Raw genomic sequence first — 114,816 nt, forward strand, 5'->3', positions numbered from 1 at the left:
GCTGCGCGTCCCTCACAACCTGCGTGCTACGCACGCAAGTTGATGCCCCGTTCGCTGCGCTCCCGGTGCAGAGCGGGGCTGCGCCCCCGCACTAGGTCTGACCGCGCTGCGCGCGGTCAGACAACGGGCCTACGGCCCGAGCAGCAACGAACGGAGCCGGGAGCGTGGTTGATGCAGCATGTAGCTTTGGTGGAACCGACCCTCCCCCTCCCCCCAGGTTTCAAAGCGGGCGCCCCGATTAGTTCTGGAATGGCCCTGTGGCCCCGTCAGACTGCGTGCCCTCTTCTTCCTGAAAATGTTGCCCGGCCTTTAGCCGATTCACCCCGTACGCCAATCCGGGCGCGCCAGCGTCCGGGCGCGGAGGCTCCGCCGACGCGTCATCAAAGCTGTGGGCCCCGATCCCCGATGCCGTCGCGCCGCCTGTACCCGCCCCCACTCTCTTTTCTCATTTCGGGCAGGGAGAGCGGCAGCAGAGGGGATGTCAGCAGTCCGACCGGCGGGGAATGCCGGGCTGAGCTGTGGATCTCGCGAGGCGGTCCCGTTGGCGGTGCAACACCCTGACGCAACCTCATAGCGCAACACCCAAACGCAACGTCATGGAGCAACACCCAGGCGCAACACGTGCGGTCAGCAGCCTTCCATCCGACGCCTCACCCTACTATTATTAAGAGTCCTGGGGGAGGCGACCTCCAGGAACCGCAGCGTGACCAACGAAGGGGAGAAACGTGGAAATCCAGATCTCTGGTGGAATCGTGCGGCGGGTGCGCGGTGGGCAGAACGCCCCTGTCAACGGCCTTGCCATTCAGGCCCGCACGGTCGCGAACTTTCTTCCGCTGATGTGCCAGCGAGCGGGGGCGAAAATCGTGCACAACATCGACGCGAACTACACCGGAATTCGTTTCGACACCAAGGTGGGCCCGGTAGTTCTCGAAATGCCGAAGGGTGACCAGCCGTACCGGATCGTCCACGAGTTCATCGAGCCGGACGAGACCGGGCGCACCGAAGTCGAGATGCGGAGGTTTCCGCAGATCTACAAGCCGCAGGGGATCGCGCTCATGACGTCTGAGTTCCTGCGGTCGCGCGGGTTCCTGAAGTAGTGCACTCCGGGGGCGCCCCTCCGGGGCGCCCCCTTCCGTCTGGCAACGGCACGAGGGAAGGGAAGTCATGGAGGGTACGCGGATCGCGGAGCAGGTCGAGGAAGCCGGGGCCCCGCTCACGGCAGCGGAGCGGGAGCAGGCCGGTTACGCGCTGCGGGAACTGGCGAGCAGCGGCCCGGACGCGCAGCGGGTGCCGCATGAGCAACTGGAGATGGTGCGGCCGTTCTTCGAGCTGGGTTGGGCGATGGGTGTGCGCACCGGGCACACGGGCCCGGCTCTGGCCGATGTGCCGGTAGACCGGGGGACGGTCGCGCGCGCGTTCGTCCTGCTGATGGCCGAGCGGATGGCCGATCCAGTGCTTATCGCCGTGGCGCGGAGTCTGGACCCGCAGCACGTCGGGCCGGTGCTGTGGCAGAAGGTGGACTATCACGGCAATCTGACCAGTTGTCACGGCAGCTACTGGGTATGCGCCATTCACGCGCACGCCGACCCATTCAGCGAGGTACCCGAACTCCGCTACGACCTGTGCGAGATGCGCGGAGGCATCCTCGCCACGGTAGTGAAGAACGTGCGCCGGGTGAGCATCACCCCGCAACCCGAGTACCGCAGGATGGAGTAAGGCGCAGGTCAGAGGGGGATTCACACTCTCCCAAACCCTACTATTATTTTGTGCATCGGGGGGCGGTGGCCCCGCCCCCCGACCCGCAAAGACCACTGCAAAGGGGAGAGCATGACTCAGCAGTTCGCCGAGCGCGCCGTGAACGTCGCCGCCCCGACCGGGGCCCGGAACGCCGGTCTGGCCGATCTGGCCCGGATCCTGGAGGACCAGAACCGCCGCAAGCTGGACGTGATCGCTCCGGCCGCCGCGCTGCGCTTCCGTGAGGGCAACCTGCACGTGCAGGGTGTGGAGTCGCTGATCACCGAGGACGGTGTGACGGACGTGGACGGCGTCTACCGGCCCACCGCCGTCGCCGACGAGGGCATCGCCGACAAGCTCAAGATCCCGCTCGCCTACCTGCGCCGCATGCGCACCGACAACGTCCCGCTGCTGGACGAGAACGTCAACGCGTGGCTGCGCACCGCCCCCGAGCGGCGTTTCATGCTCCGTGCGTTCCGGGGTGAGCACGGCCCCGGGATGCGGCCGGCCGAGGGCGTGGCCCGTGCGCTGCTGTCCGACAGCTACAAGCTGATGGACAACCTCGACATGCTGCTGGCCGCGCTGGACGGGGTGAAGCAGTCCGGGCACCCCACCCAGGTCACCGGTTGCGACCTGACTGACCGGCGCATGTACGTGCGGGTGGAGTCCGAAGCGGTCGCCGTGCAGGCCCGTAGCCTGCTGCGCGGCTACCGTTCCCCGTTCGACGAGCGCAGCGGTGATGAGCTGCCGCTGATCTCCGCCGGGTTCGTCATCACCAACAGCGAGGTAGGCGGCGGTGCCTACACAATCACCCCGCGCGCGGTCGTCCAGGTCTGCCGCAACGGCATGACCATGACCCGGGACGTCATGCGGGCCGTCCACCTCGGCGGCAAGCAGGATGAGGGCGTGGTGTCCTGGTCCGGGCAGACCCAGCGCAAGACGCTGGAGCTGATCACGTCCAAGACCGCCGACGCTGTGCGCACGTTCCTGTCCCGGGAGTACGTCGAGGCGAAGGTGCGTGAGATGGAGGACGCGGCCGGTAAGCCGCTGGCCGACCCGACGAAGACGATCGAGCACGTCACCAAGACGCTCAGCATCGGCGCCGAGGCCAAGGAAACCATCCTGGCCCACTTCATCCGGGGCGGGCAGATCACGGCCGGGGGCGTCATGCAGGCCGTCACGTCGACCGCGCAGACCCTCACCGACGCCGATCAGGCCGCCGCCCTGGAAGCGCTCGCGCTCCCGGCCCTCACGGCCGCCGCCGCACACGGCTAACCGTCCAGCCCCCGCGCGGGCCGGGGCATCCCCCCGCCCTCCCCTCCCCGGCCCGCGCGGGCCCAGCGCGCAGCGCCCCACCCCAGCAGGGGCGCGCAGCGCGCCCGCCCCCTCCCTGCCGCACCACGCGGCTGCGCAGCAGCCCGCCCGCCGGTCCCCGGAAGCGCAGCGCAGGGGACCCCACCCCCGGCAAGCGCAGCGAGCCGCCCCCACTGCACCGGGCGCAGCCCGGGGCCACCCGCTGCGGGGGGGGGGGAGAGAGAGAGAGAACGCCTCTGCTGCGCCCCGACCCACCGTGGAGTGACACGCCATGTCTGCACGCCCGGAGCTTGTCCGTCCCGACGACGCCGCCACCGAAGCCGCCATGGACCGCACGATGACCGCCCTTGCCGCCGTGTTCGAGGCACTCGGGGACGGCACGCACACGCTCAACTTCGCGGCCGAGCGCACCGACGACGCGTTCGTCACGGGCCGCGCCGACTTCAGTCTCAACACCGACCCGGCCCGCCTGGCCGTCGTCGACGACGCCGAGTTCTACGCCCTCAGCGCGCTGCTGGTGTTCGCCCTGGAGGGCAGCACCGTTAGGCGCGCTGTGCTCATCGCTACGACGGCCGCCGAGCCGCGCCCCCGGGCGTGCGGCTGGACCGTGCGTGACGGATGGCTGCACCCCATGAACCTGGACGACGTCCGCCGCGCCGTCACCCCCTGCCCGGGCGTCAACGCCGTCCAGCGCGAGGTCTACCCGGCCCCGCCCCTGCCTCAGATCACCGACACCGACGAGGAGAGCCGCCACGGGTGAGGAGCCCACCGTCACCAGCGCACACCGAGCGAAAGGCCCTGCCGCTCATGGACACCACAGTCAGCGATGAAATGCACCTGCGGCTCATTCTGGCCGGTGAATCTTCCCTACCTGTCCAGACCGGTCTGCGATATGACACGGCCGACCCCTACGCCGTGCACGCCACCTTCCACCTCGGAGCCGAGGAAACCATCACGTGGGTATTCGCTCGCGACCTCCTCGCCGAAGGACTTCACCGCCCCACGGGCACCGGTGACGTCCGCGTCTGGCCGTCGCGCAGTCACGGTCAGGGCGTCGTGTGCATCACCCTGAGCTCGCCGGAGGGCGAGGCTCTGCTGGAGGCCCCGGCGCGGGCCCTGGAGTCCTTCCTGAAGCGCACCGACGCCGCTGTGCCGCCCGGCACGGAACACGACTACCTGTGTCTCGACGAGCAGCTCTCGCGCCTTCTGACGGAGAGCTAAGGCAAGACGGCCGCCCGTTCCGTCGCCGCAGGGTGACGGAACGGGCCGCCCAACAGCACGCCAGCGCCCCCGCCCCCTCCGCACCTGCCCCGACTCTGCTCGGGGCCGGTGCAGGAAGCCCACCCCGGAACGTATAGGAGACAGCGCCCATGACCGGTCCGAGCCTGACCGTAGAGACGCCCGCCGGCCGCGTGCACGCCACCGCCGGTCCCCTCCAGGACGACGCCATCGTGTTCGAGCTGGGTGGAGCGATGCGCGGCAGCGTGTACGTCACCGGCACCCACGACCCCCACCACTGGGACCGGTTCACCGCCGTGCGTGCGTGTCTGGGGCCGGTGAACTCCTTCCGGGACACCGCCCCCGCCGAGGACCTGCCGCGGCTTGCCCGCAGCCGCACCGGCTACCGGGGCAGCCTGACCCTCTACCGGGACGACCTCAACCACCCGCAGGTGGCGGTGTATCCGATGGAGTCCGCCGCCGGGCACGAGCCGTCACCGAAGACCGAGGCGACGCTCACCGCCGTCCTGCGCGGCTGCGCCGAGCACGTCGCCCAGCGCGAGGACCTGTTCGTGATCCTGGAGGGCGCCCGGCGCCGGGACACCCCGGCCATGCTGCGCTTCCTGACGTGGTCGGTCGCCCACCACCAGGCCGAAGCCGCCCGCCTGGAGGATCAGGCCCGGGCCGCGATGCCCGCACGGCGTGCCGCCGTGGCCGCGTGGTGGACCGCGGCACGCTGGTTCATTGCCTGCCCGCACCCGGCACTGCTGCTGGTGCTGGCCGACTACCCCGGCTCCCTGTCCCGCGCTGTCGCAGTGGAGCAGTGGCGGGGCCCGTACTGCCGCACCGCAGCCGTGCGCGAGCGCGAGTACGCCCGCCGTGCCCAGGCCGAGGCCGACTCCCTGCGCGCCGCCCAAACCCGGCCCAGCAGCCGCCGACCGGCCCCGCACGGTGCCGGGCCCGAAGGGGCGGAGCGCGCCTACTTCGTGGTCGGTCAGTGGAAGGGAGGCGGAGAAGTGGAGATCTGGCACATCGAGGAGGCCCCGGCCGACCCGGCCGCCCGGGCCGAGGCCCACGACCAGCACGCCTGCGACGCCGAAGACTCCTTCGGCAGCGTCGACGTCGTCTACGCCACCAGCCCCGAGGCCGCCGCCGAGCAGGCCCGCCGCGAGGCACGCCAGACCAGCGAACGCATCCACCGCGACCTCACCCACCCCTGACCCTCCCCGGGGGGGTGGCCCCCACCGGGCCACCCCCAGGCGCCCCCGGCACGCATCGATGAGAAAGGATCTGATCATGGGTTGGCTGATGAGTCTCGGCGAGCGTACCCGCCCCGACGTCCCCCGGTTCGCCGAGTGCCCCGCTCCCCACGAGGCCCGCGCGCTGGCCCTGGTCGACGACTTCGGCCAGCTGCTGTTCATCCTGCGCCAGTGGCGCCAGGTCTACGGCGAGGAACTGACCGCGTGGACAGCCCGGGTGGAGGCCGACGACATCAGTGCTCTTCCCGCGGAGTTGCTCGCGGTATGGGAGCACGAGGGAGACATCATCCGCCTGGACACCGAGCCCGGCGGCTACGTGCGCGTGTCCGACTACCGCGACATGCCGGCATTCCCGAGCGTCACCGCCCACACCGCCACCGGCCTTCAGGTGTGGACCACCACCCATTGAACCGAGAGGTGAAGCCGTGACCGGCCAGCCGCGCCCGTGGCGCCCCGAGGACTTCGACGACCACTGCGAAACGTGCGGCGCCGCACCGGGCGAGCTGTGCAAGCCGTGGTGCGACACCGGTTACACCGCCGACGACTACCGCCGCGACGCCCAGCGCCGCGAGAACAACGCCCCCGCCCACCGCCCCGGCACGGGGCCGACCACCCGCCCGAGGACGTAGAGGAGCCGCCGCCATGGCGCAGCAGTTGACCACGCAGAACGAGATGGACGCGTTCGCCGAACAGGTGGCGCGCGAACTGGGCACGCACTGCCGCACCCGCCCCGGCTATCCGCACAAGCTGGGACGGATCATCATCGACGACGAGAACCGGGGCCTGCGCCTCTACCAGTACGACCCCCGGCGCCCCGACCGGCTGCAGATCTACGCCGGACTGCCGGACGAGACCCAGGTTCAGGCGCCGTCGATCAAGGTAACGGCCATCAGCCCGGCCCACGTGGCCCGCGAAATCTCCCGGCGGCTGTACCCCTTGCACGCCCAGGCTCTGGAACAGGTCACCCAGCTCACGGCCCGTCAGCAGGCCGAGGAACGCGCCCGCCGCACCGTCGCGGAGGCCATCGCCGCCCACCTGCCCGGCGCCCGCGTCGAGGAGCAGCACCGGCGTACCCGGATCATCTGGCAGCCCACCCCCGCGCCTACCGGACAACACGCCCCCGCCCAGGTCGACAGTCTCTCCGTCACGGTCGGTGCTTCTGGGGAACGGGTCCACGTCGAGGCCGGCGGCCCTCCCCACGCGGTACTCCCCATGATCACCGCCCTCATCCGGGCACCCCAGGAGTAAAAGAGCAGTTCAGGGGCGGGTTCACACCAACCATTAACACACTATTATTAGCAATGCGAGAGGGGGTAGCCCTCCCCCGCCCGACCCCCTCTCGCACTTTCATGACGGCGGCAACCGCCCTCCCCTTTCGCGGATTCAGCCCTCCCTGCTTAGGAGTTGCCATGCTGCGATCGCTGCGCCGGGCCCTGCGACCGACCCGCTTGCGCATCCCCACCCGCCGCTTCGACGCCGGAATCGCCGCCCTGCCGCCCACCGCCCGCGAAGCGTTCGGCACCACCGCGAGCGCCGCAGAGGCCGTCGCCTACAACCGCAGCCGGGTCGCCAGCGCCACCGCCGTCGCCCTCTACCGCAGCGGCTACCGGCTGCCGATCCCCGACGACCACCTGAACGACGCTGTGCGCGCCCTGGAGTTCCAGTACTCCGCGCCCAGCCCGGAGACCCGCGCCGCCATCCGCGCCGCGCTCGCCGTCCTCGACACCGACTACACCGTCACCGTCACCCACTGACAGGCCATAGCCATAGGGCCGCCCCACGCGGGCGGCCCGCAGTTCCCGAAGGAGACCCGTGTTCCTGGTCGTACTGGATCCCGCTCACGGGCTTGTCGCCGCCCCCCAGTCCTCCTGTGACCTCACACCTGCCACCACGCAGTACCTCACGTGCCAGGGGTTCGCCTGGAACGACGACATCGAGGCGTATACCCGTCGGACCGACCAGACCCCCGCAGCCGCAGACCGCATCGCGGGCGTGCTGCGCGACCTCGGTCACTACGTCTTCTGCGCCCACCGGCCGCCGCCCACCCGCTGAGCACGGCGCCCGCCCCAGCCAGGCAACTACCCCTACTTCGACTGCACCGACGGAGGTCCGCCATGTCCCGGCACCACCGCCCCAAGCCGCCCGTCCGGTACGCCACCGCCGAGCGCGCGGGAGCGCACCAGGTCGTGGACCAGCTCCACGGGTACGCGCTCAGCAGCCACACCACCCCCGAGGCCGCCGAGGCCGCGGCGCGCGAGCTGGCCGCCGACCCTGCCGCCGCCATCGCCGCCGTGGAGGCACTCGACGCCGCCCAGAGCGGCCCCGCGGCCGCCGAGCGGCGCATCCTGCGCCGGTACGGCTACGCCTGGAGCCTGCGCCAGGACGAGATGCTGGATCTGATGCCGGAGTTCGACTACCACCGCCTGGAAGCCCTGGTCTCCGCCGGCCACCTGGCTCTGGTGTTCAGCCGGGCCGGGCAGCCGTACTACACCACGCCCGAGCGCTACAAGCAGTTGTCGCCGCGCTGGATCCGCGACGGGCAGGAGTCCTTCCCGACCGCCGAGCTGGACCGCCTGGAACGCCCCCGCCCCGCACGGGAGGCCCTGCCCCGGCGCGAGCGCTACACGCCGTGCGAGCTGCACGGAATCACGTTATGGCGCTGCATGCTGTGCGCGCCGCGCGAGCGCTTCGAGTGCAAGTGGGGCGCCTGCACCGCCAACCGCATCACCGTCTACTGCGAGCAGTGCGCACGAACGGCCCCCTGGCGTACCTTCCCGCTACCGCCGCGCCACGACCACGACTAGCGGCAAAACCGCAGGTCAGATGGGGGTTCACACCTACCACATCCATACTATTATTGACATTGTTGAGAACGCGGAGCCCCGACGACGGGCACCGCCCCACCTCACGCGAGGAGGACACCACCCGTGAAGCCGATGGAACTGGCCGGACTGCTGGCCGCGCCGACCGAGCAGCCGATGCGGGACGCCCTGCGTCGCATGCCACCCAGGAGCCTGGACGCGCTGATCATCGAAGCACTCGCGGCCACCGAAGAGGCCTGGCGGCAGGTCGTGGTGGACCGGGTCGCCGCGTTCGCGGCCGGACAGGAGGGGGCCCGCCCGGCGGTGGCCGCGTACTTCGCTCCAATCGAGCGGACGACGGAGGGTTTGGGAGTCGGCTGGAGCCCGTTCATCGCAGCACTCACCAGCAGCGAGGACATCCCCGACCTGCGGCACGCCACCACCACGGTCACCCGCGTACCGGTAGGCGAAGCGGCGATGACCGAGGAGATGTTCGCCGACCCGGAACTGGCCGCCGCACTCAACCGGCTCGCGGCGCTGGACCCGCCGGGCCACGAGGACGTCCTGCGCGTTCACCTGCCCACCCGTCAGGTCACCCGCCTGACCCTCTGACCTTCAGCCAGCGTTTCCGCAGCTCAAGAGGCATCTAGACCCCAACGCAAATCAAACCATTATTAGCAGTACGGCAAGGGTGCGCACCCCCGCAGCCGCCCTGTTCCGCCGACGAGGCAAGGAGAAGGAGAGCCCCATGGCTACCGCCGTCTCGACCCCGACCGAATCGCCCGCTCCTCCCGAGGAGAACACCACGCAGGTGGTGTGGCTGGACGCCGCGCTGCTGGTGCGTGACGAGTGCAACGCCCGTGAGCACGACACCGAGCCGGACGAGAAGCTGATCGCTTCCGTAAAGGAGATCGGCGTCGAGGAGCCCATCAGCGTCCGGCCCAAGCCCGACGGCACCTTCGGGGTGTTCAAGGGCTGGCGGCGCGCGCAGGCCCAGCAGGTCGCCAACGCCACCGCCGAGGCGGAGGGCCGCCCGGTGCGAGCCGTGAAGGCGTATGTGCGTGAGGACCTGGTGGGCCGCGACGGCTGGACGCGGTTCCTGTCCCTGGTGGAGAACGACCACCGCGAGGGCATGAGCGAGCGCGACACCCTCAAGGCGCAAGAACTGGCGCTGATCGGCATGGACGAGGTCGACCGCCGCAGGGCCGCCAAGGCGCTGGGGGTCGGCAAGAACGCGGCCAAGCAGGCGAAGGCGGCGCAGAAGCTGGACGACGCGGCGCTGCGCCGGGCGGCGGCCGGTGGGATGGATCTGGAGCAGACCGCCCAGCTGGCCGAGGTCCAGGACGTGCCGAACGCCGAGCGGCGGCTGCTGCGGGCGCTGGAGCGCGACCAGGCGGAGGGCAGTGGCGGGCGCGGTCACTGGGACCAGGAAATGGCGCTGCTGAAAGCCGAGCAGGCCGACGCCGCGAAGCGGGCCAAGGTGATGGCGGAGCTGGAGGAGGCGGGTATCCCGCTGCTGACGCGGCCGTTCTACGGTCAGAAGGACCCCTCCCATCCGCTGTCCGAACTCACCACCGGTCTGGGCAACCCGCTCACCGAGGACAAACACAAGGGCTGCCCCGGCCACAGTGCCCGGCTGGATGACGAGCACCGGCCCGTGTGGCACTGCGCCGACCCGGCCCAGTACGGCCACAAGGTCCGCCCCAAGCCGAAGAAGCCGCGCAGCGAGCAGGACGAGAAGGCGGCCGAGGAGCGCCGGAAGGTCATCGCCTGCAACCGGGCGTGGAAGGCCGCTGTCGGGCCGCGCCAGGACTTCGTCACCCGGCTGGTGCGCATGAAGACCCTGCCGGACGCCGCGCGCGTCTTCGCGCAGGAAGTGCTGCTCACGCTGCCCTACTACTACAGCTCCTGGACCGACAAGCAGGAGTCGCAGACCCTCGCGCGGTTCCTGGGCATCAAGGAGCCAGAGAAGGCCGACCTGGCCGAGACGGCGGCGCAACTTCCCAAGGCCCGCCTTGCCAACGCCCTGTTCGCGCAGGTCGCCGCCGCCTGCGAGTACGGCATCCGCGAGCCCAAGACCTGGTCGCACCTCACCCCCTGGCAGGCCCGCTACCTGCTCCTGCTGGAGTCCCTGGGCAAGGCCGACAACGGCAGCTACCAGCTCTCCGAGGTCGAGCAACAGGCCGTGGCCAGCCACCGGCCCACCAACGACAGCAACACCGACGGCGACTCCAGCGCCGACGCCTGACGCTCCCTCACCTGTCCGAAGGCTCCGGCCGGGCACGCCCGGTGCCCGGCCGGTCCCCTTCCCCTCAGAGAGGAAGAACCACCATGTCCATCGGTATCGACGACGTGCGCACCTTCATCCGGCAGCTGCCGGATGCGGCCGCCGTCGCACAGGTACAGGAGGCCGCCGCCCGGCGGCTCGGCGAGATCGACAAGGCCGCCTACAGCGGCATCGTGGCCGGTCGCCGCGCCCGCATCAACGACTCGCTGCGCCCCGCCTTCCTGCGCCGCCTGACCAGCACCGTGCAGGAGCGCAACCGCACCGGCAGCCGGGCGGGCTTCCTGCTGGACGAGGAGTCCACCCGGCTGCTGCGCACCGACCCGCGCAACAACCGCTACCGCATCCCGGAGGGGACGACACGCTACCGGCTGCCCGGCAGCGGCATCCCGATCTCCTGCCTGGACCTGATCGAGGACTGACCGGTTCCCGCGCTCGCCGGGCAGGGCACGGCGCACGGCCCTGTCCTGCCCGGCGGCCCCAACAGCCGCCAGAGCGCGGCCGTTCCTTCCCTCAGACGTACGAGAAGCCGGAGAGCGACCATGGCCATCTCCTTGCGCACCGTTGCAGCCGCCCGGGCCTACGCCCGCGAGATGAGCGGCGCGCCCGTGCCCGAGCCGCCGAGCACCGAGGCGGACGACGGCCCGCCGAAGCCGGCACACGAAGCGGCCTACTACCTCGCAGTGGCCGAGACGTTCCGCATCCTCACCCGCCCCGGCCAGCCCGCCAGGCCGGACACCAAGCAGCTGCGTGCGGCCGTGCGAACCACCCCCGGCGTCGGCACCTGGTTCCGCCGCGGTGACGAGGCAGCCCGGCGGATCATCGCCTCCAACGACCGCATCCGCCGACTGCCCCAGGATCCCGACCAACTGTGGGCGCTGCTGGCCGACGTGCTCCAAGCCCTGGACCAGTTCGGCCAAGCCCCGCAGCTGGACGGCAGCAATCTGCGCCGCGACCACCTCCCCGGCCACCATGCAGCGATCCGCCGCACCTGTCCGATCGGCGGCTGGGGCCCGGTGCGGGTGACGTGGAATCCGGACGGCGCCCGCCGCTGGACCGACCTCCACCACGGCACCTGGCAGTGGCCCGTCCCGACAACCAACCCGGCCGCGCCAACACCGGCGACGCCCCGCCCCTGACCGCCCGCCCCGTCTGGGACAGCTCCGTGCGTCCAACCGCCCACAACTGCCCGGCACCACGGTGGTGATGCTGTCCCGCGATGCCGAGGGCAACTCCTTCTCGCCGTTCACCACCTTCGGCCACGGCCGCTACCTGCGGACCGAAACCGGCCAGAGCGGCGCCATCTACCCGCTGGCCGAGCGTCTGGAGCAGGACCAGCAGCTGCGCGAGCTGTATGCGCGCCGCATCCCCGACAGCGCCGTCCGGGCCCTGGTGCTCTACCCGCTCGGCTGACCGACCGGCAACAAGGGCGGGATGCCCACGCGGTTCGTCCCGCCCCGCCGGCCTGGTCCAGGTTCATCTCTGGCGACGAGGAAAGCGATGTGTACCGCCATGCCCAACTCAGCTCCAGCGCCTGCGGCGCGAGCGTGGACGCCGGTGCTGGTCATCAGCGACAGCCCAGACGACGACCCGCTCGGTCTGCTGCCCTGCGCGGTTCCGCTGCGAACCCTTCCCACCCCGCTGTTCAACGCCGAGGAGTACCGGCTCGCCCCGCTCGTGATCCTGGACGACCGCAACTACAACGCCTTCACGCTGCGCCACATGCCCCACCGTCCCGGCCTGATCCTCGCCCTCGCCGACCCCGGCGACGACACCGTCCACTCCAGGGCCGCGGCCATCGGCGCTGAAGCCGTCCTGCGCACCGGGCAGGGCCTGGCTTGGCTGCACCTGCGCCTGCACGAGGCAACCGGATGCCACTACGTCCGCTGGGAGGACCTCCTGACCGACCCTCCGACGCCCGGCACCTGACGCCCCGTAGCCCGTTCCTCGAACCGATAGGAGAAGACAGATGCACGCGATACCGCAGCGCTGTGCGCGCCGGCCGCTTGCGGGCGGGCTGGTCGTGCCGTGGGTGTCCCTGATCCACGGCGGGCACGCCGCCTTCGGCAGCCTGGACGCCGACCGGGCGCGCACCGCCTTCCTGCGGCACCTGTGCCAGATCTGCGGCGAGGCTCTCAACGAGCGGTGCTACCTGGTCGTCCGCCCGGCCGACGCCGCCCGAGGGCACGCCCCCGAACCGGCGCTGCACCCCGAGTGCCTGCCCTACACGGCCGCGCACTGCCCCATGCTCAACGGCACCGCCACCCACTACCGGCGCACCTCCGTCCTGGCCACCCACCCCGCCGGACGCCCCTGCACCGACCCGGCCTGCCCATGCCCGGCCCGCACCCCCGACGACGGCCACACCGCCCGCAGCGGCCGCCCCGCCGACCGCTACGAGGCATTGATGATCCACACCTCCAGCTACCGCATCGTCTTCGCGCCCGACCGGCCCGATGCGCCCATCGGCATCAGCACCGACGTGCCCGTCCTGCGCCGGCGTCTGCTGCGCACCGCCACCCTCACCCCCCACCAGCAGCACGCGATGGACCTGCTCAACACCCTGTTCAACGAGTCCTGACCGCCCCCTGCACCCATGAAAGGAGACTCCCGTGCGGATCACACCGGACGCCGCCACGCCCGAGGGCGCGGCCATCCTCGAACTGGCCGAACTCATGGACAACCTCCAACTGCGCACCGGCGAATGGCCGGGCGCGGACACCGCCGACATCCTCAGTGAGTGGTTCAGCCACTTCAACTTCGCGACCTCCAAGGATGTCGCGGTACAGGTGACCGGCCGGGCGTGGGTGCTGCACCAGTGGGACCGGCACGGCGACGACATCACGCTGTGGGCCGACCACGCCTCCGCCCTGGCCTCCCTCGCGCAGCACGTGCGCGGCTCCTGGGACAACGTCAGCGACCAGGACGGTGTCCCCTACCGCCCTCCGGCCGACGACCAGACGGCGGTGGACCTCTACTACGGCAACGATCGGCACCGCGGCAACGAGGGCTACACCCTCTACACCGACGACATCTCTCGCCACATCAGCACACCCTCCCCTCTCGACCTCACCGACCCCGAGGACTGTGCCAGGGCCAACAGCGAGGCCGTCTTCCACTCCATGGCCGGCCCCGACGACGAAGGCCTGCCGTGCCTCGAACTCGCCGGGATCCTCGTCTTCGCCTACCTCGACCCCGACATGCGCGCCGTCCGCGTCTCCGTACACCTGGACACCACCCACGAGCAGCTCCTGAGGCCCAACGGCACGATGCCGCTCCAGGTGGAAGTCGAGGACGCCACCGTCTTCAGCACCCTCGGAGCGCGGCCGATCCCGGCCCGCGTCCCTGCCTGGAAGGCCCGCCTTCGGCGGCTCGCCAACCGCACGGCCATCACGATGCAGCGCAAGGGGGGTTGACCCCACCCCGATCCACACTATTATTTAACTTAGGAGGTGTTCGCATGGCCCCGTCCGTCACCCACGTGTCCGGCACCGTGACCGGCAGCGTGGAAGTCCGCTTCACCGACTCCGGTGTCGCCGTCTGCCGCTTCCGCCTCACCCAGACCACCACCCAGTGGGACGCAGCCGCCCAGCAGTGGCGCGACGGGACTCCCATCCGCTACGTGTGCACCGCCTGGCGGGACCTGGCCCGCAACGCCACCGAGTCCCTCGTCGACGGCGTGCGCGTGCTGGTCACCGGACGCGTCACCGAGATCCGGGACAACGCCGTCTACCTGAGCGTCGACGACCTCGGCATCAGCCTGCGCCAGCGCATCGCCTACACCGAAACCAGCCTGCCCAGCCCGGCCGCCGCCGCCCCCATCTCCCCCACCACGCCGGTCGCTTCGGTCGCTGCCCCGACGGCCACGCAACCCGCCGCAACCGGTGCCCGCGGCCCGGCCGTGCACCAGGCGGGCGGTCCGCCCGCCTGGTGGGAGCAGCGGCGTTCCGCCGGATGGCACCGCACCACCGCCCGTACCCCGGCCGATGCCGTCTCCCCGAACGCCGGCCGCTGACAGCCCACTCCCTCTGCGCCGCGCCATCCGGTGCGGGACCGGTTCGCCTGCCGGGACCGCACCGCCTCTTCTCCCCCTTTCACCCGCACCACCTCGCGGGGCGCTGGTTCGCCTGCCAGCGCCCCGCAGCCTCACCCTGTCCTGCCCGGCCCTGCCGTGTTCGTCCCCGCCGGTTCACCGCCGGCGTGGCCTTCCGTCTGAGAGACCCCGTCATGCCTGCTGCCCGCACCCCGTCCGAGCGGTCCGCGCTCGCCGCGCTCGCCGCCCACTTCGCCCCCGAGGAAGTTGCCGAGGACCTCGCCGCGCACAGCGCCGCCGACGTGTGGCAGCAGCGCGTGCAAGCCGACGCCAGCGGGCGCCTGGCCCGCTACCGGCCCGAGGAAGAACTCAACAGGTCCCTGCTGTATTGCCAGTTCATCACCCGCTCCGACGAGGGCTGGCCCACCGCCCTCACCGTGCTGGGTGAACGCCAGCCGCTGGGGCTGTGGGTACTGGGCCGCGACCACCTGCCCGAGCTGACCGCCAGCACGGTGGCCGTCACCGGCAACCGCAACGCCACCGCCCACGCCCTGACCACCACCCAGGACTACGCCCGCGCCATCGCCGAAGCCGGACACACCGTCACCGCCACCCTCGCCTTCGGTGTGGACGCCGCCGCCCACCAGGCGGCCGCGCTCACCGGACGGGCAACCTTGGCCGTCCTGCCCCGCGGCCTGGACCGCGCCCACCCCCACGCCCACGCCTCCCTGATGAAACGCATCCCCACCGGCGGCGGCGCCGTGATCAGCCTCTACCCGCCCGGCACCCCCGCCAGCGGCGCCACCCACCAAGCCAGCGCCCACCTCCTGGCCACCCTGTCCAAAGCCGTGCTCCTCATCGAAGCCCTGGACCACCACCACACCCTGCGCACCGCCCAGGCCGCACTCGACCTGCGCCGCCCGCTGCTCACCACCCCGCCCGCCGAAGACGACATCCGTGCCGGCGGCACCACACGCCTGATCGCCGAACAGCGCGCGGTGCTCTGTCCGCACCCCGCCCACGCGCTCGCCCTGCTCTGACACCCCCGACCGCCTGAACCCCCAAGGGCCGAGGCCACTCCCCCCTCACCACTGCCCCCCTGCTCACAGCCCGACCGGGCAGGAAGGAACTCACCCATGTCCCAGCTCACCCCGCAGGGCGCACGCGCCCTGAACCAGAACGACAACGGCGTCATCTCCGGCCACCCCGCCACGATGGCCAAGCTGGTGGCTGACGGCATGGTCGTCCCCCACACGGGCGACAGCGGCACCCACCGGATGACCGAGCAGGGTTGGTCCGCGCTGGAGGAGTGGCGGCAGCAGCACGACCGCACGCCGGACACCCCATCCGCCGAGCCGATCCTGCCGACGCTCCCCCGGGTGCAGCACGAAGCCGTCGTGACGGCTGCCGGACGGCCCGACCAGCGCGTGCCCGGCCGCGACGACCACGACGTGTACTGGGCTGGGGAGAAGTGGTTCCGCGCACCCACGCTGCGCGCGGTCCGGGCCGCCGGGTACGCCACCACCTACGGCCGATCCATCTCGCTGCACCTCACCCCGGCCGGCCGGATGTATGCCCGCCAGCACGGCGGCATCGACGTGCAGCGGCGACGGCTCGTCATCATCGCGTGCGGGAATGAGAAGAAGCCGCACCCGGGCTTCAACGACTACGGCAACGTCAACGCCGGCTACCCCGCTGGGGAGCTGTACACCGGCCTGTACCACCGGTCGCTGCGCCTGGCGGCCGACGCCCTCACCGACCCCTCGCTGATCCGGATCATGTCCGCACTGCACGGCCTGGTGGACCTCAAGCGTCCGCTGCTGCCATACGACGTGAGGATCGGCGACAAGCGGGCCGTCACCCCAGAGCGGATCGCCGACCACGCCGCGGGACTCGGCACCCACGACGCCGACGTGATCTTCCTCGGCGGTCAGGACTACGCCGAACTGCTGCTCCCCGCCATCCCCCACCTGCACACACCCCTGTCGGGCGGCATGGGCGAGCACCGCGGCCTGTGCAAACAGGCCCGCGAAGATCCTGCGCTGCGCGAGGCGTGGTGGGCGGCGGCCGCCGAACTGCACGAGAGGCACGCCGCAAGGTGACCGCCGCCCGTCCCCGCCCGGTCATCCGCCGTGGCCCGCCGACGACCAGGTCCTCGTCATCCCCGCCCACCGCCTGCCCGAGCACACCGCGAAGGAGGGAACAACCGCCATGCCCGCCGCCCACACGCCGCCGCTGCCCGGCCTGAGCCAGGACGAGGAGGTGGACACCGTCATCAACTGGGGCCTCGGCGTAGACTCCACCGCCTACCTCGCCCGCATGCTCACCGACCCCGCCGCGCACGGCATCGACCTGGAGCGCACCGTGGTGCTGTACATGGCCACCGGCAGCGAGTGGCCCGAGACCCGGATGCTGGTCGAGGAGTTCATGCTGCCGTTGCTGCGCGAGCACGGGGTGCGCCTCGTGCAGCTGTCCCGCTCCGGGCAGCTGAAAGCGGCCGGCATCACGGTCCTGGACGACTCCCGACATCCTCAGCGGCTCTTCACCCGCGGGCCCTGGACGCTGTGGGACGAACTGGAGTCCGTCGGCACCGTCCCCCAGCAGGCCGGCACCCGCAAATGCAGCCTGCGCGCCAAGGGCGAAGTCGGTGACCGCTGGCTCATTCCGGTGATGGGCGGGCGCCCGTTCCGGCAGATCATGGGCTTCAACGCCGACGAGCCCGGGCGCTGCTTCGGTGACGCGGCCGCCTCGAAGATCCCCGGGCGCACCGGGGTCTACCCGCTCCTCGACTGGGGCTGGCACCGCTGGCAGTGCGAGGACTACCTGCTGCAGCGGTTCGGCGTGCACTGGCCGAAGTCGTACTGCACCTTCTGCTGCTTCCCCATCTCCATGGGCTCGCTGCCCGCCCACCTCGAGCGCATGCGCGCTCACCCCGACATCGCCGGTGAGGTCCTGCGCCTGGAGTACACCGCGATGAGCCTGAATCCCAACGCCAAGCTGTACGGCAAGCGCAGCCTGCTCGAACTCCTCGATGCCGACCGGCCCGAGGACCGTGCCTGCCTGGAGGCCTTCCAGCGCGAGCTCGATATGCCCTGGGCGCTGTACCACGTGCGCCGCCTGTTCCTGCTGTCCGAGACCGGCAAGCGCCGCCCCGTCATGCGCTCCACCGAACGCGTCGACCTCGGCCGCCCGCACCAGCTGGCCCAGCGGCTGATCACCGTCTCCGAGCGGCACGGCATCGACGTCGAGCACGACCCGCTCTACGAACGCGCCCGCGCCTGGCTCCGCCCCCGCCGCGAGAACTGGCCCATGGCGGAGGAACTGTTCGTCACCGCCCCCGCCCGGGTGATCGACAAGCAGGACGCCGCCTTCGAACGCGAATGGCACGCCCTGCTCTCCGGCACCGCCACCCGGCTCCCCCTCACCTGAGCTTCCCGGCCGCCCGCCCGGCCGGGCCGGCCCGACAAGGACCGCGCTGTTCTTGGCCGCGCCCCTGCCCCTCTGTCTGGAGATGACGCATGACGACCCTCCCGCGCCTTGCAGGCGCAACGACGACCACGTCCGCAACCACCGTTCAGCTCCGCCTGCGCGCATCCTGCGCGCGGCCGCAAGCAACCGCAGGGTGGAGGGAGCGGTGATGCCCGCGATTCAGCAGGAGTTGCCGTTCGACGACCTCCCGGAGGTGCCGACCTCGGCACCCTGGTGCCAGCGATGGCGTGAGCGCGCGCACTCCTGGCGGCACGTCAGCGAAGGAGGCTTCGACGCTCGCCACTACGAGGTGGAGCCAATCAGCGAGAAGGACGCCGAAGCGTTCGTCCGCACGCATCACTACTCCGCCTCCTACCCGGCAGCCGTGCGCAGGTTCGGCCTGTACGACGTCTCGGCCGGTGAGCGACGGCTGAGCGGCGTGGCGGTGTTCGGCGTACCGGTGAACCAAGCCGTGCTCACCAAGGCACTGCCGGACCTGGCCCCCGTCACGGAAGCGCTCGAATGCTCGCGGTTCGTACTCCTGGACGAGTGCCCGGGCAACTCCGAGAGCTGGTTCCTGGCCCGCTGCCACACCGAGCTGCTCGCCGCGGGTGTGCGCGGAGTGGTGTCCTTCGCCGACCCCGTCCCCCGGCGCACCGCCGCCGGCAATTTGATCATGCCGGGACATTGCGGCCGGATCTACCAGGCCACGAACGGGATCTACGCCGGCAGGGCGACCGCGCGGACCCTGAAGGTCCTGCGCGACGGCACGGTGCTCAACGACCGGGCAGCGCAGAAGGTCCGCCGCCAGGAGCAAGGTCACCAGTACGTCGAGTCCCGGCTGATCGCGTTGGGCGCTGCCGTGCCGCGGGCCGGGTGCGATCCGGCGGTGTGGCTGCGAGAGGCCCTGGAGGCGGTCGGCGCCCGTGCCGTTCGCCACCGCGGCTGTCACAGGTACGTCTTCCCGCTCGGCCGCAACCGGCGACAACGCGCCCGCATCAAGATCGGCTTCGATGCGCGACCGGCCTACCCGCGCCGTCCCGACCCCGAACCAGCCGCCCGGTGACAGCCACCCACTCCCTCCCCCGGACCTTCCCTGGAGCAGTCATGCCCGCTTTGCCCACCGTCTGCCCCTCCCCCACCCCCGACCTGGCCGCCTACGACCTGCTCGCACCGCAGCTGTCCGGCGGCAAGGACAGCAGCGTCATGCTGTGGTCCTTCATGCAGGACGCCGCGGCGGCCGGGGTCACCGACCGGGGGGTCCACACCCACCGGGCTTCCCAACTCTGCCGCGCAGCGGCCCCGCACCGCGTGGCGAACGTGTTCGTTACGATCCATGTCATGAGTGCGAGAAGAGAGCCGGTCAGCCGGCGGGAGCGTCCAGCGAAGCCCGCCCTGTCCCGGCGCTGGATCGTGGACACGGCCGTGCGGATCATGCGGACCGAAGGGCTGGAAAAGGTCACGATGCGCCGCCTGGCGCAGGAACTGGACACCGGCCCCGCCTCCCTGTACGTCTACGTCGCCAACACCGCCGAACTGCACGCGGCCGTCCTGGACGCGCTGCTGGGCGAGGTGGACCTGAGCGGCCGGGGCGCCGGTGACACCAACGGTGACTGGCGGGACCAGCTCCGTGCCGTCGTGACGTCGTACACGCTGGTGCTGTTCGAGCACCCGCAACTCGCCCGGTCCGCGCTCGTGGCCAGGCCGAGCGGTGAGAACTACCTGCGGCTGGTGGAACGAATCCTCGACCTGCTCGCGCGCAGCGGCGCCCCTCGCGCCCAGGTCGCCTGGGGGGTGGACAAGCTGCTTCAGGACGCCACGGCCACCGCCGCTGAGCATGCGACGCACGAGCACGACCCCACCTCCCAGGACGACTGGAACGCCACCGTGCACGCCCTGCACGCCGTCGACGAGGCCACGCATCCGGCGATCACCGCGCACATGCCGGACCTGATTGGCGGCACGGTCCGGGACCGGATGCGCTGGAGTTTCGACGTCCTTGTCAACGGCATTACCCAGACTCCGGTACCCGACCGGGCTGACTGAGCCCTCTGCCCGGTCCCTGGGGACGGCGCGCGCCGGACCGGAAACCCGACCGCGGCGACGTATACCCGTTGACGAATTTGTTCGTAGCGAACATGTTCGTTACGGTGGGAGCGGCTGGAGAGACCGCTGCGCCAGGACTGCACAGCAGCACGCCTCCCGGCCGTACACACGCCCCCACTTCCGCAAAGAGGTAAATGATGAGCAACACCCACCATCCCTACGCGATCATCGGTGGCGGTCTGGGCGGTCTGACCGCTGCCCGCGTCCTGCACGTCCACGGCATCGAGTCCGCGGTCTTCGACCTGGAGGCGGGGCCGGAGACCCGCACGCAGGGCGGCATGCTCGACATCCACGAGGAGAACGGGCAGAAGGCCCTGCAGGCCGCCGGCCTCCACGACGACTTCCTCAAGCTCGTCCATGAGGGCGGGCAGGCCATGCGCCTGCTGGGCCCCGACGGCACGGTGCACGTCGCCGAGGAGGACGACGGCACCGGCAACCGCCCCGAGATCGACCGCGGCGAGCTGCGCGACCTGCTGCTGAACTCCCTGCCCGACCGCACCGTCCGCTGGGGCCGCAAGGTCACCGGCGCCCGGCCCCTGGGCGACGGCCGCCACGAGGTCGCCTTCGCCGACGGCTCGGTCATCACCACCGAGGTCCTCATCGGCGCCGACGGCGCCTGGTCCCGCGTGCGGCCGCTGCTCTCCGACGCCAGGCCCGCCTACACCGGCATCTCCTTCGTCGAGACCGACCTGTACGAGGCCGACACCCGTCACCCTCGCAGCGCCGCGATCATCGGCGGCGGATTCTTCATCGCCCTGGGGAACGAGCGCGGCTTCCTCGCCCACCGGGAACCCGACGGCAGCCTTCACGTGTATTGCGCTCTGAAGACCCACGAGGGGTGGATCGACACCATCGACTTCAGTGACCATGCCACTGCCAAGGCCGCAGTCCTCGCCCATTTCGACGGCTGGGACGAAGGGCTGCGCGGTCTGGTCGCCGATGCGGAGACCATCACCCCGCGCCGCATCCACGCCCTGCCCGTCGGCCACCGCTGGGACCACGTCCCCGGCGTCACCCTGCTCGGCGACGCCGCCCACGTCATGTCCCCGTTCGCGGGCGAGGGCGCCAACCTCGCCATGTACGACGGAGCCGAACTCGCCCTCGCCCTCGCCACCCACCCAGGCGACACCGAGGCCGCCCTGACCGCCTACGAGGAAGCCCTCTTCCCCCGCAGCGAAGCCTCCGCCAACGAGTCCGCCACCAGCCTGGACACCATGTTCAGCACGGACGGCCTGGAGCGGATGGTCGAGTTCTTCACCACCACCCCGGCCGTCCAGTAGGACCACGGCGCCCACCGACGCCCGGCCAGGAAGAACCCTGCGACCTCACCGACTCTCCCCCTCCGGCGCACCGTCCAGGCCAGGCCCGGTCTCGACCTGCGCCTGCACGAGGCAGGCCAGGGCAGCCCGGTCCTCGTCCTGCACGGCGGCCCCGGCCCCGGCAGTCGCACACCCCTGGTCGGCCACCTCGCAACCCACCACCGAGTGGTAGCGCCCACTCACCCGGGCCGGGACGGCACCGCACGGCCCGACGAACTGGACAGCATCCCGACACTCGCCGCCCTCTGCCTGAACCCGCTCGCCCACCTCAGCCTGCACGACGTCACGGTGCTCGCCACGTCCTTCGGCGGCTGGGTCGCCGCGCAGACGGTCCTGGACGACCACGAAGGCCGGATCTCCCGCCTCGTCCTCATGAACGCCATCGGCCCGGTCGTGCCCGGTCAGCAGGTCACCGTGCCCACCGGGCCGCCGCCCTCAGGGCACGCCGACGGCGGCGGCTCCGCCCCCCAGGGCGGGACCGACCGCGCAGTCGATGGCCGCCCGACGGTCCTACGCGGACCGGCCATGGCCGCCGCCAACCTGCCGCCCCGCCTCTCCGCCGCCACCCTCCCGGTGCTGATGATCTGGGGCGACAACACGGTCGTCACACCCGACTTCGGCCGCGCCTACGCCGCCCCCTTCCCCCACCTGCGGTTCGAACTCGTCCCCGGCGCCGGCCACCTGCCCCTGCGCGAGGAACCCGAGACGGTCTCGCCCTCGTCGACTCCTTCCTCCCCGGGAACACCACCGCACCTCACTGCCCCCCCCGCCCTCAAGAACGCCCTCAACCGCGTCTACGCCAAGTGGAACAACACGGCCGTCGCCTTCGTCTCCTACGGTGTCAACGGCGGCGTGCACGCCGCCGAGGCACTGCGCCCCGTCGCCGGCGCGCTGCAACTCGCCGACGTCTCCGCGGCAGTCACGCTGAACCCGCGCACCGACTTCGCCGCATGCCGATCATCTCCAGCGCCTGGACACCCCTGGTGCAGAGCCTGCGCCGCGAGCTCGGCCGGCCCGTACGCACCCTCAAGGTCCTGGGCCTGAGCGCCGACGAAAGCCGCAACCGGACCCACCATCCCGCCTACCGCAACGTCTTCACCAACAGCGCCCGCATCGTCAAGGACTGGCCCACCGCCGCCGTCCTCGAATGGCACCAGGACGCCTCCCCGCCCTACCACTGGACCTACGACTCCCACCCGGGCGCGGACGACTGGCGGAAGACCAGCCGGTGTTCGTGCTCGCTGCGCGTGTTCGCCTCCAAGCGGGACCTACTGCTGGCCAACGCCCGCCGGCCCCGGCTCGCCGCACTGTATGCCGAGGTCGAATCCACCCACGGCGACAGCTTCCGCCCCGACTAGTGCATCACCGACCTGATCGAAGCCAGCCGCCAACCCCACCGCCCCCAACCCCGGCATCGTCCTGCCCGACGACGGCCCCGACATGGACCTGCTGGAGCAGCAAGTGCGCCGTGCCCTGCAGAAGCCGCCCCGCAAGGCCGTCCACCTGGCGGCCCGACACCGATCGGCATGCGATGGCTGCACCTGAACGGTGCCCTTCCCCACCGCCCTCAAGGAGAGATACTGCTCGTGATGACGACTACCACCCAGCGCCTCCTCGACCTGGCAGCAGCCGCTCGGGACAGCCATGACGCCGATCTGCTGCTGCTTCTGCGCGAGGCCAACGAGCTGTATCAGGCGGGCTTTCACGAGGTGCGGCAGAGCATCGAGGCTCGCTTCGGTGTCCTGCCCACTGCGGACCTCGTGGCCGCTGCGGCCGCGGCCGGCATGCCGGGTGATGAGTGCTCCGAGCGCAAGGAACTGCTGTTGCTGCTGACGCTGGCCGAGTGGGAACTGACGCCGGCGGCCATGGCCTACTCGCAGATCGCCGAGGACGCCGCGCGCCGCGGCGTGTGCCTGATCCCCGAGGCCTGAAAGAGACCTTCCAGAGAAGCAATCAGGGCCACGAGCTGGACCCCACCTCAGCCTCCTGCCATTATGTGGATTGCGGGCCGGGCGGGCCGGCCCGTCTTCCGACAGGACGGACGCCTTTGTCATGACCTCGGGCCGCGAGTCCCGCCTGGCCGACGCTGCCGAGATCGCGGCTGAGCAGGGCCTGTCACCCGCGCGCATCAGCATGCTCTACAACGAGCGCGCCAAAAACGGATTCCCCGAGATCGCCGACATGCGGGGCCGTGCCCGACTGTGGGACCGCGCCCAGGTGACTGAGTGGTTCGCCCGTCGCCAGGGGGCGCGGCTGCAGCAGCACAAGCCGCCGAAGCTCGACCCGGAGGAACTGCTCAATGCGGCGCAGGCCTCACGGTTCCTGGGTTACAAGAACCCCAACCAGGTCACCACGTACGTCCGCGACCACCCCGGCTACTTCCCCGAGCCGGACGTCATCGAGGAACTGGGCACCGCCGAAAGCCCCTACCGGCGGCAGCTGTGGAAAGTGCAGACCTTGCTGGACTGGATGGCCACGCGGCCCGGCCGCGGCAAGCGCGCCGGCGCCAAGCGGGCAGCGCCTGCGCTGCCGGACGTCCCCGTCGACGGCGACCCCAACGAGTTGCTGGGCGCCACCCAGGCCGCCGCTCTGCTGGGGTTCAAGAGCCTGAACTCCTTCTCCAGCAGCCTGGCCCAGGGCAACCTGCCCCTGCTGGCGACCCCCGACGCACTCACGGAGAAAGGCGGCCGCCGACGCTGGACACGCCAGCGAATCCTCGAGCAGGCCGCCCAGCGAAACATCAGGAAGTAACCCCGGCGGCGAGCTCATTTCCGCTCACCGCCCCCTATACGCGGCGTCCGGTTACGGTTGTTGGTCCCTTGCGGGCCGGGCGCCGCAACGATGGTCGGCATGACGTGGCTCGCCACCACGTCCCGCAGCAGCTGACGCTGCTGCGGACCGACCATCGCCATCTCCTCAGGGCCCCATGCCCCTCCCGTTGCATCCTGCACGGCGGTCACACGCCGCATGAGACCTGTGGTCGCCCCATAGACGCTGACCTCGGCCTGGGCCGCGGGGATGTTCTGAGTTCGTGACCGTGGTCGGGGCCTCATGGTTGGGAACTTGGTCGAGGGCAGTCGGTCTCCTTGTCCCCCACCGAGGTTGTGATGAGGATGACCATGACCATGCCTGCCCCAAGCGCTGACGTGACCAGCCCGCCCCGAAGCCGGGTTGAGCCGCTGCGTCACCAGGTTCTAGCCGCGCTCGCCCAGCACCGCATCGCCACCACCGCCCAACTGCGCCAGATGCTGCGCCCAGACGGCACACGACAACTGATCTCCCGCGCTCTGAACAAGCTGCGCGCCGACGGCCTCGTCGACCACAGGGTGCTACCGGGCTCCGACCGCTCCCGTACCCGAGCCTGGTACCTCACCCCTGATGGCGCGAGGCTGACCCGGGACCTGCCTGCTCTGCGAGGGCGGCCGCCCTATCCGATCACCTCGACGACCGCGGCTTCGCTGAAGACGGCGCACACCCTGACCGTGGTGCGTACCCATCTGGCGTTCGCGGCTGATGCCCGCCGGCTCGGGCACGAGCACGGCCCCTGGGACTGGACACCGGAGGTGTCACACGCCATCGGTGAAGGCGAGCGGGTGGTGGCCGACGCCGTCCTGTACTACACGGCCGTCGAGGGCGACCAACGGCGAAAGCTGCGCGCCTTCGTGGAGGTCGACCGCGCCACCATGAGCGGTGAACGCCTGGCAGTGAAGCTCATCGAGTACGCGCGGCTGCATCAGTACGAGGCCCAGCCGGTCGGCCGGCGTAGGTACGCCGCCGCGGAGCCCGGCTGGATGCGCTGGTACCCGGTCTTCCCTCGCCTATTGTTCGTTCTGACCGGCGCCCCGCGTACCAGGCTGGAGGGCAGGATCAGCGACCTGCAGGCGATGGCCGCCCAGCATCCCCTGGTCGCCGCCCTCGCCCGGGAGGTGCCACTCGGGGCGGCCGTGCTCGAGGACCTCGAACAGCAAGGCCCCGCCGCGGAGGTGTGGACGCCTCTGGCCGGCGGCGAACCCCGCCCCTGGACCGACCTGTGACGATCTCGCTGCGCTGGCACAGCCAGTGCGGCAGGACCACCCCGGCGCCCCGGGCAGGGCCCGGGGCGCCGAGGTGTTCGCCGCGTCAGCCGTTGGTCGCGACTGCGGGTGCTCCGGGGAAGCGGTGTCACGGCGTGGTCAGTGAGCGCAGCCGGTCGGCGATGTCGTAGACGGTCAGGCGCAGGGCGCGGATGTCGGTGATCAGGTCGCGCCACGGGCTGTAGGAGTCGTCGACGGTTTCGCCGGAGGCCCGGATGTAGGCGATGGCGACGCCGTAGGCGAAGTACTCGTTGCGTGCCGGCAGCGGCCGCAGGAGCACGATCTGCTCCAGGAGAGCGGCCGCGCGCCAGAAGGCGTCCGGCGCGCCGACCTCGATGCTCGGGGTGTTGACGCGGTGGCGGGCGACGGCGGCGACGAGGCCTGAGTAGTCGCGCACGGTGAGCTGTTTGCCGAGCAGGTCCTCCTGCCGGTTAAGGAGCCAGCGGATGTCGATGTGCAGGTCCAAGATCAGGCCGCCCGGTGTGCGCTGTCGACGCCCTCGGGCAGCCCTCCGAAGTCACGGTCGAAGGCCTCGGCGATGCCGGGCCGGGCGACCACCTCACGGAACGCCGCGGTGGCATCGGCCAGACGCAGCTGGTTCTCCTCCTGGACCGCGAGGTCCGCCAGGAGCGCCCTCACACTCGTGCCCCGGGCGGCCGCAATGTTGGCCAGCCGGTCCCTGGTCTCCGTGTCGATCTTCACCGTCGTGTCTGCCATATCCCTGAGTATGCACCCGGGACTACCTTTATGAATACCTTTCGCGGCGCGGGACGCGTGCTCATGCCGGGGGCCGTCCTTCTGGCCGGCGAATGCCCGGGGGAGTGGATTTGTGCGGCTGGATGCTCGAGATCGGAGGTCGAGAGACGATCTCAGGCGTTCCACCACTCGTCGGTGCCGCAGCCGACCTCGTAGTGCCACCAGCCTTCTTCCTGGCCTTGCTGTAGAAGGGCCTTGATCCCGACGAAATCCGCGCCGGCCGGGGCGGTGAAGGCCACCATGGGGAAGTCCTCACTGAAGACCTCGCCTGCGAGGTTGAACGCCGACAGACGCTGATACACCGCATGCGGACTGCGCCCCAGAGGGCCGGTGGGCACGGGCACCACACGGATCGTGCAGTTGCCAAAAGAACGGACCCGCCCGACAGCCCAGTGCAGCCCGTCGGAGTCGGTCCGGAACCGCACCACATCACCCTCGGCCACCCCGTCCTGTAGGAAAGGCGCGTTGTGCACACGGGCCGTGTCATCGCCGAGCCTCGTCGCCCACAGCCCCTCGGTGTCCTGCGGGAACCACCCCTCACGAGGGACGAACCGCAACCAGACCTTGATCTTCTCGACCGTGCTCTCCATGACGGCCATCATGCGCCGACCGGCAACCCCCCCCCCCACCGGGCCGGGCCCGGCCCGGTCCATCAGCCGTAGCTGTCACGCCGACGCCAGAGGACAACAGGCAAGCTCAGCCCCGTCCTGCAGCGCTCGCGCGCATCAAAACCGCGCTGCCGGCCGATGCCGAGGCGCAGGTGGTACAGCAGCCGTGGCCACCGGGGTGGCACGCCGGGACATGGGGCCGGGGGGAGGTGCAGCAGCCGTCGTCGCCGAGGCGGGCGCACCGGGGCGCGGGGCCAGGGCAGGCGCGGCAGCGCGGCCAGCCCAGGCAGGCCAGGCAGAGGTCCTCGCCGGGCGCCGTCACGGGCACCCCGCAGCCAGCGCACTCCACGAGCGCCTGCGGCAGCGGGGCGGCAAGCCTTCGTGCCATCAGTGCACAACGTACGACAGTCAGTGGCGACCCGAGTCCTCTCACTTTCACCGTGCTGGTGACCTGAGTAGACCTTCGGGCCCGGGCGCTCTCACCGTTCCAATGGGAGGGCGACCCCGCCGGTGTGCGTAGGATTCTCGGCCTCGTCGAGCATGGCTGCGGCTACGGTGGCACGGCTGACGCGAGCGGGGAAGAGACGGCTGGAGGAGTCGCGCAGGCCGATGGTGCGGCGGGTTGGGCTGAGGGGGCCGTTGGTCAGCGGGCCCGCGTGGAAGACGGTGCCGCCCGCGTCGAGGATGATGCCTTCCGCGGTGACTTTGTCGTTCAGGTCGCCGAGCAGCCTCAGCAGGGTGCGGGTGAGCGGTCCGGCCGCTTGAGCGGACGGGCCGGTGCCGTACGCGCCGAGCCAGACGACGTGCTGCGGGCGGGCGGCGGCCACGGCCTGGGCGCCGGCGGTGAGCGCGCCAGGATTGTCGCGGCCGGCGACGCCGAGGCCGGAGAGCACGGTCCCGCGTCCTTCGAGGGCGCCGGCGATCGTGTCCGGAACCAGCACGTCGGCGGCGACGCGGGTGAGGCGCGGGGAGTTGGGGACGGTGATGCGGTCCGTGTTCCGCGCGATCGCGACGACTGTGTGCCCGCGGCCCAGGGCCTGTCGGGTCAGTTCGAGTCCAGTGGCGCCGGAGGCGGCGAGAATGGTGAGTTCCATGAGGTTTCCGGTCATTTGAGCGGGCGGAGGACGTTGAGAGCGGCGGCGTGTACTCCGGGAGCAGCCGCCAGGTAGGCGTCGCTGGTGATCTGCCAGGGTTCGCCTTCGAGGTCGGTGACGGTGGCCCCGGCTTCCTGGGTGAGCAGTACCGGCGCGATGTGTGAGCGCAGGTTTTCGAACTGCCAGTGCGCGTCCATGCGGCCGGCGGCCACCTGGGAGAGCTGGTGGCCGACTGGCACGGAGGCACGGACGTACAGGGCGTGCTGCATCATCGCGGCGACGGCGGCGCCGACGCGCTCGGCGTTGGCGGCGTCACGGTTGAGTTTGGCCTGGCCGGTGCCGGTGAGCGCCAGCGCCAGGTCGGTCTTGGCCGAGGCTCGTAGGGGCACGCCGTTGAGGAACGCACCGCCGCCGGCGATCGCGGTGAACGTCTCATCGGCCGCGCCGGCGTACAGGACGGCCAGCACCGGGCGGTTGTCGCGGACGAGGCTGACGCCGATGTTCCAGTCGGACATGCCCTGCACCGCGTTCATATTGCCGCCGACGGGATCGACGACCCACCAGTCGCCGTCGGGCATCGGGCCCGAAGCGTGTTCGTCCTGCGTCCATCGCGAGCCGGGCAGCGCACCGGTCAGCGCCGGCTGGAGGATGTCGCTGACGGCCTTGTCGTTGGCGCCGAGCGCCGCGAACAGTTCCGCAGATGTCGTGGGTGTCTGCGCCGCGCGGGTGACGCGTGCCGCCGCCGTGTGGACGGCTGTCGTCGCGGTGGCCAGGAGCTGCTGGTGCTGGTGCTGCTGTGGGGTCATGGAGCAACCATCAGCTCTGCCCATAATGAAGTCCAGTGCAACTTTGTAAGGCTAGAGTTTACTGTCGTGCAACTGGATCTGAACCTGCTGACTGTGCTGGACGCCTTGCTGGAGGAGGGGAGCGTGAGCGGTGCCGCACGGCGGCTGCGGCTGTCCTCACCGGCGGTTAGCCGCAGCCTGGGCCGGCTGCGGAAGCTGACCGGCGACGACATCCTGGTGCGTACCGGCCGCACGATGACGCCGACGCCTTACGCGCTCGCCGTCCGCGAACAGGTCGGCATACTGCTGCGCCAGACCCGGGAGGTCCTCACACCGCGCCGTGACCTCGACCTGGCCGGCCTCGACCGGGTCTTCAGCTTGCAGTGTCATGACGCGCTGGCCACCGCGCTGGCGCCGCCCCTGCTGGCCGCAATGGCCGCGCAGGCACCCAGAGCGCGCCTGCGTTTCCTGGCCGAACCGGCGCTTGACACCGACGACCTGCGGCACGGCCGTGTCGACCTGGAGATCGGCGCCGCCGTACCGGCCCTGCCCGAGATCCGGCGGGAAAGCGTCGGGGCCGACCGCCTCGTTGTGGTCATGCGCCGCGAACACCCGTGCGCGCGCGGGTTGGACCTTGCCGCGTACGCCGCACAGGCGCACGTGTTGGTCTCACGCCGGGGCCGCCTTACCGACCCGGTCGACGCCGTCCTCGCAACGCACGGCCTGAGCCGCCGTGTCCTCGCCGCTGTCGCCACCTCCGCGACCGCTGCACACCTCATCGCCGGCAGTGACCTCGTCCTGACCGTGCCGCAACTGACCTGGCGCCCGCTGCTCCAGGCGTTCGCACTGGTCGCCGTCCCTCTGCCGATCCCCTCACCCCCCACGCCGATCATCTGCGGCTGGCATCAGCGCTACGACACCGACCCGGCCCACGCCTGGCTTCGCTCGCAGGTCCGCAGCGCCTTCGACACGGTCCTCACCAACCCTGCAGGGCCCAGCGCCCCGTGAGAGGCCGACGCCGTGTTCTGGCCTCGCCACGTCGTTGTGTCAGGCCATACGGGTCGGGCGGGTCAGTGTCGACTGATCCGGCACGGCTTGTCTTCCCTACCGATACGTGGACTCTGGCAGCCACACACAGGCCGCAACCGAACACCGGATCAGTACGTCCCTTACGTCTGCGGCACGAGGGAACACCCCCGCGTCGGCGGGAGGACGCGACCAGATTGACAGAGTCGACGACGCCGGTCGGAGCACCCCCGCGTCGGCGGGAGGACGCGCGTTGTGACCCAGATCCTGATGCCCTTGTCGGAGCACCCCCGCGTCGGCGGGGAGGAGCGAATCGTGGCGTGACCGGCTCGTCCAGGCCGCGGAGCACCCCCGCGTCGGCGGGGAGGACGGCCGCGCCTACTCGGTGCGCGACATCGCAGCCGGAGCACCCCCGCGTCAGCGGGGAGGACGAACGCAGCATGACCCAGACCTACACGGTGCGCGGAGCACCCCCGCGTCAGCGGGGAGGACAACGCCATCCGCAGCGCGAGGGCCTCGGCGCACGGAGCACCCCCGCGTCAGCGGGGAGGACGGCAGGGGTGGCAGCGGGCTCGACGCGCAGGTCGGAGCACCCCCGCGTCAGCGGGGAGGACGTGCGCTCGACGAGCCGCATCTGCTCCGACGCCGGAGCACCCCCGCGTCAGCGGGGAGGACCACATGCGGCCCGTCGGGCTGGTCGAGGGACGGAGCACCCCCGCGTCAGCGGGGAGGACCTGGACCAGGTCCAGCAGTCCATCGTCTCCTTCGGAGCACCCCCGCGTCAGCGGGGAGGACGCTGAACGACCACGAGACGCTCATGCCGCGGGCGGAGCACCCCCGCGTCAGCGGGGAGGACGCTGAACGACCACGAGACGCTCATGCCGCGGGCGGAGCACCCCCGCGTCAGCGGGGAGGACATCCTCCTCCACCCCGACGGCATCACCCAGCCCGGAGCACCCCCGCGTCAGCGGGGAGGACGTCTTGCCGGGCGCCAGCAGCTTTTTGATGTGCGGAGCACCCCCGCGTCAGCGGGGAGGACGTGGAGCCGCACACGTACCACGTCCGGTACACCGGAGCACCCCCGCGTCAGCGGGGAGGACAGGCGGAGGTCGTCGGCGTAGGCCTGCTTGGACGGAGCACCCCCGCGTCAGCGGGGAGGACCGCTCGGGGTCGGGCATGCGGACGACGTCGTTCGGAGCACCCCCGCGTCAGCGGGGAGGACACTTCCTGACCTGGACCCTAAGAGGGACTTTGCCTTTCTTTTTACTATCGGTGCAGCAGTCATGCGGATCAAGGTAAGGCCGTCGAAGTCGTCGGGGATCCGGCGTCGGGTTCCTGCAGTGCGGATGGCATAGCCCTGTTCCGTAGGGGCGGGGTGGACAAGGACGGCGGCACCGTTGCCTACGACTTCGGTGACGGCGCGCCAGAGTTGATCGCGGACGCGGGCTGAGACGCTGCCGATGAAGATGCCGGGTACTACTTCGCTGGTCCATCGGCTCAGGGCGCCACGCAGGTGGTCGGGGACGGCGGTGGTGGCGATGACGACCATGGAGGGCATCAGGTGTCTCCGTTGGCGTAGTTGACGCCTGCTGGGAGGATTCCGCTCTTGGGGTCCCAGAGGTGGACCATCTGGACGTCACGTCGTTCGGAGCGTTCCTCGTCGGCGTCGATGTCGGCTGTGGTCGCCTGGGGGTGGGACGAGGTCAGTAGGGCCTGGACGTCCTGGACGATACGGGGCAGGAGGCGCAGGAGTCGGAGGTCTTCGCGGAAGCGGCGGCGGGCTTGTTGTTCGGGGTTGTCGGAGTTGTGGAGGGCGAAGGCAAGGGGCAGGGTGACGTCGGCTTTGTAAAGATCGGCGACGTCGTAGACGAAGGCGTGCTGGGTGCCGGTGTGGACGTAGCCGAGGGCTGGGGAGAGGCCGAGGGCAAGCAGGGCGGCGTGGACCACGCCGTACAGGCAGGTGTTGGCGGCGGACAGGGCGAGGTTGACGGGGTCTTGGCTGTCCCATTGGTCGGGCCGGTAGTTGCGGCGGAAGCGTCCGATGCCGTGCTGTTGCGCGAGGATCTTGTAGAAGGCTTTCATGCGCTGGCCTTCCAACCCGCGGAGTTGTTCCAGGGTGACGATTGGGGCACCTCGGCGTCCTTGAAGCGCATCCGGTACATGCGGACGGCGATCTCGAGGCGCCGCGTGGGGTCAGCCCATGTTGCGACCTGTTGTTCGAGCCAGTGGGTGGTGAGGGAGTCGGGGAGAATGCCCGCGTAGGCGCGGACGCCGCCCGCTCCGACGCAGACGACGCTGGTGCCGTGGCGGGCGAGGGTGGTCAACGCTGGGGTGGTGATGGAGACGCCGGGGCCCAGGAGCAGGCAGGACAGGGCTGCGGTGGGGATGTAGACGAGGTCGGTGCGGTGCTCGTCGATCTGGATCTGCGCGCACACTCCGGTGTCGTCCTGCACCACACGGACCATGTCCAGGTACAAAAAGGACAGCGAGTCAGAGTCCTCCCCGCCGACGCGGGGGTGTGCCGTCGTCCTGCTCGTCCGTGAGCTGGAGGGCCGAGTCCTCCCCCACCACTGGGGTGCTCTGCCGACCAGCGACGCCGTCCCCTTGGCACTGCGGTCCTCCCCGCCGATGCGGGGGTGTGCCGTCGTCCACTCGTACGAGTTCGCGCCGTAGGGGTCCTCCTTACCCACGTGGGGGGATCCTCTTTCCCACGGGTCGCCCTCGGCACCGGCGGGGAGGACGGCGGACCGGCTGAGCGATCCACATGCGGGGTCCGGACATCCTTCCTTCGGCGAGAAGGACGCCGAAGCAAACGAAGTACAGGAAGTCTGCGACGCCGGAGAGAGCAAGGCCAGGGCCGTCGCGGCCAGGCGCTTACGCGTCTGGCCGCCGTCCGAGGGTGGGCTCATACGGTCGCGCGGGCAAGGCTAAGCAGTCCAGCGCCGTAAGACTTGGCCCGCCCGATGCCGACCAGCACGGCCTCGGCCAGGGCGTCGGGGTCGGTGACGGTGGCGGTGCCGTCGTAGCGCACCAGGTGGTGCCGCACGGCGGCGGCGCCGTCGCGGCTGCCGTGCACCGCAGCAACCAGGGTGGGAAGCGCTGTCGTCAGGTGCAATCCGGCCTCGTGGGCGCGGCGTGTCCACCACTGGTCGGCGTCCGGTCCGGTGAGCGCGATGCGTTTGCCACGTCGGCCCTTGTTCTCCAGTGGCAGGCGTTCGGTTTTTACCGGGTTGACGACGATGCGGTAGCGGACGGCGAGGCCCTTCTGAAGGGCGTTGAACACGGGGGTGAGGTCTTTGACGTCGGCGCGGCCGTAATCGTCGGGCAGGCGTGTCGGGTCGAGGGTGGCGGCCTGGACCAGGAGGGTGCTGAAGGTGTCGGTTACGTCGAGGCGGTACAGGAGCCCGGCCGCCTGCCGGGGACTGCCGCCCAGGCCGTCGGGGACCAGACGCATAAGGGTGCGGTGCATGTCGGTAGCGTTGCGCAGGTCGCGCTGGACGGCGCGGCTGTGGGGATTGAGGCGGATGCGGGCGAGAGCCGCGCGGGGGCTCATGCGGCGGCCTCCTTCATGGCGTAGTGGACCAGCTTCGTTGGCAAGGTGTGAGGCCGGTAGCCAGGTGCCGTGAGTAGCATTCCCTGATGCGGTGGAGCTGGCGTCAGGCGTAATTGCAGCCGTGCAGGGCGAGGCAGAGGGGAATGGCGTACGCGGTGTGCACGTCTGCTTCGCCGGCCGCCTGGCCGGTCCACCCGGACGGTGAACTCCAGAGCCTCGTGCCGGTCGAGTGCGCCTGTGTGCTGGTGGGTGATGCCCTGCGCCGCGGCAAGCGTGCCGAGTAGCGCGGAGCGTCTGGGGAGCGGGGCGGTGTCTCCGTCGGGGGTGAACGCCTTGCGTTCGCCTCGGGACTGCATCGGGCCGGCCAGCCGGAGTACGGGCCTGTTCGCGCCCGCGCTGTGGCGGAGCAGGCAGCGTCGATGGGGGTGTAGCCGGAGTCGTACGCCGCTTGGAGCGTGCTGGGGAACATCTGCACCATGCGCTGGCGCAGTCGGATGCCTTGCACATTGCCGCTCAGTTCGGCGGGTTTCGCGAGAGCAGGGCACGATGGGGTCCGGCCATGCAGTCACCGGGTGCTCCTTTCCGCCGTCGCGAAGTGGGTGTCGATGTAGCTCTGGAGCGTCTCCAGGTAGCCGGTGCCGAAGCCTTTGTAGGCGGCGTCCGGTAGGTGCACGGCACGCCGGTACAGCGGCCGAGGCCGGTACTGGCGTGCCAGTGGTGCGAATGACATGGGCTCGTCGGTGACCTCGCCGCTGTGGTGATCCCCGTCGCCCTTGTCGGGGGCGTCGGAGTTCACGGGGAGCGCACCGAGCGGTCTGTCGCCGTAGAACTCAACCGGCTGTCGGCCGGTGCGCGGCCTCTTGGCAGCTAAAGGCAGCTGTACCAGGTGGCGCAGCGGATCTTCCCCGTAGCCCAGCAGGATCGGGCCTTCCGGCGGGCATGACCGGCGGCCGAGGAAGAGCGGCCAGTACGGGTCACGCAGGGCGGCGGCGCAGGCATGTAGCAGCGCTTCATCATCGGACGTCAGCGCGAGGGTGAAAGCAGCGTCGGCTAGGTACTGGCGTCTGGATACCAGAGTGCCCTTACCCTCGGGGCGGTGTTTTCCGTCGACGGTGATCACTGTCTCATCGGCGGGCAGTCCACCGCCGACGGTGTGGAAGTCGGACAGCACGACACCGGGTCGGTCGACACGTACGGTCATCGACAGCTTCGTAAGGTCGTCCAAGGGCGCCTGGCGCCCTCGTCCGAGAGCTGCGGCTAGCATGCCCACGATGCCCGACCGGGTGGGGAATCGGGCTGTGTCACGTCGCGCGTACTTGCTGTGCGTGCCCCAGGACTGGAGTGGGCCTGCAAGACGCAACAGCAGACCTCGGGAGGGGCGGTCGGTCACTGCGGGGCCTCGGCGAGAGCGTAGTCGACGGTTGCGGTGACGAGAGCCTTGAAGGACGAGTGGCGCTCGCCGAGGTGCTCGAGCTTGTCGAACTGGAGGGAAGCATGTGCCGCGTGCAGAACTCGGTCGGGGCCGAGGAGAGTGTTCGCGGCCTTGGCGTACGCATCGATGCTTTCCACGGAGCGCGCGACGAAGCCGCCGTGTCCGGCTGATCGTACGGGTTCTTCGAAGGCTGCGGCGAACGACAGCGGCCGGTCGGAGCGGACCGCCACGTGGACCAGATGCGGGATGGTGTGCGGGGCGGTGGAGTTCTTTTTCGCTTGCGGCAGGGACTCGATGAAGGAGAGCAGGAACTGGCCGGCGAGCTCGCGGGCAGCATCGAGTGCGATGTCACTGTCCTCGCTCAGATTCTTGATGAGTTCGTTGAGATCGACGGTGGCGAACCGGTAGAAGGTGCCGGTGCTGAATTCGGCAGTGCCCATGTGGCCACTGCCCGTTTCATCATCGTTGGCTTCGGTGACATCGTCGACAGCTGCGAAGTAGTCGAGTTCGACTTCAGTGGTGTGTGTGGTGAAGGCGTGCGCGACCTGGACGGCACCGTCGACATTGGCCTGGTCGACCTCGGTGAGCATGCGGCCGAAGAGGTTGATGACCCCGTTCCTTTTGACAAGGATCTTGTCGATCTTCCCTTTCAGGGCGCTTTCGGGCTTGTTCTTCCCTTTGCCGGTGAAGTCGGTCGTGAGCGCGTCCTTGTTGGCTTCGGCGATGTCGGCCAAGTCCTCGACAGCGTCTTCGGGAAGATAGACGAGCGCGTTGGTCAGGACCTTGTTCGTGATGGGTTGTTTGTCCTTCCCCTTGGCCACCTCCCACTTGATGCTGCTCCCCGCCGCAACATGCGCGCCCGCGCGTTCGGCCAGCGCCTTGTCCCACCCACGCTCGCGAAGCACCTCGGCGACCCGCTCGCCGATACGGCGGGTGCGCAGCGCGTTCTCGCCGAGCGTGTCCTGGAAGTGCTTGCGGGTGGCCCGCTTCCAGGACTGGCTGGAGATGCGGGTACGCAGGGCGTCGCCATAGAGCATGCTTTTCACCGAATTGGTGTCGTCCCGGTTCAGGTTCGCGTAGGGGACTGGTTGGACGACGTGGATGTCGATGAAGCGTGGCTTGAGGTTCATCGGGGATCTCCTGTGGGTGAGGGTCAGTCCTGGTCGGCGCCGGCCGTGATCCGGTAGAAGTCCTGCAGCCAGCGGCGGCTGATACGCCCCGACTGGTACGGCCAGTCGACGAGGTCTGCCAGCAACTGTTCCCAGTCGATGGAGGCGTCGGTGGTGCGTACCTGATTCACCGCCGCAGGGAGGTGCAGGTGGATACCGCGCAGGCTCTGCCGCGTCAGGAGGTTGATACGGCTTTCTGCGGCGCTCATCCGCATCGAGGTGCCCTTTGCGGTGACGGCTTTGCCCAGGGTGGCACCGAATGAGGAGCCATACGGGGTCGGCCCGGGCGGAGTTCCCTTCTCGTCCGGTTTTCCCTCCTCCCGTGGAGCCTGCTTCTTTGCCGCCTCGTGTTCGTCTGCGGTGTCTTCGTCGTCTCCCGGGGCGGGTGAGAAGGCGTGTCGGGGCTGAGCCGCGATCAGCGAGGCTACTGTGTAGTGAGCCTGCGCTGTCTTGTCGTCGCACCCTTCCGGCAGTCGCGGCGTCAGTAGCCGGTGCATGGGGCGTGTGCGCGGGTGGTCCAGGTCGCGGCGCAGGCCCGCGCGCAGCGCCGCACGGGCACCGGGGTCTGTGCGGCACAGATGTTCAATGTGTGCGGTGAATGCGGCGTACGTGGCGCGATTCCTCTGCCGCTTGCTCGCTTCGGAAGCTTGGAAGGTCACAGCTTGTCCTCGGGTCGGCGGGCGACGGTCACGACTTCTTGGCCGCACTTTTCGTCGCCGGTTGCTCCATCGCTTTGTGCGGGTCTTTCAGGGCGGCGAGAATGATGGCCTTCGCCTTGGTGACGGCCTTGGCGCCTCGTGGTGTGCGCGTCACTGAGTCGGTCACTGCCTCGTAGGCGTCGAGGGCGTGCCGTCCGAAGGCTCGGCACGCGGCCTCGAAGTCGAATCCGGTGGCCATGGGGCCGCCGCAGCGTGTCAACCGCCGGAAGCGCGACCAGAACTCGTCCTCCGCCGACGGCCAGTACCGTGCCGCGACCGCGTCCAGCCAGGCCCCCGGATCGTTCTTCTTGTCGTCCGTGTACTTCAGCCAGGCTTCCTTGGTGGCCTGCTCCAGCCGGTGCCCGAAGAGCTCGCCGAGTTCGCGGAGCTGGCGTACGGGCCGCTCGGTGCTCGCCGCATCCTCTTCCACTCGGGAGAGGAGCACCGGGGTCACGGAGTCGACGTACTGGTGGTTGGCTGCCTGGCTGGCGTCCTGTTCGAAGCCGAGGGCGCGTACCCGTAAGTACTCGCTGACGTCGAAGGCATGGTCCATGACCTTCGGCTGGATGGGGTTTGCGTCGTCCAGTTGCTTGAGCAGGAGGGCGTCGATGTCGCGCCACAGAGAACGGGAGGAGCATGCGAGCCGGGGGGCTGTCTTCCCGTCCTTGGCGATGTCCCAGATCAGGTAGTCGTCTTCCGGCCGGATCCGCTCGGCGTCATAAGCCCAGGTGATGTACGCGTCGGCCGTATGCTCGCCGTCCGGGGCGGGGATGAGACAGAGTGCGTGCTGTGAACAGGCGGTGAGCCGTGAGCAGGGGCCCTGCGGCTCGGGCATCGGCTTGAGCGGGTCTGGGAGGTCTTCGCGCTCCCATGGGCACAGGTCCGTGTGCCGGCTGACGTCGCCGTCCGGCGGTGTGAGACCGGCCAGCAGCGTCAGGAGCAGGTTGTCGCACTGCGGGTGGTACGACAGCGCGGCTCGCAGTGGTGAAGCTTTCGCATAGTGGCTCCTCACGTGCCCGACCGCACGTCTCGAAAGGGCGCCGGGGTCTCCCCAGTAATGCCAGGTCAGCAGCGATAATGCCGTCTGCGAAAGATCGAGGGGCACGGGAGTGTCGTGGCTCCAGTGCTCGAACCATGAGTGGTTGTTGCCCGCTGCCCGGCTCATGACCAGCTTGTGGACGCCAGCAGTGTTGTTCCTGTCGCACTGGTCAGGGAGGCGGGGGTCCTGGAGCCACGGACGATCGCTGTCGAACAGGTTGAAGCGGTGGCTCCACTGACCGAAGTAGCCTTCGATGCCGGCTTTGCGGCCGTCAGCCAGGTCGATGCTCTGCTCAGGAAACCCTTGTTCAAGGACGTGTTCCCGCCGGTCGCCCCAGCTTCCGGGACCTGCCTCGTCCAGAGCGGTGATCCGGGCGGTCAGCGCGTACAGCACGCGCAGCAGCGCCGAGTGAGCCGGAGCCTCCGGGATCAGCAGAGTGCGGATCTCTCGGGCGTGCACAAACAGATCCCTGAGCCCTACTTCAGGTGGGCCCGACTGCCCCTTCACCCATGCGATCGGAATCCATGGCTGGTCGATCAGATTCGACGCAGACGTGTTCACGCCCCTCCCCCCCCATCGTTGCGCGTCACCAGATCCTAGAAGGACAACCGGGGAGGATGTGGGCCGTTACGGCAACCGGTCGACCATCAGGCCCAGTTCGTCTGATTGGAACCGGTGCCCCTCGCCGGTTCGCACCCACGTGCCGTCTTCCCAGGTCATGTTCAGCCGGAGGACAGTCTTGAGGGCGGCCATGTCGCGCCAGACGCTGTTTGCATCGCCCGCCACGCCGTCGACGAGTCGCTGCGGTACTGGGATCAGGTAGGGGACAAGCTGGCCCGGCTTCGGTCTGCGCTTGGAATCGCGTGCAAGCTTCTCCGTGAGGGCCCCGTCCTCCAGCAGAGACCCCGGGTACAGGCACACCACATGCACCATCTCCTCGCCGAGCACGGAGGCGAGCAGTTCGGGCTCCATACCGGGGTGGTCGCGGCTCAGCAAGCCGAGGTCGCCATCAAGCTCCCGCGGCCCCGGCACCTGCAGCCAACCTGCAGTACCGGTGGCCCTTCGTTCTCGGACCGTCCGCCGGTTGTCCAGCTGCTGAAGCTCACGCGCCGCAGCCTCCCCCAGCTTGTCGACGAGTTCGTCGGCGTAGACCTCATCCAACAGCAGGGGCACTTCCTCCGGCATCGAAATCGTCCTGCCGGCCCCCAGAACTGTGTCAGTACGCCGCACCAGGGCGACGTCGTCCAGTTCGAACTTGTTGTCCGCTCGGAGCACCACGAGCCGCGGCTGATCACCCGCGCCCTGTGCCGCACGGGCCAGCAGGTCCGCAAGCGGCGCCGGCCCCGATACGACGAGGTCGAATCGCAGACCTCTGACGTGCTGCAGCATCGGCGTCGTCACCAGCGCGGAAGGGCCGCCGATGCCGCCGTCGGGAGAGAAGGTCTTCCGGCAGGCCGCGAGACGCCGCCATCGGTCCTTGTTGCGCATCTGTTCATGAACCAGGGTCACATCGAGGCCGGGCAGGTCCTGCGAGAGCTGACGGAACGTACGGATGGCTTCCGCGGGCGTGGTCCGGTAGACGACGGCCCGGCCGTTGCCGGCCTCGACCAGGGGCCCAAGAGCCGCCTGGATCTCGTCGTACGGTGCACCATCAACGACCTTGATTTCGAGCGTGCCGGCGCGAACGGCTTGCGCAGGCTGCCGAGGCAGATGCCCGCCTGCGGAGTGGGCATCCACGAACGACCACGCCGGCAGCCGGCGAGGCTGCACCATCGGCTCATTGCCCCCTCCAGCGCCACGGCGATAGGCCGCCAACATCGCATCAACCGACTTGTCCGCCGACATCGCAGCCAGGACAACTGGAATCCGCAGCGCAGCGGCCCACTCCAGAAACCGGAGCATCAGCTTCTGCCCCCAGGCACCGCGGGCATGGGCCTCGTCCACCACGACGACCTTGCCGGAGAAGGCAAAGAGTCGCATCACGTTGAACCTCACCGGCAAGACCGCCTGGAGAAGTTCATCCACCGTCCCCGTGCCCAGCGCAGCAAGCAGTGCGCGGTGATGGGAGTTGAGCCAGCTGTTCGCTGCCAGGACCCACTCCTCACCAGGCTCCGCGCTGACGTCACCGGCCGCATGGGCCTGCGCCCACTGCTTCGCGGCTTCCGCCGGCTTCAACCGCGAAGAGCTGTGAAGCAGAAGCGACCGCCAGGGTCCCGTCAGGGCCCGCTCAGCGAAAGCACGCACCTGCGCCATGTGGCTGTCGGCCGATGAACCGGTCGGCAGCGCATAGAAAAGACCGCGCGCGCCCGCTGCATGCCCGAGGACCGCCGCTGCGCGAAGAGCCGCTTCCGTACGCTCCTCCGACGGCGAAGACGTCACCACCACCAAGCCCGGACCGTGTTCGGTCACCACATCAGGCAACTGGCCCTCGATGCTGGCCATAAGGCTGGTCTCCCCCGCACACTGAACCGGATTCGGCCGGGCGAAACCCGTCCCGAGCAGGTCGGTCTTGTGCACCAGACGCAATGCCGCTTCGCGGGCGATCTGCCAGTAAGCGTCCAGGTCTTCAGGAGCCCCAGCCCATCCCTCCTCCCTGAGCCTGGCCCGGATCTCCCCTTCGATGCTGGCCAGCCAGTCCGACAGGGTCACCAACCCCGTCAGAACGACAGCCGCTCCCGGCGTCATCCGCCCTTGCGGAACCGAGGTCGCCCCTGTCACTCTGCGCACCTCATCGAAGTGGATGCGCCGCTGCTCCTCCCAACTACCCGTGCCCAGACCGGGGTGACGGGCGACCGGGCACCTGTAATCCTTGCCGTAGACGGCCGGGTGGTAGCGACCGCCGTGCCCACCGAGCATTTGGGCCACCGCGTGACTGAGCTGGGACTGCGGACGCCGCTTCGACGACGGATAGCCGATCTCCTCGAAAATCCCCGTCAGCCACCAGTGCGCCGCCGCCTCATGCGACAGCCTGTCCTGCGCGGCGTCAGCCGCGAATCCGTACCCCTGCTCACCACCCAACTCCTGCGCCAGCAGCACTCCATCCGCGCTCTTCGGGCCGCCGCGGTGGAGCTGGAACGGCACACTGATCTTGCCGATGTCGTGCAGACCCGCCCAGAACGCCGCGAGCGCCCGCACCTCCTCGTCCGGAACCTGCAGCGCCCCGACCACCATGCTCCGCTGGTGCGAGGTCAGCAGTTCATCCCAGACGACCTCTGCGACGGCTGCCGTATCCAGCAGATGACAGATCAAAGGGTGCGTGCGGTGAGCCCCGCGGGCGTTCTTGCCCAGCCCGGCAGCCTTGCCCCACAGGCGGGGGTCCAGGGACATGGGGTGCTCCTTGTCGCGGATGCAGTGCAGGCGTCCTCAAAAGGTCGCGGCAAAAACGACTTGACCACAACTCCCCCCATCCTGCTGCACCTCTTTGAAGACCGGAGGGGGGAAATTCATCAAGCACTGCCACGCCAACGTGTATCCGCCGTAGAGTACATACCGCTGCACGCCTCCCTGGGAGGTGCGCGGAACCTCATTGACTCTTCAGGCGACGACAACGCCGAGACGAACGCACGACCCTCTCGAGGGATGTGGCGCAACCTCGGCTCAGTCTGCGCTCTGGAGATGCAATGTCCCGGTTCCTGCACAAGTTCGTCCTGCGCCGTGAGGTACTTCTCGGTACGTCACGCGTAGTGGTCAGCGCGGTGATCCGTGCTCTGATCAACGAACTCGTCAGCTGGCTCTTCTGAGCCAACGGTGACGGACCCCAGGGGTCCGTCACCCCTTCTTATGTGCAAACACTCCCGCTAGCCGACCACATCCTGCGCAGCCGGGTTACGCCTTAAAACGGGGCGCCCGGTTACAAGCGGACGATGCCGACTCCACGCGAGCGGAAGTGATCCGGCCCTCGCTGCTGCGCTGGACGGCACCCGTCGCCCCGACCGTGTCGACGAATGAGGGCGTAGGCGTGCAGCAAGACCCCAACAACACGCTCGTGCCCCACTTCAACACGCTGTCCAGAGGGCCCGCCCCGCAACACTTGTCCTCCCCGCCGACGAAGGTGTTCCCTGTGGCATGCAGAACGTGGACACCGGATAGAAGGCGTCCTTCCCGCCACCGCGGAGGTGATCCGCGGTCCGGGCGACGGCCCAAGTTCCTCCCGCTCATCTCCCTGCCAACGGAGGGCGTTCCGGCCTGCCCACGCCACCAGTCCCCAGCCATGCCCCCCGACGCGAGGGTGTTCCGCAACGGGCCCCACCAGCAAGTACGGACAGCGGCTGGCCCTCCCCTGCCACAGCACGGGCCGACAGCCAACCGATAGAGTCACAACCAGCGAGCCCCGCATCGCACGCACCTTGACTCCACAACACACGGTGCAGTCCACCGTCGATCAGGCCGCCGCTTCCCTCCCCACCGACTTAGAGGTGCCCCGTAATGGAGCACGTCATTATCGGCTCGGCCCACATCCTTTCCGCCGACGCGGGGGTGTTCCGGCCAAGGGCATGGAGTCGCCGCGCGTCCGGATGTCCTCCCCGCCAACGCGGGAGTGCTCCGTTCCGCCCGGCAGACGTTCCCCAGGGAGAGGGGTCCTCCCCGCCGACGCGGGGGTGTTCCGCCAGACCAGCCACGACGCGAGGGCCGTCGTCCGTCCTCCCCGCCGACGCGGGGGTGCTCCGAAGCGGATGTTCGCCACCTGCTGGGGAGCGGCATCCTCCCCGCCGACGCAGGGGTGTTCCGCCCGGATCGCTGCACGACGCTATCGCCGCGCCGGGTCTCGCCGCCAAGGGCGGGGGTGCTCCGTTCTTCCGCAAGGCCGGCTCCGCCACCAGGCGGTCCTCCCCGCCAACGCGGGAGTGCTCCGTCGTCCAGCCAGTCCAGGAGGTAGACGCCGTCGTCTTCCCTGCCTACGTGGGGGTGCTCCGTCGAGCTCGCCAGCGGCGAAGCGGACATCGTCGTCCTCTCCGCCGACGCGGGGGTGTTCCGTGGGCCGGCATACGCCCCGACGCCGCATACACGTCCTCCCCGCCGACGCGGGGGTGTTCCGCCCGCAGCCATGTACACCTACGGAGGCCAGTGGTCCACCCCGCCGACGCGGGGGTGTTCCGCCGCCGGAGAACCAGGCGAACCAGATGCGGAAGTCCTCCCCGCCGACGCGGGGGTGTTCCGGCGGTCACGATGGCCGGGCCACGGTCGGTCTGGTCCTCCCCGCCGACGCGGGGGTGTTCCGACGCTGTCCGACGTCGGTGTGCTGCTGACGATGTCCTCCCCGCTGACGCGGGGGTGTTCCGGCCCCTACCGCGCACGCGATGTCGCCGAGCAGGTCCTCCCCGCCGACGCGGGGGTGTTCCGGCACACGTGTCTCACCACAACCCGCAGGCACAGTCCTCCCCGCCGACGCGGGGGTGTTCCGTCCAGCCCGCAGCGCGAGATAGAGATGGTCGCGTCCTCCCCGCCGACGCGGGGGTGTTCCATGGCGGGAGCCTGCATCTCGGTCTCGACGTAGGTCCTCCCCGCCGACGCGGGGGTGTTCCGTCCGCGGCAGCGCTGGACATCGATTTTGGAGAGTCCTCCCCGCCGACGCGGGGGTGCTCCGGTGCGGCGGCAGGAGCCGGACAAGGCCCAGCATTCCTCTCCGCGACCCGGAGGTGCTACGGCTCACCGAGCTAAAGCGAGCGGAGGCCGGCGTCCTCCGCGCCGACGCGAGGGTGCTCCGCGCATGGAGGCGGCCCGGACCCGCCCGGAGTGGTCCTCCTCCCCGCCGACGCGGGGGTGCCCCGAACGCCCGGGCACGCACACGGATGGACGTACTGTCCTCCCGAGTACTCCGATCGGACTTCTCGGCCCTGCGGCCGTAGCAGCGTCCTCTCCGTCGACGCGGGGGTGCTCCGCCGAAGATGTTCTGGAAGGGCTTGCACCTCCGCGTCCTCCCCGCTGACGCGAGGGTGCTCCGAAGGGCTGCCCGACGTTCCGGGGCTTCGATGTGGCCTCCCCTCCGAAGCGGGGGTGATCCGCCGTTCGCGCACGGGCGCCCGTCATCGTCCGTGTCCTCCCCGCCAACGCGGGGTACTCCGACGGCCCGCTTCATCACCCAGCCCCTGCAGGAGCCTTCCCCGCCGACGCGGGGATGTTCCGCTCACGGTCGACCTCTTCGAGCTGAGCCAGGAGTCCTCCTGGCCGACGCGGGGGTGTTCCGCTGGTACCCACCCGCCGGTGGCTGATCGGAGCGTCCTCCCCGCCGACGCGGGGATGTTCCTCCGGTCAGGGCGGGGTGGACGAGGGAGCTCGGGTCCTCCCCGCCGACGCGGGGGTGTTTCGACCGGCCAGTCCTGGGAGCTGTCGATCACCATGTCGTCCCCGCCGACGCGGGGTTATTCCGGACTTCGGGAGGAGGACGCCGAAGTACGTCGTCCTTCCCGCCGACGTGGGGGTGCTCCGCAGGTCCGCGCGGCGTCCACGAAGCTGGGCGGAGTCCTCCCCGCCGACGCGGGGGTGCTCCGCTGTACCTGGACCGCATCTCCGAGCGGACGGGGTCCTCCCCGCCGACGCGGGGGTGCTCCGCTGAGGTAGAGCTGGGCGAGGTGGTAGCCCTGGTCCTCCCTGCCGACGCGGGGGTGTCCCGCTGATCGCGGCGACCCACTCGTTCGGGTCGGCGTCCTCCCCGCCGACGCGGGGGTGTTCCGTACGAGGTCGACGGCGAGCCCGGCCTGGCCCGGTCCTCCCCGCCGACGCGTGGGTGTTCCGGTGTGGTCGAGGTCGACGCCGAAGTTGGTGCCGTCCTCCCCGCCGACGCGGGGGTCTTCCGTCCCCGAGGATCTGCAGCTTCACCGCCGGGGCGTCCTCCCCGCCGGCGCGGGGTCTTCCGCACATCTTGCCCGTGCCGAGCAGAATGAGCGCGTCCTCCCCGCCGACGCGGGGGTGCTCCGAAGTTCGAGTCCATGCCTGCCGCACAGCTGCGGTCCTCCCCACCGACGCAGGGGTGCTCCGTCGAATCGGTGTCCGTACGTGAGTAGGAACTGGTCCTCCCCGCTGACGCGGGGGTGTCCCGTCCGGGGCGATGCCGCCAACGCGGGGTTGCTCCGCTGGAGTTGCCCCCGTTGCCGCCGTCGGTGGCGTCCTTCCCGCCGACGCGGGGTGCTCCAGCCGACCAGTGGGCGCGGCCGTCCTTGGAGACGTCCTCCCCGCCGACGCGGGGATGCTCCGGCCTAGTTCGGCGCGGCGCCGGTCTCCGGTCGGTCCTCCCCGCCAACGCCGGGGTGTTCCGTTCTGCACGTAGGTGGCACCCTGCTCGATGTGGTCCTCCCCGCCGACGCGGGAGTGTTCCGTGGAAGGCCGCTCACGCCGTCCGAGCTCGGCGGTTCTCCCCGCCGACGCGGGGGTGTTCCGAGCGCTTCGATTTCCCCGCGGGTGGTGAGGGCGTCCTCCCCGCCGACACGGGGGTGCTCCGAAGCACGTCCTGGAGCCGCTCACCGTCGCCGCGTCCTCCCCGCCGACGCGGGGGTGCTCCGTTGCCGCGGATCTGGATGTCCGTGCCGCCTTGGTCCTCCCCCCGACGCGGATGTTCCGCCGAGCCGCTCGTGCGTGAAGGACGCGACGTGGTCCTCCCCGCCCACGCGGGGGTGCTCCGACGCTGGAGATGTTCATGGGCGCCATGGAGCTGTCCTCCCCGCCAAGGTGGGGGTGCTCCGCTGTCGGCGGATAAGCGACAGGCCGAGGTCACGTCCTTCCCGCCGATGCGAGGGTGCTCCGCGGCCGCGAAGCGGCTCGGCCTGGCAGCCTCCTTCTCCCCGCCGACGCGGGGGTTCTCCGAGTGCCGGGAGGGCGACCTCGGCTTCGAGCTTGTTGTCCAGGGCCCGCAGCAGCACCGCGTCCATGGCGAGCGCCCGCCGCCCGTGCGGGGGGGGCGGGACCGGGTCGAGGCCCTCGCGCAGGGCGGCGGCGATGGCCCGGCTGGCCGCTGTGCGGCGGCGAAGCTGTAGCCGGTGGCGGGACAGGTCGCGCCGCCCGCGGTCCCGATCCCATGGCGTGCTACGAGGACCTGACGCAGGCACAGATAGCAGAACGGACCGGTCTGCCCCTGGGCACGGTCAAGAGCCACGCCCGCCGCGGCCTGCCTCCCCGCCGTCGCGGGGGTGCTCCGTCGAATCGGTGTCCGTACGTGAGCAGGAACTGGTCCTCCCCGCCGACGCGGGGGCGTGCCGATGGCGAGTCCTGTGTAAAACTGGATGCGCGCGTCCTCCCCACCGACCCGGGGGGGTCCTTTGTCGCCATCAAGGACGACGAACCAAAAGGCTTCCTCCCCGCCGACGCGGGGGTGTTCCGTACAAAGTGCGCGTCACCACGGAGGCGATCGTGTCCTCCCCGCCGACGCGGGGGTGTTCCGCACTAACTCGCTGTCGGTCGTTACTGCGCTCCGTCCTCCCCGCCGACGCGGGGGTGTTCCGGCCAGCAGCAGCTTCGGAGACGTCCTGACGGCGTCCTCCCCGCCGACGCGGGGGTGTTCCGCAGCCGAAGACGTGGGCCAGGCCGTCGAGGGCGTCCTCCCCGCCGACGCGGGGGTGTTCCGACTGGCCGGGTTGCCGCCACCGCCCCCGGGGAGTCCTCCCCGCCGACGCGGGGGTGTTCCGACCGACGGCTGCGCCCGCTACATGGTGAGCCAGTCCTCCCCGCCGACGCGGGGGTGTTCCCCTGAGCACACCTACACGTACCTGTTCTGCGACGTCCTCCCCGCCGACGCGGGGGTGTTCCGGCCCTTGGCGGCCCCGCCGATTGCCTTGGTGAGTCCTCCCCGCCGACGCGGGAGTGTTCCGCCCGTCCCGCAGAGCAGCGTCGACCGCTACCTGTCCTCCCCGACGCGGGAGTGTTCCGCGGCCCAGGTCGCCGTCGAGCTGCGGGGTGCGGTCCTCCCCGCCGACGCGGGGGTGTTCCGGAAGGACAAGCGGCGCATCCTCGGCGGCGCTTGTCCTCCCCGCCGACGCGAAGGTGTTCCGCTGGCCGTACACCTCCTCGGTCGCGAACCGGAGTCCTCCCCGCTTACGCGGGGGTGTTCCGACGCCAGCCAGCACTGGCCGGCCTACATCCGCGTCCCCCTCGCCGACACGGGGTGCTCCGGTCGTGAGTTCCCAGCCCGTCGTCGGGACCAGGTTCCCCCCCCGCCGGCGCGGGGGTGTTTCGTGTACCGCGACTCCAGGGCCGTCTTCCCCTGTGCACCGCGCGCTACAGGGGAAGGTCGCTGCCCCCCCGACCTCGACCACGCCGAGTTGGAGCCTGACCCCGGGGTTCCGCCGGGCCGTTCAGTCGCTTCTGTCACACAGGGTGCTCCGAGGGCCGTTCGCTTGCCTTTGCCCAGTAATTCGGTTCGAGCATCTCGCCGGGCCAGGCAGGCTGTCGGAGAGGGCCACGAGGCCCCATCTGTTCGAAGTACGGTGCCAAGTCGATCACGGGCGTTCCGTCTACAGCGTCGAGATCGGTGACCACGAGGTCCCGTCCCTTGACCTTGAGCAGCCGCGGGTAGCTGATCGCTAGTTGATTGGGACGCCGATGGTTGCGGTGGACGAAGGTACCGGTCGGCGGCCAGTCCGGATTCCCGCGAGGGCTGCGTGCGTGGAGCTGAACGTCTTCCGGTCGCGCCAAATGGAAGAACCAGGTCACCGTCAGGTGGGAAAACTCTTCGATTCCCTGCAGCGTCTCAAGGGGGTATGCCTCGTTGAGTCGGATGACCGACTCAACTCCGCCTTGGTAATCGTCCTGCACGCGGGTGTGGCCCCCGACCACCGTTGCGATCGATTCGACCTCGTACGTTGCCATCTGTACTCGTTCCTCTCTAACGGGGTCGCATGTTCAGCAACTGCCGTCATTAGCTGCGGGCCTGCCCTGTAGTCAGCTTATGGCGCGCAGCATTTCCCGTGCTCGGCGGTCCAGTTCGGCGACGTGGCGGCCTCCGCGTTGGCGGACGGGAGACAGGTCTCTCTGCATGCGAACAATGACGTCGCGGGCTCGGCCGGACTGGACGCCGGCCATGGCGTCGAGAGCTTGTGCCCAGGTGCCGCATGCTTCGTCGAGATGTCCTTGCTGGACTTGGACGGCACCGGGGTAGCCGAGGGTCACGCTGTGAGTGCGAGCGTACTGCTGCTGGCGACGGGTGGCGACGCTGCGCTGGAAGTGGATTTCCGCATCGATGGGGTTGCCCAGGTCTCGCAAAGCGCAGGCGGTCTCGTGTGCGAGGGAGGCTTTCTGGAAGAAGCTGACGCGGCCGGGAGCGTCCTGATTATCGGCGCGGGCAAGGTCCCGCTCCGCGCGGCTGATGGCGGCGATGGTGCCGGGGCGGTCGCCGTCGGCGGCCAGGGCTCGGGCGTGGACGATCGAGAGCAGGGCCTTCTCGCGCGAGCTGGCCTGGCCGTAATGGGTGCGGGTCATGGAGGCGTCGGCCAGGTCGAGGGCCCTGCGTGAGTGCCCGAGGTCGACTGCTTGGTGGGCGAGGGCGCGCAGGATGTGGCCGCCCAGTGGTCCATCTGCTGCTTCGGCCGCGATGCGTGCGGCGAGGTTGAGGTAGCGCTGGGCGGTGCGGTGCTCGGAGGCATCGAACGCCATCCAGCCAGCGAGGTAGGTCATCTCGGCCACGGCCGAGTACGTATCACGGCGGAGGCGTTCCGTTCGAAACCTGCTGCCCAAGAGCGGCACCGCTTCGTCGCGAAGATGGCCGGCTAGGGCCGAGCGCCCCGAGGCTCCACCACGCTGCTGGTCCCGCGCGGAGTACAAGGCCGTCAGGTGGCGGACGTCGTCGATGTCGGCCTGGGTCACCAGCCGTGGGGAGACTGCTGGGCGCGATGCCGCCGCGGACGAGGCGGCCGCCCAACACCTGTGGGGGGGGGCAGAGCGAGGCCAGCGGCCGAATACGCGGTGGTCGCCAGCAGTCTGCGTCGGTGCATACCCAGATCGTTGCTTCCCAGCTCAGCCACGGCCGGACGGGCGGCACCTCCTCCCTTAACCCGCCAGCACCTGCTCCACGGCGTCTTCGGCCTGATTGCTGGTCACCCGTGACGGCATCGCCACATAAAGACCCCTCAGTCCGAAACGGCGCACCAGGGTGGCCGTCCTAGCAGCGCGGCTTTCGTCTTCCCCTCCCCCCCCCGTCGGAGTAGCCACGACCACAATCCCCGGCCCCAGCTCCGGCTCCTTCCCGCCGACGCGGGGGTGCTCTGACTGGCTGGGCCGACGTCCGCCTCGGCGCCCTCCAGGATCTCCATAGACTTGTCGGGGATCTCCTAGTCGGTCATCTCGGCCGTCTCAGCGACTGCCGCATTCAGTCGATAACCCGATGTCGGTATCGCTATAGCGACATCCGAATGGGTCCACATTCGCTTGGCAGAGGCACAGACGCGGCCGCCAAGGCCTCTGCATCTTGATCGACGTCCGGCTCGCCGAGATGAGAGGTAAGCGCCGCAGGTAAGGACCGGCAGCAAATGGATCTAGCATCACGATCGGGCAGGGTGAGTCAGGCACCGAGTGAGTCGATCAGGTGGTCGTCGAGGTCGGCGAACCAGTCCTCCCGCCGCCAGGGCTTCAAGTTGGCGCGGGTGCGTCGCAGCCGGATCGCTGTGACCCGGCCGCCAGTCTGCGACGCGGCATCGATGCAGCCGTGCAGCAGCTCGGCGGCCGCTTGGGGCTCGTGGAGCCGGATTCGGGCGAGTGCTTGATCGGTGACGATAATCGCTCGCTGCACTCGCTCGCGCGGTGCTGTAAGGGCCTGTGCCGCGTCGGCGAAAAAGTCGTGTGCCTTGCCCGGGTCACCTACGTACAGCGAAGTTACGCCCTCAAATCCTTGCAGGTGTGCGGGCGAGAATGAGGTTGAAGCCGGGTCGGCATCGCGGTTGCTGTCGAGGTCATACCAGGCCAAGGCGAGCGCTGCCTTGGCGGGCCGCGCGGCGCCCGTGCGGGCTGCGATCTCTGCCTGGAGGGCGTGTGCTCGGGCGCGCACCGTGATGCTCTCGGCTGTATGGGCATCGCGCACGGCGGCGTCGACCAGCCTTTGTGCCGCCGCGATGCCGGGCGTTGAGTACAGGGTGACCAGGGCGTGGCTCATGTGGACGACGGCTCGGTGCCAAGAGGAGCCGGTCCTTCCTGCGGCAGCGGTCGCTTCGGCGTACAGCGCCCGTGCGGCCACGTCGTCGCGCGTCTCGAAGGCGGCTCTGCCAGCGAGGGTGTACGCCTGTGCTGCGATTTCGTGCAGGCCGGGCAGGAGCGCCTCGGGGACAGCGATGGCGAGGAGCCGACGGCACGACTCGACGATCGGCGCGAGCAACAGTTGGACTCGCACGAACGGCAAGGTTCCGATCTGTTCGTTCACGTCGCTGACGGCGCGGCGCAGTTCGGTGAGCAGTTCCTCGTCAAAGCGGGAAGGCTCGGTGAGAGCAGCGGTCAGGGCGTGTTGCGCGGAACGGCCGAGCAGTGCGAGCAGTCCACCGCCTGTGTCAGTCGTGGTGCGTACCAGCAGGGTGCGCAGTTCGTCTAGACGGCGCTCGCTCGCGCCGAGGTGGGCGAGAGCATCGAGTAGTTCGCCGAAATCGCTGCCGCCGCCTAGCGAGGTCTGTCCGTCGGTGCCCCTGGCGTACAGGTGGGCGAGCAGGAGTTGGTACCGCTCGCCGGGCAGAATCGGCCGTGTGCTGGATTCCCATCGTGCGACAGACCGCTGCACACTGGCGCTGCTCGCATCGAGCGGCTGTGCGAGCCGCCTCGCTTGACTGATGATGGCTCGGGCGGTGTCGGCGAGGGACCATCCGCGGGCGAGCCGTAACCGCTTGAGTGTGGCGGCGCCGACTCGCTTGTCGTGCGCGTTCATAGTTCCCATGATGCACGCTGTGTGTCTCAAACGGGCACGATCAGACGCGGTTTTCCCTGTGTCGCGCCGTAGTTGATTGTCTGCCAGGTTCCCGAGGCTCCCTCGGGCCCGTGCAGCGGGAACCCGATCACCAACTGCGCGCGGTCGACCATGTACCGGTTCCTTGCGTGATAGGCCTGGGTGTGCAGTTCGGTAGCGCTGAGCTCGACAACCTCGGCGATCCGGTGCTGGCAGCGCTCGATCGCCTGCTGCGCTTGTACCGGCTGCTGCAGGACAGTCCCCGGTACGACAACGTTGATTCGCGACGAAGTCTCTTGCGCCAGCCACAGCAGCGCCAGGCTGTCAATCCCGCGCGCGCCACCAACGTAGAACTGAGCGTCGGGTGTTGCCCATGGTTTGAGGTAGGTGCTGAATATTTCGCCCAGCCGTGTTGGTGTGAGGTGATCTGTCTGCCGCGTGCCGGTAATCGCTGCAGCTATGCGCATTGATCATCTCCGTGTCATAGGTTGTCAGATCCCACCCCAGCATCCCGGGTGGTGGGATCAAGGCATGGACGCGATGACCACACAGGCCAGTGTGCCGCAGATTTTCGCAGCCCATGGCCTCACAGATAAGAGGCTGCGGGAAGAGGTCGAGCGCTCGGTCCCGACCGTGCAGCGTCCCCTGTGCCTCGTGTACGACAGCGGTGTCGCCCACGGTGCCGACACCGCAGTCCTGCACCAGCGGCTCGACAATCATCTGGCGCAACGCTGGCGGGAACCCGACGACGGCATCTGGGAGATACGCGGGGCACGCCGGCACTTCGTCCACTCCGCGGTGATGGCCAGCGTGGCGCTCGACACCGCGCCATCAGCGTCGAACTGCGGGCGACGATCCACCACACGGTCTGCGCCCAGGGCTACGACCCGCTGCGCAACACCTACCACTGACGAGGTTTCTCCATGCCTGACAGTGTGTTCTCGCCACGATCGGTCCCGGTCGGTCACCGCAGACGGCGGCCTCCGATCGACGTGCGTACGCTGCACCGTGCCCGCCGCGCCGTGGCACTTCCCCTGCTGCTGCTTGCCACGCTACTGAGCGCTGCCTTCTCCTTCTGGTCGATGTCCGCGATAGGACACGTCTGGCTCCTGGCCGGCCTGGTGTCCGGATTGGCTGGTCTCGCCACGTTGGCGGCTCGCGGAGCACGCACGGTCGCAGCAGGCGTGCAGACGGCTGTGGAGGAGGCCCAGGCAGCGGCATTGGCGGCGGTCGCGGGGGCAGCGGCGGCAGTGGAGAAGTCGGTGCTGTGGTCGGCGGACGAACTCTGCCGCGGGGGACGGCCGTCGTTACCGGACCTGCAGGAGCCGCCATCGGCCAGTTTGAACGCCGAGATCAACCAGGCAATGAGCGTATTGCAGGCGCAGGCCATCACGTCGCTGGTACGCGTGCACGACGAGTCTCAGTCCGTCGTGCTTCTGGAAGTGCTGCGCCGTCTGGCCATGCGCGAACACGCGCTGGTCGGCAAGGCCCTTCAGGCACTGAGCAAGCTGGAGATGCTGACCGACGACCCGGAGCTGCTGGCCAAGATCTTTGAGATCGATCACCTCGTGACGCGGATGCGTCGCCAGGTCGAGAGCACGGCGGTGCTAGGCGGGCAGTCCCTGCGCAGTGTGCGCCGGCCTGTTCCCGTCGCGACCGCGCTGCGCGGCGCTGTCTCCGAGGTCGTGCAGTATCCGCGTGTGGCCGTCGCGGCCGGGTCGGTGGGCGCCGAGGTGGGTCTGCCCGGGCATGTAGGTCCGGACCTGACGCACCTGCTGGCGGAACTGATCGAGAACGCCTGTGAGTGTTCCGACCCGGCGACGAAGGTGATGGTGCGGGCGCAGCGGGTGGCGAATGGGCTGGCGATCGAGGTCGAGGACCGGGCCATCCCCATGCATCCGCAGACACGCGCACAGATGAACCAGCTCCTCAAAGCCCCCGACGAGGTCGATGTCAGCGGTCAAGTCCGAGCCGGCCAGCTCGGCTTGCTGGTCGCCGCGAAGATCGCCCAGTCGCACGGGCTGTTCGTGCTCCTGCAGGAGAATGTGACGGGAGGCACCACTGCCCTGGTCGTCATTCCGGCACGGCTCCTTGTAGCGATTCCTCCCGTGGACGGTGCGGGCGCGCCGTCCAGGGACCCCCGCCCCTGCGTATCGCAGCCGCAGCAGGTTGCCGCGGCTCCAGCCACCCCGAGGACAGAGCGGGCGGCGCCCCCCGGCACGGCAGGGGCGCCGGGAGGCGCAGAGGCAGGTCACTGTGCTGCGCCCGCTCTTCCCACGCGTAGACGTCAGACCGGCTCGTTCCGTTCACCGCACCAGCGGGAGCAAACCCCAGTGAGCGCGGCGACGCCAGGGCTCGCAGCCGCCTTCCGCAAGGGCTTCCAAGCCGGGGAAACTGCTGGATCTTCTCCGCCCGCGGCGCAGCAGCCCAAGCCCTGACCCTTGCCCCTCCCCCCTTCTGGAGCGATCTTTATGAGCACCCACCCTGAAATGAACCACGCGGCCAGTGCCCCGCCCGCATCCCAGACGACCGCAAGCGGACAGCGGGAGCACATGGCCTGGCTGCTGCGGCAGTTCGCCTCCGACGTCACGGGCGTCACGCACGCCGTGCTGCTGTCGCGGGACGGGCTGCGGCTGCTGGACAGCGACGTCGACAAAGACTGGGCGGACGAATTGTCGGCTGCGTTCAGCGGAATTGCCTCCCTTGCGGCCAACATCACCGGTCCCAGCCACAAGAAGCGGCCGACCAGGCAGGTCATCATCGAGCGAGACGACTGTCTGTTCTTCGTCCAGAGCGCCGGGCGCAGCGCCGCCTTCGAAAGCCACCCCGGCAACGAACGGGGTGTGGTGGACACCGTTCTCGCTGTCATCGCCACCACGGACGCCGACGCGGGCGCCGTCGGATACGAGACGGGCCGGCTGGTGGGAAAGTTCGCCCCCTACATGCATATCCCCGTCCGCCTCAGCACGGGCGCTGAAGTCCAGTGACCACACACGGCCGCACGGCCGAAGAGTTGATGTTCGTGCGGACCTACACCCTGACGCGCGGGCGCACCAAGCCGCGGCACCTGCTTGCTCTGGACACCGTGCTGGACGCCGGACCGGGGCGGCCCGGACCGGCGCAGGCCGAGGAATGCACGCAGATCCTCGCCCTGTGCCGAGAGCAACGGCGTTCAGTGACCGAGCTTGCGGGCCGAATCGGCCGCCCCGTCACCGCGGTGAAAATCCTCGTCTCGGACCTCCTGGACGCTGATGCCCTGATCGTCTCCGTCACCGACGCCTACGCCGCCTCCGGCACAGACGCCGATGGACGTCCCACCACCCACCTATTGGCCGCCCTCTCCGTGGGCCTGAAGAGGAAGTGGCCCGATGCCATCGCCTATCCCCAGGCCGGGTGACCCGACTGTGGCGCTGCAGAGTCCATCGCGCCTGCAGGCCGGTGCACCGACGGTGCTGAAGATCGTGATCGCCGGGGGCTTCGGCGCAGGAAAGACCACGGCCGTGGGCTCCGTCAGTGAGATCACGCCGCTGAGTACGGAGGAGTACCTGACCGAAGCGAGCGCAGGCGTGGACAGTCTGGCGGGCATCGAGTCCAAGAGCACCACGACGGTCGCCTTCGACTTCGGCCGGCTCAGCCTGCCCGACGCACCCGTACCGCTGGAGCTGTTCCTGTTCGGCACGCCCGGCCAGGACCGGTTCGTCGACCTCTGGTACGACCTTTCCCGGGGAGCCGTCGGCGCGGTCGTCCTGGTCGACACCCGCCGCCTTGAGAGCAGCTTCACCCCCATCAGCTTCTTCGAAGACATCGGCCTGCCCTTCATCGTCGCCATCAACCAGTTCGACGGAGCGCACCGCTACCACCCCGAGCAGGTCCGCACCGCCCTCGAACTGTCCACCTCCATACCGGTGGTCACGTGTGACGCCCGGGACCCCAACCACGTCGCAGGTGTCCTGCTGACTCTCGTCGACCACGCGGTGACGAACACTTCCGCCAGGCGCGTTCGCCACAAGCCCCCTATCACCCTCCAGGACGCCTGATGTCACAGCACTCCAACTACCCCTACCTCACTCCGTCGCCCACCCCACCCACGCTGCCCCTGCCGCGCCGCAACCTGCGGGGCGCCGCCCGCGGGCCGTCCGCCCCGGCCAACACCACCGTCACCGGCCTCCAATCCCAGCAAGCAACCGAGCTGGCGCAGCGGTATGAGCTGTTGAAGGACCTGGGCGTTCCCACCGCGGCGAGCGAGGACTTCGACGAGCTGGCCCGCGACATGGCCACGCAGGCCGGGTTCCTCTACGGGTTTGTCAATCTCTTTCTTGAGGAGCAGACCTTCGTCGGTCTGCATCAACCCCCGGTGGACAGCGGGTACGTCATCGTCGGCCGCACCATGAGCCGCGACCACGGATGGTGCCCGGAGGTCATGGCGCGCAAGAAAGCCCTCCCGCTGCACGACGTGCACGCTTCCCCTCGCTTCAGCGGCAACCATGTGGTCGACGCGGTCGGGATCCGTTCCTACTTCGGCGCCCCGCTCATCCACGACAGCGGCACCGTGCTCGGAACGGTGTGCGTGATCGACCCCGAGAAGCGGTCCCTGGACGAGGCGCGACGGCTGAGGGACATCGTCATCAACGCCGGCGCGCAGGTGATGGACCACATCGCTCACGCTCCGGCCCGCTAGCCATTCCGCCACCCCCACCCGGGAGCCGCAGGCGATCCCCGGCCGCTCCGCATTGCGACCTCCACCCAGGGAGAGGGAGACCATGTCCGCCACACCCAGCACACCGCCACCGGCGCTGCGTCCCTACCTCACCGCCCGCCACCACCTGCTGTGGGACGAAGCGGACGCCTTCGCAGCCGAGTACGTCGCGCCGCGCGTCGCCCGTATGGAGGCCGCTCCGGGCAGGGTGGAACGGAAGGTCGCCGACCTGATGGCCGCACGGCGCTGGTTCGCCGTCACCGTCCCGTCCGCCTTCGGCGGGCTGGGCGCCGGACACGTGGCCAAGACGATCCTGGTCCACCGCATTGCGCGGGTCTCTGCCGCTGCCGCGGCCATCTTGCAGGCCACCTTGATCCCTGTCGGCGCCCTACTGCACTTCGCCACCCATGAACAGAAGCGCCGCTGGTTGCCCAGGGTGGCGGACGGTTCCCTGCTGTTGTCGATCGCCGTGACCGAACCGCTCGCCGGCGGACACATCGGCGGCATCCAGACCGTCGCCGAACGCGCAGGCGGCGAGTGGATAATCACCGGCAGCAAAACGCATATCGGCAACAGCCATCTCGCGGGCGCCCACCTCGTCGTTGCCCGCACCGCCGAAGCGGGCGTGAGCGCCTCTCAGGCCCTGACCGCGTTCATGGTCGAATCCGACCGTCCCGGGCTCTCCGTCCCCGACCACCGTCCGGGCCTTGGCCTGCACGGTTTTGGCGCCGGCCGCCTCGACCTCAACCACGTCCGCGTTCCAAAGGACCACGTGGTCGGCGAGATCGGCCAAGGGCTGAGCGTGGCCCAGAGCAGCAGCATCCTCTACGGCCGCCCCAACCTGGCCGCCGTCAGCCTCGGCATTCACGAGGCGATCGTCGCCACCACCACCGCCCGTCTCAAGACCCGCCCCCGCTACCGAGGCACCCTGTCCGACCTGCCCGTACTGCGCGACCGCATCGGCGACATGGAAGCCCGCCTGCGCGCCGCCCGGATACTCGCCTACCAGTGCGTCCACCTGCTCGACCAGGGCCTGCCCTGCGACGCCGACCTGATCAACGCCAAGTACCTCGGCCACCAGTGGGCCGCCCAGTCGGCCCAGGACGCCATGGAACTGCACGGCGCCCACGCCCTCGACCACGACGGCGGCCTCCAGCGCCTGTGGCGCGACATCCAGCACACCTACCCACCGGCCGGAACCGGCGAAGTCCAGCGTATCCGCCTGGCCGACGCCGCCTTCGGCGAGGACCACATCCAGTGGTCCGAACGCCTCGCCGCCGAAGCCAGCCGGGCACGCCCCGACCCCACGGCCGCATAAGCCCCCGTGCGCGGCGCCCGCGGATCCACAGACCGCCGCGCACGGGCCCGTGCCGCCGGCCCCCCCCTCACCCCCGCGGGGACCGGCGGCACCCCTCCCCATGCCCATCCACTCAGCGGAGAAAGAGACACCGTGACCCCGTCCGTGACGACCAGCGCACCGATCACCCCCTTGACGCCGACCCTGCAGCGCCTCGCCCAGCACCCCGCCGACGGCCTCACACCCTCGGAGGTCGCCACACGCACCGGACTGTCGGCCGTGACCGTCCGCCAGTACGTGCGTCACATCCGCGAAAGCCTCCACTGCCCGCCCCGCTGCAAGCGCCCGGTGATCGTGCACCGCCTGATCAGCGAGCAGCAGGTCGCCCCGCCCACGGCGGACAGGCCGGCGCCGGAACTCAGCTCGGACCAACTGCTGCTCCTTCGAGCCGTCGCCGAGCACAGCGACACCCGCGACATCGCCCTCGCCGCCAAACTCGCCCCGGCCGACCTGCGCGCCGCGCTCACCCAGCTCCTGGACGACACGGGCGCACAGGACACCACCCAGCTGGTGATTCTGGCCCATGGCTGGAACCTGCTGACGGCCGAGCAGGCCCAGCCGGCCCGGAGCGGAGCCAGCCGGTGAGCAGGCCCCCAACTCCCGTAGCCCGCGGGGAGCAACAGCCTGCGGCGTCGGCCGCCCCGGCGCCCCTGGCCGCCGCATACGAGATGCGCACATTACACACGGACACCGAACGTGGAGAGGCAGCCGCCCTTGTACAGGACCGGCAGCGCTGGCTCACCCTGCGCCGTCTCCCCGTAGCCGCCGGAGCCGACATCCCGGCCCTCTTCCGCAACCCGCGGACGCAGCCGGCCGGGCTGTTCGAGGACGGCAGGCTACTCGCCTGCATGATCCCCAAGCGCGAGCCCAACCCCGGATGGGGCAAGGGCCCCTGCCTCTTCCTCGACGGTGTCCACACCCTGCCCGACCAGCCCGACGACATCACCCGGCTGATCACCCTGTGGGCATCCGACTTCGCCGCCCGGCTCGGCCTCCCCCTCGTACGGGCCGAGGCACTGGCCCGCCACACCCTCGACGCCGAACCCATCGCCGCCCTCCTGCGTCGGCTCACCAACATGGGCTGGGAGGTACAGGGATCCGGCCCAGGGCAAGAAGGGGACCGAGTCGCCCGCCTCGAGATCCCCGCCGAGCGTCGGTCCGGGCTGAGCCCACTGATCGGCTGCCGCGTCCACGAGCCACACACCGCCACCCCCGAAGAACGGGGCAACACGTGACGACCGCTCAACCCCAACAGCCTGACCTCGCTCGCGAGCTGATCGCCCGCGCCCAGGCCTCGGCCACGCACCGGACCCAACGCGTGCGCAACCAGCTCGACGCCGTCCAACTCGGCCAGAGCCGTCACGCCGATCACGCCAACACCAAGGTGCTGCGCCGCATCCTGGCCGAACACGACTGGCCCGGCCACCGCCTCGTCGGCCCGGTCGCCGCCCGCGCCGCCTGGAGCATCGCCCTGCACAGCGACGACGAACCCGACTTCCAGCGCGCCGCCACCACCCTGCTGCAACGCGCCGTCCACGCCGGCGACGCGCTCATCCAGCACTGGGCACACCTGCACGACCGCGCCCTCATCACCAGCGGGCACGAGCAGGAGTACGGAACCCAGCTCCTCCTGCGAGCAGACGGCATCGAACTGTGCCCACTGCGCGCACCGGAATCACTGGACGAGCGAAGAGGCAGCGTCGGGCTGCCGCCCATCGCGGTCGCCCTCAACACGGTGCGACGTAGGTACACCTCGGTGCCGCATGTCGAAAGCACGCTGGCCGACGCGCTCCCGGAAGCCGCATGAACGAAGCCGCTGCCTGCTCACCATCCGAATGCTCCTCCACGCTCCCACTCCAGTAAAAGGACCGTTCACGCATGAAACTCACTACCGCCGTCATCGCTACCGGTGTCGCCGTGTCCCTCACCACCGCCGTGGTCGCAACCGCCCGGCTCAGGCAGGAGGCGCGGCACCAGGCCGAGCGCAACGATGCAGTCCTCACACAGAACCAGCTCGGCTGGCTCGCGCACATGTCCACCAATCCCGACATCGCCAAGCTCTGGACGCCCCAGGACATGGACGTCGAGGAGTACATGCAGCTGCTGAAGGCCAACCAGCTCATCTGCATGCTCAGTCTGCGCGACCGCCTCGGCTTCGTCCCTGCCGGCCATCTGCCGTGGTACGCCGCCCAGCTGATGGACAGCGACGTCTGCCGGCGCTACTGGGCCCGCTTCGGCGACCTCCGCGCCCAGGAGGCCGAGGGAAACGAGCGCGCCGAGCACTTCACCCGGGTACTGGCCCAGGCCGCGAAGAACCGCCCGCACGCGCAGGCCGCCCCGGCCTGACCGCACCACACACCGGCTCCCAGGCGCGCGACCGCTTCCGGCGACTTCGCTGCTCGTCGCCGTCTGGTAGCAGACACCGGAGCCCGACCGGGCCTCGGCACCCCGCATCACCACATCTAGGAGGCACGCATGACCGCCATCCAGGCCGAGAGGCCGACCGCTCCCGCGCAGGCGGACCCCGTGAAGTCCGATGACGACCCGTTCGGGCTCGACATCACCTTCATCGAGGGCACGCCGGCGACCGAGACAGTCCTGATGTGCAGCACGGGCGACACCTGCGGCAGCTCCTGCCCCAGCGCCTGCACCACTTCGTAAGCCGGATTACCCCGGCAGCGTCGGCCGGACGGGGCTCTCCCCGTCCGGCCCACCCCGCCCGTCACACCACATGATGAGGAGCCCTGATGACACGGCACCGGCCCAGCCTGTACGAGGCCGCGGGGCAGGCCATGCTGCGCGCCGCGGTCCACACGACCGGGCCCGTCATGCCACTCTGGCCGACGGCCACGGCGCCCTCGGACGAGTGGCGCACATGGCTGAGCACGGTGTGGTCCGATACCGACTTTCGCCGGTCCATGTCGCAGGCAAGCCCTCACCTAGCCGAGCAGGTGCAGGCCATCATCGACGGTCGCACACCGAAGGTGCGCCGGATGCGCCGGGCGGCATTGTCCACCGCCCGCTACGCGATCCGCTACGCACGCCGCTCCACGCCTTACGGCCTGTTCGCCGGAGTCGCGCAGCTCGGTTTCGCCCAGAGCACGTCCATCCGCATCGGCGACGAGCACCAGGCCGTCAACCGCCCCGACCCGGTCGGGCTCGACGAAGTGCTCAGCACCTGGGAGAGCGACGCCGCACGCATGGCCGACGTCGACGTCTGCGTCAACACTCTGATTCGACAGCGCGGCCAACACATCCACGTACCGTCCGAGGGCGACGCCGAGTTCCGCCTCGCTCTCAGCCCCGCACTGCGTCTCATACTCGGCCTGGCCCGATCGCCGATCGCGTACCGCCAGTTGTCCGACAAGCTGGCCGCGGAGTTCCCCGCCGTGAGCGGCACAACGCGCGACCGGCTGCTCGGTGAACTGCTGCGGGTGCGGTTGCTGCGCTCCTCGCTGCGCGCGCCCGCCACCGTCACCGACCCCACCGACGGCTTACCGCCCGCGGCGCGCGCTCAAGCAGTCGGCCTGCGGGCCGCGTGCGACCTGCGGTTGGATGCCGACGTGTGGCTGCCTGAACAAATGCTCACCGAGGTAGGGACGACAGCCACCGTGCTGGCCCGCCTGGCCACTCATCCGAACGGGACATGGACCTGGCGTCGGTGGATCGAGCAATTCACCGAGCGCTACGGCGAGAACGTCCCCATTCCGGTGGAGGTGGCCACGGACTGCGACCGGGGCGTGGGCTTTCCGGAAGGGTTCGTCACCGTGAGCGAACCGCCCCGGCCGATGTCCCGGCGCGACCGCCTGTTGCTGGAGCTGGCCGGCACCGCCGCCGCCGAGGGCAGGCGCACGGTGGCCCTGACGGGCGCAATGATCGAGGAGCTGGAAGCCGCGGCCGGCGAGAAGCCACACCATCCGGCGCCCCATCTCGAACTGGCCGCTCAAGTGCACGCCTCCTCCGTCCAGGCCCTCAACCGGGGGGACTTCCGGCTGCGGGTCCTGACCGTCTCCCGCTCAGCCGGTTCGATGACCGGACGGTTCTGGCACCTCTTCCCCGGCACCGAGGCAACGTACGCACACCTGCCCACCATAGATGCGGAGGCGGAGCTGGCACAGCTGTCCTTCCACGCCGGACGTGTGCCGGCCGACCTGCTCACCCGCGCGCCCCAGGCCCTGCCCCGCGTCGTCAGCGTCGGCGAATTCCGCCGCCCCGCCCCGCACGTCCTGTTCCCCCGCGACCTGTCGGTCACCGTCGCCGACGGCCGCCCCCAGCTGGTGGAGTCCGCGACGGGCAAGCCGCTGGAGCTGCTGGCCCCCACCGCCATCAACTTCCTCTGGAACAACTACACCCCGCCGATGGCCCGCTTCCTCGGCGAGATCAGCCGGGCCGCATCCCCGCAGGTGACCTGGTTCGACTGGGGCGCCGCCTGGACCCTGCCCTTCACCCCGGCCCTCACCTACCGACGCACCATCCTCACCGCCGCCCGGTGGAAAATCCGCAGCCGCACGCTGCCCGCCCGCACCGCACCACTCCAGCAGTGGGCAGACCAACTCCACGCCTGGCGTGCCCGGTTCCGCGTGCCGGAGCGGGTCCTGCTCGCCGAGGACGACCAGCAGCTGCCCCTCGACCTCACCCGCGACCTCGACCTGGACCTCCTGCGCGCGCACCTGGACGCCAGCCCCTTCGGCATCGCCACCCTGCACGACGCGCCCCCGCCGGACGCCGACGGGTGGATCGGCGGCCGGGCCCACAGCATCGTCGTCCCCCTGGCCAGGCGCTCATGACCACGACGACCGTGCCCCGTACGCAGGACCTGTCCGAAGGCGCCCTGGGGATGGCCCTGCTCGACATCGAGCGCCGTGACCTGGCCACCGCCCGCCGCCACCTCGCCCAGGCCACCGTCCGAGGGGTGAGCACCGGCAGCAACGCCAGCCTCTTCCACGGCGCACCCGCCCTGGAGTTCGTCCTCGCCCGCGCCCACGGGGCCGGCGACGACGTCCGCGCGGCCGTCGACCGCGTCGTGGACGCCCGGCTCGCCGCCGCCCACCGCCGTCAGGCGGCCGGCGCGCTGCCCCACCTCGCCGAATGGGACCTCATCCGCGGCCTGACCGGACTCGCCGCACTGCTGCTGTCCCGCCGCCCGATCGCGCCCCGGCTGCCCGACCTGCTCGCCTGCCTCATCGCGCTCGCCCACCCCGCCCATGGTGAAGGCCGGATCCTGCCCGGGTGGTGGTCGCCGGTCGGCCCCGACGGGAAGACGATGGCCGGCGGCCACGGCAACAACGGCATGGCCCACGGCATCGCGGGGCCACTGGCCGTGCTCTCCCTCGCCCTGCGCGCCGGAGTCAGCGTCCCCGGGCAGGAGGAGGCCGTCGGCACATTCGCCACCTGGCTCGACCGGCACGGCGCCCACTACTGGTCCACCGCAGCACACCTGGAGGCCGACCAGCCGCCCGCAGCGGAACCGGCCCGCCAGTCCTGGTGCTACGGCCAGCCCGGCATCGCCCGCGCCCAGCAGCTCGCCGCGCTCGCCCTCGGCGACACCGCCCGGCGCCAAGCGGCCGAGGACATCGTCGAGACCATCCTGACCGACCCGCTGCGGCTCGCCCGCATCACCGACTCGACCCTCTGCCACGGCTGGGCCGGCCTGCTGACCCTCACCCGCGCGGTCGCCGCCGACAGCCCCGCACCCGCACGCTTCACCCCGATCGTCCAGGACCTGCACCGACGGCTGGCCGCCGACTGGGAGCGCCTGCCCAAACACGGATTCATGGAAGGCCGCGCCGGAGCCCAACTCGCCCTGAACGCCACCGACACCACCGGCTGGACCCGCGTCCTCCTGCTCACTTGATCCTCTCCCCGCCGCCTCGCAAGGAGTTTTCTGCCCATGACCTTCGACGACGAGAACCTGCCGATCCCCCCGGACACGTCCTGGTGGCACGCCTCCGTGGCCTTCCCCGACCAGCACGCGGACGCCGCCCAGGCCCTGGCGACCGCGCTGTCCGGGCGCCGCTTCCACTTCCTGCGCAAGGACGCCGGCGTGCGTCTGCGCACCGAACAGCCCGCCACCGGCCTGCTGGACCAGCTCGTCGCCGCCCGCGTGATCACCGGCTGGACGGGCGGGATCTACGAGCCAGAGATCCATGCCTTCGGCGGCCCCGAGGGCATGGAGGTCGCGCACGACGTGTTCTGCGCCGACAGCCCGGCCGCGCTCGCCGAGACTGGCACCCCCGGCGCCCGTGAGCGCAGCGTGATGCTGCTGTCCGCCATGATCCGCGAGGCGGGACTGGACCCGTTCGAAGCCGGAGATGCATGGGCCCGGTGGGCTGCCCTGCGGCCCCCCGTCACCCCGCCCCAGGGGCCCGCGCTGGAGAGAGCCGTCTCCGCGATGCGGCGGCTGATGAACGCGGACGCTTCCCTGCGCCCAGACGCGGAAGCGGGCTGGGTCGAGCGCGTCGCCGCGTTTGAGGACGCCGGCCGCCGCCTGCGCCGACTCGCCGCTGACGGCCGACTGATACGCGGAATCCGGGGCGTCATCGCCCATCACGCGATCTTCACGTTCAACCGCGCAGGCGTGCCTGCCGAAGCGCAGGCCGCCACCGCGTGGCTCGGCCGTCACGTCGCCTTCTCCACCGGAGAAGGAGCTGCCGTGTCCACCCGCAAGTCCGCCCCGGCGGACCCTAGCCTCCCTCGAATGGAGACCACCATGACACCCGTCACCGACCCCAACCAGCTGCCCGAATCCCTCGCCCAGCGACTCGTCGACAGCGGCCACCTGCGCAGCAAGGCGGCCATCGACGCCTTCCGCACCACCGACCGGCACGCCTTCCTGCCCGGCGTCGACCTGGAGAGCGCGTACAAAGAAGACGCGGTCCCGATCAAGCACGACGAGCACGGGGAGATGATCTCCTGCATCTCCGCGCCGTGCATCGTCGCCACCCAGCTCGAACAGCTCGGCGCCCAGCCCGGCCACAAGGTCCTGGAGGCTGGAGCCGCCACCGGCTACAACGCCGCCCTCCTCGGCAAAATCGTCTCCCCCGGCGGGCAGGTGTGGACCCTCGACGTCGACCAGGACCTCGTCGCCGGCGCGAGCCAGCACCTCGCCGAGGCAGGCGTCGACAACGCCACCGCGGTGATGGCCGACGGCGCGGCCGGGCTGCCCGAGCACGCCCCCTACGACCGGATCATCTTCACCGTCGGCGCCGGCGACGTCCCCGTGAAGATCCTCGACCAGCTCGCCCCCGGCGGGCGCCTGGTCCTGCCGATGCGCATCCGCGGCAGCATCTCCCGCTCCTTCGCCTTCGAACGCGACGGCGACACGTGGAAGACCGTCTCCTGCGAGATGGCCACCTTCATCCCCCTGCGCAAGGGCGTCTGCGACGACGTGTACACCCTCGTGCCGATGGCCGGCGAGGGTAACGTGCGCCTGGAGACGTTCAGCGAGCAGGACGTCGACCGCGATGCCCTGCGCACGGTCCTCGACGAGCAGCAGACCAAGCTCTACACCGGGGTGAAGTTCCGGCAGGGCTCGGCGTGGGAGTGGCTGTACCTGTACCTGGCCTGCGTGCTGCCCAACGGCCTCTCCCGCCTGCCGGGCCAGCGCCCCGGATTCACCCCGCACTTCGGGTGGGGCTCCATGGCCGCCCTTGACGCCGGGTCGCTCGCGTACCTGACCATCCGCGAGGGCGAGGACGACAAGGGCCGGTACTGGGAGGTCGGCGTGATCGGCCACGGCGAGGGCGGCGCCGACCTCGCCGAGCGCGTCGTGAGCGAGATCCGCGCCTGGGACGCGACCGGCGGCAACGACGCCCCCGAGCCAGGCTTCCGCATGGCCGTCGCGGACTTGCGTGACCGGCTGACGGCGGACGACGCCCGCTTCGTCGTCGACAAGCCCTACAGCCGACTGGTCGTCGACTGGGCGCGCAAGGGCTGAGCCGATGATTCCCGCGATAGCCAGCCGCATCCCCCTGGCCCGCCGCACCAAGGCGCCCGCGCTCCCCTTGGAGGAGCGCATCAACCACCTCACCGGGCTGACCGTCGCGCCCGCAGGTGCGAGCCACCATGACCTGGTGGCCCGCGCCTGCGGGGTCCTCAACTACGCCGCGCTCATCGCCTCCGACGTCGGCCTGCCCGACCTGGCCGAGGATCTGTGCTGGCGCCAGCACCAGGTCTTCACCAACGCCGGACGCCTCAGCGGACGGGTCGCCGTCATGTCGCTGATGCCGCTCGTCAACCTCTCCCGATTGCAGACTCGCGCCGGCCACGGCGAACTCGCCTACGGCTTGTTGTGCTGCCTCAACGACGCTGCCCGGCATCGGAACAAGGCTGACATCGACGGCCGCACCGTCGACCTGTCTGCTCTGACCGGCACGGACGAGGACCACCGCACGGTGTGCCAGGAGCTGTACGTCACCCTGCTCGTGGACGGCGCCCGCGCCCTCGCCCAGATCGGGCGGTGGACCGACGCGGCCGACGCCATGGCCCAGCATCGCGGCATTGGCAACCGGCTCCTCGACGGCCGCCAGATCAAGATCATGGCCCTGATGGAGCAGGGCCTGGACCAGCAGGCCCGCGACCTGATCGACACCACCCAGCCCACGGAGCCTTGGGAGAGAGCCATCGCCCTCCTCCTGCACGCCCACTGCCGGCCCGAAGACACCCCCGTCCCTGAACCCGACCTCAACCGTACCGTTGATGCAGCCGTCCAGCTCCTCAACCATCCCGATCCGCCGACCGCCGCCTTCCAGACCCGGACGGGCCTGTCAGCCCTGGAACTGGACCGCACCGGACGCCATGTCGCCCGCGTACTCGACTCCCTCGTCAGCGTTGCCCGACTCGACGCCTACGCCGCACGAGACGCACTGCACCACCCCGTCGCCGCGCCCGCCCTGGACGATCGGGCGGCAGACGCGCTGAACGCGCTGATCGCCGCGGCCGGACTGGGATCCGGCGTCCTGTCCGCCCACCACCATGAGGCTCTGACGGGCGCGGTCGGCCACGCCGAGACAGAGCTGGAAAGGCTGCTGCAGGCCGAACCAGATCCCAGCTAGAGAAGGCGACCGGGATGGGCCGGCCGTACTGCCCACGCTGTTTGGCGGTGTCGGCGTTTTGGCCATTTCCTGCCCGCGGCCGCTCCAAGCCAGACCAGGGCTCCCGCGCCCGCGAGGTCCCTGACGCAGGAAATAGCGGGCTCCCCAGCACGACCGAATGACGTGTGTTCGATATCGCAGCCGTGTCGTTAGACCTCGCGACTCTGCCGCAGCGACCGTCCTAGGGGGAACGATGACCTCGGCCATTACGCAGGACCAGCCACCACAACCGCAAAAGGGGGCCGCGCCGGACGACGAAGCGCAGGAGGCCGGTGTTCGAGAGGAGGAATACCTCTACCGCGACGAGTCGAGGCTGAAGGCTGGCTCCCAGCTGACCTCCCGCACCATGGCGCGTCGCCTGCCCTCACTCGTGTGGCGCTCGGTGCAGATGGCCTGGCGCGTGGACCGCGGCGCGGCCATCGGCCTGCTGGTATGCCAGATCGCAACCGGCGTCCTCGCGGCTCTCGGCCTCCTGGCCGTCACGGGCACGATCACCGCACTGATCTCCTCGGGCGACATCACCGAGCGGCTGTGGGATGCCGCCCCGCAGCTGGCCGTGATCGCCGCCGCCACCGGCCTGCGCGCGCTGCTGGGCATCACCGTCGTCTGGCTGACCGGCCGTCTTCGCCCCGTGCTCGGCCGGGCGGCGGAGCTGACGATGATCGAGGCCGCGCTCGGCGCGGAACTGGCCGCCAACAACAAGCCCGGCTACAACGACGCCTACGACATCGCCGACCGCGGCGCCCAGGTCACCCCCGACCTCGTCGAAGAAGCGCAGGACGTCCTCGCGGCGACCGCCACGCTCGCGGCCGGCGCCACCGTCCTGACCGTCCTTCACCCGCTGCTCCTACCTCTGCTTTTCCTCGCGTGCCTTCCGCAGGCTGCCGCCTACGTGCGCTCCGCACGCGTGCTCTACCTGGCCGGGCTGGAGACCTCCGGGCGGCGCCGGATGCTGGGCAAACTCCGCTGGCACATGGCCTATCAGGAGTCCAGTGAGGAGATGCGCGCCTGCCTGGCCGGGCCCTTCCTGATCGGCAGGTACCGGCGGCTGGCCGCCTCGGTCAACGCGGCCGAACGCAAGGCCGCGAACACCGGTGCCTGGATGGGGCTGGCCGGAGCCGTGGCCGGCGGGATCGCCTCGACCGCGGTGTGGGCGGCGCTGCTGTGGCTCCTGGCCTCCGGGCGGATCAGCCTGGCGGCCGGTGGCGGCGCCGTCTTCGCCCTCCAGACCGCCACCGGCTCGGTGCGCGGCATCATCAACGGCAGGGCACGCCTGGTACGCACCGGCTGGTACGTACAGGACTGGCAGAACTTCCTCGACAACGCCCACGGCCAGGCCATGACCGACTCCCGCGGCACCACGCCCGTGACCGCTGCCCCAGAGCGTTTCGAGGTCCGCAACGTCACCTACCGCTACGACGGCTCCCCGAAGAACAGCCTGAGCAACGTCTCCCTGCACGTGCGCCGCGGGGAGATCGTGGCGCTGGTCGGAGAGAACGGCTCCGGCAAGACGACCCTCTCACGCCTGCTGTGCGGGCTGCTGCTGCCCACCGAGGGCGACGTGGCCTGGGACCACGCCTCCACCGCGGACCTGGACCCGTGGGGGTCGTGGGAGCATGTCGCGCTGGTGCCGCAGAAGTTCACGTACCTGCCGCTGACGATGCGCGACAACATCACGTTCGGGCAGGGCGACACCAGCGACGCCGCCCTGCTCGCCGCGTGCGAGGCGTCTGGCGCCGCGGAAATGCTGCCGGGCCTGCGCTCTGGCCTGAACACCCTGCTGACCAGTGAGTGGTTCGGCGGACAGCAGCTCTCCGGCGGGCAGTGGCAGCGCCTGGTCCTCACCCGCGCGTTCCACCGGCAGGCGGCGCTGCTGGTCATGGATGAACCCACGGCCGCCCTCGATGCCCGCGCGGAGCACCGGATCTTCGCCGGCCTGCGCGAACTGGCCAAGGACCGCGCCATCCTGCTGATCACGCACCGCCTCACCAACGTGGCCATCGCCGACCGGATCGTGGTCCTGAACGAAGGGCGGATCGTCCAGGAAGGCACCTACGCCCAGCTCACCCGGGAGCCAGGTCTGTTCCGGACCCTGTGGGAATTGCAGCACCAGATGAGCGGCGACAGTCCCTGACGCCCTGTCCGCCAAGGGGCCACCGTTCTGCCAGGCCGAGATACCGGGCCCCTCCCAATGTTCCCTACGCCGCCCGACGGCTAAGTGATCACTCTCTTTCCGCCCGCGGGCTGCAGGCCGACCTACTCGAAGCCGCCTTGCGTCAGCCGCGGGCGGGTCGCGTCGCACGTCCGTCTTCCAGGGGCTCCCACAAGCGTCAAAACCCTGGGGACCCAGCGACGTCTTCCGCCGCTCCGAGGCCACATAGCCCGCCCTCCACACTTCCCGGGGGGCATCCCCGGCACGAAGGCACAGCCGTTGAGGTGTATGTGCCGGGGCGTCGCGGAAAGGCGTCCATCCCCCTGCCATGCAGGGGCGGCGGAGTGCGTCGCTGCACCGTTCAGCGTCCTGGGGTGAGTCGGCCCAGTGGGGGCAGGAGGCTGTCGCCAGGCCAGAAAGGCCGCTCAGCGGCGAGGCTGTTCAGGAACAGGCTGACCTTGTCCAATGCCGCAGCGCGTTCAGCGGGGCCGTAGGTGACGAGGTCGTCGGCTGCGGCGTCGTGAACGCGTAGCTGACTGTGTGGCCCGGTGCAGAGCAGGGCGCGGGGGATCTGGGGCAGACCCAGGCTGAGGGCGTCGCATCGGCCGGTGTGGACGAGCTGGATCAGGTCGGTGGTGACGCCTTCCCAGTCGCCGATGCTGGGCCAGTCGGCGCCTCCGTTGAGTTCGTGGGTGAGGGTGGCCAGGGGGATGATCTCGGCCGGCTGGCGTCCCTGCGTGAGTAAGTCGTGGATCTTCACGCCGTCGGGCTGGCGTACGTGCGGGTGCAGCAGTGAGTCGGCGGCCACCACGGTGGTGTTGATTTCGCGGGTGTCGGGGCCGGGGTAGTACGGCTCGTGGGCGAAGAGCAGGTAGACGTCGCGGGTGCGGGCGGCCGGGCCGAACTCGGGCTCAGACTTGGGCATGGGGTCAGTTCCCTTCAGCGGTGGTGTGTGCGGCGTGGAGCGCGGTGTGTTGGGCGGACGCCCAGCGGGACACGGGGCGGTCTGCCTGCAGGTGGTGGGTGGGGGTGGAGGCGCAGGTGGTGCATCGGCCGTCGCTGTGGGGGTGTGCGCGCCGGGGTGTGGGGCCGGGGCAGGTGCGGCAGGGCGGCCAGTTGAGGCAGGCCGGGCAGAGGTTTTCGCCTGGTGCGGTGCCGGGGACGCCGCAGCCGGCGCATTCGACCAGGGCCCGGTAAGCGAGTGCTTCGGACACGGTGCGTGCGGCGGAGGAGGTGGTTGAGTGTGCTCCCACCGGGTCACTGGCCGGGGTGGTGTGGTGTTCGGTCACGGTGGCCGGTGGTGGGTAGGCCTGTGCGGTACGGAGTCGGGCGGCGATGATGGCGCCGAGCGTGGTGCGGATCGGGCTCGGCAAAGGGCGAGCGCTGATGACGTGGTTGAGCTGCTCGCGTGTCCAGCCGGCCTTCAGCATCGCGGACACGGCTGCGCCCTGATCCGCCAGTGCGCGGCCGGTCAGCAGGAGTTCGGGACGCTGTGTGCCGATCTGAAGCAGCAGGCGTACTCCGGGTGTGAGGTCTGCCGATGCTGGCACGGTCCGTGGTGGCGGTGCTGGGTTGGGTGATCGTGGAGAGTGGGCGGCGGGAGGGAGGGCTCTGGTCTTCTGCTGAGTGGTCTTCTTTCTGTTGGTGTTCTTAAGGGGCCGGTCAGCCAACGTAGGGTCATCCACGCGTGGATAACCGGACTCTGGCTGTGACCTGCTGGACCGCGCAGCGGGCAGGTCGGTGATGACGTAGGCGGCGGCGCCCAGAGTGCCGTGCGGGCCGCGTTCGCGTTCCCGCACGAGGAAGCCGCAGCTGTGCAAGTCCTTCAAACCGCTTCTCACGGCGGATTCGCCGTCCCTGCCCGCACGGGCCATATCGGCGACGGTCATGCGCCAGCCCTCCCGGTGGGTGGAGAGCAAGCCGAACAACCCCTTGGCCTTGAAACTCAACGTGCCCTCGCGGAACAAAGCGTTGGCGATCTGAGTGAACTGATCGGCTGCCATCACCCCACGGCGGATCCCCGCCCGCCGCCCATCAGCGTGACCGGCGAGCGGGGAGGCGGCCTGCGTGCTGGCCTCGGTCCGTGCAGGGTCCAGCGTGGCGGGGCGGTCGGTGATGCAGTAGATGATCTCGCCCAGGGTTCCGTCGGGGCGCCGCAGACGTTCCCGGATCAGATACCGGTGTCTTTCCAGCTCTTGCAGGCCGGTGCGGACCGCTTCACGCCCGTCCGGGCCCACACGCACCAGGTCAGCGACGGTTACCTGCCAGCCGCTGCGGTGTGTGCTGAGGTAACCGAAGATCCCCTTCGCCTTGAACGACAACCGCCCATCGCGAAAGAGGGCATTGGCCACCTGCGTGAACTGATCCGCGCTCATCACGCCGCGGCGGATCCCCGCCCCGAAGCGGCTCACCACCACTCCTCCGGCGATGACCGCCTACGCCGGGCACACCGGCGCACCCGGCCGGCCAAGGCGAGGCTGCTGCTGCACGATCGGCAGATGCGTAGGGGTGCCATGCCGACAGCCCAACCGCCGCCCCTGACCAAGCCGGCAGCCATCACTCCCGACCATGGATCACGATCGGGCAACACCGTCAACACACCGGCGTGGTCGCTCCCATGGCCCGGACCGAGGCACGCACCCCGTCGACGCGGCGCGCACGCGATACGCGGGACGAAGGACAAGTGCGCAAGGGTCTGCGCAGTCGCTTGTGTGCGGGAAGGCTGCGCAACCCGACCGAGGGCGTCTCTACTGCGCAGGTTCGTACGCCAACTGCACAGGCTCCGTCGCGACACGAGGGCCATGCAGTGTGTGCGCAGCCGCCTGCCGGTCACATGCCGCGCTCCAGGGCTGGAGACCGGTTTTGACGGACGGGTGAGCCGTGGTCGGCACGCCCGCGCCCGGTGGTCGGACTCGTGGTCGGGCTGTCCACCACGGTGACCACGGATGTCGTGTCCGCATCGTGATCGTGGTCGGGGCTTCGTGGTCGGTGGTCAGGTCAGACCCGGTCGCTTATGTCGAGGGCGCAAGCGTCCGTTCTGACCTGGGAGTTCGACCATGTCCCCTGGCAAGCCGGCTTCGCGCGGCGAGGCCGTTGCTCCGATGGCGGCAGGCGCCCGGCTGGAGGCGATGCGGCGCCGGGTGCGCGTGTCACGCCTGGCGGTGTGGACCGTCATCGCGGCCGGCCCGATCGCCCTCGGCATCACCCTCACCTCCACCCCCACCACGGTCGAGGCAGCGTCCTCGGCCACGCCGACCACCGCACGCACCACGACGGTGGCAGCCGACCCGGCCGGCTATGCGCAGCTGTTCCTCCACACATGGCTGCGCAGCAGCACCAACGACGAGGCCAGTGCGCAGACCCGGCATGCGCAGTCGATGGCGCCCGGCGTCGATCTGCCCGAGCCGGCCGACGGTGCGCAGCCGGCACCGCAGGTGGTGACGGCGGTGCGCACTGCGCAGCGCGCGCAGGGGGTGTGGTCGGTGACGGTGGCTGCGCAGTACGCCGACGCCTCGGTGCGCTATTACGCCGTGCCGGTGGCCACCGACCGCACGGGCGCCTCGTTCACGGTCACCGGGGCACCGGGCGTCGTGGCCGGGCCGGCCCGAATGGAGATGCCGGCATCGCCGTACCGGGTGAACGTGCCGGAAGGTGATCTGTCCTCCACCATCGAGCAGTTCCTCGCTGCCTACCTCACCGGTGCCGGAGAGGTGGACCGCTACCTCGCCCCCGGCGTGAAGCTGCTCCCGGTTACTCCCGCTCCCTACCGGGCGGTCACGGTGCGGCAGATCTCCGCCATCGAGGAAGCGGCCGCCACGGTGACTGTGCCGGCCGATGGCACCAAGGCCCGCGTCCTGGCGCAGGTGGAAGCCCGCGGTGAGGACGGCCGGTGGCCGCTGGCCTACGAGTTCACGCTCGCGGCCCGCTCGGGCAGGTGGGAGATCACCGCGCTCGGCACGGGAACCGCCATGGGAGGTGCCCGGTGAACACGGTGCACCACACGGTCCTGGCCGGTCAGCTGGACGACCTGGGCGACTCGTGGATCAGCATGTTCCAGGACTGGGCCACCAAAGGGCTGCAGGCGGGTCTGCTGGTCCTGGTCGTCGTGATCATGATCCAGAAGGTCAGCCTGAAGGCCGGCATCGGCGCCCTGCTGCTGATGATCGTCGCGCTGGGGTTGTACAACTCCCGCGAGGACCTCTCGAACATGTTCGAGGACGAGGTCAACAACCCCGCCAAGGGCGCACCCGCCGTTCCCGGCACCGTCCACGACGCTGGTCCGGGGGCGCGCGCATACTCTGCCGGTACTGGGGGCGGGCTGTGACCGCGACCTCCACCGCGGGCCGGGTGGGGCGTTTTTATACCGCCGCCCGGCGTCATCCCTGGGTCCTCGGCAAAGTCGCAGACTGGAAGATCCCGCTCGGCCCCTACACACCCGCCCAGATCGCGGTCGCCGTCGGCGGCGGTTTCACTCTGGTCAAGTCCATCACCTGGTGGTCATGGATGGGGCCGATCCCGATCGCGGCCTGGCTGCTGGCGATCTGGGCGGTCCGGCGCCCCAGGATCGGTGGGCGTGCCCCGATGCAGGCGGCGCTGGGGTGGGCGCTGCTCGTCGGGCAGCCCTCGGGCGGACGCATCGCAGGGCGCGCTGCCCGTGACCGCGCTGCCCGCCCGCTGCTCGGCGGCTTCACGATCGAGGAACCACCCGCACCCGGCCGCGCGACCGAGCGACTTCGGGTTCGGAAGCGGCGCACCGGCCGGGTGGCCCATGCCAGCCCGGCCGCAGCCCACTCGTCCCCGGGCCGCCGCAGGCAGGCGGCATCTGCCCGGTCGGCGGGGCCGGTGTCGGGTGTCCAGGCACTGCTCGCGCTCGCCGAGCAAGGCGGTGGACGGTGAAGGTTCCGATCCGTCACATCGCCGGGCACCTCATCTGGTCGACGCACGGCAGCGTGTGGGCCGTATATCGCCTGCACCCCGACCCGGACGACGCTTCAGGACACCACCAGGAGACCGTCTCGGGAACCTACGCGCCCGCCCAGGTACGCGACGAGCAACTCGCCAAGATCACACATTTGGTCCGGTCGTTGTCCGGGGCTCCGCGACTCTTCGGGCTGTGCGCGCAGGTCGATCCCGGCGAGATCGCCCTGCGCATGATCGAAGGCGTCGAGCCGGCCGAAACCGCTGCGCAGGCAGGCCCGCACCCGTGGGTGGAGAACGTCGAAGCGACCCTGGACCTGCTGGAGGGCGAGGAGATGCACCGCCGCACCCTGTGGCTGGCCGTTCCCCTGCACACCGAGACCGCTGGCCTTCAGGTGTCGGCGTTTGTGGGCACAGCATGGGCGGAGGTGGCAGCGATGCTGGGCATGCGGCCGGCGCCGGTGACCCGGCGGGAGGTGACCGCCTACCGCGAGCAGGCCTCCCACGTGGAGGCCGCACTCGCCGGCGGCATCGCCTTTCGCCCCGCCCGCCCGGCGGAGATCGTGTGGATGATCCAGCACGCCCTCCACCGCGGCCTAGTCGAACCGCTGCTGACCGAGGCCGAAATCAGCGGCCTGTACGGCGGGCAGCTGCGTGAGGGGGTACTGCGCTCACCCAGCTACGCCGATCTCGGCCAGGTGCGCCTGCAGGAAGGTGGTATCGACCCTGACCTCGACGACGCCGGCACACTCAAGAGCGCAGGAAGTGTCACCCGCTCGGGGCGCACGGCCTGGTGGCGCTTGAACACCGGCTCGCCGCTGGGGCGGCGCTGGCTGCAAGTCGAATCCGAGACCGGGGTCGGCTACCAGGCGCAGCTCGCTCTCGCGGAGTGCCCGCCCGCCGTCGCCCAGGACGCCGCTGATCTGTTCGCCCAGCTGGAGATGCTGGACTTCCCCGTCGACTACACCATCGACCTCACCCTCGTGCCCGCGGAGAAGGCGCGCGAGCAGGTGCGGCGCAAGAAGAACGAACTCATCGACCAGGCCGACCAGTACGACGCCCGCCCCACCGGCATGCCCGCCTCGCTGACGGAGGCCGCCCGCGACCTGGGCGAGCTGGACGCCCGCCTGTCGCGCACGTCGGTCGAAGTCGAGGTGCAGTCCGTCACCGTGCTGACGGTGTGGGGGCCGACTGCCGCTGTGTGTGACGCCCGGGCCCGGGCGCTCGCGGCGCTGCTCGGGGGCGCGGACTACCGGGCCGTGCGCCCGGCCGGCCTGCAGCAGGCCCTGTTCTTCCTGGGTCTGCCCGGCACCACTCGCAACGGTGCGGTGCGGGAGTTCACCCAGCACCAAATCTCCGAGGACTGGGCGTTGGGCGGGGCCTTCACCAAGACGGAGGTGGGCGACCCGAACGGCATGTTCCTGGGCATCGACCTCGACTGCGGCACCACCCGCCCCGTGATGATCAACGTCGCGGATGCGCCCAAGGTCGACGCCTCCGCCTCCATGGGCATCGTCGGGGACCTGGGCGCGGGCAAAAGCGTGCTGCAAAAGCTCATCGCGGAGGCGGTGTGGGCGCGCGGCGGCTGCGCGATCTGCATCGACCGCACCCCCATACGCGAGTGGGCAAGCTTTGCGCGCACCGCGGCCCAGGGCCGCGTCCAGATCATCGGTGCCGCGCAGGCCGAGGTCTCCATCGACCCCTTGCGGATGTTCCAAGGCCCCGAGGGCCGCCACTACGCCCTGTCCTACCTGACCCTGCAGCTGGGCATCGGCCCGATGAGCACCAGCGGCGAGGTGCTGCACCACGCCGTCGAGCAGGCCGCTGCCGGCGATCGGCCATCCATGCACCGCGTGCTGGAGGTCCTTCAGGAGATGGCCACGAGCGAGGTGGGAAAGCGGCAGGACGCGGCCGCCGGCCTCGCCGGGCTCATCCGCGTCGTGGCCACCAACCCCCTGGCCCGGATGGTGTTCGACCCCACGCTGCCGCCCGTGCAGCTGGACGCCTCCAGCGCCTGCGACATGATCGTGATCACGACAGCCGGACTGAAACTTCCGCCCAAGGCGGCCTTCGGCAATCCCGAGGTCCTGCACCAGCAGCCGCTGGAGGCGCTGATCGGGCGCGCGGCGCTCTACCTGATCGCTGCGCTCGCACGGCAAAGCGCGTTCGAGGACCCCGAAAGGTTCACCGCACTCGTGCTGGACGAGCTGTACTGGCTCACCTCCTCGACCGAGGGCACCGCACTGGTCCACGAAATCCTCCACGACGGCCGCAAGCACGGCGCCGGCCTGATCGCCGGATCCCACGACGCCGAAGAACTCGGCCCCGACCGGGGTCTGATGGCCTATCGGGCGCTCGCCCGCACCACCGACCGTGACCGGGCCCGGCGCGGCCTGGAGTTCGTCGGCCTGGACGCCAACGACCCGGAGCTGCTGCGCCTGGTGACCACAGGTCTGTCTCCTGTCGGTCAAAAGGGCCGGGAGGGCGAATTCCTGCTGACGTGCCCGCGGCAGAACACCGGCCGGGTCAAAGCCGTCATCCCCCGCATCGAGCGCATCGCCTCGTCCGTCACCACCACTCCAGGACGCCGCAGCACCGCTCCCGCATCCGCACCACCTGCGCGTACCGCCGCTGCGGAGCGTCCCGGTGCCCGTCCAGAGGAACGCTTCGCATGAGCTCCTTCTCCCCCAGCCGCTCCCGGCGCATCGCCGCCGCCGCGAGCATCCTCACTGCCGTCAGCGTGCTTGCCGGCGTGCTCGTCCTGGCGCTGTCAGCGAGGCCGCCGCAGGCATGGTGGCCACGCACCGGGCACGCCTTCGCACCCGAGGACTGCCCCGGCCCGCACCCCCCGGTCCCTGAGGCCACCAAGGAGCGCTGCGATCGCGGCCTCCCGGCCTACATCACACGTCGTGACACCGCAGGTGCGGTGCTGAGGCTGGTGCCCGCCGGGGCCGGCTTGGCTGCGTTGCTGATCTGGCGGCAGCGGGCCGCCAGCGGACGAGGACGGGCCGACGCCCGGCGGGGGCGAGGCTGACATGCTGCGTGCAGACCGCGGCACACTGCGCTCGGCCGGCTTCGTGCTCCTGCTCACGACCGTGTTCGTGATGGTCAACAGCACGGTCGTGTATGCGGCAAGCAGCAACACTGACAGCAGTGACCTGCTCGCCCCGCTGAACATTCCCTCCTCCGAGGGAGTGCCCATCGACGGCTACGAGCTGAACGCACAGGGCGGATCCATCGTCGCGTTCAAGACGCAGGCCTTGGCCTTTGCTCTGTCCGGGCTGTTCACTCTGCTCCGGCTCCTGGTGGGGCTCGCCGGCTGGGCCCTCGAGGTCGCCTTCCGGTTTCCTCTGTTGAAGATCCTCACCGGTCCCGCGCAGAAGGTGGCCGACGCCTACAACAACATCGTCGTCGACGCCCTCGGGCTGAAAGGGCTGCTGCTGGCGTGGGCGTTCGTCTTCGCCGGTTTCATGCTCGTGCGCGGCCGCATCGGCCGCGGCCTGGGCGAGATCTTCCTGACTCTGCTGATAGCAGCGTTCGCCGCCTCCACATTCGTCCGCCCCGATTACCTCCTTGCCCAAGATGGACCGCTCGGCCAGGGCCAGGCAGTGGCTGCCGAAGTGGCCCAAGGCAGCGTCAATGCGTATGACTGGGGCGGCAAGATCGCCAGCCGCGGGCCGTGTGACGGCATGGTCGGCAACGCGGAGCGGAAGTGCCTTGAGCATGACGCTGCAGCTCCCGTGTCCGCGGAGGATGTGGCGCGGCCGTTGCAGGACTCGATCACCAACGCGCTGGTGGTCAAGCCGTACATGCTGCTGCAGTACGGGCGCGTCCTCGACCCCGGCAGGGAATCCGACCGGAAGGCCTACGCCGTCCACGTGAAATGGATCACCGGAGGCTACAAGGCCCCCGAGGAAGGCGGCACCGGGAACAGCGGCTGCGACCAGCTCGCCCCAGCAGCCCGGCCCTACTGCGAGGAGCAAAACGACAAGAAGGACAACTGCCGCCTGATCCGAGGCCCGGCCAGAGACTACTGCGAACAAGACACAGACCGCGGCAACCGCAGGCCGAGCCGCATGCGCGAACTGACCCCCGGCGGGGAACTGCTGAACACCTACCAGGCGATCGTCTCCGAGGAAGACCGCGAGTTCGACGCCTTCCTCACGGATCTACGCAAAGCCGGCGATGTGGGCAAGGCCTGCGCCGCCTACGCCGAGCAACCCACCTGGTGGCGCGTCGGCGGAGCCGCACTGCTACTGATCGCCGCCCTGTTCATCTGCGGCATGTTCCTCTCCAGCGCCATCGTCCTGCTCGGCACCCAAGGTATCTGCGCCGCGGCAGCCGCCGCAGGCGGCGTCACCTTCATCGCGGGCATGCTGCCCGGCCCGGCCCGGCAAAGTGTGTGGAAGTGGCTGTCGCTGTGGGGCATCGCGCTTCTCGCTCTGGTCGCGGTCTGCGCGTTCATTCCGTTCTTCGGGATCGCCGTCGACGCGGTCGTCACCGACGGCCCCGGCCTGATGGTCGAGCGAATCCTGTTGCTGGACGTCCTGGCCATCGCCGGTGCGGCCGCGCATCGTCGCCTGCTGACCGGTATCGCCTCCTTCGGCCGGCGCATGGCCATGCGGATGCGCTACGCCAAGGTCGGCGGCACCCACCTGCCCGGCGACACCTCCGAACTCGGCGCCGCCCTCGCCATGCACCACCCCGCCGCGCCCGGCGGCTCCGGCCGCGGACTGCGCCCCTTCATCGCAGGCGGCAGTGGCCGGTTCCCTTGGCTCGGCACCCGTCGGCGACTGACGGGCGCGCTGTCCTCGCTGGCCGACGGCACAGGACTGCCGGCCGACACCAGTGGCATCCTCACCGACGCCACGGCCGAAGCCGGGCGGGGACTGGCCCCCCTCACTGCGGCCACGGCCGTGGGCGGGCTGGGAGCCCGGCTTGCAGCCAAGGGCGCCTACGGGCTGCTGATCGGCCGGCGGCCAGACCCGGAGCAGTTGGCCACCTGGCGCAAGCCCACCGCAGAAGGCGACCCAGGAACTGAAGGCCCCAGTGGCTCGCCTGGTGCGCCGTCGCCGGGTACCGGCCCAGGCGGTTCAAGGCCGTGGCGTCCCGGCGGGCCCGCGGACCGGTACCGCAACGAAGCAGGACAGATCGTCAACCCCGCCACGGGTCAGGTGCTGCACGACCAGAACACCGACCGCACCCTGCTCTCCACCCGTGCCCACAACCGGCTGGTGCGGCTGCGCGGATACCGCATCCTCAACCGCGGCGGCCGGGCCGCCTACGCAGCAACCTACGGGCTTCCGGCCAGCGTCCAACGGGCCCGGGCCCGCGGATCGCACTACGCCCAAGACGCCCGCCAGCAGGTACGCGTGTGGGGCAACACGCTGCGCGAGGATGGCCGCGCCTGGAGCGACACCACACGCCACGTGACACAGGTCCTGGCCGAGAACACCGGTGACAGCGGCGGGCCCGGCCCATTCACCGGCCGCCGCCTGCCGACCACGTCACCGTCCACCACCCGCCCCACCACAGCCCCGGCCCCGAACATCCCCCGCGACAGCGCGGTACCTACGGCGCACCGGCCAGGCGGGAAATCCGCCCCGCCTGGTGCACGCACCAGTGCACCGGCCCCACGGGCCGGGGCGACCGCACCACCCCGGCTCACGCCACCACCACGACGGCCGCTTTCAACCGACTCACAAACCCCCCGGCACAGCGGTGAGGGCAACCAGCCCCTCCCCCACAACGACACCGGCCCGGGCAATAGAGGTGGTCGCAGCGTGGGCCAGGCCCGGATGAGCGAGTTGATGCGCCAGGCCGCGGTGCTGCGCGACATGCGCGAGCGGTGGCAGCGCGAGGACAGCGGTGAGGACGCATGAGCCGGCCAACGCCCCGCCGTTGGGGCCAGTGGGGATGTGTCGGGGCGCTGCTGCTGTTCGCCGCCGTCTGCTGCGCCGCACCGATAGCAGGAACGATCAACGCCTACCTGGCGGTGACGACGGGTGCCCAGGGGGAAGACGGGAATGCTGAGGGCGGCAGCGCCGCGGATATCCCGCCCCGGATGCTGACCGCCTACAAAAAGGCCGCCCAGCAGGTTGGCCGGCACGTGCCGAGGTGCCGGGGCATGCGCTGGCCGATCCTCGCCGGCATCGCCAAGGTCGAGTCCAACCACGCCACGGGCCGCACCATCGCCTCCAACGCAGACATCCGCCCCAAGATCTACGGGGTGCTCCTCAACGGCTCCGGAGCCGGAGGCAACACCACCGTCTTCCCCGACACCGACGGCGGCCGCTTCGACGGCACCGCGCACGGCGAGCGCGCCGTGGGGCCGTTTCAGTTCCTGCCCTCCACCTGGCAAAGCGTCGGTGAAGACGCGAACGGCGATCATGTCGCTGATCCGCACAATGGCGACGATGCCGCCCTCGGCGCCGCAATCTACTTGTGCGGCAACGGCCGCGACCTGACCAAGCGGACCCAGTTGCGGTCGGCTATCTTCCAGTACAACCGCTCCGACGCGTACGTCGCGAACGTGCTGGGCTTCATCGAGCAGTACACGGCAGCCGCCAAGGCTCCGGCCCTGAACACCGTCTCCGGCAACGTCCGCACCGTCATCGAGGCAGCCCTGTACCAGCGCGGAGTCCCGTACTCGTGGGGCGGCGGCAACGCCAGCGGCGCCACGTTCGGGATCTGCTGCTCGCCGAGCGGCAAGAGCGGGGCCTCCATCAAGGGCTTCGACTGCTCGGGGCTGACGACGTACGCCTTCGCCAAGGTCGGCATCCGGCTGCCGCGCGTGGCCGCCACCCAAGCCGGTATGGGTCGGCGCATTCCCGCCCGCCTCGGCACCAGCGCACTCAAACCAGGCGACCTGGTGTTCTACGCCTACGCCCCCGGCCGGGACTCGACGATCTACCACGTCGGCATCTACCTCGGAAACGGTCAGATGGTCAACGCTCCCCGCCCCGGCGCCGTCGTACGGCTGGACCCCATCAGCGCCATGCCCGGCTACGCGGGAGGAGCCCGGCTGCTATGAGCACACCCACCTCCCGCGCACCCTCCTGGCTCCTGGCAGCGGCCTTGGCGCTGGCCGTGGCCGGTGTGATCCTGTTGATGCAACCGGGCATGCCCGGGACAGCACCGGTGAACACGCCGGCGGACAACCGAACGCTCAGCCGCTCGTCACCGCCCGCCGGCACGCAGACCACCCTCCCCAGTCCCCGCGCGTCACAGACGACGACGCCCGCAGCATCCGGGCCCAGAACCGTCTCGGCCCTGCCGCCGCACGGCGACGGAGCGGACGGCGATCGGGTCATTCAGCAGGCCCTGGAGGACGCCTGGCCCGCTGATCTGCCGCCCGCGGACGAGGCGCAGCTGCGCGCGACGGGCCGTGAGCTGCTACGCGCGGACGCCACCGGAATCGGCCGCAGCCGATGGCCCGCCTTCTTCGGCCCGTCGGCTCGGGCGATCACGCCGGCGTTCGCCACTGCCCGCTTCCGCATTCAGGCCGTCATCGCCCGCCGTGACGGCGCCGCGCACCGGGCGGTGGTGCATCTGGTGTGGGCCGGCACCGACCGCGGCGGCACGCACAGCGACGGCCGCATCAGCGACCTGTACTTCGCCCGCATCATGAAGAAGGGACAGCCGACATGGGCCCCGCGGCCTCGCACCTGACGCATTCGGCCCCCGGCCACAGCCCCGGACCGGTACTCACCCTGATGTCCGGGCTTGTCGGAGCCGTCGACTGGCTGTGGGATCACTGGTATCTGCCCGCCGGTGCCATCGCCCTGCTGTTCGGGGCGGCCGAGATGGTGATGCGCCACCTGGCGGAGCGGGCCCTAACCCAGCGGATGGCCCTGGAACTCATCCCCAGCCCGCACTTCGAGCCGGGTCTGGAGGAAATCTTCCGCCGCGGGGTCCAGCTCGCCCGCGCCTCAACGGCCATGCCCTGGTGGGCTCCCCGCAGGGCGAAGAGTGTGCAGATCCGGCTACGCGCCGACGGCTCCACTCCGCTGCGCTACCGCATCGAAGGCCCCGCGGGCGGCGAACGGCTGCTTTCCATCACCCCCTTCGGCCCCCACGTCACCGTCCACCGGGCCCGGCCCATCGCGGATCCGCCACGCCGGCACGTGGTGCGGGCAGAGTTCCTCCTGCGCGGCAAACCCACCGCGCCTCTGCGCGAGGTTCCCCTCGATCCCGACCCGCTGCAGCCTCTGGTCGATGCCGTGTCCGACCTGCGCGCCGAAGTGGGCGACCTGGCCGAAGTCCGCCTCAACATCCAGCGCGCTCCCAAGTGGGCTTTGCGCGCGCGCCGGGTGCAGCTCCTGCAGGCCGCACGCCGCCAGGAACACCGGGAAGCGCAGCGCGCGGCACGCTGGATGCGCCAGGACGCCACTGGCATGGACGACTCCCTCGTCTGGACTCTGAAAGGGCTGATCACCGGCAAGGACGGCTCACGGCGGCGGTTGGTGATGCCTCCGGCGCCGCGGCGGGTGGAGGCAGAGGAGGCGTTGGGCAAGCTCGCCGACGACGATCACCTCGTGCGGGTGCAGCTGCTGGTGCTGTGCGCCTCGAACATTGAAGGCCGCGCCGAAGCGCGTCTGGCCCAGCTGCAGGCCGCCTTCGATGTGTTCGGCGGCCGCTCTAGGTGGGCGATGCGCGGCTGGCACCTGGGCCCCTGGCGGCTGGGCGCCGACCAGTGGCCCACCCGGCGCAGCTTCGAGCGCCGCTGGCACCTCGGGCTGTGCCGGCCGCCCCGAACCAACTGGGTGCAGTTGCCGGAGTTGACCGGGCTGCTCAAGCCGCCCACCGTGCACTGCCGGCTGCCCCTACTCGCCGGCGATTTACCGTCCTTTGAGTACGCCAACCCCGAGCTGCTGCTCCAGGGCATCTACCGCACACCCGACGGACGCCGGCGGCTGGTCGCCACCTATACCGCCGAGACGCTGTTCGAGTGCGCGGTGGGCAAGGCCGGCGGCGGCAAAACCGAACGCGCCCTGGCCCAGGCCATCGGATACGCCCACGCCGGTGGCGGATTGCTGTTCCTCGACCCGCACCGTGACTCCTGGCCCCGCGCCGCCCCGTTCCTCGCCCACGACCACCTCATGCGCCGGATCGCACTGATCGATCTGAACGCCGCCGGCCCGGCATCACTCATGAGTTCGTGGAATCCCATCGCCATGCACCACGGCGCGGCCGCGCACGATGTGGTCGAGGCCGTCACCGACGCGTTCGCCTCCATCCTCGGCTGGGACGACGCCACCGCTCCTCGGGCGCTCACCATCCTCACCTCCTGCCTGACCGTGCTGGTCGCGGTCAACCAGGCCGCCTGCCAGGCCGGACGCCCCAAGGACCAGGCCACGATCTTCCACGTCCGGCCCCTGCTGTCCGATGCGGGCTTTCGCCACGCGGCACTGGCCGCCACCGCACACCAGCTGGATGAGGAGACCCGCTCCTGGTGGCGGACGGTCTTTCCCACCTTCACCCCGGACGCCTTCGCCGTCATCCTCAACCCGCTCGCCCGCCTGGCCGCCAACCCCACCACCCGCGCCTTCCTCGGCCAAGCCCTCGGCGTCTACAACAGCCGCGCCGCCATGGACAACGCGATGATCGTGTGGGTGTGCCCGGCCGGCAACGGACCCACCGACCGACTGCTGACCGCGCTCATCGCACGCGACCTCCTGCGCGCCGTCCGCTCACGCCGCGACACACCCGCCAACCAACGCCGCCCGTTCCGCCTGTACTTCGACGAACTCATCACCTTGACCGGCGCGGCCCCGGAAACCATCGCCTCCATGTTCGAGGACTTCCGCAAATACCGCGTCAGCGTGCACGGCATGACCCAGCTCCTGGGCCGCCTGCCCGCCCCGGTACGCATGTCGCTGACCCAGAACGCCTCCACCCTCGCCTCCACGGCAGGATCAAAGACCGCCATCACCGCGATCACCGCCGAATGGGCAGACCAGCCCAGCGCTGACGAAGTCGCCGCACTCGACCGCTACAAGCACTACATGTCGCTCACCGTCCACGGCCGCCGCATCGGACCCGTCCGCATCACCGGCCCGCACCTGGACGACGTCTTCGCCGACCAGGCGCGGCCCGGAAACATCACCGCCCTGCAGCACGCGGCCCTGGCCAATGCCGGCGCAGCGCCACTGGACGAATTGCTTGCTGCAGCCGCCGTCCAACAGGGCCGTGTCACCGACTTCCTTACCCAGCACGCAGCCACCACACGGCCAGGCCTGAACAAGGACACGCAGGGATACCAATGACCTTCTCCAGCCATCCCCGCTTCCCGGCAGGACAGCTCCCCGCCGAGCACCTGGCGTCCCCGCGCCGAGGTGGGGCCGGCCGTCCCGGCCTTCCCCGGCCGCCGGCACGACCCGCGCACCAGCCTGCACAATCCCGCGGGTCCCCTACGTTGGACAACCCTCATCCGCCCCGCTCATCCGCCCCGCAGACTCCGCACCCCATGGCGTGTGCACAAGGGAACACTCAGGTTCCACATGGCCGATGAGGCGGCGGCGCGTGCAGCAGGGCGCCCGGTCGTCGCTTCGTCGCATGACCGACCGGACACAGCCGCTGTCGCCGGCACGCCTTGCGACCCGGTGGTCCACTGCGGCTGGTGAGTCCAGAGCAGAAACTGCCCGCTTCTCCATGGACATCACACAGCAGCGACCGTACAGCGTGGCCGAAATCATCCGCCCGAGAGGCGACACGCCGGAAGACCGATCATAACCCCTTGAGATTTGCATAGGCGAACAATAGATTGCTGTGGCAACGACCCACGGGCACCGCAGGTTCCTCACGTCACAGACCATCGACAGGAAGGCACGGCCATGCCCCGCACAGCCGTTCACCCACCCCAAACCCCGCCGCAGGCCTGCCGACCGGCCCGCACCCGCTCCATCACCCACATGAACAACGCATTCGTCTTCCACTCCTACGGCGACGACTTCGACACCGACGACTTAGAGCTCGTACGCCGCCATTTCCCCGGCCGACACGTCACCCTCGACGGCGACACCATCACCGTCTGGCCCCGCCCGCAGGAGACGCGATGACCCCCATACCCCACCGTCGGCGTTCCGCCGCCTTACCGCCCACCCCCGTTCTGCAGCCCCGGCCGCCTGCCACAACGCCTCGACAGTGCATAGCCGCTCCCCTCACACCCGCGCACCGGATCGGCCGGCTCCCCGGGGCCTGGCTCTGTGTCACGTGGGCGCACAAGACGCAGATCCTCACCCGGCGGCGTGGCAGTGCCGCTCCGGGCCGCGGAGCCGGGCGCGCCAACGAAGCTCGCATCCGCCGCCTTGTTACGCCGCTCGTGGTTGCCGGACTGCTGGCCGGCCTCACCGCCTGCTCCGACGCACCAAACCCTCACCCGGTCGGTGCCACCCAGCAACGGCCCGCAGCCAAGGCCTCCTCTTCGGCCAAAGCTCCTTCCCAGCCCTTGGCCACCCTTCACGGCCCGCGCCACCTGAAGCTGGTCATCAGCTCCGCCCTGCGTGACACCGGCGGGTTCGTCACCGTGCGCGGCACCCTCACCAACACCGGCACCAAGACCCAAGTCGTGCCCGCCCATCTCTCAGGCGATGAGCCCGACATCATCAAACACGGCCCCTCACTCGGCGGAGCCACCCTCATCGACTTCGCCGGCGGCAAGCGCTACTACGTGCTGCGCGACACCGAAGGCCGCCCCTTGACCACCACCGCCCTGACCATCGTCAAAGCCGGCGAGCGCCTGCCCGTCTTCATGCAGTTCCCAGCCCCACCCACCCGCACACGGCAGGTCACCCTTCAGCTCCCCCAGTTCGACACCGCCCCCCTGCCCCTCTCCCGGTGAGCCATGCCCATGACGCCCACGCCCCACGGCCGGAACACGGCGCAGCGCCTCGCCGTCCTGTCGACCGTTCTCATCGCGGTCACCACCGGCATCCCGCCAGCCCACGCCGTCCATAGCGGCCCTGCCACTGCCCCCTCCTCACCCTCGCCATCACCACGCGCGAGCGTCGATGCGCACGATCCCGATCTGCAACTGCCCGCATACACACGACTGGCCAAGCCGAAAGTCCTCACCCTCGATCAGCGCAAGCTCGGCCTCACTCACATCGTCACCAACGGCACCGCCAGCCCTCCACCCCAGCCGCGCCCCTTCCCCACCCAGCGCCCGGCCCACCCTCGCGAACCCGGCCGCAGCAGCTCCGCCCCCACCCCCTCACCCACCGGCACGCACGACTTACCTCAGCCGACGGCCACCTCTGGAGCCGACGGCCAAGCCACACCGGCACCGGCAGCACAACAGCATCACCGGCCGCTCCTTCACACCGCACTCGGCCTTCTCGCCCTCCTAGCCGCCCTCGTCCTCGGCAGGCTCGCGCTACGCACCCGGCGGCGCGGCCACAAAGATCAGCCCAGCCCTCGCACGCCCGCCGCGCCCGCAGCACAGCCGCCGACCACCCCACCTCACGGAGCAGCACGCCTGGACAGTGCCTTGCGCACCCTGGCCCACCACGCGGGCGAGGCAGGACGGGATCTGCCGCGGCTGCGGGCCGCACGTATCACCGCCGACAGCCTGGCTGTGCTGCCCGGCGACGAAGCTCTCGCACCCCCGTCGCCCTTCACCCGCGGCGACGACGGCTGGTGGCACCTGCCCGCCGACGCCGACCTGGGGGAAGAAGACACCGCCCACACCCTGCCCGCCCCCTACCCCGCTCTCGCCACCATCGGCACCACCAGCCTCGACGGCCACGAGGCGCTGCTGCTGCTCAACCTCGCCGACCCGCAGGCCGTGCTCCTCGAGGGACACCCCACCGATGTCGAAGAAGTCCTCACCGCGTTGACGGTCGAACTGATCACCAGCCCCCGGAACAACGCCGCCGAGATCATTACCACCGGATTCGGCCAGGACCTGCCCCACTCATCACCCGGACCCCGCGCCACCTACCTGTCCCAAGCAGCCGACGCCGTGCAAGAGATGAGCGAACGGCTCCTCGAAGCCGCCCAGCTCCCCCACCCCGAACTGCGCCCTCACCTGCTGCTCAGCACCCATCCCCTGCACGACGAGCTCGCCGCCCGCACCGCAGAACTGGCCCACAAAGCCGCACCCCTACCCCTGACTCTCATCGCCCCGACCGACACCGGCACTACCAGGCACTTCCCGCAGGCCACCGTGCTCAACGCCTCACACCACGGACCCCAGCACGTGGATCGCCTCGCCACCAGCGTGACGCTGCAGCGCCTCACCAGAAGCGACTACCTGCAGGCCATCACCGCGCTCACCACCTTGCACAAGACAGACCTGACGGAGAACGATGCGCCTTCCGGGGCGGACGACAGCGCGACCCCTAGGGCGAACCCTGCCCCGCACCAACCAGCCGCCACCGCAATCACCAACGCCGCCGACCGTCCGGCACCAGGGCACACCAACCGTGCAGCGCACACAGCCAGCACAGTTTTCCCCGCCCTGCTCGCCCACGGCGCCCATCCCCCAACACCCGAGACGCCAACTGCCGATCCTGCGAACGCTTCCGACCACGAGACGAACTTCCCCGCGCCGGCCACCAGCATCAAGCACCGCGGTGCAGTGGATCCGATACCGGAAGAGCAGGCCACGACCAGCACGAACACACCAACCAGACGGCACGACACCAGCACGACTGAAACCGGCGCACACGAGCAGGGCCCGGAAATCCGCGTCCTGGGGCCCGTGGAGGTCACCGGCGTCCACCCAAGCGGTCACGGCCCCCGAATCGCTCAGCTCGCCGCGCTGCTCTACTTCAAACCCGGCCGCAGCGCGGACGAACTGTGCACCCACATGGACCCCACCACCCCCTGGACCTCCGCCACCCTCAACGCGCGCCTTCACGGTTTACGCCGCGCTCTCGGCGACGACCCACAAGGCCGCCCCTACGTACCCCGCCGCAGCGCCAGCGACACCCCCTACCGCCTCTCCCCCGCCGTGCGCTGCGACTGGACCCACTTCCACAGCCTCACCCAACACCCCCTGCATCACGCGCCCGCCGACCTGCACGACCTCGAGCAGGCCCTCACCCTCGTGCGCGGCAAACCCTTCGGCGGCCGGCCCTTGCCCTGGGCCGAGCCCCTCGCCCAGGAGATGACCACCCGGATCGTCGAAGTAGCCCACACCATCGCCGTTCACCGCACCACCCCCGGCCCCCACCACGACCTGTCCAAAGCCCGCCGGGCCATCGCCTGCGCCCTCGACATCGACGACACCGCAGAACTGCTCTACCGCGACTGGCTCCGCCTGGAAGCAACCGCCTCCAACCGCTCCGGGATCCACACCGTCATCACCCGCCTGCAGCACCTCACCCACACCCTCAACGCGCCCCTCGAACCCGAAACGGAGCAACTCATCAACGAGTTACTCCACACCACCACACCCCCACAGGCCCGCATCCCATGAAGTCCCCCACCACGCACACCACCCCAAGAACGGGCACCGGCCCCGCACACGACGCCGCGCCCACATCGCCCGCGCGCCGCCCTCACCGGCAGCACACACACCAAAACCACACACCCCCCAGCGCGAGAGCCGGTGCTCCCCATCACAGCCAAGCGCAGCGCCGACTCATCACCACCGTCATCACCGGTGCCGTAATCATCGCCGCAATCGGCTTCGCCGGCTCCTACACCGCCGTCCAACAACTCGCCCTCGACAAAGGATTCGGCACCTTCTCCTACCTCTTCCCCATCGGCATCGACGCCGGCATCTGCATCACCCTCGCCCTCGACCTCCTTCTCACCTGGATCCACATCCCCTTCCCCCTCCTGCGCCACACCGCCTGGCTCCTCACCACAGCCACGATCGCCTTCAACGCCGCAGCAGCCTGGCCCGACCCCCTCGGCGTTGCCATGCACGCCGTCATCCCCCTCCTGTTCGTCGTCACCGTCGAAGCCGCCCGCCACGCCATCGGCCGCATCGCTGACATCACCGCCGACACACACATCGAACCCATCCGCCCCACCCGATGGCTCCTCGCACCAGCCCGCACATTCCTGCTCTGGCGACGCATGAAACTCTGGGAACTCCGCTCCTACCAACACGTCATCAAACTCGAGCAGGAACGCCTCATCTATCAGACGCGACTACGCATTCAGTACGGACGCCGCTGGCGACGCAAAGCACCTGCACAAACCCTCATACCGCTGAAACTGGCCCGCTACGGTATCCCCATTCCGCGCCCAGAACCCCCTGGCTCGGCAGCCGCAAACTCCGGCATCAACACCCCGCAGCAGCCTCTCGGCCCGGCACCCCACAAAACACCGACATCAGCCGCGTCAATAAATGCCCCGCACAGTACGACGACGACCGAAGCCGTAACCACAGCACGAAATCCAAGCGAAATTCACCCCACTCAATTCAGGGCCGAATCTAGCGAAGCGCGTATATCGATGCACGAAGGTCACGGAAAATACCCTGAGCTCTCCGACGGGCTCACCGCACATACCTCCGGCCATTTGGACAGAACCGCACAACACACACAGCACGGCGAGCAAACGCAATCTACCCGCAAGACAATCGAACCAACGCCTCGCCAATCGCCAGAGCGCACCAAAAACGACCGACGCACGCCCACGACACCCGACCTCGACAAAGATCGCTCAACGCACCGGTCAACACGCCCTCACCGCCAATCTCATCGTCGCGACAAGCCGGCACCCCAGCGATTCGAACAGCAATTGACGACCAAGTCAGCCACAGGAAGCAAGCAGCCCGAGACGATACCTAACGGCGGCACCGATGCCCCACCTGCACAGGCGGACCCTGCTGCCCATAGACCAACAGGCCTCAGCAAAGTCGACCACTATTACCTAGCCTGGGTCAGCTATCAAAAGGAACACGGCACAGAACCCACCGGTCAACAACTCGCCCTCTACCTCGCCACAAAAGGACTACGCGGACAGAACGAAAGACCGATCAGCCCAGCCACCTTACGCCGCTATCTCCTCTCCTATCGCATATACACCGTCTGGGCCGAACACCGAGCCCACAGCCCACACCCTTCCCCCGCCCAAATAATCCACGAATGCGCCACCCGAGGAATAACAGCCCAATACAATACCCCCATTACCGCTCACCACATCACTAAAAACGCCGTGCACTTCGAACGGCGCTGGCGAACCCTGCACCCCCAGCACCCCCGCAAGACACCGAGCACCGACCTCCCCGCAAGCAGACCTCAGTCCGACGAAATCGACACGGCGGTGGCCACTGATCAGACCGGAAGCATGCCAAGCGAACGGGCAGTCACCCATCCAAAAATTGAAGAAAAAGCCGATCCTCACGCCGCATGATGCCCGCGTTTGAGATCTCACACGGGAGGGACCGGTCGGTGACTCGCCTCCTGAACCGTGACCTCTCCCTTGAGGAGCGTGAGCGCGACCGCTGGTCCGCCCCACCGGGCGGCGAAATCCGGCCGCTCGCGACCGCCCGTGAACTTCGGCGCAAGCCTATCCGCGGCCTGACGGTCGAGGACATGCGGCGGCTGATCAGGCAGGACCTGGGCCCTGCCTAAATCGCCGCTGACGATCGAGGTCCTTCGAACCAACCCACTGGCGCAAGGCGACATGTACGAGGGCGATCTGCCGGCTGCCATGCTCACCAAGAGCGGGCAGGTCTGGAGCGAGTTCCCCGAACTCGAGCGGGAGATCCGCCTACTGCTCTCGGAGGTGGTCGACGTGCCGCCTGCCCACTGAAGCGCAAGGTCGAGGAAATCTTGGCTTTGTAGCTCACCGACAGCAGCTGCCGTCGTCGAGGGGCCGACGGGTTGTCTACGAGGATTGCCACACGGGCGGTCGCGGCCCCGGGGCGCGTCGCACCACGCCCCCGGATCCGATGGGCCATGATGCCGATCATGGCCCATCGGATCATCTTCGCCGAGTACGCCGGGCTAGGGTCCGTCTTCAAACGGATCTTGCCCAGAGCAGAAACGACGCGAGCGTGACCGCCGCTTCGTAGGAAGTGGCGGTCTTCTCGTATCTGGTGGCGATCCCGCGGAAGCCCTTGAGCCGGTTGAAGCAGCGCTCGATCGTGTTGCGCCGTCGGTAGGTCTCCTGGTCGAATCCTGGCGGTCGGCCGCCGTGGCAACCGCGCCTCAGGCGGTGCCGCCGCTGGTCGGTCTTCTCGGGGATGGTGTGGGCAATGCCGCGTTTTCGCAGGTAGGCGCGGAAGCTGCGGGAGCTGTAGGCCTTGTCCGCGATGACCTGGTCGGGCCTGCACCGAGGTCGGCCAGTGCGGGCGCGGGGGACGCGGATCCGTTCCAGCAGAGGGCGTGCGCAGACGCTGTCGTGGCGTTGGCCAGGCGTCACCAGGATCGCGAGCGGGCGGCCCTTGCCGTCGCAGGCGAGGTGGATTTTGGTGGTCAGTCCTCCTCGGGATCGGCCGAGGGCGTGATCGTCCGGTTCGTCCGGCCGGTGCCGCCCCCTTTTCGGCCGGTGGCGGCGGCGTGCTGGTGGGCGCGGACGATGGTGAAGTCGATTTGGACCAGCCAATCGATGTCGCCGGTTGCGTCGGCCCGGGCCTGGATCTGCTGCAGGGCCCGGGTGAACACCCCGTCCAGGGCGTAGCGACGGAAGCGGGTGTACACGGTCTTCCACGCCCCGTAGCGTTCCGGCAGGTCACGCCAGGAGATCCCGGTGCGGATCTTGTAGACCATCCCGTTGATGACCCGCCGGTCCTCCACCCGGGGCCGGCCCGTCGCGGCCCGCGGTATCAGCGGAGCGAGCAACTCCCACTCCTGGTCGGTGAGTTCATGACGACGTACCACAGCACCATGATTCACCACCCCGGATGATGTTTGAAGACGGACCCTAGCAGAGGGCGTGCGCAGACGCTGTCGTGGCGTTGGCCGGGCGTCACCAGGATCGCGAGCGGGCGGCCCTTGCCGTCGCAGGAGAGGTGGATTTTGGTGGTCAGTCCTCCTCGGGATCGGCCGAGGGCGTGATCGTCCGGTTCGTCCGGCCGGTGCCGCCCCTTTTTCGGCCGGTGGCGGCGGCGTGCTGGTGGGCGGGGACGATGGTGGAGTCGATCTGGACCAGCCAATCGATGTCGCCGGTTGCGTCGGCCTGGGCCTGGATCTGCTGCAGGGCCCGGGTGAACACCCCGTCCAGGGCGTAGCGACGGAAGCGGGTGTACACGGTCTTCCACGCCCCGTAGCGTTCCGGCAGGTCACGCCAGGAGATCCCGGTGCGGATCTTGTAGACCATCCCGTTGATGACCCGCCGGTCCTCCACCCGGGGCCGGCCCGTCGCGGCCCGCGGTATCAGCGGAGCGAGCAACTCCCACTCCTGGTCGGTGGGTTCATGACGACGTACCACAGCACCATGATTCACCACCCGGATGATCTTTGAAGACGGACCCTAGGGGTTGAACTGCATGTAGCCTCCGATACCCGCGTCACCGCTCTGGCTTCGACGGATGCACTCCAGTTGGACCACAGGCTCGGGCCCGGTATTACCCATCCATGTCCAGAGGTTGTATGTGGAGTCGATGTACCTCACATCGAAGCGCCCTCCGTTGACGATGATGCGACAGGCCTCCCCACCGGCCGCATGGTTGTTGACCAGAAGATGAGCGCTGGGAGAGCCATCGGGGAGCCACACCTTCTCAGCGGGGAAATCGCTTGACGTCCAGCTGCAGACTGTCCACGTGTCTGCCGACCCGCAGTAGAACGTCGTCTTCAACGAGTCCTGGGAACGGGCGAGTTGGAGCGCATCCGCCCCTCCGGTCGCCGCCTGCGCTCCAGGAGCCGTTGCCAATAATGTGGTGGCGACAGCCGTGATGAACAAACTGCCGATGAACTTCTTCATTGCTTTCCTCCTACGACCTTTCCGTGCACACATCATCACCTGGACGCACCGAAGTTGACCCCACACGGCGGGAACATCCGCTGCACACGCTGACTGAAGGGGAGCGAACCAAAGCTGAAGAGCTGACCGCACTCGGCTCGGCCGGGTCTCGCGCACCACGGTGCAGCGCATGCGCCTGGCCTACCGCAAGCAAGGCAGGTGGGGGCTCCTCGACCACCGCACCACCCGAGCCTCCAGCTCCACCGGGCGGGTGGTGAAGGCGGATTGACGGCCGTCCCCATGGCCTCGCTGATGTCGCTTGAGCCGTAGAGCTGAGGCTCCGTCAGCACGGTACGCCTAGTGCCTGGGAAGTAGTACGGAGCAATGAGCTTCTTCAGCGTTGCAGCTCCAGGGTGAGGACGGCCTTGGCGATTGACGTCATGCGGTTGGGACTGCATCGGGACCTGCGGAAGATCCGCCAGGACTTCAGGCGGGCGAACTGGAGGACGATGAGACTGCCGCTGGCGCGAGGAGATCCGGCCGGTTCAAAGTTCAGAGCAGCTTCTCGCCGATCCTGCCGTTCGGGTACAGGGCAGCGGCACGTGCAGCCAGTTGATCAGCCCTTAAGTGACCCAGGCCAGGCGGCCTGGCGGGACCACGGCGCACGCCAGCAGCTGATCGTGCCCCTGACATCTGTCAGGGTCGCAACGTCCGGGTCCGCCCCTACAGTTCGAGGCGCCGGCTGGGCGTCCCCTGCACCGCTACGGCGGCTGAAGCGGGGGACCAGTGAGAAAAGGACAGTGGATGACCAGGACCAGGAAGTATCTCTCCCTCTGGATGGCAGCCCTCGCCCTGACGGCGGGCGGTGTGATCGCCGCCCCTTCGGCCAGTGCCGCTGCCAGCGCCGAGTGCGGAGTTCGGGCGAGCGACGGCCGGCTGTGGTGCGGGAACGGAGCCCCCGCCATTCTGCGCTCGGGCGCCTATCACGAAGCGAACATAACGGGGCAGCTCTATTCCACCTTCAGCTGGTTCGACTGCTGGACCTATGGTGGACTGCACGGCGGCGGCAACACCACCTGGTACCACACCAAGGGTGACTGGACCGCTCCTGGCTACGACGGGTGGGGCTACGTCCCGGCGGACTGGGTCAACACACCGTCCTCGTTCGACGCCGATCCGAGCGCGCGCGGTCTGCGGCACTGCTGAGAGCAGCACTGCCGAGCTCGCCGGACCACCTCCTTGATGCCGTCGGCCTCGTCCACGAGACCGACGGCATCGTCGTCGTGGCGCCCCATGCCGGCGACCCATTCCCTCCCGTTAACGGTGCCTGACGGATCAGTTCCGGGTCACTAGTTGCGCCAACCACAACACGGGCGCACGCGCGGACGGAGTCACGCAGCACGGCACCGGCACCGCAGGCGGAAACCTCGCCGGACTCCCGATCGGATCCCCGCTGAACCAGTGCGGCGGCGCCGATCTGTTCATCCCTGATATACCAGTGAACCTCAACTTGTGATCACGGTGCGTCCAGGAGGCTCCGCCCTTGGGGCCGACGGCTAGAGACAGGAAGCCGTCGATGCCTCCGGCCCAGGCCGAGGACGGACGCTCCCGGCAGGACGGCTGCAACAGCAGCCCCACGAGCAAGGGCGGGTGTTCATCATGTACTCGCCTTGATGCGTTATTCGGGTTGGTTCTCGCTGGTGCCGGTCTGTAGGTGCCGCTGCAGGGCCGCTTGCAGTTCCTGGTCAACCGGCGGCGGCAAAGGCTCCTCGCGCAGGGCGCCCTCGATGACTGCTTCGGCGACCGTGTGCAGTTTGGTGTTGGTGCGCTGGGACACCTCGCGCAGTACGTCGAAGCCGGCCGTGGGCTCAAGCCGGTGCACGGTGAGCAGGACGCCTATGGCCTGGTCGACCCTGGCGTGGGATTTAACCGCATGGCGCAGCTGCGCGTTCTCCCGCTCCAGCCGGGCCACCACGTCCTCACAACCGTTCACGGGCATGTGGTGCTGTGGGCGGGAAGTCGTCATCGCCGGGGTCTCCATCGTGGGGGCGAGATCCTGTTTCCAGTACGCCTGCCCGGTAGTGGAGCTGCAAGACCTGCCGTCTGCGCGAAGATCGCATGCAGGGCGTGAGGGTTCTTCGCCGGCCGTGCCATCCGGCCGGCGAAGAATCCGAGAGGCTACGTCCCAACCCCTCACCTGCCGAGTCACCCTCAGCGGTGCGCCGACACGCGTGTGCGAGGAGGAAGCGCGGTCTGGCTGTGAAGATCCAGTGCGTGGCCGTGCCACGCCGCTTGGGCGGGTCGTTGAACGGGGCGTCGCGCCATGAATGTCCGCTCCCCCCGTTGCGGATGCGCGAACAAGGGTGTCCGTCCTTGCCTCGGTCCGGACCCCGGCACGGCGCCCGGACCCCATCGCCCGTGGGGTTCGGGCGCCAGCTGCAGGAACGCTTAGTCCACGATGCCGAGCGCCGTGTCCGGCCGGCACTTCGTGCACGCCGTTACCTGCTGGCGCAGGGCCTCGACGGCCTGCTCCCTTGTCGCGGGTTTCACCCGCTTGCCCGGGTCCCAGCACTCACCCGTGTGCAGGGCGACGATGTTCGCGCGGTCCAGGCCGCGCTCGACCAGAAACGCGGGGGCCGGCGGGCGGCGGGCCTCGCCGACGCGCCGCTTGGTCTGTCGGCGTTCCTCGTCGGCGATCCATCGGCGGGTGCGGGACAGGTCGCGCTCCTGGACGCGCTCCAGGAAGCGGAGGAGGCGCGAGCCGCGACGACTCTGTATCGTTCATGTGTTCGATTCTATGATCGGGGGGCCGCGCAGCCCACCTTCCCACTTCGGCTCCCCAGCCCACCCGGCGGGCAGGGCAGGGCTGTCCACCGCCACGGTGAGCATCGGTTGGGGCAAGGTCCAGTACGGCCAGCCGGTCAGGTCCCTCTCGCCTTGGTGGAGCAGGTCGAAGGCGACGTAGTGGGCTGGCCACTGGCCCGCGGCCTGGCTCGCGCCCGTGCCGCGGCGGGCCAGGCGCTGCTGCAGCCGCTCGAACGCCAGCCTGTCGGCCTCCCACACCACCAGCTCGCCATCGAGGCCGGTGTCGGCCGGCAACTGTGTGAGGGCCGCCGACCGGATCTCAGGAAACGAGCCGGTCAGCGGCGGCGCGCAGCTCTCGAAGCACTGTTCGCCGAGCGGGGCCTGGCCGGGCCGCTGACGTTGTGCCCGTCGACCACCGACCCAACCGTCGCTGAGCAGTGGCTTCAGTGGACGGCGGCCGGGCTGGAGGGCCTGTGCTTCAAGAGGCTGGACGAGCCGTACCGGCCGGTGCGCTCGTGGAGGAAGTACAAGATCAGGGTGACCACCGAAGCCATCGTGGGGGCGGTCACCGGCTCGCTGGCCGCGCCACGCACGGTCCTGCTGGGCCGCTACGACCACGCCGGGCGCCTGCAGTACACCGGCCGCAGCACCGCCCTGTCCCAGGCCGCCGGCCGCGCCCTCGCGCAGCTGCTCACCCCACCCCCGGCCGCGCACCCGTGGCAGGGGTGGACGTTCAGCGCGGGGTGGGGCACACAGCGCACCCTCGATGTGCACCTGGTGCAGCCCAACGTCGTCATGGAAGTGGCCGTCGACGTCGCCCGGGACGCGGCCGGCCGGTGGCGCCATCCCGTCCGGCCACACCGCATCCGCACAGATCTCGACGCCGCCCGGGTACCACTCTTCGGCGAGTGACGAGGGCACCTGTCAGCCGGACGGTAGGTGCTAGCGGCGCCACACGTTGACCTTCTCTGTCGACAGCAGCGGCGCACCCTGTGGGCCCTTCACATGGGACGGGACCCACGTCTGGCGCCGCAAGGACTGTCCGGGGCCGTACGCCTGGTTGCGCCAGTGCCCGGATACGACCCAGCGGTGCTTGTAGTGCCGGCCGGTCGTCTCCTGCGTCGGGTCCTGGTCCTGCGGCGTGTACTGGCGGCGCAGGTCGACCACGGTCACGTCCGGTGTGGGCAGTCCGTCCCGTGCGTAGGCGCGTGCGGTGGGCTTGTCGGCCCGCTCCCGGGACTGGTCAATGAGGAGCGGCTGCTGCATGAGCAGCCAGGCCGATGCCAGCGCAGCGACGACCGGCCGGGGAAGCTGGGGGTCGAGGTCCATCATCGACAGTGGTTCGTCCGTGACCGGGATCGTGCCGCCGTAGATCGGCATCAGCGGCGGGATGCGGGACTCGTCCAGCGTGAACGTCTCGGCGAGTGGAGCCATCTCTGCGACCAGCCGGGCCCGGGACATCAGCAGCCAGACCAGCAGCTCTCCGTTATGCGGGCCCCACGCGCACGCCTCAACGGGGATCTGCACGCCCTGGGCGTCCATGTGGCCGATGCCGTCCTGCCAGTACAGCAGCCCGCACGGGGCCGGCCGGTCGGCGGTCGCCCAGCGCGCAGCAGCCAGTTGCTCCCCCGCGTGCATCGCAAGGGCAGCCATATCCTGCTGAACCCAAAACAGGTCCCCGGTCTCCAGGATGGAAGCGAGAGCGTCCAGTCCAGGCGCGACTTCCGGGCTGGTCTTGGACCGAACAGACGAAGACGGCTCCCGAAGGTGCCGCAGCGTCTGCCGTCGCATCTTCGCGAGCTGGGAGGGGCGCAGAGACACTCGCCGTCCTTCACGTCGGCTGTCCCCGCCTGGGCCAGGAGCGCGCGGCCCTTGTCGGCGATGGTCTTCACGGTCGGCTCCTTCAGGTCGATGCGGCACGCCAGCAGGGCCTGCTCTCCACGCCCCCGTGAGTCGATCATCTTGGCGAAGGCGACCTGTCGGCGTCGGGTGGCCTGCTGGTAGTTCTCCTCGGCCTTGATGAACTCCTCGTGCGCCCATTCGGCGTCGATCAGGCGGGCGTTGTTGTTGCCGGCAGCACCGTCGTAGACCTGCTTGGCGCGCTGGGCGGGGACACCTTCGACGTCGGACTCGTCCCAGAGGGGTAGTTCCTCGCCGTCCTCGTCGTAGGAGGGCATGGCGGTGGCACCGCGCACCCACTCCTCGTAGGCGGCGATGGCCTCGTCGAGGTCGTCGGTGTCCTGGCAGTCGTACTCGGTGGGGCCGTAATCGAAGACAGCCCAACGGTGCTCGCCGTTGGGGTCGGTGTAGGGCAGGAGCACGAGGTGGTACTCCTTCTGGCCGATCTCGTCGCAGCTGAAGGTGCCAGTGCACGGGGCAGGGCGAAGGCCGGGCAAGGACGACGCGAGGGAGTTGCGGGTCGCGCCGGTGAACACGGTGGTCCGCCCGTCGGGGGCGTCGAGACGCAAGAGGCGTGTGGCGGCGAGATGCGTCGGTCCTCCAGCGCATGACGTCTTGCGCCTCTGACTTGACAGCGCCGGTCGCAATCTGTCCTGGCTCCCCGTGTCACTCACGATGCGAATTTGCTTTTTTGGGAAAAGTGTAGGCAATCGCTCCTTTGACACTTCGCGAGACACGCACACAGCCGGAAAGCAAGCACCTTTGAGAAAAACCGGAATTCTGGAGGCACACAGGCGACGTACGCCTGTCAAGTGCGAAAACGCCACATGGCTGCCGTCCAGGAGGGCATCGGTTCAGGCGTCGCAGTGGTGCTAAAGTTCCGATTCGTATCGCGCTGGCCGACCCTCTCAACTAGTGTGCGATGCACGGCGTTGACACCCTCCCAGCCCCATTGCTTTCAGTCTCGGGCCTATTCGGAAAACAATTTCAGGGAAATTGAACTCCTTGTTTTATTCTCGATGCCCGGGCTCCTCATTTCTTTTTCTGGAGTTGTATTCATGTCCACTGCAGGTACGTCTGTCGCCGATTCCATGCCCCGGGGGGCGCCCTCGGGGGGACGTCACCTGGGCCTGGCGCTGATCGTGATCGCCTCGGCGCAGTTGATGCTGATCCTGGACGGCACGATCACGAACATCGCGCTTCCGAACATCCAGACGGACCTGGGTGTGTCCGATGCGAATCTCGCGTGGATCGTGAATGCCTACGCGCTGGCCTTCGGCGGGCTGCTGCTGCTCGGCGGGCGGGCCGGTGACCTGTTCGGGCGCCGGCGGATGTTCCAGGCGGGCATCGCACTCTTCACGCTCGCTTCCCTGCTGGGGGGTCTGGCCCCGAACGAGGAACTGCTGATCGGTGCGCGGGTGCTGCAGGGCATCGGTGCGGCACTGGCCGCCCCCAGCGCGCTGGCGTTGATCACGACGACGTTCCCGGAGGGCAAGCCGCGCAATACCGCGATGGGCGTGTACGCGGCGATGGCCGGCATCGGCTCGACGGTTGGTCTCCTGCTGGGCGGGATCCTGACCGAGGCACTGGACTGGCGGTGGGTGTTCTTCGTCAACATCCCCATCGGCATCGCCATCCTGGCCGAAACCCGCATCCTCGTGGAGGCCGAACGGCACGCCGGGCGGCTGGACGTTCCCGGTGCGGTCACCGGCACGGGCGGTCTACTCGCCCTGGTCTACGCCATCACTCGCGGCGGTGAGCATGGCTGGGACAACAGCCTCACCCTCGCCTCGTTCGCCGTCTCCGCGGTGCTGCTCAGCGTGTTCCTGCTCATCCAGAGCCGAAGCGATGACCCGATGCTGCCGCTGAACCTGTTCCGGGACCGTAACCGGTCGGGGTCCTACGCCACGATGCTGTTCATCGGCGCGGGCATGATCGCCACGTTCTACTTCCTGACGCTGTACATGCAGCTGGTCCTGGGCTACGGAGCGGTCAGCACCGGCTTCGCCTACCTCCCTTTCAGTGTGGGCATGGGTGTTGCGGCCGCTGTCAGTTCCAAGCTGATCGCCCGGTTCGCTCCCCGCCTGATCGCCGGTCCCGGACTGGTGGGCGCCGCGGCGGGCATGTTCTGGTTCGCCACCCTTGAGCCCGACTCCTCCTACGCCGGGCACCTCATGCCAGCCATGTTCCTGACCGCTCTGGGGTTGGGGATGTGTTTCGTCCCGATGACGCTGGGAGCGGTCAGCGGTGTGCAGGACCAGGAGACGGGCATCACCGCGGCGCTGTTGAACACCGCGCAGCAGGTCGGCGCCGCGCTGGGCCTGGCCGTCCTGGCGACGATCTCCACGTCCTTCGCCGACGACAAGCTGCCCGACGCCGCGCAGTCCCTGTACCGGGGTCTGGGTACCAAGGACGCCGCCTTGATCGACAAGGCCAGTTCAGCGCTGACGCACGGCTACACCATGGCCTTCGTCGCCGCCGGAGTTATGTTCCTGGCCGCCCTGCTCATCACAGTGATCGCCGTCAATGCCCGCAGGCAGGACAACACCGAGGCCACCGCCCTCGTCCACATGGGCTGACGGCCGCCCCCGGCTGGCTCTCGTGCCCGGCGCGCACCAGCGCGTCGGGCCACAGCCACACCACGAATTGCCACCGCACCTGCCGCCGTCTTGCGCCGGCGGTGCCACCTGCACGTCACTGCAGGCCGATGGGGTGAGGAAGGACGAAGGCATGAACGACACCGGTGCAAAGGCAACACGGTCAAAGGCCCGTACCGGCAGGCCGCCGCAGACACCGCCCGCGGGGACAGCCGGCACGCCGCGCGGCCGCTGGCTCTTCCTCACCGGGGCGGCCGTCTTCCTGGCTGGGCTCCTTGGCTACGGAGTCTTCGAGGACCGGCAGCAGCATCAGGCCGAACAGGAACGCAGAGCGGCCGGGGCAAAGAAGCACGTGCGCGGCGAGCAGACCTGGGACGCCGAAGAACTCACCTACCGGCACGTCAAGGGGAAGGTCGCCTACCGGGTGAACCCGCCGGTCGGCGGCGATCACAGTACGCTGTGGATGAACTGCGACGGCGACGTCTACACCGAGGCCATCCGCAAGGAGAACGCTGTCCACTCCCTGGAGCACGGCGCCGTCTGGATCACCTACAACGCCCAGGCCGACGCCGCCTCGGTGCGAGCCCTGGCAGGCAAGGTCGCCTCCATGCCGTACACGCTGATGAGCCCGGTCAGCACACAGCCCGGCAGGATCATGCTGACCGCCTGGGGCCACCAGCTGAGCCTCGACACCGCCCATGACCCGCGGATCGCGGAGTTCCTCACCACCTATGTCCAGGGCCCGCAGACACCTGAGCCGGGGGCGCCCTGCACCGGCGGGAGGGCCACGCCGTAACCGATAGCTGAGCCGGGTCGGGCGAGGCGTCAGTCCTTGTCCGACGCAGTGCCTGTGCGGTGTTGGCTCGGGCTGATGCCCCGCGCCTTTTTGAACGCGGTGCTCAGGGAGAAGGCGCTGGAGAATCCCACGCGCGCGGCGACCGTACCGATCGTCGTCTCGGGCTCGCGCAGCAGGTCGGCCGCCAGGGCGAGCCGCTGCTCGCGCAGGTAGGTCATGGGAGGTTGTCCAACCAGTTCGGTGAACGTCCGAGCCAGGGTCGCACGGGAGACGCCCGTCGCGGCGGCCAGAGAGGTGACTGTCCACGGGTGGGCGAGGTCGGCGTGCAGCAGCCGCAGGGCCGATCCGATCACCGGGTCGCTGTGGGCTCGGTACCAGGCGGGAAGCGGGGCGCCGGGGCGGGTGAACCAGGCGCGCAGTGCGGTGATCAGCATCAAATCCAGCATCCGGTCCAAGAGCACCTGCCGGCCGGGAGCCAGACAGAACATGTCCTCGAAGGCTTCTGGGTTCACTGGGCAGGTGCCCTGGTGCGCGGGGACGACGGCGAGCGGGGGCAGAGCCGCGAGCAGACGGCCGGGGGTGGCACTCGGCAGGGTGTAGAGACCGTTCAGCAGGACAGTGCCGCCCGTGTTGGTGACACGCGCAGGGCCCAAGTCGTGGGTGAGGTGCTCGGTGCCGTCGGGCGCGGTGCAGCGTCCGCCGGGGCGGATGGTCACGTCCGGGGCGGCGGACGGGTCGCCCGCGATCGTGTACGGGGTGCCGCCGCTGAGTACCGCGACGTCGCCCGGGTCGAGACGGACCGGCTCATCGTTTTCAAGGACAGCCCAGGCAGGTCCGGTCATGGGCACGGCCAGGGCGAGCGGGGAGCCGTCCTCGAAACGGACCGCCCAGGTACCGGACAGTGCGGAGCGGTTGAAGACCGCGCCGGTGGTCCGCACGCCATCGAGCAGGTCCGTCAGCGGATCCGTACCGGCCGGCGTCAGGGCGTCCATGCTGGTCAGCGTAGACGAACGCGTATGCATGTGAGCGGGCCCGCCATGGCTCGGAGCGCAGTCGTCCGCTTGGCTTGCTGACATGAGCAACGAGACGATTCTGGTGACCGGCGCCACCGGCAAGACCGGCCGCCGCGTGATGCAGCAGCTGACGGACCGCGGAGTTGCAGCGCGGGCGGCATCCCGCTCCGGCGAGGTGCGCTTCGACTGGGCGGATCGCACTAGCTGGGAGTCGGCCCTGCACGGGGTGGACGGGATGTACCTGGTCGCCCCTGATCTCGGCAGCCCGCAGGCGGCAGACGACATCACCGCCTTCGCCCGTCAGGCCGCCGCGACCGGGGTGCGGCGTGCGGTGCTGGTCTCCTTCCCCGACACCGGTGCTCCGGGTCTGGAGCACGCTGTGGCGGCCGAGCAGTCGCTGGGCGAGGCGGGCCTGGAGAGCACGGTGCTCCGGCTGCGGTGGTTGTCCCAGAACTTCAGCGAGGACTTCCTGCACGACGCCGTCCTGTCCGGTGATGTGCGGCTGCCGGCCGGAGCAGGCACGGAGGCGTTCGTCGACGCCGAGGACATCGCCGCCGTCGCCGCAATCACCCTGACCGAGACCGGGCACGCCGGAGCGACCTACGAACTGAGCGGCCCGCAGGCGATGTCATTCGCCGACGCCGTCGCACATATCGCCGACGCCACCGGCCGCGACATCCGCTACACCCCGCTGACGCCCGAGGAGTACGCCGCTGAGCAGCGCGCGCACGGCGTGCCCGAGCAATGGGTGCAGCTGACTGTCGACCTGTACGCCCAGGTCCGCGCCGGCGCTCTCGCCTCGGTCACCGATGACGTGGCGAAGGTGCTGGGCCGCCCGCCCCGCACTTTCGCCCAGTACGCTCGATCAGCCGCCACACAGGGCGCCTGGAACGCCTGATACACCACAGGGGTTACTGCCGTCCCGCTGCCCTACGCGGTCAAAGATTAAGCTGTGCCCGCCGCGGAATAGCGCAAGGTTGAAACACTGCCTCTTCGCCAGTAAAGCGGGTCCGGTAGCCAGCGCGCTGGCGTCTCTATGGGAAGCTGGGCGCGGTCCGTGCCGAACGTAGTCGGCGCGGACCGCCCGGGACGTATGGATGAGCGGGGCTTCCCCGCCCTGGGTGACTGCGACGCGGGCCTGCTGGCGTTGCGCGGGCGGCTCTATGGGCGGTCAGCCCGCCGCGCGCAACGGCAGACGGCGGCCGAAGACAGCGTCGAAGGAGTGCGCCTGGCGGGTGCTGACCAGGCGGTAGGCGCCGTCGTGCCGGCGCTCGGCGTGGCCGGTGTAGTAGAGGACCTCAACCGGGGTCAAAACGCGCAGGTCCCCGAACACGTAGTACAGCGGGGTCGGCCGGTTGGCGGCGATGAACTGCAGGCCGGCGTGGACGGCTTCGTCGGCGACGGCGTACCGGCCGGAGGAGTTGCTGGGCAGGCAGTCCTTCGCGTCGATGGTGACGACCTCGCCGGCGCGGGCGGCGATCAGGTCCGGGAACCAGCGCAGCGCCGAGGTGGTGCAGGCCAGGGCCTGTTGGATCGCGGGTGGGTAGGTGCCCTGCCCGCAGCGTTCGACCGTCCACCCCTGCGCTGTGAGCGCTGATGCGACGCGCTGCTCGTGTGCGTCCCCGACCGCCTTACGCTCCTGCCACGTCGTCACCACGGCCGTCCCCTCCCACACCTTCACCCCTGGGTGATACGAACGTTCTCCTTATTCGTACTACGTGCTCAACGCTATGATGCCCTTCATGGCGGCATACGCAGACCCACGTTTTCGTCCCACGCTTTGGCCGGGGACGCCGGTTCCCCTGCCGGAGATGACACCTATGCACGGGGTCCGGGCCGAGGGTGACTGGATCGTGTGGACTGTCCAGGATCTCGACCGGGCCGTCGAAAGGACGTCGTTGCCGGACGACTTCTACCTGCGCGAGTTGATGGAGGTGGATCCGGCAGACCTGGCCACCGTGGCCGGCTGGATGAACCAGTACGGGCACCTGGGCGGCAGCATCGAGGCCGGCAGCTGGGACTACGAAGAGCACAGCCGCCTGCAGGAACTCCAGGAGCGTGAGCATCCCCGCTATGGCCCCTTTTCACTGCACGGCGAGCTCGTGCGCCTCCACATCAGCGAGGCCCAGGGCGCCATCGCCACGTGGTTGGCATGCCGGCGCCCCGGCGGCCTGGACGAACTCGTCGAATCGGAAGTCACCGAACAGCACCTGGCCGACATCGCAGCCGAGAACGACCACGACGACAGCGGCTACCCCACAACCCTGGACGAGCTCCGATCCACCACCCTCGGCCTGCGGCTGGCCCTGCTCCGGTCGGCCCTGCGCTACAACCTCGCCCCCTTCAGCGTCGGTCTGGGCAGCCTCACCGACCGCCAGCCGTCCATCCTCTCCGCCGCCTTCCTCCAGCTGTACAACCACCTCGCCGAGGACGCCACCATCCGCACCTGCGCGAACGAGACCTGCGGGCGGGACTTCGTCCGCCAACGCGGCCGCGCCGAATACGGCCAGAACCGCACCAGCGGCATCAAGTACTGCACCCGCGAATGCGCCCGCGCCCAAGCCCAACGCGAACACCGACGCCGCAAGGCCGCCACGGCTCGGCCGACCGTCGCCGCAGAGGAGCGGCTCGGATGATCCACCTCCGCGAGCACCAGGTGACCGCGCTCGCCGCAATCCGCGCCTGGGCCGGCCGCCCCGAACGCGCCCCCGTTCCCACCCGGGGCGCCCGCGGCACCCTCGTCTCGGCGACCGGATCGGGCAAAACCATCACCGCCGCCTGGGGAGCACGAGACTGCTTCCCCAACGGCCGGATCCTCGTCACCGTCCCGACCCTGGACCTGCTCGTGCAGACAGCCCAGGCCTGGCGTCTGGTGGGCCACACCGCGCCGATGGTCGCGGTGTGCTCGCTGGAGAACGACCCGGTGCTGAACTCGCTGCGGGTGCGCACCACCACCAACCCCATCCAGCTCGCGCTTTGGGCCGGGTCCGGGCCTGTGGTCGTGTTCGCCACCTACGCCTCTCTCGTGGACCGAGAGGACATCGACGCACCCGAGGGCCAGCGGATGGTTCGCGGACCGTTGGAGGCCGCTCTGGCGGGCGGGGAGCGGCTGTACGGCCAGCGCATGGCGGGCTTCGACCTCGCCATCGTGGACGAGGCCCACTCAACCGCCGGTGACCTTGGTCGACCGTGGGCGGCGATCCACGACAACCAGCGGATCCCGGCGGACTTCCGGCTCTACCTGACCGCCACACCACGGATCCTCGCCGCGGCCCGGCCGCAGAAGGGCGCGGAGGGCCGTGAGCTTGAGATCGCCAGCATGGAGGATGACCCGGAGGGAACCTACGGCGCGTGGCTCGCCGAGCTCGGACTGTCGGAGGCGATCGAGCGGGAGATCCTCGCCGGGTTCGAGATCGACGTCCTGGAGATCCGCGACCCCTCCCCCGTCCTTGGGGAGTCGGAGGAGGCGCGGCGGGGCCGGCGTCTGGCGCTGCTACAGACGGCGCTCCTGGAGCACGCCGCCGCGTGGAATCTGCGCACTGTCATGACATTCCACCAGAAGGTGGAGGAGGCCGCCGCGTTCGCGGAGAAGTTGCCCGAGACGGCGGCTGCGCTGTACATGAACGATGCCTCGGATGAGGACCTGGCCGCTGCGGACAAGCTGCCGAAGTCCTCCATCGACGCGGAGTTCTACGAACTCGAGGCCGGCCGCCACGTACCCCCGGACCGGGTGTGGTCGGCGTGGCTGTGCGGCGACCACCTCGTCACCGAACGACGCGAGACCCTGCGGCAGTTCGCCAACGGCATCGACGCCGCCGGGCGCCGGGTCCACCGGGCCTTCCTCGCCAGCGTTCGCGTCCTCGGGGAAGGCGTCGACATCACCGGCGAGCGCGGAGTCGAGGCCGTCTGCTTCGCCGACACCCGCGGCTCCCAGGTCGAGATCGTGCAGAACATCGGCCGCGCGCTCAGGCCGAACCCGGACGGCAGCACGAAGGTCGCGCGGATCATCGTGCCGGTGTTCCTGGAGCCCGGCGAGGACCCGACCGACATGGTCGCCAGCGCCTCGTTCCGCCCTCTTGTAGCGGTCCTCCAAGGACTCCGCAGTCATGATGAACGACTCGTGGAGCAGCTCGCCTCCCGCGCCCTCACCCACGGCAAGCGCAAGGTCCACATCCGTCGCGACGAAGAAGGGCGGATCGTCGGAGCTGGCGGCGAGGAAGGCGAGGACCAGGAGCACGACGACGGCGCCGATGCAGCTGTTGAGTCGGCCCTGCTGCACTTCTCCAGCCCGCGCGACGCCACCACGATCGCCGCATTCCTGCGTACCCGGGTGTACCGGCCCGAGTCCCTGGTCTGGCTGGAGGGCTACCAAGCCCTGCTGCGGTGGCGCAGGGAGAACGAGATCACCGGCCTCTACGCAGTCCCGTATGACGTCGAGGTCGAGGTCGGGGCGACGAAGGCGTTCCCGCTTGGGCGATGGGTGCATCAGCAGCGAAAGGCGCTGCGGGCCGGGGAGCTGGAGGAGCGGCGCAAGACGCTGCTGGACGCGCCGGAGGCCGGGATGGTGTGGGAGCCGGGCGAGGAGGCATGGGAGAACAAGCTCGCCGCGCTCAGGTCCTACCGGCGGGCGAAGGGCCAGGGAAACACGCAGCAGGCGTTCCAGCGGGGCCTGGTGGCCCTCGCGCAGTGGGTGGAACGGGAAGGCCAGCGGCCCGTACCCCGGAAGGCGGTGGAGACCTTGCCCGACGGGTCCGAAACCAAGCTCGGCATCTTGGTACAGCAACACCAAGGCCAGGCGGGACAAGCTCACCGAAGAACAGCTGGTCGCGCTCCGGAAGTTGGGCGTCGAATGGGCGTAAGACAGGACGGGAGGAAGCCGGTCGTGGAGCGCCAGGCGGCCTGCCTCTCCTTGTCATCTGGGCCGTCAGCTCTCGGGTTCGCCGATGTAGGTGTTCGGCATAATGATCTGTTCGATGCCAGGGGAGAGACGTGGTACTGGTACGGCCTGCGTGGAAATCACCTGTGCGCCGGTGGCTTGGGCGGCATCGGCAATGTCACGGAGAACTTCGTGAACGACGTCGCTTGCGATTCCCTGCTGAAAGGGGTTGTCGAGCATGAGGAGTCCCGGGTAAGGGCAGTCGTCCCCTAGGTCCCTGGCCAGGAAAAGTAGGGCCCTGCTGTAGGCGAGGAAGAACAGCACTCGGGCCTCGGCTCCGAGAACTTGGTTCCAGGGGCGGGTCCCGACGTAGAAGGTCAGGTCGTCCGCGCTGATCGCCACATTCCCTGCCACCCAGACATCATCGCGGTGGCGGTTGAGGAATTCGTTCATCCGGTCAGCGAACAGGGCGCAGCGGTCGATGGGCGTTCTCCCTGTGGTGGGGGTTTCATCGAGTTGCTGCTTCAGTCGGTTCAGTCTGTCTTGGGCCGCCTGGCTCGTCTGCGTGGCGGCAGTCTTGCGGGTGAGCATCTGCTCGATGGCGGGCAGCGCCATGAGTTTTTGTTCCAGGGTGGCTGTCTGAGCGGCCATCTCTTCGAGTCTGGTCATGAACGGTGCGAGGCGGGCGGCCCGGTCGACGTTCAGCTGCCTGGCGATGTCTTGATGGGTGCTCTGGGCGTGCCGGTGGTCGGCTTTTGCTTGGTCGAGGTCGCGGCTGGTTCGGGCGATGACTTCCTGGAGGTCGTCGGCCTCTGCGGCCAGGGACCGCTTCTCTAGTTCTCCGCGTCGTCTGCGCTGGTCCTCTGTCACTGGCTGGGTGCAGACGTAGCAGGTGCCCTCTGGGTGATCGCGGTGGATGTCGATCTTCTGCTCGCAGGCAGGACACAGGCGCACCGGCAGGCTGTCGAAGATGTCGACGGAGGCTAGAAGGCGTTCCATGCGGGCGATCTCTGCCCGGACCGTGTTGTGAGACTGCATGTGGGCAGTCAGGTCCTGCTCGAGGCCGGCGACGGTCTCGGCGGTGCTCGTGAGGCTCTGGGTCGCCTGCTCGTACTGCTGCGACAGGGTGGCGTCGTAGCCATGGCTCACTGCCCCGGCATCGCCTTCTTGGCGTCTTCCGGCAACAAGCTGCTCCACTTCGCGGGTCAGCTGGGAACGCTGCCTGACAACCACGTCGAGCTCGGCCCGCAAGTCGGTTCTGATGGAGTTGACCTGCTGCTCGCTCCTGGGTGTGGGCAGCTGCAGGTTCTCGCAGACGGCTGCGACGGCTCGGTCTGTGCTGTCATGCACCTCTCGTTCGGCCGCCTGCGCCTGTGCGAGTCGGCGTTGTGCTGCCGCAAGCTCGAAGTCGTGGTTGCTGTACCTGGTCGGGGCGAAACCCAGGAGGTAGCTGATGACGGCTCGCCTCAGGAACTCTTGTTCCTGGTCAGCGAACTGAGTCCACGAGTCCTCGTTGCGGTAGATGTGGCGCAGCACGCTGCGGAACGTCAGAGGTGTGAGCTCGGTTGCGGTGGCGGCCCGGATGCCTTTGGGAATGCTAAGGATCGGCCAGCCAAGCTTGTGCAGGATACGGTCGGAGAATTCGCCGACAGGGAATTCGTCGCCGTCCAGTACGACCTTGTTCTGGCGCCCGTACTGGAGGCTGCGCCGGATCTCCGTTGGAGCGCCGTCTAGGGTCAGTTCGATGCTGACCTCTACGTACTCGTCGGCCACGGCCGCCTTCAGGGCCTTGGTTGGGCTGTCCCCATTGCCCAGACAGTAGTCGATGGCCTTGAGCGTGGTGGTCTTCGAGCTGTTCCTGACGCCAGACAGAACGCTGAGGCCGGCGGTGTTGAACGCGTACGTATCCATCTCGCCCGACGTGTGCACCAGCGTGACCGACTCGACTCGCAGCCCTTTGCGGGAGGGTGTCGGGGGCGTCGTCATGGCCTGATCTCCTGGTGGTAGGCGAGGTCCGCCACTTCCTCGGGGAAGAGTTGGTAGACAAGGTTCTTCAGGTCGGTCCCGGACCACTGCGCCAGGTTGTCCTTCATGGCGCGGCATCGAGTGACGATGGGCTGGAATTCGTCCATGTCCGCCAGCGCTGCGGCCGCTCGCTTTCCTCCCGAGGTCAAGCGGACTCGCTCCGGTCTGTGGCTGGTGGTGATGGTGATGAGGCCGCGGGCCATGAGGAAGGCCAGAAACTGGCGGTAGCGGGGGTCCCAGGGACCGAACCGGTACCGGATCATCGGGGCCTCTACCTCTTCGGGCATCGATGCGCGAAAAGCGTCCTGTCCGCTCAGCGCGTCGGCGAGTTCCGTGTGTGCGCGCTCGAGGAAAGCCGGGTAGCGCAGGAAGAAGTCGAGCTTCGCGAGCTTGGTGCGGCCGGCGATATGAGGACCGGGGGCGCTGCCGCACTCGGCAACCAGGAGCAGTAGCCGCGAGGCGTGAAAGTCTGGCGAGTCGTCGGGGTCCCATGGCCGGTGGGGCGGCGGGACGGCGCTCGCGCCGATGTTATGAAGCATCGGCGTACCGGTTCTGACAGCGGGCGGTGATGTCCGCAAGGACGGCGTGAGCTCGGGCGAGGGACACGGTGCCGCTACTCACCGCGGGGAGACCTTCTACGCGGGTCAGGGTCTCGAAGTATGCCTCTGAGCCGGCGGGGATGCGTCCGGCGCGTCGTTCTGCCATGACGCGTGAGCAGATGGCGTGGACTTCGTCGGCGAAGGCGTCCATCGCCTCGCGGGCTGGACCGAGGCTGGCACGCCAGGCCCGACGGTACTTCAGCGCGTTGTCCAGGTGCCCTACCGCCTCGTCTGCCGGGATTCCGGCGACCGCGAGCTTGTCAGTGAGTTTCGTGAGAGGCGCAGTGCTTCCGTCCGGCCTTCGCCCGGTGGCCCGTGTGATCGCTTCGTGGAGCATGTCTTGGAAGTCGCTGGGGCACACTTTGCGTGGCACTGGAGCAAGCGCGTCGCGTGCGATGCGAACTCCGAGCCAGATCAGGACGTCTTCGATGTCAGTGGTCAAGGGCGGCTGCCCCAGAACCTTCGTCACGATCGGTCCGAGCCGACGTAGGGCCCTGTCCTCAACCTGCTCGATCGTGCGGCCCTCAACAAGGACCTCTAGACGGTCGACGCACCAGCCGATGTCGCGGGCATCGGGAAGATCCACGCCTTTGAGCCGAACAATGATGTCGTCACGAATCTTCGACGGGATAGGACCACGCTGCTGTCCGCGATCGACGACGAACGCATGGAAGTCGGCGTGCGGACTCTCGTTGACGATGAAGGTGAACCGAGTCTCGGGTGGGAGAGGTTTCCCGAGAAAGAGCTTTCCCAAGTAGCTCGTCTCTGGCTTCTTCGGAATGTCCGGTGTACACACGTTGGCGACACTGTGCCGCTTGCCGGCTTCTTCGATGGTCTTCACCTGGCGGTACGCGGGCGCGTCGCCATTTCTGCAGACGATGTCTTCCAGGTCCTCCCAGGAGACCTGAGTCCACATGCCCTCATGCATGTCGAGGCAGTCCAGAAGCGTCACCGCGTCTTGGTAGGCGAAGCCGCGCCGACTTCGGCGTCCGCCGTCAGCCGGCGCTGCAGACATCGGCGTTCCGATGAGTCAGGCGCCCGTAAGGCGAGACAGAACTGGCTGACGACCCTGTGGCTCGCACCCACACCCCCTAGATCATCCAAGGCGGCCAAGTACACCACCGAGTAACGGAGGGTGGCAATACGCTTGACGCTCAGCGACAGAGTTACCCACTCCACCGCCCTTGATGGGGCTCGGCGCCGGGGGGACAGCACCGAGGCGCCGGCGACTTCCGTCCCGGCCTCCGCCGCCGGGCTGACGGCGGCGAGACGCGGCGGCCCCGGCCGACGCGCAGGATGTTGCCCGTCGGGTTCTCGCTGAGCATCTCCGTGAACTTCCGGATGAGGACACCGACCAGCGCCGTGCACTGGTGTGGCGGGGGCGCCACCCATTCGGGGATTCATATCTGGCGACCGACGCGCCTCTTCCAGCGCCAGCTCGCCACCCCGTGCGGTTCCGACACCTGACCCCAAGCTGCGCATCACGGCATGACGTGGTCCTTGCCTCAGCCGATGCTGACCGTGGCCGTGGACAACCCGACGCTGCCTGCCGGGTGGGCAGCGGAGCCGAAGTGGGACGGCTACCGCGCGCAGCTCGCCCTCCACACCGACGGCCGGGTGCTGCTGCGCTCCCGGCAGGGAACGGACATGACCGGCTCGTTCCCCGAGATCCGGGCCGCCGCCCTCGCGCAACTGCCAGCCGACACCGGCCTGGACGGCGTTATGTGACCTCTTGGTGTGTCTCACCAGGCCGCTGTCTCGTTCCGATCCCACCACCTACACCTTCAGGTCGTTCGGTGGTGGAGCGCAGCCGGTCGAAGGGGAGTCCCATTCCCGGCGCTTCAGCGCCAGCGCGGGCATGCCCGATCGGCTAAAACGTGGACCGTTTCATCACGTGGTCGTGATCGAGCAAGGACACGGCCATCCACTTGTACGCAGCGAGAAATGCGGCGTGCCGCCTGGAGCCGTCCTGTCTGACCTTCGCGTAGAAGATCACGCGTCACACACGGGGCGGAATGGTGTTGCGTCTGGCCGGTCGGGCCAGCACAGAGCGACGGCATGGTCCAGTCAGCAACTGACCGGGCTATCCGGCGGCTGCCGCCGCTCGATTGCCGAGATGGTGACCCAGAGCCCGGTAGGCATCGAACTGGGCGTGTTCAAACCACTGGTCCGCCGTGGTCTGACGCGGGAATGCCTTCTCCTCCATTGCGTAGCTCAGCAACTCGTACGGTACGTCCGGGGTGAGACTGGCCTTTGCGAAAATGATCGTCCCCTCGCGCACTTCACCGGCGCCGTCGCCGAAGTTGACTGCCTCCGGGTAGAGGATGCTTCCCAGCAGGACACAGTCCGCTGAGAGCCGGGCGTTGAGCGCAGCCAGGGGATCTTCAGGGGCGAGTTTTTCGGCGCTGCCTGGCACGAGGCGGAGCGCCTCCTGCTGGTTGAATGTGATCTCGACACCCAAGTCCTCGTACGCGAGGGTGACGGCCTGGGCGAGGGTGGTAGCCAGCGGGGGCGAGTCTCCTGCGGAGTCGATGACGTAGATCGTCCGGCAGCGTAGCCGCAGGAGTTCGATGAGCCCGAGATTGTCAAAGTGTCCGCCGTCGGTGCAAAGGAGCATAGGGCTCGTGTCGGAGTATCTGCCCACGAGTTCCTGGAGCTGATACCGGAGCCGTCGCACACGAGGCAGTCGTGGCGTGGTCCACGACGGGTTATTGCGTGCCACCTCCGCGAGGTATGCGGGGTTGGGTACCCATGTACCCAGGCGCAGGTTCGACAGGGTGAACAGCCGTTGAACCGCCGAAGTCTGGGTGCCCATCGTGGAAGCGAAGGCTGCCCCGGACACCGCCATGGCCGCCTGTACGGTGAGGTCACGCTGAATCAGGGGGTGGGCTGTCTCTTCCATGGTGGTGGTCTTCACCCAGCCGACGTCCGGCCCTCCTACGTAGTCTGATGCGAAAGTGAAGGGGACGGCTGGCCGTCCCGGCGCGGTGCGGTTGCGGCCCGACAGGGCCGCAGACGCCGCGAAGATGACCTGAGGAAATCCCTCCGTCCTCTTGGCGTGAGTGCTGAGCTTGGTGAGTTCGTTGTAGTCGTACGGGAGGCTGCCCACCGAGCCGTCGTTCATCACCGCACGCCGCACTGCGAAGGCACCGGCCAGTCGCTGCCGGTAGAACGGATGCAGACTGAAGGCGGTCTGGTCAAGGAGCACGGCAAGCGTGACCAAGGCGCCGACCAGACCCAGCTCAAGACGCCAGTCCCAGCGGTCCGCCGAGACGGTGACCCAGAAGAGGATGAAAAAGTAGACGAAGGAAAGCGCGAGCAGCACCAGCCAGACCACGATCCGCACCACCCAGCCTGTGCCGACCGTCTGAAAGATCTTGTTGCTGCCCTTTGAGAAGAATCCCGGCTTCTCACCATCAGGCTTGACCTTCACCACCCGCCGGAAGCCCGCAGCGAAAAGGGCGCCCAGCCAGGCGAGCCCGGCCGTGACCGTCCCGAGGACGGATACTCCCCCACCGTCGTCCGGAATCACCGTCCGGTCGTGGGTCAACCAGGCCATAAGCCACAGCAGCGCGGGAATGAGCACCCCGAACACGGTGACCAAAACTGCCAGCCAGACAACTGATCTCAAGGCATTGCGCAGCCACGCAGGACGCGACTCACCGGTCACGACCCTGCGGACAGCATCGATGAGAGAAACCAAAGCAGCCAGCGCCAACAACGCCACGATGGGGATCTCCACATGCTGGTGCAGGCGCAGCCCCGGTAGTCCACCACGGGGAGGCGAGCACGCAAGATTGAGGTCGAAGCCCGGACGCAGACATCGCAGGTCGATAACTGTCGGGAACAGGCCGTACAACGACTGAAGAAACTGACCCATCACGATGACGATCAGCGTTAGCATGCCAAGGGAGAGCAGCACGCCACGCAGCACCGTGCCAACGGCACGCACCACCTCGCCCGGACTATCGGCAAGATACCTCGCGTGTCGGCGGATGTGATCCTCTTCCGGGCTGCCCGGTGCGAACGCGTCCGCAGCGGTGGCGAGGTTAGCCGGCCGTGTCGAGGAGTTCTCAAGGCCTGGGGGCACGCGGTCGCTGATAGCCAACTGAAAGGCGCCAGCAGTGTAGCCGCCACCCGACACGGACACCAGATAGCGGGCACGTTGCAATACGCCGCGCTCACGTAGGGCCTGGAGAGCACCGAGTGTGACAGAGGCCGAGCGAATCCCGCCGCCGGACACACAGATGCCCACCGGTGCCGCCTCGCGGCCTGGCAGGCGCACCGCCCGCGACCGCCACCGAGACCGCGCACTGGCTCTCTTCTGCTGCTCCGATGCACGAGGAGTGGACCACTCAAGCAGCGGCATGGCCGGGTCTGGGGCGACCAGCGGAGCAATGACGTCCGCAGCACTCGCGACCGGGCCCTGCTTTGTGACCGCCCAGGCGGAGATCACATGGGGCCAGCCTTTGATGTCCTCCCCGGCCTTGTTGTGAACCGTGGCTACCATGCCCATCCAGCCAAGCACCCTGCGGGCAAGCAGAGTGGAGGCCACCCAAATCGCCGCACCGAAGAGCAGCACCAACACCGGCCACTTGACGAGGGCAAAGCAAGACGCCAGCTTGAAGAAGCTGTCAGGCTGCTTGCCATCGAGCGCAAGCCACAGCCACAGGTTCTCGGCCTGGTCCACGACCATCACCACCGGGGTGGCTACCAGGCCCCAGAGGGCGAACCGCCGTGACAGGGGGCGGTAGAGATAAAGGACGCCGTACCCGAACACAGCTGCAAGAAGCAGACCGTAACCCTGGATCAGCCACTTACTGTCATTGCCGATAGCCGTTTGAAGCGCCTTGATCGCACCCTTCCCGTCCTGGAGCCGGCAACCCTCCTTCACGGCATTGATGACTTCGCCTGCGGTCTTGGTGTCGCCCGCGAGCTGCAGTGTCAACTCACGGTTGCCCAAGCATCCGGACCGCCCGCACGCATAGAGCCCAACCAAAACAGCTACGGCGATCAGCCCAAGCGCGCACAGCGCTGAGAAGAACTTCGGGTCGCGCCAGAGCCCGCGGAAATCACTGTCACGCCAGAACCAGGCCATCAACTCAGCGTAATCGCCAAGCCTCGTCCTGTGAGAGAGCGGCACGGCCTGAGCATGGCTGTGTCACTTTGTGAGGGAGTCATTTGGAGGCGGTTCCGGGAGTCGCCTCGTATAGCTCAGCAAGATCGATGTCAGTGAGTTTTGATGTCACTGACCCGCCGTGGAAGACGGCCGAGACACGTGTTCGTCGCAAGCGAAGACGGTCGTGGTGCAAGGCCGCCGCTGCCAGGGTGTGCTCATGAATACGACACCGGATGGACGGCCGATCCCGCCCGCGCATGCCGACGAGCGCACCATGCTGGAAGCATGGCTGGACTTTCACCGTGCGACTCTCGCCCTGAAGTGTTCGGGCCTCAAAGACGATCAATTACGGCTTGCTGCGGCGTCACCGTCGTCGATGACGCTGCTCGGTCTCGTTCAGCACATGGCCGAGGTGGAGCGCAACTGGTTCCAGCGTGTGTTCGCAGGTCTGACCGTGTCGCCTGTCTTCGGGGAGGACAACCCCGACGGCTTCGCCCTTCAGCCGGAACGAGGACTCGACAAGGCGACGGCTGCCTGGCAAGCGGAGGTCGCCCGAGGGCGCGAGCTGATCGCTGACGCATCGCTGGACGACTCCGGCCAGCTGTCCGAGCAGGAAGCGGGTCACGTCGGCGATCAGGGAGTGTCCCTGCGCTGGATCATGGTGCACATGATCGAGGAATACGCACGTCACAACGGTCATGCTGATCTCATCCGCGAGCAGGTCGACGGAGTCACCGGCGCGTGAGACGTGCTGGCGCGGTCGAAAGGACCGCGCCAGCACTCGGCATTTCCTCTCAGCCGGCGGCGGCCTGCTCGGCCAGGGCCTTGGTGTGGGCGAGGCGGTAGGACTAAGGTGCCGGTTGGATGATCGCACCGTTGAAGGTGAGACGGTCGACGATGGCAGCGCAGAGCCGGGGATCGGTGAAGGTCTTCGTCCAGCCGCTGAAGGATTCGTTGGAGGCGATGGCGACGCTGTTCTTCTCCTCGCGTTCGGTCAGCACCTGGAACAGCAGCTCAGCGCCCCTCCGGTCGAGTTCCATGTAGCCGAGTTCGTCGATGCAGAGAAGGTCGACGCGGCCGTAGCGGGCGATCGTCTTGGACAGCTGCTTCTCGTCGGCAGCCTCGACCAGCTCGTTGACGAGCTTGGTGGCCAGCGCGTAGCGGACGCGGAAGCCCTGCATGGCGGCTTCGGTGCCCAGGGCTATCAGCAGGTGGGACTTGCCGGTGCCTGAGTCGCCGATCAGGCAAAGCGGTTCCCCCTTCTTGACCCATTCGCAGGTCGCGAGGGTGTTGACGGTGGCCGGGTCGACGTTGGGGTTGGCGTCGAAGTCGAAGGCCCGCAGGCTCTTCTCCCGGGGGAAGGCCGCGGCCCGGATACGGCGTTCGGACCGGCGCCGGGCCCGATCGTCGCATTCCGCCATCAGCAGCTCTGCCAGGAAAGCCCGGTAGG

At 69.4% G+C, this 114,816-nt stretch carries 105 protein-coding genes, 8 pseudogenes and 3 CRISPR repeat arrays (1 of these 116 only partly in view); of the genes and pseudogenes, 76 read left to right on the forward strand and 37 right to left on the reverse strand.

All coding sequences use genetic code 11. The annotated features are described in order from the left end of the window. Positions 1-725 precede the first annotated feature (725 nt). The 33 genes and pseudogenes from ACIGAN_RS25635 (at position 726) to ACIGAN_RS25795 (ending at position 25,570) form a co-directional block, all read left to right on the forward strand. Positions 726-1,097 carry a hypothetical protein gene (locus ACIGAN_RS25635; RefSeq protein WP_365745239.1) on the forward strand — a complete coding sequence of 124 codons (372 nt, stop codon included), beginning with the start codon at positions 726-728 and terminating at the stop codon, positions 1,095-1,097. Positions 1,098-1,164: 67 nt separating this feature from the next. Beyond that, positions 1,165-1,716, forward strand: a complete 552-nt coding sequence (locus tag ACIGAN_RS25640; RefSeq protein WP_399860880.1) for a hypothetical protein — start codon at positions 1,165-1,167, stop codon at positions 1,714-1,716. A 111-nt stretch (positions 1,717-1,827) separates the two neighbouring features. Then, a complete protein-coding gene (locus tag ACIGAN_RS25645) occupies positions 1,828-3,009 on the forward strand; it encodes a DUF932 domain-containing protein (RefSeq protein WP_399860882.1) in 1,182 nt (393 codons plus the stop codon). A gap of 310 nt (positions 3,010-3,319) precedes the next feature. Further along, positions 3,320-3,808, forward strand: a complete 489-nt coding sequence (locus ACIGAN_RS25650; protein ID WP_399860885.1) for a hypothetical protein — start codon at positions 3,320-3,322, stop codon at positions 3,806-3,808. Between the two features lie 47 nt (positions 3,809-3,855). Then, positions 3,856-4,269, forward strand: coding sequence for an SsgA family sporulation/cell division regulator (locus tag ACIGAN_RS25655; RefSeq protein WP_399860888.1), 414 nt, complete (start codon positions 3,856-3,858; stop codon positions 4,267-4,269). Positions 4,270-4,418: 149 nt separating this feature from the next. Beyond that, the gene (locus ACIGAN_RS25660; protein WP_399860891.1) at positions 4,419-5,486 is read left to right on the forward strand and encodes a hypothetical protein; all 1,068 of its coding nucleotides are present in this window, start codon (positions 4,419-4,421) and stop codon (positions 5,484-5,486) included. 76 nt (positions 5,487-5,562) lie between these two features. After that, positions 5,563-5,934, forward strand: a complete 372-nt coding sequence (locus ACIGAN_RS25665; protein ID WP_399860893.1) for a hypothetical protein — start codon at positions 5,563-5,565, stop codon at positions 5,932-5,934. Between the two features lie 16 nt (positions 5,935-5,950). After that, positions 5,951-6,154 carry a hypothetical protein gene (locus ACIGAN_RS25670; RefSeq protein ID WP_365744377.1) on the forward strand — a complete coding sequence of 68 codons (204 nt, stop codon included), beginning with the start codon at positions 5,951-5,953 and terminating at the stop codon, positions 6,152-6,154. 13 nt (positions 6,155-6,167) lie between these two features. Next, the gene (locus ACIGAN_RS25675; protein ID WP_399860896.1) at positions 6,168-6,773 is read left to right on the forward strand and encodes a hypothetical protein; all 606 of its coding nucleotides are present in this window, start codon (positions 6,168-6,170) and stop codon (positions 6,771-6,773) included. 161 nt (positions 6,774-6,934) lie between these two features. Next, positions 6,935-7,279, forward strand: a complete 345-nt coding sequence (locus tag ACIGAN_RS25680; RefSeq protein ID WP_399860899.1) for a hypothetical protein — start codon at positions 6,935-6,937, stop codon at positions 7,277-7,279. Positions 7,280-7,337: 58 nt separating this feature from the next. Continuing rightward, positions 7,338-7,577, forward strand: coding sequence for a hypothetical protein (locus tag ACIGAN_RS25685; RefSeq protein ID WP_399860901.1), 240 nt, complete (start codon positions 7,338-7,340; stop codon positions 7,575-7,577). 62 nt (positions 7,578-7,639) lie between these two features. Then, positions 7,640-8,329, forward strand: coding sequence for a hypothetical protein (locus ACIGAN_RS25690; RefSeq protein ID WP_399860903.1), 690 nt, complete (start codon positions 7,640-7,642; stop codon positions 8,327-8,329). 132 nt (positions 8,330-8,461) lie between these two features. Beyond that, on the forward strand, positions 8,462-8,938 hold the full coding sequence (locus ACIGAN_RS25695) for a hypothetical protein (RefSeq protein WP_399861344.1): 477 nt from the start codon (positions 8,462-8,464) through the stop codon (positions 8,936-8,938). Positions 8,939-9,074: 136 nt separating this feature from the next. Next, a complete protein-coding gene (locus tag ACIGAN_RS25700; RefSeq protein WP_399860906.1) occupies positions 9,075-10,574 on the forward strand; it encodes a ParB/RepB/Spo0J family partition protein in 1,500 nt (499 codons plus the stop codon). 83 nt (positions 10,575-10,657) lie between these two features. After that, positions 10,658-11,032 (forward strand): hypothetical protein, encoded by a 375-nt coding sequence (locus tag ACIGAN_RS25705; RefSeq protein ID WP_399860908.1) that lies wholly within the window; start codon positions 10,658-10,660, stop codon positions 11,030-11,032. 120 nt (positions 11,033-11,152) lie between these two features. Continuing rightward, the gene (locus ACIGAN_RS25710) at positions 11,153-11,749 is read left to right on the forward strand and encodes a hypothetical protein (protein ID WP_399860911.1); all 597 of its coding nucleotides are present in this window, start codon (positions 11,153-11,155) and stop codon (positions 11,747-11,749) included. A gap of 67 nt (positions 11,750-11,816) precedes the next feature. Next, positions 11,817-12,023 (forward strand): hypothetical protein, encoded by a 207-nt coding sequence (locus tag ACIGAN_RS25715; protein WP_399860914.1) that lies wholly within the window; start codon positions 11,817-11,819, stop codon positions 12,021-12,023. Positions 12,024-12,167: 144 nt separating this feature from the next. Beyond that, positions 12,168-12,539, forward strand: a complete 372-nt coding sequence (locus ACIGAN_RS25720; protein ID WP_399860916.1) for a hypothetical protein — start codon at positions 12,168-12,170, stop codon at positions 12,537-12,539. Positions 12,540-12,579: 40 nt separating this feature from the next. After that, entirely contained in the window at positions 12,580-13,191 is a 612-nt protein-coding gene (locus tag ACIGAN_RS25725; RefSeq protein WP_399860919.1) for a cell envelope biogenesis protein OmpA, read from the forward strand. Between the two features lie 31 nt (positions 13,192-13,222). Continuing rightward, positions 13,223-14,026, forward strand: a complete 804-nt coding sequence (locus ACIGAN_RS25730) for a hypothetical protein (RefSeq protein WP_399860922.1) — start codon at positions 13,223-13,225, stop codon at positions 14,024-14,026. Positions 14,027-14,070: 44 nt separating this feature from the next. Further along, positions 14,071-14,625 (forward strand): single-stranded DNA-binding protein, encoded by a 555-nt coding sequence (locus ACIGAN_RS25735; protein WP_399860924.1) that lies wholly within the window; start codon positions 14,071-14,073, stop codon positions 14,623-14,625. Positions 14,626-14,837: 212 nt separating this feature from the next. Next, on the forward strand, positions 14,838-15,683 hold the full coding sequence (locus ACIGAN_RS25740; RefSeq protein WP_399860926.1) for a DNA-processing protein DprA: 846 nt from the start codon (positions 14,838-14,840) through the stop codon (positions 15,681-15,683). Positions 15,684-15,779: 96 nt separating this feature from the next. Further along, on the forward strand, positions 15,780-16,745 hold the full coding sequence (locus ACIGAN_RS25745) for a DUF6884 domain-containing protein (protein ID WP_399860929.1): 966 nt from the start codon (positions 15,780-15,782) through the stop codon (positions 16,743-16,745). Between the two features lie 109 nt (positions 16,746-16,854). Beyond that, a complete protein-coding gene (locus tag ACIGAN_RS25750) occupies positions 16,855-18,072 on the forward strand; it encodes a hypothetical protein (protein WP_399860931.1) in 1,218 nt (405 codons plus the stop codon). Between the two features lie 208 nt (positions 18,073-18,280). After that, positions 18,281-19,177 carry a Mom family adenine methylcarbamoylation protein gene (locus tag ACIGAN_RS25755; protein ID WP_399860934.1) on the forward strand — a complete coding sequence of 299 codons (897 nt, stop codon included), beginning with the start codon at positions 18,281-18,283 and terminating at the stop codon, positions 19,175-19,177. Between the two features lie 275 nt (positions 19,178-19,452). Then, positions 19,453-20,157, forward strand: coding sequence for a TetR/AcrR family transcriptional regulator (locus ACIGAN_RS25760; protein ID WP_399861347.1), 705 nt, complete (start codon positions 19,453-19,455; stop codon positions 20,155-20,157). A 197-nt stretch (positions 20,158-20,354) separates the two neighbouring features. Then, positions 20,355-21,497 (forward strand): FAD-dependent oxidoreductase, encoded by a 1,143-nt coding sequence (locus ACIGAN_RS25765; RefSeq protein WP_399860937.1) that lies wholly within the window; start codon positions 20,355-20,357, stop codon positions 21,495-21,497. Between the two features lie 174 nt (positions 21,498-21,671). Further along, positions 21,672-22,187 (forward strand): annotated as a pseudogene (locus tag ACIGAN_RS25770) (alpha/beta fold hydrolase); the annotation flags it as partial. A gap of 36 nt (positions 22,188-22,223) precedes the next feature. Beyond that, positions 22,224-22,580 (forward strand): NADPH-dependent FMN reductase, encoded by a 357-nt coding sequence (locus tag ACIGAN_RS25775; RefSeq protein ID WP_399861349.1) that lies wholly within the window; start codon positions 22,224-22,226, stop codon positions 22,578-22,580. Then, the gene (locus ACIGAN_RS25780) at positions 22,520-22,894 is read left to right on the forward strand and encodes a hypothetical protein (RefSeq protein ID WP_399860940.1); all 375 of its coding nucleotides are present in this window, start codon (positions 22,520-22,522) and stop codon (positions 22,892-22,894) included. The genes ACIGAN_RS25775 and ACIGAN_RS25780 overlap by 61 nt, the downstream gene beginning before the upstream one ends. 231 nt (positions 22,895-23,125) lie before the next feature. After that, positions 23,126-23,467, forward strand: coding sequence for a hypothetical protein (locus ACIGAN_RS25785; protein ID WP_365744412.1), 342 nt, complete (start codon positions 23,126-23,128; stop codon positions 23,465-23,467). Positions 23,468-23,588: 121 nt separating this feature from the next. Beyond that, positions 23,589-24,287, forward strand: a complete 699-nt coding sequence (locus ACIGAN_RS25790) for a hypothetical protein (protein WP_365744414.1) — start codon at positions 23,589-23,591, stop codon at positions 24,285-24,287. A gap of 368 nt (positions 24,288-24,655) precedes the next feature. Beyond that, the gene (locus tag ACIGAN_RS25795; protein ID WP_399861351.1) at positions 24,656-25,570 is read left to right on the forward strand and encodes a replication-relaxation family protein; all 915 of its coding nucleotides are present in this window, start codon (positions 24,656-24,658) and stop codon (positions 25,568-25,570) included. 127 nt (positions 25,571-25,697) lie between these two features. Here the strand turns inward: ACIGAN_RS25795 and ACIGAN_RS25800 are convergent, their stop codons facing one another. From ACIGAN_RS25800 to ACIGAN_RS25820, 5 genes are all read right to left on the reverse strand, one after another. Continuing rightward, positions 25,698-26,075: a toxin Doc gene (locus ACIGAN_RS25800; RefSeq protein ID WP_399860942.1), complete on the reverse strand. Its 378-nt coding sequence runs from the start codon at positions 26,073-26,075 to the stop codon at positions 25,698-25,700. Between the two features lie 2 nt (positions 26,076-26,077). After that, complete coding sequence (locus tag ACIGAN_RS25805) at positions 26,078-26,326, reverse strand: antitoxin MazE7 (RefSeq protein ID WP_365744424.1); 249 nt, start codon at positions 26,324-26,326, stop codon at positions 26,078-26,080. Between the two features lie 152 nt (positions 26,327-26,478). Then, positions 26,479-26,967: a DUF4265 domain-containing protein gene (locus ACIGAN_RS25810; protein WP_399860945.1), complete on the reverse strand. Its 489-nt coding sequence runs from the start codon at positions 26,965-26,967 to the stop codon at positions 26,479-26,481. A 485-nt stretch (positions 26,968-27,452) separates the two neighbouring features. Beyond that, positions 27,453-28,067: an NAD(P)-dependent oxidoreductase gene (locus ACIGAN_RS25815; RefSeq protein ID WP_399860948.1), complete on the reverse strand. Its 615-nt coding sequence runs from the start codon at positions 28,065-28,067 to the stop codon at positions 27,453-27,455. Positions 28,068-28,078: 11 nt separating this feature from the next. Continuing rightward, complete coding sequence (locus tag ACIGAN_RS25820; RefSeq protein WP_399860951.1) at positions 28,079-28,873, reverse strand: inositol monophosphatase family protein; 795 nt, start codon at positions 28,871-28,873, stop codon at positions 28,079-28,081. A gap of 66 nt (positions 28,874-28,939) precedes the next feature. Here ACIGAN_RS25820 and ACIGAN_RS25825 point away from each other — a divergent pair, with 66 nt between their 5' ends. Continuing rightward, positions 28,940-29,860 carry a LysR family transcriptional regulator gene (locus ACIGAN_RS25825; protein WP_399860953.1) on the forward strand — a complete coding sequence of 307 codons (921 nt, stop codon included), beginning with the start codon at positions 28,940-28,942 and terminating at the stop codon, positions 29,858-29,860. 178 nt (positions 29,861-30,038) lie between these two features. After that, positions 30,039-31,100: a CRISPR direct-repeat array (repeat unit 29 nt; unit sequence CGGAGCACCCCCGCGTCAGCGGGGAGGAC). Between the two features lie 129 nt (positions 31,101-31,229). On the opposite strand, the pseudogene cas2e reads toward ACIGAN_RS25825, so the two are convergent. The 10 genes and pseudogenes from cas2e to ACIGAN_RS25875 all read right to left on the reverse strand — a co-directional run. Continuing rightward, positions 31,230-31,436: pseudogene (gene cas2e, locus ACIGAN_RS25830) on the reverse strand (type I-E CRISPR-associated endoribonuclease Cas2e); the annotation flags it as partial. Next, positions 31,436-32,343, reverse strand: a pseudogene (gene cas1e, locus ACIGAN_RS25835) (type I-E CRISPR-associated endonuclease Cas1e). The pseudogenes cas2e and cas1e, both read right to left, overlap by 1 nt. Positions 32,344-32,783: 440 nt before the next feature. Further along, positions 32,784-33,431 carry a type I-E CRISPR-associated protein Cas6/Cse3/CasE gene (gene cas6e, locus ACIGAN_RS25840; RefSeq protein WP_399860955.1) on the reverse strand — a complete coding sequence of 216 codons (648 nt, stop codon included), beginning with the start codon at positions 33,429-33,431 and terminating at the stop codon, positions 32,784-32,786. Continuing rightward, entirely contained in the window at positions 33,428-33,787 is a 360-nt protein-coding gene (locus ACIGAN_RS25845) for a type I-E CRISPR-associated protein Cas5/CasD (protein ID WP_399860956.1), read from the reverse strand. The genes cas6e and ACIGAN_RS25845 overlap by 4 nt, the downstream gene beginning before the upstream one ends. A gap of 209 nt (positions 33,788-33,996) precedes the next feature. Next, entirely contained in the window at positions 33,997-34,821 is an 825-nt protein-coding gene (cas5e, locus tag ACIGAN_RS25850) for a type I-E CRISPR-associated protein Cas5/CasD (RefSeq protein WP_399860958.1), read from the reverse strand. Next, complete coding sequence (gene cas7e / locus ACIGAN_RS25855; protein WP_399860961.1) at positions 34,818-35,993, reverse strand: type I-E CRISPR-associated protein Cas7/Cse4/CasC; 1,176 nt, start codon at positions 35,991-35,993, stop codon at positions 34,818-34,820. Before cas7e ends, cas5e begins: the two co-directional genes overlap by 4 nt. A 23-nt stretch (positions 35,994-36,016) precedes the next feature. Beyond that, the gene (gene casB, locus ACIGAN_RS25860) at positions 36,017-36,691 is read right to left on the reverse strand and encodes a type I-E CRISPR-associated protein Cse2/CasB (protein WP_399860963.1); all 675 of its coding nucleotides are present in this window, start codon (positions 36,689-36,691) and stop codon (positions 36,017-36,019) included. A 28-nt stretch (positions 36,692-36,719) separates the two neighbouring features. Beyond that, positions 36,720-38,330 carry a type I-E CRISPR-associated protein Cse1/CasA gene (gene casA / locus ACIGAN_RS25865; protein WP_399860966.1) on the reverse strand — a complete coding sequence of 537 codons (1,611 nt, stop codon included), beginning with the start codon at positions 38,328-38,330 and terminating at the stop codon, positions 36,720-36,722. Between the two features lie 66 nt (positions 38,331-38,396). Beyond that, the gene (locus tag ACIGAN_RS25870; RefSeq protein ID WP_399860969.1) at positions 38,397-41,096 is read right to left on the reverse strand and encodes a CRISPR-associated endonuclease Cas3''; all 2,700 of its coding nucleotides are present in this window, start codon (positions 41,094-41,096) and stop codon (positions 38,397-38,399) included. Positions 41,097-42,224: 1,128 nt separating this feature from the next. Beyond that, positions 42,225-43,413: direct repeats of the CRISPR family, unit length 29 nt; unit sequence GTCCTCCCCGCCGACGCGGGGGTGTTCCG. A gap of 2,188 nt (positions 43,414-45,601) precedes the next feature. Further along, positions 45,602-45,774 (reverse strand): annotated as a pseudogene (locus tag ACIGAN_RS25875) (lycopene cyclase family protein); the annotation flags it as partial. A gap of 3 nt (positions 45,775-45,777) precedes the next feature. Here ACIGAN_RS25875 and ACIGAN_RS25880 point away from each other — a divergent pair. Further along, a pseudogene (locus tag ACIGAN_RS25880) lies at positions 45,778-45,831 on the forward strand (hypothetical protein); the annotation flags it as partial. Between the two features lie 37 nt (positions 45,832-45,868). Continuing rightward, positions 45,869-46,869: a CRISPR direct-repeat array (repeat unit 29 nt; unit sequence GTCCTCCCCGCCGACGCGGGGGTGTTCCG). 194 nt (positions 46,870-47,063) lie between these two features. On the opposite strand, the gene ACIGAN_RS25885 reads toward ACIGAN_RS25880, so the two are convergent. From ACIGAN_RS25885 to ACIGAN_RS25900, 4 genes and pseudogenes are all read right to left on the reverse strand, one after another. After that, positions 47,064-47,564, reverse strand: a complete 501-nt coding sequence (locus ACIGAN_RS25885; protein WP_399860972.1) for an SAM-dependent methyltransferase — start codon at positions 47,562-47,564, stop codon at positions 47,064-47,066. A 72-nt stretch (positions 47,565-47,636) separates the two neighbouring features. Beyond that, a pseudogene (locus ACIGAN_RS25890) lies at positions 47,637-48,715 on the reverse strand (Tat pathway signal protein); the annotation flags it as partial. Positions 48,716-49,251: 536 nt separating this feature from the next. Then, a complete protein-coding gene (locus ACIGAN_RS25895; RefSeq protein WP_399860975.1) occupies positions 49,252-50,595 on the reverse strand; it encodes a hypothetical protein in 1,344 nt (447 codons plus the stop codon). Positions 50,596-50,621: 26 nt separating this feature from the next. After that, entirely contained in the window at positions 50,622-51,080 is a 459-nt protein-coding gene (locus ACIGAN_RS25900; RefSeq protein ID WP_399860978.1) for a hypothetical protein, read from the reverse strand. Between the two features lie 73 nt (positions 51,081-51,153). On the opposite strand from ACIGAN_RS25900, the gene ACIGAN_RS25905 reads away from it, so the two are divergent. The 17 genes from ACIGAN_RS25905 to ACIGAN_RS25985 all read left to right on the forward strand — a co-directional run bounded on the left by ACIGAN_RS25905 (position 51,154) and on the right by ACIGAN_RS25985 (position 67,892). Further along, complete coding sequence (locus tag ACIGAN_RS25905; RefSeq protein ID WP_399861354.1) at positions 51,154-51,672, forward strand: glycoside hydrolase family 15 protein; 519 nt, start codon at positions 51,154-51,156, stop codon at positions 51,670-51,672. A 23-nt stretch (positions 51,673-51,695) separates the two neighbouring features. Next, positions 51,696-53,051, forward strand: a complete 1,356-nt coding sequence (locus ACIGAN_RS25910; protein WP_399861356.1) for an ATP-binding protein — start codon at positions 51,696-51,698, stop codon at positions 53,049-53,051. A 33-nt stretch (positions 53,052-53,084) separates the two neighbouring features. Next, positions 53,085-53,600 (forward strand): roadblock/LC7 domain-containing protein, encoded by a 516-nt coding sequence (locus ACIGAN_RS25915; RefSeq protein ID WP_399860981.1) that lies wholly within the window; start codon positions 53,085-53,087, stop codon positions 53,598-53,600. Continuing rightward, positions 53,597-54,010, forward strand: coding sequence for a DUF742 domain-containing protein (locus tag ACIGAN_RS25920; protein ID WP_399860983.1), 414 nt, complete (start codon positions 53,597-53,599; stop codon positions 54,008-54,010). Before ACIGAN_RS25915 ends, ACIGAN_RS25920 begins: the two co-directional genes overlap by 4 nt. Positions 54,011-54,062: 52 nt before the next feature. Then, positions 54,063-54,650 (forward strand): GTP-binding protein, encoded by a 588-nt coding sequence (locus tag ACIGAN_RS25925; protein ID WP_399860986.1) that lies wholly within the window; start codon positions 54,063-54,065, stop codon positions 54,648-54,650. Next, on the forward strand, positions 54,650-55,291 hold the full coding sequence (locus ACIGAN_RS25930) for a GAF domain-containing protein (RefSeq protein ID WP_399860989.1): 642 nt from the start codon (positions 54,650-54,652) through the stop codon (positions 55,289-55,291). Before ACIGAN_RS25925 ends, ACIGAN_RS25930 begins: the two co-directional genes overlap by 1 nt. An 82-nt stretch (positions 55,292-55,373) precedes the next feature. Continuing rightward, positions 55,374-56,627 carry an acyl-CoA dehydrogenase family protein gene (locus ACIGAN_RS25935; protein WP_399860992.1) on the forward strand — a complete coding sequence of 418 codons (1,254 nt, stop codon included), beginning with the start codon at positions 55,374-55,376 and terminating at the stop codon, positions 56,625-56,627. Positions 56,628-56,759: 132 nt separating this feature from the next. Continuing rightward, positions 56,760-57,251, forward strand: a complete 492-nt coding sequence (locus tag ACIGAN_RS25940) for a DNA-binding protein (RefSeq protein WP_399860995.1) — start codon at positions 56,760-56,762, stop codon at positions 57,249-57,251. Positions 57,252-57,334: 83 nt separating this feature from the next. Next, complete coding sequence (locus ACIGAN_RS25945) at positions 57,335-57,901, forward strand: hypothetical protein (RefSeq protein ID WP_399860998.1); 567 nt, start codon at positions 57,335-57,337, stop codon at positions 57,899-57,901. Continuing rightward, positions 57,898-58,473, forward strand: a complete 576-nt coding sequence (locus ACIGAN_RS25950; protein ID WP_399861001.1) for a DUF6624 domain-containing protein — start codon at positions 57,898-57,900, stop codon at positions 58,471-58,473. The genes ACIGAN_RS25945 and ACIGAN_RS25950 overlap by 4 nt, the downstream gene beginning before the upstream one ends. 71 nt (positions 58,474-58,544) lie before the next feature. After that, positions 58,545-59,012 (forward strand): DUF6082 family protein, encoded by a 468-nt coding sequence (locus ACIGAN_RS25955; RefSeq protein ID WP_399861004.1) that lies wholly within the window; start codon positions 58,545-58,547, stop codon positions 59,010-59,012. A 129-nt stretch (positions 59,013-59,141) separates the two neighbouring features. Continuing rightward, positions 59,142-59,327 carry an FxLD family lanthipeptide gene (locus ACIGAN_RS25960; protein WP_365742560.1) on the forward strand — a complete coding sequence of 62 codons (186 nt, stop codon included), beginning with the start codon at positions 59,142-59,144 and terminating at the stop codon, positions 59,325-59,327. A gap of 86 nt (positions 59,328-59,413) precedes the next feature. Further along, a complete protein-coding gene (locus tag ACIGAN_RS25965; RefSeq protein WP_399861006.1) occupies positions 59,414-61,453 on the forward strand; it encodes a lantibiotic dehydratase family protein in 2,040 nt (679 codons plus the stop codon). Beyond that, positions 61,450-62,520 (forward strand): lanthionine synthetase LanC family protein, encoded by a 1,071-nt coding sequence (locus tag ACIGAN_RS25970; RefSeq protein ID WP_399861009.1) that lies wholly within the window; start codon positions 61,450-61,452, stop codon positions 62,518-62,520. Before ACIGAN_RS25965 ends, ACIGAN_RS25970 begins: the two co-directional genes overlap by 4 nt. Before the next feature lie 36 nt (positions 62,521-62,556). Then, on the forward strand, positions 62,557-64,602 hold the full coding sequence (fxlM, locus tag ACIGAN_RS25975; RefSeq protein WP_399861012.1) for a methyltransferase, FxLD system: 2,046 nt from the start codon (positions 62,557-62,559) through the stop codon (positions 64,600-64,602). Positions 64,603-64,606: 4 nt separating this feature from the next. Further along, on the forward strand, positions 64,607-65,719 hold the full coding sequence (locus ACIGAN_RS25980) for a hypothetical protein (RefSeq protein WP_399861015.1): 1,113 nt from the start codon (positions 64,607-64,609) through the stop codon (positions 65,717-65,719). 232 nt (positions 65,720-65,951) lie between these two features. Next, entirely contained in the window at positions 65,952-67,892 is a 1,941-nt protein-coding gene (locus ACIGAN_RS25985; protein WP_399861018.1) for an ATP-binding cassette domain-containing protein, read from the forward strand. 379 nt (positions 67,893-68,271) lie between these two features. Here the strand turns inward: ACIGAN_RS25985 and ACIGAN_RS25990 are convergent, their stop codons facing one another. Next, on the reverse strand, positions 68,272-68,835 hold the full coding sequence (locus ACIGAN_RS25990) for a hypothetical protein (RefSeq protein WP_399861021.1): 564 nt from the start codon (positions 68,833-68,835) through the stop codon (positions 68,272-68,274). 4 nt (positions 68,836-68,839) lie between these two features. After that, positions 68,840-70,321, reverse strand: coding sequence for a hypothetical protein (locus tag ACIGAN_RS25995; protein ID WP_399861023.1), 1,482 nt, complete (start codon positions 70,319-70,321; stop codon positions 68,840-68,842). 645 nt (positions 70,322-70,966) lie between these two features. Here ACIGAN_RS25995 and ACIGAN_RS26000 point away from each other — a divergent pair. From ACIGAN_RS26000 to ACIGAN_RS26065, 14 genes are all read left to right on the forward strand, one after another. Then, positions 70,967-71,896: a conjugal transfer protein gene (locus tag ACIGAN_RS26000; RefSeq protein ID WP_399861025.1), complete on the forward strand. Its 930-nt coding sequence runs from the start codon at positions 70,967-70,969 to the stop codon at positions 71,894-71,896. After that, positions 71,893-72,234, forward strand: a complete 342-nt coding sequence (locus ACIGAN_RS26005) for a hypothetical protein (protein WP_399861027.1) — start codon at positions 71,893-71,895, stop codon at positions 72,232-72,234. Before ACIGAN_RS26000 ends, ACIGAN_RS26005 begins: the two co-directional genes overlap by 4 nt. Beyond that, complete coding sequence (locus tag ACIGAN_RS26010; protein WP_399861030.1) at positions 72,231-72,806, forward strand: hypothetical protein; 576 nt, start codon at positions 72,231-72,233, stop codon at positions 72,804-72,806. The genes ACIGAN_RS26005 and ACIGAN_RS26010 overlap by 4 nt, the downstream gene beginning before the upstream one ends. Next, entirely contained in the window at positions 72,803-75,502 is a 2,700-nt protein-coding gene (locus ACIGAN_RS26015) for an ATP-binding protein (protein ID WP_399861032.1), read from the forward strand. The genes ACIGAN_RS26010 and ACIGAN_RS26015 overlap by 4 nt, the downstream gene beginning before the upstream one ends. Then, the gene (locus tag ACIGAN_RS26020; RefSeq protein ID WP_399861034.1) at positions 75,499-75,861 is read left to right on the forward strand and encodes a hypothetical protein; all 363 of its coding nucleotides are present in this window, start codon (positions 75,499-75,501) and stop codon (positions 75,859-75,861) included. Before ACIGAN_RS26015 ends, ACIGAN_RS26020 begins: the two co-directional genes overlap by 4 nt. A 1-nt stretch (position 75,862) precedes the next feature. Beyond that, positions 75,863-78,709, forward strand: coding sequence for a hypothetical protein (locus ACIGAN_RS26025; protein WP_399861037.1), 2,847 nt, complete (start codon positions 75,863-75,865; stop codon positions 78,707-78,709). Between the two features lie 245 nt (positions 78,710-78,954). Next, on the forward strand, positions 78,955-79,860 hold the full coding sequence (locus ACIGAN_RS26030) for a C40 family peptidase (protein ID WP_399861039.1): 906 nt from the start codon (positions 78,955-78,957) through the stop codon (positions 79,858-79,860). A 44-nt stretch (positions 79,861-79,904) separates the two neighbouring features. Continuing rightward, a complete protein-coding gene (locus ACIGAN_RS26035) occupies positions 79,905-80,498 on the forward strand; it encodes a hypothetical protein (RefSeq protein ID WP_399861041.1) in 594 nt (197 codons plus the stop codon). Next, positions 80,474-83,095: an ATP/GTP-binding protein gene (locus tag ACIGAN_RS26040; protein WP_399861044.1), complete on the forward strand. Its 2,622-nt coding sequence runs from the start codon at positions 80,474-80,476 to the stop codon at positions 83,093-83,095. Before ACIGAN_RS26035 ends, ACIGAN_RS26040 begins: the two co-directional genes overlap by 25 nt. A 645-nt stretch (positions 83,096-83,740) precedes the next feature. After that, a complete protein-coding gene (locus ACIGAN_RS26045) occupies positions 83,741-83,887 on the forward strand; it encodes a hypothetical protein (RefSeq protein WP_399861046.1) in 147 nt (48 codons plus the stop codon). Positions 83,888-84,276: 389 nt separating this feature from the next. Beyond that, positions 84,277-84,669 (forward strand): hypothetical protein, encoded by a 393-nt coding sequence (locus ACIGAN_RS26050; RefSeq protein WP_365744323.1) that lies wholly within the window; start codon positions 84,277-84,279, stop codon positions 84,667-84,669. 648 nt (positions 84,670-85,317) lie between these two features. After that, the gene (locus ACIGAN_RS26055) at positions 85,318-87,252 is read left to right on the forward strand and encodes a hypothetical protein (protein ID WP_399861048.1); all 1,935 of its coding nucleotides are present in this window, start codon (positions 85,318-85,320) and stop codon (positions 87,250-87,252) included. Then, the gene (locus tag ACIGAN_RS26060; RefSeq protein ID WP_399861051.1) at positions 87,249-89,144 is read left to right on the forward strand and encodes a DUF2637 domain-containing protein; all 1,896 of its coding nucleotides are present in this window, start codon (positions 87,249-87,251) and stop codon (positions 89,142-89,144) included. Before ACIGAN_RS26055 ends, ACIGAN_RS26060 begins: the two co-directional genes overlap by 4 nt. Continuing rightward, positions 89,144-89,365: a contact-dependent growth inhibition system immunity protein gene (locus ACIGAN_RS26065; protein WP_399861358.1), complete on the forward strand. Its 222-nt coding sequence runs from the start codon at positions 89,144-89,146 to the stop codon at positions 89,363-89,365. The genes ACIGAN_RS26060 and ACIGAN_RS26065 overlap by 1 nt, the downstream gene beginning before the upstream one ends. 388 nt (positions 89,366-89,753) lie before the next feature. Here the strand turns inward: ACIGAN_RS26065 and ACIGAN_RS26070 are convergent. The 4 genes and pseudogenes from ACIGAN_RS26070 to ACIGAN_RS26085 all read right to left on the reverse strand — a co-directional run. Next, positions 89,754-90,616 (reverse strand): IS5 family transposase gene (locus tag ACIGAN_RS26070; protein WP_399861361.1). Its coding sequence is split into 2 segments (ribosomal slippage): positions 89,754-90,257 and positions 90,260-90,616, totalling 861 coding nucleotides; the frame shifts between segments, so codons are not numbered across the junction. Positions 90,617-90,761: 145 nt separating this feature from the next. After that, positions 90,762-91,166 (reverse strand): IS5 family transposase, encoded by a 405-nt coding sequence (locus ACIGAN_RS26075; RefSeq protein ID WP_399861054.1) that lies wholly within the window; start codon positions 91,164-91,166, stop codon positions 90,762-90,764. A 42-nt stretch (positions 91,167-91,208) separates the two neighbouring features. After that, a complete protein-coding gene (locus tag ACIGAN_RS26080; RefSeq protein WP_399861056.1) occupies positions 91,209-91,658 on the reverse strand; it encodes a hypothetical protein in 450 nt (149 codons plus the stop codon). Between the two features lie 373 nt (positions 91,659-92,031). After that, positions 92,032-92,133 (reverse strand): annotated as a pseudogene (locus ACIGAN_RS26085) (IS5/IS1182 family transposase); the annotation flags it as partial. 308 nt (positions 92,134-92,441) lie between these two features. Between ACIGAN_RS26085 and ACIGAN_RS26090 the strand changes: the two are divergent. Continuing rightward, the gene (locus ACIGAN_RS26090) at positions 92,442-92,843 is read left to right on the forward strand and encodes a hypothetical protein (protein WP_225890818.1); all 402 of its coding nucleotides are present in this window, start codon (positions 92,442-92,444) and stop codon (positions 92,841-92,843) included. A gap of 121 nt (positions 92,844-92,964) precedes the next feature. Beyond that, complete coding sequence (locus tag ACIGAN_RS26095; RefSeq protein WP_399861363.1) at positions 92,965-93,153, forward strand: chaplin family protein; 189 nt, start codon at positions 92,965-92,967, stop codon at positions 93,151-93,153. 162 nt (positions 93,154-93,315) lie between these two features. On the opposite strand, the gene ACIGAN_RS26100 is transcribed toward ACIGAN_RS26095, so the two are convergent. From ACIGAN_RS26100 to ACIGAN_RS26110, 3 genes are all read right to left on the reverse strand, one after another. Continuing rightward, entirely contained in the window at positions 93,316-93,663 is a 348-nt protein-coding gene (locus tag ACIGAN_RS26100; RefSeq protein WP_399861058.1) for an ANTAR domain-containing protein, read from the reverse strand. 422 nt (positions 93,664-94,085) lie between these two features. Continuing rightward, positions 94,086-94,415, reverse strand: a complete 330-nt coding sequence (locus ACIGAN_RS26105) for a DUF6233 domain-containing protein (protein WP_399861365.1) — start codon at positions 94,413-94,415, stop codon at positions 94,086-94,088. A gap of 3 nt (positions 94,416-94,418) precedes the next feature. Further along, on the reverse strand, positions 94,419-94,736 hold the full coding sequence (locus ACIGAN_RS26110; protein WP_399861060.1) for a hypothetical protein: 318 nt from the start codon (positions 94,734-94,736) through the stop codon (positions 94,419-94,421). 243 nt (positions 94,737-94,979) lie between these two features. On the opposite strand from ACIGAN_RS26110, the gene ACIGAN_RS26115 reads away from it, so the two are divergent. Then, a complete protein-coding gene (locus ACIGAN_RS26115) occupies positions 94,980-95,354 on the forward strand; it encodes a hypothetical protein (protein ID WP_399861062.1) in 375 nt (124 codons plus the stop codon). A gap of 30 nt (positions 95,355-95,384) precedes the next feature. On the opposite strand, the gene ACIGAN_RS26120 is transcribed toward ACIGAN_RS26115, so the two are convergent. Then, positions 95,385-95,969, reverse strand: a complete 585-nt coding sequence (locus ACIGAN_RS26120) for a hypothetical protein (protein ID WP_399861065.1) — start codon at positions 95,967-95,969, stop codon at positions 95,385-95,387. After that, on the reverse strand, positions 95,903-96,763 hold the full coding sequence (locus ACIGAN_RS26125) for a hypothetical protein (protein ID WP_399861068.1): 861 nt from the start codon (positions 96,761-96,763) through the stop codon (positions 95,903-95,905). Before ACIGAN_RS26125 ends, ACIGAN_RS26120 begins: the two co-directional genes overlap by 67 nt. Before the next feature lie 636 nt (positions 96,764-97,399). On the opposite strand from ACIGAN_RS26125, the gene ACIGAN_RS26130 reads away from it, so the two are divergent. Together ACIGAN_RS26130 and ACIGAN_RS26135 are read left to right on the forward strand one after the other, a co-directional pair. Continuing rightward, positions 97,400-98,920, forward strand: coding sequence for an MFS transporter (locus ACIGAN_RS26130; RefSeq protein ID WP_399861070.1), 1,521 nt, complete (start codon positions 97,400-97,402; stop codon positions 98,918-98,920). Positions 98,921-99,071: 151 nt separating this feature from the next. Further along, positions 99,072-99,734, forward strand: a complete 663-nt coding sequence (locus ACIGAN_RS26135; RefSeq protein WP_399861073.1) for a DUF3105 domain-containing protein — start codon at positions 99,072-99,074, stop codon at positions 99,732-99,734. 29 nt (positions 99,735-99,763) lie between these two features. On the opposite strand, the gene ACIGAN_RS26140 is transcribed toward ACIGAN_RS26135, so the two are convergent. After that, complete coding sequence (locus ACIGAN_RS26140) at positions 99,764-100,726, reverse strand: AraC family transcriptional regulator (protein WP_399861076.1); 963 nt, start codon at positions 100,724-100,726, stop codon at positions 99,764-99,766. Positions 100,727-100,808: 82 nt separating this feature from the next. On the opposite strand from ACIGAN_RS26140, the gene ACIGAN_RS26145 reads away from it, so the two are divergent. Continuing rightward, positions 100,809-101,645, forward strand: coding sequence for an NmrA family NAD(P)-binding protein (locus ACIGAN_RS26145; RefSeq protein WP_399861079.1), 837 nt, complete (start codon positions 100,809-100,811; stop codon positions 101,643-101,645). A 273-nt stretch (positions 101,646-101,918) separates the two neighbouring features. Here the strand turns inward: ACIGAN_RS26145 and ACIGAN_RS26150 are convergent, their stop codons facing one another. Next, on the reverse strand, positions 101,919-102,428 hold the full coding sequence (locus ACIGAN_RS26150; protein WP_399861081.1) for a hypothetical protein: 510 nt from the start codon (positions 102,426-102,428) through the stop codon (positions 101,919-101,921). Between the two features lie 61 nt (positions 102,429-102,489). Here ACIGAN_RS26150 and ACIGAN_RS26155 point away from each other — a divergent pair, with 61 nt between their 5' ends. After that, positions 102,490-103,383: a hypothetical protein gene (locus tag ACIGAN_RS26155; protein ID WP_399861084.1), complete on the forward strand. Its 894-nt coding sequence runs from the start codon at positions 102,490-102,492 to the stop codon at positions 103,381-103,383. Next, positions 103,380-105,606 (forward strand): annotated as a pseudogene (locus ACIGAN_RS26160) (Helicase associated domain protein). Before ACIGAN_RS26155 ends, ACIGAN_RS26160 begins: the two are co-directional and overlap by 4 nt. Before the next feature lie 65 nt (positions 105,607-105,671). Here ACIGAN_RS26160 and ACIGAN_RS26165 read toward each other — a convergent pair. The 3 genes from ACIGAN_RS26165 to ACIGAN_RS26175 are packed head-to-tail and all read right to left on the reverse strand — an operon-like array spanning position 105,672 to position 109,262. Further along, positions 105,672-107,609 (reverse strand): hypothetical protein, encoded by a 1,938-nt coding sequence (locus tag ACIGAN_RS26165; protein ID WP_399861087.1) that lies wholly within the window; start codon positions 107,607-107,609, stop codon positions 105,672-105,674. Next, positions 107,606-108,187 (reverse strand): hypothetical protein, encoded by a 582-nt coding sequence (locus ACIGAN_RS26170; RefSeq protein ID WP_399861089.1) that lies wholly within the window; start codon positions 108,185-108,187, stop codon positions 107,606-107,608. The genes ACIGAN_RS26165 and ACIGAN_RS26170 overlap by 4 nt, the downstream gene beginning before the upstream one ends. Further along, positions 108,177-109,262: a dsDNA nuclease domain-containing protein gene (locus tag ACIGAN_RS26175; protein ID WP_399861092.1), complete on the reverse strand. Its 1,086-nt coding sequence runs from the start codon at positions 109,260-109,262 to the stop codon at positions 108,177-108,179. Before ACIGAN_RS26175 ends, ACIGAN_RS26170 begins: the two co-directional genes overlap by 11 nt. 497 nt (positions 109,263-109,759) lie before the next feature. Here ACIGAN_RS26175 and ACIGAN_RS26180 point away from each other — a divergent pair, with 497 nt between their 5' ends. Then, a complete protein-coding gene (locus ACIGAN_RS26180; RefSeq protein ID WP_399861094.1) occupies positions 109,760-109,975 on the forward strand; it encodes an ATP-dependent DNA ligase in 216 nt (71 codons plus the stop codon). Positions 109,976-110,330: 355 nt separating this feature from the next. Here the strand turns inward: ACIGAN_RS26180 and ACIGAN_RS26185 are convergent, their stop codons facing one another. Beyond that, positions 110,331-113,345 carry a hypothetical protein gene (locus tag ACIGAN_RS26185; RefSeq protein ID WP_399861097.1) on the reverse strand — a complete coding sequence of 1,005 codons (3,015 nt, stop codon included), beginning with the start codon at positions 113,343-113,345 and terminating at the stop codon, positions 110,331-110,333. A gap of 238 nt (positions 113,346-113,583) precedes the next feature. On the opposite strand from ACIGAN_RS26185, the gene ACIGAN_RS26190 reads away from it, so the two are divergent. Continuing rightward, the gene (locus ACIGAN_RS26190) at positions 113,584-114,111 is read left to right on the forward strand and encodes a DinB family protein (protein ID WP_399861099.1); all 528 of its coding nucleotides are present in this window, start codon (positions 113,584-113,586) and stop codon (positions 114,109-114,111) included. 103 nt (positions 114,112-114,214) lie between these two features. Here ACIGAN_RS26190 and istB read toward each other — a convergent pair whose 3' ends face one another. Continuing rightward, positions 114,215-114,816 carry the 3' portion of an IS21-like element helper ATPase IstB gene (istB, locus tag ACIGAN_RS26195; RefSeq protein ID WP_399861368.1) on the reverse strand. The gene runs 139 nt beyond the window's last position, so the window shows 602 of its 741 coding nt (coding positions 140-741); its start codon lies off the right edge, out of view; it ends in the stop codon at positions 114,215-114,217.

The organism is Streptomyces sp. NPDC085931 (assembly GCF_044540565.1).
Taxonomy (GTDB): domain Bacteria; phylum Actinomycetota; class Actinomycetes; order Streptomycetales; family Streptomycetaceae; genus Streptomyces.

Bases quoted from the DNA above. Each gene is read 5' to 3' on its own strand.
- ACIGAN_RS26025 (WP_399861037.1), top strand. From the start codon at position 75,863: ATGCTGCGTGCAGACCGCGGCACACTGCGCTCGGCCGGCTTCGTGCTC.
- ACIGAN_RS26140 (WP_399861076.1), bottom strand. From the start codon at position 100,726: ATGGACGCCCTGACGCCGGCCGGTACGGATCCGCTGACGGACCTGCTC.
- ACIGAN_RS25980 (WP_399861015.1), top strand. From the start codon at position 64,607: ATGATTCCCGCGATAGCCAGCCGCATCCCCCTGGCCCGCCGCACCAAG.
- ACIGAN_RS25655 (WP_399860888.1), top strand. From the start codon at position 3,856: ATGGACACCACAGTCAGCGATGAAATGCACCTGCGGCTCATTCTGGCC.
- ACIGAN_RS25985 (WP_399861018.1), top strand. From the start codon at position 65,952: ATGACCTCGGCCATTACGCAGGACCAGCCACCACAACCGCAAAAGGGG.
- ACIGAN_RS26145 (WP_399861079.1), top strand. From the start codon at position 100,809: ATGAGCAACGAGACGATTCTGGTGACCGGCGCCACCGGCAAGACCGGC.
- ACIGAN_RS26000 (WP_399861025.1), top strand. From the start codon at position 70,967: ATGTCCCCTGGCAAGCCGGCTTCGCGCGGCGAGGCCGTTGCTCCGATG.
- ACIGAN_RS25915 (WP_399860981.1), top strand. From the start codon at position 53,085: ATGAGCACCCACCCTGAAATGAACCACGCGGCCAGTGCCCCGCCCGCA.
- ACIGAN_RS26045 (WP_399861046.1), top strand. From the start codon at position 83,741: ATGAACAACGCATTCGTCTTCCACTCCTACGGCGACGACTTCGACACC.
- ACIGAN_RS25955 (WP_399861004.1), top strand. From the start codon at position 58,545: ATGAAACTCACTACCGCCGTCATCGCTACCGGTGTCGCCGTGTCCCTC.
- ACIGAN_RS25845 (WP_399860956.1), bottom strand. From the start codon at position 33,787: ATGCAGTCCCGAGGCGAACGCAAGGCGTTCACCCCCGACGGAGACACC.
- ACIGAN_RS25750 (WP_399860931.1), top strand. From the start codon at position 16,855: ATGCCCGCCGCCCACACGCCGCCGCTGCCCGGCCTGAGCCAGGACGAG.
- ACIGAN_RS25715 (WP_399860914.1), top strand. From the start codon at position 11,817: ATGCTGTCCCGCGATGCCGAGGGCAACTCCTTCTCGCCGTTCACCACC.
- ACIGAN_RS26020 (WP_399861034.1), top strand. From the start codon at position 75,499: ATGAGCTCCTTCTCCCCCAGCCGCTCCCGGCGCATCGCCGCCGCCGCG.
- ACIGAN_RS25765 (WP_399860937.1), top strand. From the start codon at position 20,355: ATGAGCAACACCCACCATCCCTACGCGATCATCGGTGGCGGTCTGGGC.
- ACIGAN_RS25960 (WP_365742560.1), top strand. From the start codon at position 59,142: ATGACCGCCATCCAGGCCGAGAGGCCGACCGCTCCCGCGCAGGCGGAC.
- ACIGAN_RS25760 (WP_399861347.1), top strand. From the start codon at position 19,453: ATGAGTGCGAGAAGAGAGCCGGTCAGCCGGCGGGAGCGTCCAGCGAAG.
- ACIGAN_RS25745 (WP_399860929.1), top strand. From the start codon at position 15,780: ATGTCCCAGCTCACCCCGCAGGGCGCACGCGCCCTGAACCAGAACGAC.
- ACIGAN_RS25735 (WP_399860924.1), top strand. From the start codon at position 14,071: ATGGCCCCGTCCGTCACCCACGTGTCCGGCACCGTGACCGGCAGCGTG.
- ACIGAN_RS25810 (WP_399860945.1), bottom strand. From the start codon at position 26,967: ATGATGGCCGTCATGGAGAGCACGGTCGAGAAGATCAAGGTCTGGTTG.
- ACIGAN_RS26030 (WP_399861039.1), top strand. From the start codon at position 78,955: ATGCGCTGGCCGATCCTCGCCGGCATCGCCAAGGTCGAGTCCAACCAC.
- ACIGAN_RS25650 (WP_399860885.1), top strand. From the start codon at position 3,320: ATGTCTGCACGCCCGGAGCTTGTCCGTCCCGACGACGCCGCCACCGAA.
- ACIGAN_RS25665 (WP_399860893.1), top strand. From the start codon at position 5,563: ATGGGTTGGCTGATGAGTCTCGGCGAGCGTACCCGCCCCGACGTCCCC.
- ACIGAN_RS25690 (WP_399860903.1), top strand. From the start codon at position 7,640: ATGTCCCGGCACCACCGCCCCAAGCCGCCCGTCCGGTACGCCACCGCC.
- ACIGAN_RS26135 (WP_399861073.1), top strand. From the start codon at position 99,072: ATGAACGACACCGGTGCAAAGGCAACACGGTCAAAGGCCCGTACCGGC.
- fxlM (WP_399861012.1), top strand. From the start codon at position 62,557: ATGACCTTCGACGACGAGAACCTGCCGATCCCCCCGGACACGTCCTGG.
- ACIGAN_RS25945 (WP_399860998.1), top strand. From the start codon at position 57,335: ATGCGCACATTACACACGGACACCGAACGTGGAGAGGCAGCCGCCCTT.
- ACIGAN_RS26165 (WP_399861087.1), bottom strand. From the start codon at position 107,609: ATGACGACGCCCCCGACACCCTCCCGCAAAGGGCTGCGAGTCGAGTCG.
- ACIGAN_RS26060 (WP_399861051.1), top strand. From the start codon at position 87,249: ATGAAGTCCCCCACCACGCACACCACCCCAAGAACGGGCACCGGCCCC.
- ACIGAN_RS25910 (WP_399861356.1), top strand. From the start codon at position 51,696: ATGTCCGCGATAGGACACGTCTGGCTCCTGGCCGGCCTGGTGTCCGGA.
- ACIGAN_RS26155 (WP_399861084.1), top strand. From the start codon at position 102,490: ATGGCGGCATACGCAGACCCACGTTTTCGTCCCACGCTTTGGCCGGGG.
- ACIGAN_RS25695 (WP_399861344.1), top strand. From the start codon at position 8,462: ATGGAACTGGCCGGACTGCTGGCCGCGCCGACCGAGCAGCCGATGCGG.
- ACIGAN_RS25795 (WP_399861351.1), top strand. From the start codon at position 24,656: ATGACCATGCCTGCCCCAAGCGCTGACGTGACCAGCCCGCCCCGAAGC.
- cas7e (WP_399860961.1), bottom strand. From the start codon at position 35,993: ATGAACCTCAAGCCACGCTTCATCGACATCCACGTCGTCCAACCAGTC.
- ACIGAN_RS25785 (WP_365744412.1), top strand. From the start codon at position 23,126: ATGACGACTACCACCCAGCGCCTCCTCGACCTGGCAGCAGCCGCTCGG.
- ACIGAN_RS26190 (WP_399861099.1), top strand. From the start codon at position 113,584: ATGAATACGACACCGGATGGACGGCCGATCCCGCCCGCGCATGCCGAC.
- ACIGAN_RS26100 (WP_399861058.1), bottom strand. From the start codon at position 93,663: ATGACGACTTCCCGCCCACAGCACCACATGCCCGTGAACGGTTGTGAG.
- ACIGAN_RS25705 (WP_399860908.1), top strand. From the start codon at position 10,658: ATGTCCATCGGTATCGACGACGTGCGCACCTTCATCCGGCAGCTGCCG.
- ACIGAN_RS25680 (WP_399860899.1), top strand. From the start codon at position 6,935: ATGCTGCGATCGCTGCGCCGGGCCCTGCGACCGACCCGCTTGCGCATC.
- ACIGAN_RS25700 (WP_399860906.1), top strand. From the start codon at position 9,075: ATGGCTACCGCCGTCTCGACCCCGACCGAATCGCCCGCTCCTCCCGAG.
- ACIGAN_RS25740 (WP_399860926.1), top strand. From the start codon at position 14,838: ATGCCTGCTGCCCGCACCCCGTCCGAGCGGTCCGCGCTCGCCGCGCTC.
- ACIGAN_RS25935 (WP_399860992.1), top strand. From the start codon at position 55,374: ATGTCCGCCACACCCAGCACACCGCCACCGGCGCTGCGTCCCTACCTC.
- ACIGAN_RS25820 (WP_399860951.1), bottom strand. From the start codon at position 28,873: ATGACCCCACAGCAGCACCAGCACCAGCAGCTCCTGGCCACCGCGACG.
- ACIGAN_RS25965 (WP_399861006.1), top strand. From the start codon at position 59,414: ATGACACGGCACCGGCCCAGCCTGTACGAGGCCGCGGGGCAGGCCATG.
- ACIGAN_RS26185 (WP_399861097.1), bottom strand. From the start codon at position 113,345: ATGGCCTGGTTCTGGCGTGACAGTGATTTCCGCGGGCTCTGGCGCGAC.
- ACIGAN_RS26065 (WP_399861358.1), top strand. From the start codon at position 89,144: ATGCCCGCGTTTGAGATCTCACACGGGAGGGACCGGTCGGTGACTCGC.
- ACIGAN_RS25660 (WP_399860891.1), top strand. From the start codon at position 4,419: ATGACCGGTCCGAGCCTGACCGTAGAGACGCCCGCCGGCCGCGTGCAC.
- ACIGAN_RS25790 (WP_365744414.1), top strand. From the start codon at position 23,589: ATGACCTCGGGCCGCGAGTCCCGCCTGGCCGACGCTGCCGAGATCGCG.
- ACIGAN_RS25885 (WP_399860972.1), bottom strand. From the start codon at position 47,564: ATGGCAACGTACGAGGTCGAATCGATCGCAACGGTGGTCGGGGGCCAC.
- ACIGAN_RS25640 (WP_399860880.1), top strand. From the start codon at position 1,165: ATGGAGGGTACGCGGATCGCGGAGCAGGTCGAGGAAGCCGGGGCCCCG.
- ACIGAN_RS25805 (WP_365744424.1), bottom strand. From the start codon at position 26,326: ATGGCAGACACGACGGTGAAGATCGACACGGAGACCAGGGACCGGCTG.
- ACIGAN_RS26170 (WP_399861089.1), bottom strand. From the start codon at position 108,187: ATGCTTCATAACATCGGCGCGAGCGCCGTCCCGCCGCCCCACCGGCCA.
- ACIGAN_RS25645 (WP_399860882.1), top strand. From the start codon at position 1,828: ATGACTCAGCAGTTCGCCGAGCGCGCCGTGAACGTCGCCGCCCCGACC.
- ACIGAN_RS26090 (WP_225890818.1), top strand. From the start codon at position 92,442: ATGACCAGGACCAGGAAGTATCTCTCCCTCTGGATGGCAGCCCTCGCC.
- ACIGAN_RS25710 (WP_399860911.1), top strand. From the start codon at position 11,153: ATGGCCATCTCCTTGCGCACCGTTGCAGCCGCCCGGGCCTACGCCCGC.
- ACIGAN_RS25895 (WP_399860975.1), bottom strand. From the start codon at position 50,595: ATGAACGCGCACGACAAGCGAGTCGGCGCCGCCACACTCAAGCGGTTA.
- ACIGAN_RS25990 (WP_399861021.1), bottom strand. From the start codon at position 68,835: ATGCCCAAGTCTGAGCCCGAGTTCGGCCCGGCCGCCCGCACCCGCGAC.
- ACIGAN_RS26130 (WP_399861070.1), top strand. From the start codon at position 97,400: ATGTCCACTGCAGGTACGTCTGTCGCCGATTCCATGCCCCGGGGGGCG.
- ACIGAN_RS26175 (WP_399861092.1), bottom strand. From the start codon at position 109,262: ATGTCTGCAGCGCCGGCTGACGGCGGACGCCGAAGTCGGCGCGGCTTC.
- ACIGAN_RS25725 (WP_399860919.1), top strand. From the start codon at position 12,580: ATGCACGCGATACCGCAGCGCTGTGCGCGCCGGCCGCTTGCGGGCGGG.
- cas6e (WP_399860955.1), bottom strand. From the start codon at position 33,431: ATGAGCCCCCGCGCGGCTCTCGCCCGCATCCGCCTCAATCCCCACAGC.
- ACIGAN_RS26040 (WP_399861044.1), top strand. From the start codon at position 80,474: ATGGGCCCCGCGGCCTCGCACCTGACGCATTCGGCCCCCGGCCACAGC.
- ACIGAN_RS25675 (WP_399860896.1), top strand. From the start codon at position 6,168: ATGGCGCAGCAGTTGACCACGCAGAACGAGATGGACGCGTTCGCCGAA.
- ACIGAN_RS25900 (WP_399860978.1), bottom strand. From the start codon at position 51,080: ATGCGCATAGCTGCAGCGATTACCGGCACGCGGCAGACAGATCACCTC.
- ACIGAN_RS25970 (WP_399861009.1), top strand. From the start codon at position 61,450: ATGACCACGACGACCGTGCCCCGTACGCAGGACCTGTCCGAAGGCGCC.
- ACIGAN_RS25815 (WP_399860948.1), bottom strand. From the start codon at position 28,067: ATGGAACTCACCATTCTCGCCGCCTCCGGCGCCACTGGACTCGAACTG.
- ACIGAN_RS26180 (WP_399861094.1), top strand. From the start codon at position 109,760: ATGCTGACCGTGGCCGTGGACAACCCGACGCTGCCTGCCGGGTGGGCA.
- ACIGAN_RS25930 (WP_399860989.1), top strand. From the start codon at position 54,650: ATGTCACAGCACTCCAACTACCCCTACCTCACTCCGTCGCCCACCCCA.
- ACIGAN_RS25755 (WP_399860934.1), top strand. From the start codon at position 18,281: ATGCCCGCGATTCAGCAGGAGTTGCCGTTCGACGACCTCCCGGAGGTG.
- ACIGAN_RS26080 (WP_399861056.1), bottom strand. From the start codon at position 91,658: ATGAAGAAGTTCATCGGCAGTTTGTTCATCACGGCTGTCGCCACCACA.
- ACIGAN_RS25905 (WP_399861354.1), top strand. From the start codon at position 51,154: ATGACCACACAGGCCAGTGTGCCGCAGATTTTCGCAGCCCATGGCCTC.
- ACIGAN_RS25870 (WP_399860969.1), bottom strand. From the start codon at position 41,096: ATGTCCCTGGACCCCCGCCTGTGGGGCAAGGCTGCCGGGCTGGGCAAG.